At 59.7% G+C, this 114557-nt stretch carries 112 protein-coding genes and 1 pseudogene (2 of these 113 cut by a window edge); 88 read left to right on the plus strand and 25 right to left on the minus strand.

All coding sequences use genetic code 11. The annotated features are described in order from the left end of the window. From scpB to rluB, 3 genes are all read left to right on the plus strand, one after another. Nucleotides 1-488, plus strand: partial view of an SMC-Scp complex subunit ScpB gene (scpB, locus tag AB4O01_RS28100; RefSeq protein WP_093439535.1) — the 3' portion only. Its footprint begins 499 nt before the window's first position; 488 of the gene's 987 nt are visible here — the last part of the coding sequence; its start codon lies off the left edge, out of view; the stop codon is at nt 486-488. A gap of 143 nt (nt 489-631) precedes the next feature. After that, a complete protein-coding gene (locus AB4O01_RS28105) occupies nt 632-823 on the plus strand; it encodes a DUF1289 domain-containing protein (protein ID WP_034153249.1) in 192 nt (63 codons plus the stop codon). Nucleotides 824-977: 154 nt separating this feature from the next. Next, nucleotides 978-2201, plus strand: coding sequence for a 23S rRNA pseudouridine(2605) synthase RluB (gene rluB / locus AB4O01_RS28110; protein ID WP_460090166.1), 1224 nt, complete (start codon nt 978-980; stop codon nt 2199-2201). A 218-nt stretch (nt 2202-2419) separates the two neighbouring features. Here rluB and AB4O01_RS28115 read toward each other — a convergent pair whose 3' ends face one another. Next, nucleotides 2420-3385 (minus strand): M29 family metallopeptidase, encoded by a 966-nt coding sequence (locus AB4O01_RS28115; RefSeq protein WP_099758325.1) that lies wholly within the window; start codon nt 3383-3385, stop codon nt 2420-2422. A 71-nt stretch (nt 3386-3456) separates the two neighbouring features. Continuing rightward, nucleotides 3457-3594, minus strand: coding sequence for a hypothetical protein (locus AB4O01_RS28120; protein ID WP_460090167.1), 138 nt, complete (start codon nt 3592-3594; stop codon nt 3457-3459). A gap of 893 nt (nt 3595-4487) precedes the next feature. On the opposite strand from AB4O01_RS28120, the gene AB4O01_RS28125 reads away from it, so the two are divergent. Next, nucleotides 4488-5906, plus strand: a complete 1419-nt coding sequence (locus AB4O01_RS28125) for an amino acid permease (RefSeq protein ID WP_460090168.1) — start codon at nt 4488-4490, stop codon at nt 5904-5906. 67 nt (nt 5907-5973) lie between these two features. On the opposite strand, the gene AB4O01_RS28130 is transcribed toward AB4O01_RS28125, so the two are convergent. Continuing rightward, entirely contained in the window at nt 5974-7323 is a 1350-nt protein-coding gene (locus AB4O01_RS28130; RefSeq protein ID WP_460090169.1) for a serine hydroxymethyltransferase, read from the minus strand. Nucleotides 7324-7856: 533 nt separating this feature from the next. Here AB4O01_RS28130 and AB4O01_RS28135 point away from each other — a divergent pair. After that, nucleotides 7857-8462, plus strand: a complete 606-nt coding sequence (locus AB4O01_RS28135; protein ID WP_186624441.1) for a helix-turn-helix transcriptional regulator — start codon at nt 7857-7859, stop codon at nt 8460-8462. After that, nucleotides 8446-9321: a queuosine precursor transporter gene (locus tag AB4O01_RS28140; RefSeq protein WP_093439557.1), complete on the plus strand. Its 876-nt coding sequence runs from the start codon at nt 8446-8448 to the stop codon at nt 9319-9321. The genes AB4O01_RS28135 and AB4O01_RS28140 overlap by 17 nt, the downstream gene beginning before the upstream one ends. A gap of 54 nt (nt 9322-9375) precedes the next feature. On the opposite strand, the gene queC is transcribed toward AB4O01_RS28140, so the two are convergent. Beyond that, the gene (gene queC, locus AB4O01_RS28145) at nt 9376-10074 is read right to left on the minus strand and encodes a 7-cyano-7-deazaguanine synthase QueC (RefSeq protein WP_257357585.1); all 699 of its coding nucleotides are present in this window, start codon (nt 10072-10074) and stop codon (nt 9376-9378) included. Nucleotides 10075-10230: 156 nt separating this feature from the next. On the opposite strand from queC, the gene arfB reads away from it, so the two are divergent. Beyond that, complete coding sequence (gene arfB / locus AB4O01_RS28150; protein WP_007920134.1) at nt 10231-10644, plus strand: alternative ribosome rescue aminoacyl-tRNA hydrolase ArfB; 414 nt, start codon at nt 10231-10233, stop codon at nt 10642-10644. On the opposite strand, the gene AB4O01_RS28155 is transcribed toward arfB, so the two are convergent. From AB4O01_RS28155 to phhA, 6 genes are all read right to left on the minus strand, one after another. Next, on the minus strand, nt 10641-11828 hold the full coding sequence (locus AB4O01_RS28155) for an MFS transporter (protein ID WP_175559663.1): 1188 nt from the start codon (nt 11826-11828) through the stop codon (nt 10641-10643). The two genes, arfB and AB4O01_RS28155, sit on opposite strands and share 4 nt — an antisense overlap. A 114-nt stretch (nt 11829-11942) precedes the next feature. Continuing rightward, the gene (locus tag AB4O01_RS28160) at nt 11943-12125 is read right to left on the minus strand and encodes a hypothetical protein (RefSeq protein ID WP_186624423.1); all 183 of its coding nucleotides are present in this window, start codon (nt 12123-12125) and stop codon (nt 11943-11945) included. A gap of 71 nt (nt 12126-12196) precedes the next feature. Continuing rightward, nucleotides 12197-12328 carry a hypothetical protein gene (locus AB4O01_RS28165; RefSeq protein ID WP_256573958.1) on the minus strand — a complete coding sequence of 44 codons (132 nt, stop codon included), beginning with the start codon at nt 12326-12328 and terminating at the stop codon, nt 12197-12199. Nucleotides 12329-12599: 271 nt separating this feature from the next. Further along, the gene (locus tag AB4O01_RS28170; RefSeq protein WP_460090171.1) at nt 12600-13793 is read right to left on the minus strand and encodes an amino acid aminotransferase; all 1194 of its coding nucleotides are present in this window, start codon (nt 13791-13793) and stop codon (nt 12600-12602) included. Beyond that, complete coding sequence (locus AB4O01_RS28175) at nt 13793-14149, minus strand: 4a-hydroxytetrahydrobiopterin dehydratase (RefSeq protein ID WP_003222798.1); 357 nt, start codon at nt 14147-14149, stop codon at nt 13793-13795. The genes AB4O01_RS28170 and AB4O01_RS28175 overlap by 1 nt, the downstream gene beginning before the upstream one ends. A 116-nt stretch (nt 14150-14265) precedes the next feature. Continuing rightward, on the minus strand, nt 14266-15057 hold the full coding sequence (phhA, locus tag AB4O01_RS28180) for a phenylalanine 4-monooxygenase (RefSeq protein WP_007965510.1): 792 nt from the start codon (nt 15055-15057) through the stop codon (nt 14266-14268). Between the two features lie 391 nt (nt 15058-15448). On the opposite strand from phhA, the gene AB4O01_RS28185 reads away from it, so the two are divergent. The 53 genes from AB4O01_RS28185 to AB4O01_RS28445 all read left to right on the plus strand — a co-directional run bounded on the left by AB4O01_RS28185 (nt 15449) and on the right by AB4O01_RS28445 (nt 73285). Continuing rightward, entirely contained in the window at nt 15449-17008 is a 1560-nt protein-coding gene (locus AB4O01_RS28185) for a sigma-54-dependent transcriptional regulator (protein WP_099758329.1), read from the plus strand. Between the two features lie 313 nt (nt 17009-17321). Further along, a complete protein-coding gene (locus AB4O01_RS28190) occupies nt 17322-18062 on the plus strand; it encodes a flagellar basal body rod protein FlgF (protein ID WP_093439577.1) in 741 nt (246 codons plus the stop codon). Between the two features lie 45 nt (nt 18063-18107). Then, nucleotides 18108-18893, plus strand: coding sequence for a flagellar basal-body rod protein FlgG (gene flgG, locus AB4O01_RS28195; protein WP_016984271.1), 786 nt, complete (start codon nt 18108-18110; stop codon nt 18891-18893). Between the two features lie 52 nt (nt 18894-18945). Continuing rightward, nucleotides 18946-19641: a flagellar basal body L-ring protein FlgH gene (gene flgH / locus AB4O01_RS28200; RefSeq protein ID WP_034153262.1), complete on the plus strand. Its 696-nt coding sequence runs from the start codon at nt 18946-18948 to the stop codon at nt 19639-19641. Nucleotides 19642-19668: 27 nt separating this feature from the next. Beyond that, the gene (locus tag AB4O01_RS28205) at nt 19669-20757 is read left to right on the plus strand and encodes a flagellar basal body P-ring protein FlgI (protein ID WP_049802112.1); all 1089 of its coding nucleotides are present in this window, start codon (nt 19669-19671) and stop codon (nt 20755-20757) included. A gap of 11 nt (nt 20758-20768) precedes the next feature. Then, the gene (flgJ, locus tag AB4O01_RS28210; protein WP_460090173.1) at nt 20769-22061 is read left to right on the plus strand and encodes a flagellar assembly peptidoglycan hydrolase FlgJ; all 1293 of its coding nucleotides are present in this window, start codon (nt 20769-20771) and stop codon (nt 22059-22061) included. 24 nt (nt 22062-22085) lie between these two features. After that, nucleotides 22086-24131, plus strand: a complete 2046-nt coding sequence (gene flgK, locus AB4O01_RS28215; RefSeq protein WP_460090174.1) for a flagellar hook-associated protein FlgK — start codon at nt 22086-22088, stop codon at nt 24129-24131. Nucleotides 24132-24144: 13 nt separating this feature from the next. Beyond that, nucleotides 24145-25713, plus strand: a complete 1569-nt coding sequence (locus tag AB4O01_RS28220) for a flagellar hook-associated protein 3 (protein WP_093439595.1) — start codon at nt 24145-24147, stop codon at nt 25711-25713. Nucleotides 25714-25821: 108 nt separating this feature from the next. Beyond that, the gene (locus AB4O01_RS28225; RefSeq protein WP_460090175.1) at nt 25822-29415 is read left to right on the plus strand and encodes a glycosyltransferase; all 3594 of its coding nucleotides are present in this window, start codon (nt 25822-25824) and stop codon (nt 29413-29415) included. 848 nt (nt 29416-30263) lie between these two features. Further along, nucleotides 30264-31037 carry a glucose-1-phosphate cytidylyltransferase gene (gene rfbF / locus AB4O01_RS28230; protein ID WP_186624419.1) on the plus strand — a complete coding sequence of 258 codons (774 nt, stop codon included), beginning with the start codon at nt 30264-30266 and terminating at the stop codon, nt 31035-31037. Beyond that, a complete protein-coding gene (gene rfbG / locus AB4O01_RS28235; protein ID WP_095050161.1) occupies nt 31019-32101 on the plus strand; it encodes a CDP-glucose 4,6-dehydratase in 1083 nt (360 codons plus the stop codon). The genes rfbF and rfbG overlap by 19 nt, the downstream gene beginning before the upstream one ends. Continuing rightward, a complete protein-coding gene (locus AB4O01_RS28240) occupies nt 32098-32658 on the plus strand; it encodes a dTDP-4-dehydrorhamnose 3,5-epimerase family protein (RefSeq protein WP_460090176.1) in 561 nt (186 codons plus the stop codon). Before rfbG ends, AB4O01_RS28240 begins: the two co-directional genes overlap by 4 nt. Next, nucleotides 32655-33881, plus strand: coding sequence for a methyltransferase domain-containing protein (locus AB4O01_RS28245; protein WP_460090177.1), 1227 nt, complete (start codon nt 32655-32657; stop codon nt 33879-33881). Before AB4O01_RS28240 ends, AB4O01_RS28245 begins: the two co-directional genes overlap by 4 nt. Continuing rightward, complete coding sequence (locus AB4O01_RS28250; RefSeq protein ID WP_460090178.1) at nt 33878-34729, plus strand: NAD-dependent epimerase/dehydratase family protein; 852 nt, start codon at nt 33878-33880, stop codon at nt 34727-34729. The genes AB4O01_RS28245 and AB4O01_RS28250 overlap by 4 nt, the downstream gene beginning before the upstream one ends. Beyond that, nucleotides 34726-35796, plus strand: a complete 1071-nt coding sequence (locus AB4O01_RS28255) for a class I SAM-dependent methyltransferase (protein WP_093439628.1) — start codon at nt 34726-34728, stop codon at nt 35794-35796. Before AB4O01_RS28250 ends, AB4O01_RS28255 begins: the two co-directional genes overlap by 4 nt. A gap of 17 nt (nt 35797-35813) precedes the next feature. After that, nucleotides 35814-36551, plus strand: coding sequence for a cephalosporin hydroxylase family protein (locus AB4O01_RS28260; RefSeq protein WP_093439633.1), 738 nt, complete (start codon nt 35814-35816; stop codon nt 36549-36551). Between the two features lie 54 nt (nt 36552-36605). Continuing rightward, nucleotides 36606-39521 (plus strand): TIGR00180 family glycosyltransferase, encoded by a 2916-nt coding sequence (locus AB4O01_RS28265; RefSeq protein ID WP_093439638.1) that lies wholly within the window; start codon nt 36606-36608, stop codon nt 39519-39521. A 23-nt stretch (nt 39522-39544) separates the two neighbouring features. Next, complete coding sequence (gene pseB / locus AB4O01_RS28270) at nt 39545-40546, plus strand: UDP-N-acetylglucosamine 4,6-dehydratase (inverting) (RefSeq protein ID WP_093439643.1); 1002 nt, start codon at nt 39545-39547, stop codon at nt 40544-40546. Beyond that, on the plus strand, nt 40543-41700 hold the full coding sequence (pseC, locus tag AB4O01_RS28275; RefSeq protein WP_414926750.1) for a UDP-4-amino-4,6-dideoxy-N-acetyl-beta-L-altrosamine transaminase: 1158 nt from the start codon (nt 40543-40545) through the stop codon (nt 41698-41700). The genes pseB and pseC overlap by 4 nt, the downstream gene beginning before the upstream one ends. Before the next feature lie 31 nt (nt 41701-41731). After that, a complete protein-coding gene (locus tag AB4O01_RS28280) occupies nt 41732-42352 on the plus strand; it encodes a pseudaminic acid biosynthesis-associated methylase (RefSeq protein ID WP_099758344.1) in 621 nt (206 codons plus the stop codon). Continuing rightward, complete coding sequence (pseF, locus tag AB4O01_RS28285; protein ID WP_460090179.1) at nt 42349-43044, plus strand: pseudaminic acid cytidylyltransferase; 696 nt, start codon at nt 42349-42351, stop codon at nt 43042-43044. The genes AB4O01_RS28280 and pseF overlap by 4 nt, the downstream gene beginning before the upstream one ends. After that, nucleotides 43041-44546, plus strand: coding sequence for a UDP-2,4-diacetamido-2,4,6-trideoxy-beta-L-altropyranose hydrolase (pseG, locus tag AB4O01_RS28290; RefSeq protein ID WP_460090180.1), 1506 nt, complete (start codon nt 43041-43043; stop codon nt 44544-44546). The genes pseF and pseG overlap by 4 nt, the downstream gene beginning before the upstream one ends. Further along, nucleotides 44539-45591, plus strand: coding sequence for a pseudaminic acid synthase (pseI, locus tag AB4O01_RS28295; protein WP_257357635.1), 1053 nt, complete (start codon nt 44539-44541; stop codon nt 45589-45591). The genes pseG and pseI overlap by 8 nt, the downstream gene beginning before the upstream one ends. A 226-nt stretch (nt 45592-45817) precedes the next feature. Beyond that, a complete protein-coding gene (locus tag AB4O01_RS28300; RefSeq protein ID WP_007920064.1) occupies nt 45818-46744 on the plus strand; it encodes a ketoacyl-ACP synthase III in 927 nt (308 codons plus the stop codon). A gap of 87 nt (nt 46745-46831) precedes the next feature. Then, complete coding sequence (locus AB4O01_RS28305) at nt 46832-48121, plus strand: motility associated factor glycosyltransferase family protein (RefSeq protein WP_460090182.1); 1290 nt, start codon at nt 46832-46834, stop codon at nt 48119-48121. After that, a complete protein-coding gene (locus AB4O01_RS28310; RefSeq protein WP_460090183.1) occupies nt 48118-48384 on the plus strand; it encodes a hypothetical protein in 267 nt (88 codons plus the stop codon). The genes AB4O01_RS28305 and AB4O01_RS28310 overlap by 4 nt, the downstream gene beginning before the upstream one ends. Nucleotides 48385-48626: 242 nt before the next feature. Next, on the plus strand, nt 48627-49478 hold the full coding sequence (locus AB4O01_RS28315) for a flagellin domain-containing protein (RefSeq protein ID WP_007920059.1): 852 nt from the start codon (nt 48627-48629) through the stop codon (nt 49476-49478). 71 nt (nt 49479-49549) lie between these two features. Beyond that, a complete protein-coding gene (locus AB4O01_RS28320; RefSeq protein ID WP_093439690.1) occupies nt 49550-49909 on the plus strand; it encodes a flagellar protein FlaG in 360 nt (119 codons plus the stop codon). 82 nt (nt 49910-49991) lie between these two features. Beyond that, entirely contained in the window at nt 49992-51443 is a 1452-nt protein-coding gene (gene fliD, locus AB4O01_RS28325) for a flagellar filament capping protein FliD (RefSeq protein WP_093439694.1), read from the plus strand. A gap of 129 nt (nt 51444-51572) precedes the next feature. After that, nucleotides 51573-51971: a flagellar export chaperone FliS gene (gene fliS, locus AB4O01_RS28330; RefSeq protein WP_093439698.1), complete on the plus strand. Its 399-nt coding sequence runs from the start codon at nt 51573-51575 to the stop codon at nt 51969-51971. An 11-nt stretch (nt 51972-51982) separates the two neighbouring features. Next, nucleotides 51983-52279, plus strand: a complete 297-nt coding sequence (locus AB4O01_RS28335) for a hypothetical protein (RefSeq protein WP_016984299.1) — start codon at nt 51983-51985, stop codon at nt 52277-52279. Nucleotides 52280-52451: 172 nt separating this feature from the next. Next, nucleotides 52452-53927: a sigma-54 dependent transcriptional regulator gene (locus AB4O01_RS28340; RefSeq protein WP_007920053.1), complete on the plus strand. Its 1476-nt coding sequence runs from the start codon at nt 52452-52454 to the stop codon at nt 53925-53927. A gap of 125 nt (nt 53928-54052) precedes the next feature. Beyond that, nucleotides 54053-55246, plus strand: a complete 1194-nt coding sequence (locus tag AB4O01_RS28345) for a sensor histidine kinase (RefSeq protein WP_175559666.1) — start codon at nt 54053-54055, stop codon at nt 55244-55246. 5 nt (nt 55247-55251) lie between these two features. Next, nucleotides 55252-56643, plus strand: a complete 1392-nt coding sequence (locus AB4O01_RS28350; protein ID WP_460090185.1) for a sigma-54-dependent transcriptional regulator — start codon at nt 55252-55254, stop codon at nt 56641-56643. Nucleotides 56644-56771: 128 nt separating this feature from the next. Continuing rightward, nucleotides 56772-57101: a flagellar hook-basal body complex protein FliE gene (fliE, locus tag AB4O01_RS28355; protein ID WP_007920044.1), complete on the plus strand. Its 330-nt coding sequence runs from the start codon at nt 56772-56774 to the stop codon at nt 57099-57101. A 15-nt stretch (nt 57102-57116) separates the two neighbouring features. After that, entirely contained in the window at nt 57117-58904 is a 1788-nt protein-coding gene (fliF, locus tag AB4O01_RS28360; RefSeq protein WP_186624406.1) for a flagellar basal-body MS-ring/collar protein FliF, read from the plus strand. Continuing rightward, a complete protein-coding gene (gene fliG, locus AB4O01_RS28365; RefSeq protein WP_016771079.1) occupies nt 58897-59916 on the plus strand; it encodes a flagellar motor switch protein FliG in 1020 nt (339 codons plus the stop codon). The genes fliF and fliG overlap by 8 nt, the downstream gene beginning before the upstream one ends. A gap of 4 nt (nt 59917-59920) precedes the next feature. After that, entirely contained in the window at nt 59921-60727 is an 807-nt protein-coding gene (fliH, locus tag AB4O01_RS28370) for a flagellar assembly protein FliH (RefSeq protein WP_460090187.1), read from the plus strand. Beyond that, a complete protein-coding gene (gene fliI, locus AB4O01_RS28375; protein WP_093439720.1) occupies nt 60717-62075 on the plus strand; it encodes a flagellar protein export ATPase FliI in 1359 nt (452 codons plus the stop codon). Before fliH ends, fliI begins: the two co-directional genes overlap by 11 nt. 6 nt (nt 62076-62081) lie before the next feature. Next, the gene (fliJ, locus tag AB4O01_RS28380; protein ID WP_093439724.1) at nt 62082-62531 is read left to right on the plus strand and encodes a flagellar export protein FliJ; all 450 of its coding nucleotides are present in this window, start codon (nt 62082-62084) and stop codon (nt 62529-62531) included. A gap of 190 nt (nt 62532-62721) precedes the next feature. Next, a complete protein-coding gene (locus tag AB4O01_RS28385) occupies nt 62722-63027 on the plus strand; it encodes an STAS domain-containing protein (RefSeq protein WP_093439728.1) in 306 nt (101 codons plus the stop codon). 5 nt (nt 63028-63032) lie between these two features. Beyond that, a complete protein-coding gene (locus AB4O01_RS28390) occupies nt 63033-64736 on the plus strand; it encodes an ATP-binding SpoIIE family protein phosphatase (protein WP_460092325.1) in 1704 nt (567 codons plus the stop codon). A gap of 31 nt (nt 64737-64767) precedes the next feature. After that, entirely contained in the window at nt 64768-65115 is a 348-nt protein-coding gene (locus tag AB4O01_RS28395) for an Hpt domain-containing protein (protein WP_186624404.1), read from the plus strand. A 104-nt stretch (nt 65116-65219) separates the two neighbouring features. Then, nucleotides 65220-66590 carry a flagellar hook-length control protein FliK gene (locus AB4O01_RS28400; protein ID WP_460090188.1) on the plus strand — a complete coding sequence of 457 codons (1371 nt, stop codon included), beginning with the start codon at nt 65220-65222 and terminating at the stop codon, nt 66588-66590. Nucleotides 66591-67512: 922 nt separating this feature from the next. Continuing rightward, nucleotides 67513-68016, plus strand: coding sequence for a flagellar basal body-associated protein FliL (fliL, locus tag AB4O01_RS28405; RefSeq protein ID WP_007920033.1), 504 nt, complete (start codon nt 67513-67515; stop codon nt 68014-68016). A 9-nt stretch (nt 68017-68025) separates the two neighbouring features. Next, on the plus strand, nt 68026-68994 hold the full coding sequence (gene fliM, locus AB4O01_RS28410) for a flagellar motor switch protein FliM (protein ID WP_003222890.1): 969 nt from the start codon (nt 68026-68028) through the stop codon (nt 68992-68994). Between the two features lie 55 nt (nt 68995-69049). Then, nucleotides 69050-69499, plus strand: coding sequence for a flagellar motor switch protein FliN (fliN, locus tag AB4O01_RS28415; RefSeq protein WP_008077656.1), 450 nt, complete (start codon nt 69050-69052; stop codon nt 69497-69499). Further along, on the plus strand, nt 69500-69952 hold the full coding sequence (gene fliO / locus AB4O01_RS28420; protein ID WP_093439747.1) for a flagellar biosynthetic protein FliO: 453 nt from the start codon (nt 69500-69502) through the stop codon (nt 69950-69952). It abuts the gene before it with no gap. After that, nucleotides 69952-70710, plus strand: a complete 759-nt coding sequence (gene fliP / locus AB4O01_RS28425) for a flagellar type III secretion system pore protein FliP (RefSeq protein WP_003222895.1) — start codon at nt 69952-69954, stop codon at nt 70708-70710. The genes fliO and fliP overlap by 1 nt, the downstream gene beginning before the upstream one ends. Then, on the plus strand, nt 70707-70976 hold the full coding sequence (gene fliQ / locus AB4O01_RS28430; protein WP_038363854.1) for a flagellar biosynthesis protein FliQ: 270 nt from the start codon (nt 70707-70709) through the stop codon (nt 70974-70976). Before fliP ends, fliQ begins: the two co-directional genes overlap by 4 nt. A 3-nt stretch (nt 70977-70979) precedes the next feature. Continuing rightward, on the plus strand, nt 70980-71765 hold the full coding sequence (fliR, locus tag AB4O01_RS28435) for a flagellar biosynthetic protein FliR (protein WP_093439752.1): 786 nt from the start codon (nt 70980-70982) through the stop codon (nt 71763-71765). A 3-nt stretch (nt 71766-71768) separates the two neighbouring features. Next, nucleotides 71769-72908, plus strand: a complete 1140-nt coding sequence (gene flhB / locus AB4O01_RS28440; RefSeq protein ID WP_460090190.1) for a flagellar biosynthesis protein FlhB — start codon at nt 71769-71771, stop codon at nt 72906-72908. A 140-nt stretch (nt 72909-73048) separates the two neighbouring features. After that, the gene (locus tag AB4O01_RS28445; protein ID WP_093439760.1) at nt 73049-73285 is read left to right on the plus strand and encodes a hypothetical protein; all 237 of its coding nucleotides are present in this window, start codon (nt 73049-73051) and stop codon (nt 73283-73285) included. A 191-nt stretch (nt 73286-73476) separates the two neighbouring features. Here AB4O01_RS28445 and AB4O01_RS28450 read toward each other — a convergent pair whose 3' ends face one another. Further along, complete coding sequence (locus AB4O01_RS28450; RefSeq protein WP_460090191.1) at nt 73477-73836, minus strand: DUF6124 family protein; 360 nt, start codon at nt 73834-73836, stop codon at nt 73477-73479. Between the two features lie 599 nt (nt 73837-74435). Further along, nucleotides 74436-75539, minus strand: coding sequence for a hypothetical protein (locus AB4O01_RS28455; protein ID WP_460090192.1), 1104 nt, complete (start codon nt 75537-75539; stop codon nt 74436-74438). A gap of 264 nt (nt 75540-75803) precedes the next feature. Between AB4O01_RS28455 and AB4O01_RS28460 the strand changes: the two genes are divergently transcribed. After that, nucleotides 75804-76472 carry a hypothetical protein gene (locus AB4O01_RS28460; RefSeq protein ID WP_460090193.1) on the plus strand — a complete coding sequence of 223 codons (669 nt, stop codon included), beginning with the start codon at nt 75804-75806 and terminating at the stop codon, nt 76470-76472. 227 nt (nt 76473-76699) lie between these two features. On the opposite strand, the gene AB4O01_RS28465 is transcribed toward AB4O01_RS28460, so the two are convergent. Continuing rightward, nucleotides 76700-77059, minus strand: coding sequence for a DUF6124 family protein (locus AB4O01_RS28465; protein ID WP_414926761.1), 360 nt, complete (start codon nt 77057-77059; stop codon nt 76700-76702). A gap of 532 nt (nt 77060-77591) precedes the next feature. Further along, entirely contained in the window at nt 77592-77951 is a 360-nt protein-coding gene (locus AB4O01_RS28470; protein ID WP_460090194.1) for a DUF6124 family protein, read from the minus strand. 589 nt (nt 77952-78540) lie between these two features. On the opposite strand from AB4O01_RS28470, the gene flhA reads away from it, so the two are divergent. The 14 genes and pseudogenes from flhA to AB4O01_RS28540 all read left to right on the plus strand — a co-directional run bounded on the left by flhA (nt 78541) and on the right by AB4O01_RS28540 (nt 92976). Then, on the plus strand, nt 78541-80670 hold the full coding sequence (gene flhA, locus AB4O01_RS28475; RefSeq protein ID WP_093439768.1) for a flagellar biosynthesis protein FlhA: 2130 nt from the start codon (nt 78541-78543) through the stop codon (nt 80668-80670). A gap of 11 nt (nt 80671-80681) precedes the next feature. Next, nucleotides 80682-82022: a flagellar biosynthesis protein FlhF gene (gene flhF / locus AB4O01_RS28480; protein WP_093439773.1), complete on the plus strand. Its 1341-nt coding sequence runs from the start codon at nt 80682-80684 to the stop codon at nt 82020-82022. Nucleotides 82023-82138: 116 nt separating this feature from the next. Next, a complete protein-coding gene (gene fleN / locus AB4O01_RS28485; protein WP_003222917.1) occupies nt 82139-82969 on the plus strand; it encodes a flagellar synthesis regulator FleN in 831 nt (276 codons plus the stop codon). Then, entirely contained in the window at nt 82966-83706 is a 741-nt protein-coding gene (gene fliA, locus AB4O01_RS28490; RefSeq protein ID WP_093439777.1) for an RNA polymerase sigma factor FliA, read from the plus strand. The genes fleN and fliA overlap by 4 nt, the downstream gene beginning before the upstream one ends. A 167-nt stretch (nt 83707-83873) precedes the next feature. Then, the gene (locus AB4O01_RS28495; protein WP_161986607.1) at nt 83874-84245 is read left to right on the plus strand and encodes a chemotaxis response regulator CheY; all 372 of its coding nucleotides are present in this window, start codon (nt 83874-83876) and stop codon (nt 84243-84245) included. 18 nt (nt 84246-84263) lie between these two features. Further along, nucleotides 84264-85052, plus strand: coding sequence for a protein phosphatase CheZ (locus AB4O01_RS28500; RefSeq protein ID WP_007920000.1), 789 nt, complete (start codon nt 84264-84266; stop codon nt 85050-85052). A gap of 54 nt (nt 85053-85106) precedes the next feature. Then, nucleotides 85107-87383 (plus strand): chemotaxis protein CheA, encoded by a 2277-nt coding sequence (locus tag AB4O01_RS28505; protein ID WP_460090195.1) that lies wholly within the window; start codon nt 85107-85109, stop codon nt 87381-87383. Between the two features lie 49 nt (nt 87384-87432). Then, a complete protein-coding gene (locus AB4O01_RS28510) occupies nt 87433-88569 on the plus strand; it encodes a protein-glutamate methylesterase/protein-glutamine glutaminase (protein WP_095050191.1) in 1137 nt (378 codons plus the stop codon). Next, a pseudogene (locus AB4O01_RS28515) lies at nt 88569-89310 on the plus strand (flagellar motor protein). Before AB4O01_RS28510 ends, AB4O01_RS28515 begins: the two are co-directional and overlap by 1 nt. A 12-nt stretch (nt 89311-89322) precedes the next feature. Then, complete coding sequence (gene motD, locus AB4O01_RS28520; protein ID WP_093439795.1) at nt 89323-90213, plus strand: flagellar motor protein MotD; 891 nt, start codon at nt 89323-89325, stop codon at nt 90211-90213. A 43-nt stretch (nt 90214-90256) separates the two neighbouring features. Next, complete coding sequence (locus AB4O01_RS28525; protein WP_008077691.1) at nt 90257-91045, plus strand: ParA family protein; 789 nt, start codon at nt 90257-90259, stop codon at nt 91043-91045. A gap of 2 nt (nt 91046-91047) precedes the next feature. Next, the gene (locus tag AB4O01_RS28530) at nt 91048-92007 is read left to right on the plus strand and encodes a CheW domain-containing protein (protein ID WP_093439800.1); all 960 of its coding nucleotides are present in this window, start codon (nt 91048-91050) and stop codon (nt 92005-92007) included. Between the two features lie 90 nt (nt 92008-92097). Then, a complete protein-coding gene (locus AB4O01_RS28535; RefSeq protein WP_003222936.1) occupies nt 92098-92583 on the plus strand; it encodes a chemotaxis protein CheW in 486 nt (161 codons plus the stop codon). Next, entirely contained in the window at nt 92584-92976 is a 393-nt protein-coding gene (locus AB4O01_RS28540) for a DUF2802 domain-containing protein (protein ID WP_093439804.1), read from the plus strand. It abuts the gene before it with no gap. 112 nt (nt 92977-93088) lie between these two features. Here AB4O01_RS28540 and AB4O01_RS28545 read toward each other — a convergent pair whose 3' ends face one another. Both AB4O01_RS28545 and fliK read right to left on the minus strand, forming a co-directional pair. Next, nucleotides 93089-93418, minus strand: a complete 330-nt coding sequence (locus AB4O01_RS28545; protein ID WP_016987484.1) for an EscU/YscU/HrcU family type III secretion system export apparatus switch protein — start codon at nt 93416-93418, stop codon at nt 93089-93091. Next, nucleotides 93415-94989: a flagellar hook-length control protein FliK gene (gene fliK / locus AB4O01_RS28550; RefSeq protein WP_460090196.1), complete on the minus strand. Its 1575-nt coding sequence runs from the start codon at nt 94987-94989 to the stop codon at nt 93415-93417. Before fliK ends, AB4O01_RS28545 begins: the two co-directional genes overlap by 4 nt. Nucleotides 94990-95186: 197 nt before the next feature. Between fliK and ccmA the strand changes: the two genes are divergently transcribed. The 12 genes from ccmA to AB4O01_RS28610 all read left to right on the plus strand — a co-directional run bounded on the left by ccmA (nt 95187) and on the right by AB4O01_RS28610 (nt 103391). Further along, nucleotides 95187-95822, plus strand: coding sequence for a cytochrome c biogenesis heme-transporting ATPase CcmA (gene ccmA, locus AB4O01_RS28555; RefSeq protein WP_095050200.1), 636 nt, complete (start codon nt 95187-95189; stop codon nt 95820-95822). Then, on the plus strand, nt 95819-96487 hold the full coding sequence (gene ccmB / locus AB4O01_RS28560; protein WP_007919970.1) for a heme exporter protein CcmB: 669 nt from the start codon (nt 95819-95821) through the stop codon (nt 96485-96487). Before ccmA ends, ccmB begins: the two co-directional genes overlap by 4 nt. A 78-nt stretch (nt 96488-96565) precedes the next feature. Next, nucleotides 96566-97321, plus strand: coding sequence for a heme ABC transporter permease (locus AB4O01_RS28565; protein ID WP_016987487.1), 756 nt, complete (start codon nt 96566-96568; stop codon nt 97319-97321). Then, nucleotides 97318-97494 (plus strand): heme exporter protein CcmD, encoded by a 177-nt coding sequence (gene ccmD / locus AB4O01_RS28570; protein WP_093439819.1) that lies wholly within the window; start codon nt 97318-97320, stop codon nt 97492-97494. The genes AB4O01_RS28565 and ccmD overlap by 4 nt, the downstream gene beginning before the upstream one ends. Continuing rightward, entirely contained in the window at nt 97491-97946 is a 456-nt protein-coding gene (ccmE, locus tag AB4O01_RS28575; RefSeq protein WP_053118425.1) for a cytochrome c maturation protein CcmE, read from the plus strand. Before ccmD ends, ccmE begins: the two co-directional genes overlap by 4 nt. A gap of 3 nt (nt 97947-97949) precedes the next feature. Then, the gene (locus AB4O01_RS28580; protein WP_460090197.1) at nt 97950-99938 is read left to right on the plus strand and encodes a heme lyase CcmF/NrfE family subunit; all 1989 of its coding nucleotides are present in this window, start codon (nt 97950-97952) and stop codon (nt 99936-99938) included. Then, nucleotides 99935-100471, plus strand: coding sequence for a DsbE family thiol:disulfide interchange protein (locus AB4O01_RS28585; RefSeq protein WP_166222385.1), 537 nt, complete (start codon nt 99935-99937; stop codon nt 100469-100471). Before AB4O01_RS28580 ends, AB4O01_RS28585 begins: the two co-directional genes overlap by 4 nt. After that, a complete protein-coding gene (locus tag AB4O01_RS28590; protein WP_093439835.1) occupies nt 100468-100938 on the plus strand; it encodes a cytochrome c-type biogenesis protein in 471 nt (156 codons plus the stop codon). Before AB4O01_RS28585 ends, AB4O01_RS28590 begins: the two co-directional genes overlap by 4 nt. Further along, entirely contained in the window at nt 100935-102137 is a 1203-nt protein-coding gene (gene ccmI, locus AB4O01_RS28595) for a c-type cytochrome biogenesis protein CcmI (RefSeq protein ID WP_186625197.1), read from the plus strand. Before AB4O01_RS28590 ends, ccmI begins: the two co-directional genes overlap by 4 nt. A 25-nt stretch (nt 102138-102162) precedes the next feature. Then, nucleotides 102163-102567, plus strand: coding sequence for a hypothetical protein (locus tag AB4O01_RS28600; RefSeq protein ID WP_099758376.1), 405 nt, complete (start codon nt 102163-102165; stop codon nt 102565-102567). 207 nt (nt 102568-102774) lie between these two features. Next, the gene (locus AB4O01_RS28605) at nt 102775-102987 is read left to right on the plus strand and encodes a type II toxin-antitoxin system HicA family toxin (RefSeq protein WP_095050205.1); all 213 of its coding nucleotides are present in this window, start codon (nt 102775-102777) and stop codon (nt 102985-102987) included. Beyond that, nucleotides 102987-103391, plus strand: coding sequence for a type II toxin-antitoxin system HicB family antitoxin (locus AB4O01_RS28610; protein ID WP_186625199.1), 405 nt, complete (start codon nt 102987-102989; stop codon nt 103389-103391). Before AB4O01_RS28605 ends, AB4O01_RS28610 begins: the two co-directional genes overlap by 1 nt. Nucleotides 103392-103460: 69 nt before the next feature. Here the strand turns inward: AB4O01_RS28610 and AB4O01_RS28615 are convergent, their stop codons facing one another. Continuing rightward, nucleotides 103461-104648 (minus strand): MFS transporter, encoded by a 1188-nt coding sequence (locus tag AB4O01_RS28615; protein WP_116256524.1) that lies wholly within the window; start codon nt 104646-104648, stop codon nt 103461-103463. Nucleotides 104649-104889: 241 nt separating this feature from the next. On the opposite strand from AB4O01_RS28615, the gene AB4O01_RS28620 reads away from it, so the two are divergent. Next, nucleotides 104890-105501: a hypothetical protein gene (locus tag AB4O01_RS28620; protein WP_460090200.1), complete on the plus strand. Its 612-nt coding sequence runs from the start codon at nt 104890-104892 to the stop codon at nt 105499-105501. Between the two features lie 239 nt (nt 105502-105740). Here the strand turns inward: AB4O01_RS28620 and AB4O01_RS28625 are convergent, their stop codons facing one another. From AB4O01_RS28625 to gcl, 8 genes are all read right to left on the minus strand, one after another. After that, nucleotides 105741-106739, minus strand: a complete 999-nt coding sequence (locus tag AB4O01_RS28625) for a sulfate ABC transporter substrate-binding protein (protein ID WP_034151535.1) — start codon at nt 106737-106739, stop codon at nt 105741-105743. Between the two features lie 104 nt (nt 106740-106843). Continuing rightward, nucleotides 106844-107668 carry an ion transporter gene (locus tag AB4O01_RS28630; RefSeq protein WP_093439865.1) on the minus strand — a complete coding sequence of 275 codons (825 nt, stop codon included), beginning with the start codon at nt 107666-107668 and terminating at the stop codon, nt 106844-106846. Nucleotides 107669-107689: 21 nt separating this feature from the next. Continuing rightward, a complete protein-coding gene (locus tag AB4O01_RS28635; RefSeq protein ID WP_460090201.1) occupies nt 107690-108604 on the minus strand; it encodes an urea transporter in 915 nt (304 codons plus the stop codon). A 136-nt stretch (nt 108605-108740) separates the two neighbouring features. Further along, entirely contained in the window at nt 108741-110156 is a 1416-nt protein-coding gene (pyk, locus tag AB4O01_RS28640; protein WP_460090203.1) for a pyruvate kinase, read from the minus strand. After that, nucleotides 110153-111427 (minus strand): glycerate kinase type-2 family protein, encoded by a 1275-nt coding sequence (locus AB4O01_RS28645; protein WP_460090204.1) that lies wholly within the window; start codon nt 111425-111427, stop codon nt 110153-110155. The genes pyk and AB4O01_RS28645 overlap by 4 nt, the downstream gene beginning before the upstream one ends. A gap of 160 nt (nt 111428-111587) precedes the next feature. Then, on the minus strand, nt 111588-112481 hold the full coding sequence (locus AB4O01_RS28650; protein ID WP_007919937.1) for a 2-hydroxy-3-oxopropionate reductase: 894 nt from the start codon (nt 112479-112481) through the stop codon (nt 111588-111590). Nucleotides 112482-112637: 156 nt separating this feature from the next. After that, the gene (gene hyi, locus AB4O01_RS28655; protein WP_460090205.1) at nt 112638-113420 is read right to left on the minus strand and encodes a hydroxypyruvate isomerase; all 783 of its coding nucleotides are present in this window, start codon (nt 113418-113420) and stop codon (nt 112638-112640) included. Nucleotides 113421-113558: 138 nt separating this feature from the next. Beyond that, nucleotides 113559-114557, minus strand: partial view of a glyoxylate carboligase gene (gcl, locus tag AB4O01_RS28660; RefSeq protein ID WP_460090206.1) — the 3' portion only. The gene runs 777 nt beyond the window's last position; only the last 999 of its 1776 coding nucleotides appear in the window; the start codon falls outside the window, past its right edge — the gene reads right to left on this strand; it ends in the stop codon at nt 113559-113561.

A 114557-nucleotide genomic window follows, 5' to 3' on the forward strand; every position in this document is an offset into this window, starting at 1 on the left:
AAGACCTGCCGCCGCTGGCCGAATTGCGCGAAATGGAAACCGACCCGGTGCTCGATTTCGACGACGCTCCGGTGCCGCAGGGTTTGCAGGAGTTGGCCGACGCCAGCGCCGAGCCGGAAGAGGAGAAGGAAGAGACCAGTTTCCATACCTTGCTGCTGGAGCTGGACAGCATGGAGGAGGGGATCAAGACCGACTTCGACGATTTGCTGCGAGATGCGGCGGATGGTGAGGCGGGCGACAGTGACGCGCCGACGACCGAGCCTGAAACCGAAGTCGCTGAGCCAGCGATTGAAGTTGAACTTGAAGCCGAGCCAGAAGCCGAACCGGAAGAGGACATTCTTGGCGTCGCCGAAGCCCGCGAAAAGCTGTTGGCCGCCGTCGCCGCGCTCGAACAACCCGCGCCAGAACCCGAGCTGAGCGAAGAAGAAGCCGAAGCCCGCGCCTTGGCGGAAGCGATCGAAGCCGAACGCCGCGAGTTCGAAGACTGATCCGATCCCAAGAACACCGCAAACCCCTGTAGGAGTGAGCCTGCTCGCGATTGCGGTGTGTCAGTCGACATCTTCTTGGCAGATACACCGCTATCGCGAGCAGGCTCACTCCTACAGGGGATTTGTGTGTTTCTGGAGTAGGTATGAGTTCAACAAAAGACCCGTGCATCAGCCTCTGCAAATTCACCGACGACATCTGCCTCGGTTGCGGCCGCAGCAAGCGCGAAATCAAGGCCTGGAAGAAACTCGACAAGGACGACAAGCGCAGCGTACTGGCCGAAGCCGCGCTGCGCCTGATCAAACTCGGTGGCGCCGGTCGGCGGAAAAAGAAATAACCTTGGCCTGATCGACTAGTCTCTGATGCGCGATGGCGCACATCCGCGTATGATTCGCGACCCTCCGCCGATCCCTTCGGCCGAGAACCCAGATTTCAATGCTTCAGGCGTCCAATTCAGAGCGCTTGAACAGACCACACCGGGAGGTGCCCAGATGAGCGACATCATTCAGAAAGACGACCAGGAAATCGGCCCAGCAGGCGAAAAGCTGCAGAAAGTCCTCGCCCGTATCGGCGTCGGCTCGCGCCGTGACGTGGAATCCTGGATCAGCCAGGGCCGGATCAAGGTCAATGGCAAAGACGCCACCCTCGGTCTGCGCGTCGACATGCACGACGCCATCACCATTGATGGCAAGGTGATCAAGCGCGAAGAAGCGGCCGAATCGGTCCGCCGCGTGATCATGTACAACAAACCCGATGGCGAGATCTGCACCCGTGACGACCCTGAAGGCCGTCCGACCGTGTTCGACAAGCTGCCGCGTCCGAAAGAAGGTCGCTGGATCAACATCGGTCGTCTCGACATCAACACCACCGGTCTGCTGATGTTCACCACCGACGGTGAGCTGGCCAACCGTCTGATGCACCCGTCCTACGAGATGGACCGTGAGTACGCCGTGCGCGTACGCGGTGAAGTCGACGACGAGATGATCGAGCGCCTGAAGGCCGGCGTCGTGCTGGAAGACGGCCCGGCGAAGTTCACCGACATCAAGCAGGCGCCAGGCGGTGAAGGCTTCAACCACTGGTATCACTGCGTGGTGATGGAAGGCCGTAACCGTGAGGTTCGTCGTCTGTGGGAATCGCAGGGTCTGGTGGTCAGCCGTCTGAAGCGCGTGCGTTTCGGTCCGGTGTTCCTCAACTCCGACCTGCCGATGGGGCGCTGGCGCGAAATGAGCCAGTACGAAGTCGACATCCTCAGTGCTGAAGTCGGCCTGACGCCGGTAGCGATGCCGCAACTGAACGCCAAGAGCAAAGACAAGCTTGAGCGCATGCAGCGCAAATCGTCGCGGCCGATGGCCAAGACCGAGCGCGTGCGCACCCTGCGTCCAGCCGCTGGCGCGCCGACCGGCCCACGCCCGAGCCGTGAGCCGCAGATCGAAGGCGAGCGCCCAGGTCGCAAGCCAGTTGCCGCCCGTGACGGCGAACGCGCTCCGCGTCCGGCCAACGGTCGCACTGAACGTGGCGAGCGTGGTGCACCTGCCGGTCGTGGCACGCCTGTGGCGGATCGTCCAGCAGACACCACCAACAAGCGCCCGGCCAAGCCTGCGCCGAAGCGTCCGGGGATCAAGCTGGTTGAGGGTGACAAGCCGTCGGGCAAGCGTCGCGGCGCACCGGCCGGTTCCGGTCAGCGTCCGGGGTTTGGTCGCAAGAAGCCGGAATAAGGCAGCTGCGAGCTTCTAGCGGCAAGCTTCAAGCCAAAGCCAAAACGCCAACCTCAGGGTTGGCGTTTTTTTTCGTCTGATGAAAGGTATGTAGCGCCTGGCAGGGCCTCTTCGCGAGCAAGCTCGCTCCCACATTGGACCTGTGTCGTACACAAATCCCCTGTGGGAGCGAGCTTGCTCGCGAAAGGGCCGGTAGCTTCAATAAAGAAATCTTGGGGCTAGAACACAAAGCGTCCATCAAACACAGGTTTATCATCCAGCGCCAAAACCCCGCCCGAGAAGATCAGGTCCAGATGATGGCTGCCCTTGGCCCCGCCGCCCAATCCGAGATGCAAGCCACAATGCCGCTCCTCAAACCCGGCATTACGCGCATACAAATCCTTCACGCCTTCATTGGTGCCAATCCCCAACTCCTCAATCCGCCGGTTCGACGGATTGGCGTCCAGGTACTTGTTGAAATCATGCTCCAGCCCCGGCACCTCCGTGGCGATGCGGCTGATAGTCGAATTCTCGATCCATAGCTCCAACGGCGATTCCAGTACGCCGTATTTGCGCGCAAACGGGATGGTGCTGAGGAACGTGCCCTTGAATTTCACATGGCCATTGATGGCCTCGCTGTGCGTGGCGATTTCGCCGGGGGCCAGGTCGAAGTTGCCGATGCCGTTGATATCGGTCCACTTCTTGATGCTGCTCAGCGGCGTTTCAAACCATGAGCCGTCATCGTCTTTGAAACTCAGCGTGGTCGCCTGGGACATACGCTGGATCAGGTGACTGTTCAGGCCAGCAATGCGCTGCGGCGTGACGCTGAAGGTGTCATAGAAATAATCGCCGTAATCCTTGAACAGCAGCGACTTCTTCCAGTTCTCCGCCATCACCGCTTGCAGCGCGCGGACGAACTCCGGGCCGTCGGGGCGTGGGTTGGGCAAGGTGGAAGAGTCGTAGAAGAAAATGTACAGATCGCTGTCGGTGATTGCCGAGGTCAGCGTTGCAGTGCTGTCCAGGTCCAGACGTCGGCTGCTGAACTGGAAACGAGGATGATCGCCTGCCTGTTCGGCGATCGCGCCGGTCAGCGCTTCGTAATCAGCCGTGTGGCCGAGCAATACCTTCGCCGAGTCGAGACCGGCAAGGGCGGGGTGGTGTTCGAGGTAGTAAAGGAAATGCGAGATCGCGCGGGGCTTATCCATGAATCCTCCCTGACTGACCGTGTAGAAAGCGGCAGGCACGACCGGCCGGATCGTGCCTGCCCGGAGATGTCTTACAGAGGCCACATCGCCGTGCCGAACGGAACTACCGCGTCGGCTCGCATCATTTCTACAGCCGCCTCGTGGGTCGGTGCTTCAAACCATTCGTCCAGTTGCAGTTCGGTATCCAAGTCTTTTTCCAGTGCTTGCATGGTCGATCTCCTAGATGACATTCACGGTTGTGACTGGCCGGTCGAGGTGGCCGGCAAGACGTGAAGAACCTAGTTCAGGGTTTTTTGTAATGCAAAAAATTATTCATTTAATTTTTAAATAGACTTTTTATTCTGTTTTTCGGCGGCAGTTTTCTTATTTGAAAACAAAAAACTAAACGGCACGTTTCATTAGCAAGCTAGCTACCGTCAATTTGCAGACGTCTGACAGATATTTCTGAAATGGAAACTCTGCGTTACGCATCGTAAAGAAATGTTTACAAAAAAGCCGGTAAAACCGAGTGAAACCAACCCGTCATGATCGCTGTAAGGAAAAGCTGCCGAAGCCTGCTCCGCCGCGGGCCGGACAAGGCTCTGGCGCGCTTGTTTCAGCGCCGTTTGCAGGGTGAGATGCGCCTCATGCCTGTCGTGCAGGTGCATAACAAGAAGGAGGCGCAATGAACGCCGTGACTGATCTCCATCTCTCTCCGTGGGACGATTTTTTCCTCGTCCACGCCGATGGCCTGCAAAGGCCTGACTCAATTTTTGCAGCCGCTCGAGTGACTCGAGGCGGACACACGCAATCCCGGCAACCGCCACGCTGATCCAGCGGGGTCTGGCAGCAGGGGGTTAGCGGTGTACAATGCGCCGCGTTTTAACTGTGACCCTCTGCGTAATCGCGCAAATCTCAAGGCTATCCGCCTTGTTCACTCCGTGGCGCCACAAGCGTTTCGGGTTCGATTTCGTCACAGATAAAAACAAACAGGTGACGCATGACCGTTGTAAATAAGCTGAACTCCTGGTGCCTGCGCTGGGGTTTGATCGGGGCTGCCTGAAATCGCAACCTTGCAGCAACGTCTACTGAACACTATCAAACCTTGCGTGAGACCTTTTTCATGAGTGGACAACCCTCGCAATCAGGCGAGCTGAAACGCGGCCTGAAAAATCGCCATATTCAACTGATCGCCCTCGGTGGCGCGATCGGTACCGGATTGTTCCTCGGCTCGGCCGGGGTACTGAAATCCGCCGGCCCGTCGATGATCCTCGGCTACGCCATCTGCGGCTTCATCGCCTTCATGATCATGCGCCAGTTGGGCGAGATGATTGTCGAAGAGCCGGTGGCCGGTTCCTTCAGCCATTTCGCGCACAAGTACTGGGGCGGCTTTGCCGGGTTCCTGTCCGGTTGGAACTGCTGGATCCTGTACATTCTGGTGGGCATGTCGGAGCTGACCGCGGTCGGCAAATACATTCACTATTGGGCGCCGGATATCCCGACCTGGGTGTCTGCAGCGGCTTTCTTCGTGCTGATCAACGCGATCAACCTGGCCAACGTCAAAGTCTTCGGTGAAGCCGAGTTCTGGTTCGCGATCATCAAGGTCGTCGCGATCGTCGGCATGATTGCGCTGGGCAGCTACCTGCTGGTCAGCGGCAACGGCGGCCCGCAAGCCTCGGTGAGCAATCTGTGGTCGCACGGTGGTTTCTTCCCGAACGGTGTGAGCGGTCTGGTGATGGCCATGGCGATCATCATGTTCTCCTTCGGCGGTCTGGAAATGCTCGGTTTCACCGCCGCTGAAGCGGACAAGCCGAAAACCGTGATCCCGAAAGCGATCAATCAGGTGATCTACCGAATCCTGATTTTCTACATCGGTGCACTGGTGATCCTGCTGTCGCTGACGCCATGGGACAGCCTGCTGGAAACCCTTAACGCGTCTGGCGATTCGTACAGCGGCAGCCCGTTCGTGCAAGTGTTCTCGATGCTCGGCAGCAACACCGCCGCGCACATCCTCAACTTCGTGGTCCTGACCGCTGCGTTGTCGGTGTATAACAGCGGCACCTATTGCAACAGCCGTATGCTGCTGGGCATGGCCGAGCAGGGTGATGCGCCGAAAGCGCTGGCGAAAATCGACAAGCGCGGTGTGCCGGTGCGTTCGATTCTGGCTTCGGCGGCAGTGACGCTGGTGGCTGTGCTGCTCAACTACCTGATTCCACAACACGCGCTGGAACTGCTGATGTCGCTGGTGGTTGCGACGCTGGTGATCAACTGGGCGATGATCAGCTTCTCGCACTTCAAGTTCCGCCAGCACATGAACAAGACCAAACAGACGCCGCTGTTCAAGGCGTTGTGGTATCCGTACGGTAACTACATCTGCCTGGCATTCGTCGCCTTCATCCTTGGCGTGATGCTGTTGATCCCGGGCATTCAGATATCGGTGTATGCAATTCCGGTGTGGGTCGTATTCATGTGGGTTTGCTACGTGATCAAGAACAAGCGCGGTGCGCAACAGGCCGTACCTGCGGCAGGTGCTGCCAAGTAAGCGCTGACACAGAAACACAAAACCCGGCCTGAGTGCCGGGTTTTTTATGGGCGCAAATGTTGGACCGCTATTGATAATCGGCGAGAGGATAGTCCCTGCACAGGGTTTCGACCTCTGAGCGAAACTGCGCGAGGAGCAGGGGTTCCAGTGTGTAATCCTGTTCGCCGAGCGGCGCTACCGTATTCAGAACCCGCACTATCAAATCGACGATCTGGCGGCTGCCGTGGACATCGACCCGGCGTTGCGCCAGAGCGCCCGTGCCGATGCGCAGTCCGCTCGTCACCAGTGTCGAGCGGTGATCGCCGGGAACACGATGGCGACTGACGATGATCCCGCAGTGACCCAGTGCCGCCTCCGCGATAGCGCCCGTGATGTCGCCACGCAAGCGAACCAGTACCGTATGGTTTTCACTGCAGCCGCCAACCACTTCGTAATCCTGTGCCTGGAAGGCGCGGGCCATTTCATCCGCCGTACTGCGGATCTGCGCCATGCAGACGTCGAATTCTGCCGACATGGCGTAACCCAGCGCGGCAGCCTTCGCTGCGACCATGTTGGCAGCGAGCGCACCCTGCATTCGCGGGTAAACGGCTTCATCCAGCAGGCGACTGAAGGTGGTTCTCAAGCCGGGAATCTTGGTGTTCGCATCAGCACCGCTGAGGATCACGCCACCCCGAGGCCCGGCGAGTTGCTTGTGCGTGCAGGTGACGGTGACATGTGCGGCGTCGATCGGACCTGGATGCCGACCGGTGGCCACAAGCCCGGCGATATGCGAAATGTCGGCGAGCAGGATGGCGCCGGCTTCATCGGCAATTTCGCGAAACCGCGTGAAGTCGACTACGCGTGAATAGGCGGTGGCGCCGCAGAGGATGACGCGTGGGCGATGGGCGAGCGCCAGCAGGCGCACTTTGTCGTAATCAATAAGACCGTCGGATGTCGTGCCGTACTGGATCGCCTTGTAGTAGGCGCCCGAAAACGCCGCGAGGCTGCCATGGGTGAGATGACCGCCGTGCTCCACCGCCATACCCAACAGGGTATCGCCAGGCTCCATCAAGGCCGTAAGGACTTGGTATATGGCGTTCGACGCTGAGTGTGGTTGCACGTTGGCGTATTGCGCGCCGAACAGTTGCCGGGCCCGGCGAATGGCCAGCGACTCGACCAGCTCGACATTCTCGCACCCTGCACTGTGGCGCTTGCCGGACATGCCCTCTGCCGTCACGTTGACCAGCACGGAAGCGCAGGCCGCCAAGGTTCGCGGCTGAACTGCGCAGGAGGAGGAAACCAGTGAAAGCGTGTGCTGTTGACGCGTGATTTCCGCGTCGAGAATGGCCGCCAGTTCGGCATCTTCTGCGCGAAGATCCGTCAGGCCACGACGCAACATGTCAGCCTGGTTCTTGAGCGGTTCAGTAATGACTGCCATTGCTTGATTCCTTCCCTGGTTTTGCGAGATTTGCGCATGTCCTTGCTTGCCGGATCTGTACAGGCGAATCCGTGTTTTGACCGCTGTGCGCGCAAAACTAAACCCTGTACAGGCCCACCCGTTTTTTCGTTCTTTCACTCTTGAGAATGCGACGCCGGATTGACGCATCATAAATTTTTCAGTGAGGAACGCCACAGAATTAATCAAAAAAATGAACATTCTTCAAAGAAAATGATTCTTTTTGTAGTCGCGTCGGGTGTAAAACAGGCATTGCCCGGAGCCGATTTTCAGGCCATGGGTGGAAGTCGAAAGGAACTGACGAGTCATTACCGAGGCTGAAATGACCCCGCACGTTGGCGGAAGCAGCCTGTGAAAGCTGACTTTTTATACCGAACCCAAGGAGGGAGAATGCTATGATCCTGCGCGGCACTGACAGGGATATAACTGCAATTTCCTACCTCACTTGTGTATGTCCGGAATGATCATTCGGGACGTGACATTGATTGCAGTTAAAAATGGATGATAAGCATGTGATGCACAGAAGAGAAAGATCGGAGAATCTGAAGAACAACATCAAATACCTGATAAAGAGTCGCGGGGAGACGCAGTTGTCCTTGTGTCACTCCAGTGGTTTGACGCGTACCACCATCTACAACATCCTTGAAGGCAAAGTGGTCAATGTACAGCAGTCCACTGTACGCAAGATTTCTGATTTTTTCGGCGTGTCTTACGAGGAAATAGAAACGATTGATTTTGAAGAGAAGGAAATAATCGAAAGCAGTATTTCGCCACAGGGGAATATGAATCCGGCGGCGGTTCCGGTGATTAAAGAAAGTCTGCTGCTGCAAAGTCTGGATAAGAGAATTGGTGAGTTGGCGACGATTTATCCATTGACTTACTATTTTGGCGCTTCTTTTAATCTGATTGGTGTGCTGCTGGAAAACGAAATCAGCGGTCTGCATGAACCCGGTGAGCTGTTGATCGTACAGAAAGGAGCATCGACCAGCGACAGGGAAAAACTGGTGTATGACAAAATCACAGCGAAGTTATCTATAAGCCATGAAGGCAACTTTGATGCGGATCGTGTATGCGTGATCGGAGATGTAATCGAGGAACGATTTAATGGATTGCAGTGTTGAAATGGAAAACAGCAAGTACAAATTGCTGGGGTTCGAAAATGGAAAAAGCCTGGCCGTTATCATGGTCATTGCGACAGGCAAGATAATTAAAATAAAACTGAGTGAAGTGTTGAATAGTGAGATTATGGATAATCTGAATAAAATCGAAGTGAAAAACCTCTACAAGAAGTTCTACTCCCAGGGTGGGGCGCTGACGGCATACGAAATCAATGATCGTCATGAAAGTTCGTGGATGATCTACATCATTCTGAACCTGATGCTGTTCACGCTTTATATTTTCACCAGCATTGCGGCGACCAAGCCGATCTACCTGGATTACTTTGACATTGTCGTGACCCCGGGAACCTTTCTTTACCCGCTGACCTTTCTGATCGTTGACTTGTTGAACGAGACCTTTGGTCTGCGGCTGGCGCGCCGGGCAATTCTCTTTGCGTTCATCAGCAATGCGGCGATTATCATTCTATTGGCGATCACCACCCATTTGCCGGGGTTGCCGGGGTGGAAGCTCGATGGACCTTACAATGACGTGATCAGTCAATTGTCTTCTGTTCTGGTAGCGTCTTCGATATCGTTTCTGGTGTCCGAAAACATAAACTCGTATCTGTTGTGCAAGATCAAGGAACTGACCAACTCCAGATTCCTGTTCTTGCGAGTATTCTTGAGTACATTGTTTGCAGTAATCATCGACAGCTTTCTGTTCTGTTACATTGCATTCTATGGAACGATGGAGAACAGTGCGATCTTGAGCATGATCTATGTGCAGATCGCGATCAAAGTAGGTTTTGCTTTCTTTAATATCATGCCCGCTTATGGGGCGCGGTCGCTGTTCAAGAAGTATCTGACGGGAAGCCAGGTTTGATCGAATAGCAGAAGCGCTCGCTTGGACTGTCCCAGGCGAGCGTTTTTTTGTGTCTTATTTTAGTTTGAGTTTCAATTTCAAACTGTTGGTTACCTGATCTTTGTTCTCCAGGAACTCGTTGAGGCCTTTCGCGCGAAGATTGCACGCGTCACAGTCGCCGCATCCGCTTCCAGCTATACCGTTGTAGCAGGTCAGCGTCTGATGACGAATCAGGTCCAGTTGATTGTGGTAATCAGCCAGTGCCCAGGTTTCGGCTTTGTTCAGCCACATCAGTGGCGTTTCCAGACGTAACTTGTAATCCATGCCCAGTTCAAGCGCGTTGTTCAACGCCTTGACGAACTCATCGCGGCAATCCGGGTAACCCGAGAAGTCGGTTTCGCAAACACCGGTAATGACTGTTCTGGCTTGAACCTGATACGCATAGATAGACGCGAGGGTCAAAAACAGAATGTTTCTTCCCGGTACGAAAGTGCTCGGCAGACTTTCTCCGGAGCTGTTGACGGTCGGCACGGGAATGTTGTCGCGGGTCAGGCTGCTGATCGCCAGTTCATTCAGCAGAGAGACATCCATTACCTTGTGAACGGTCACGCCAAGCTGTTTGCAAAGTTGCTGGGCAACTTCAATTTCCGCGTGGTGACGCTGACCATAATCAAAGGTAATGCAGTGAACTTCATCATAGTGGGTCAGCGCATGGATCAGGCAGGTCGTAGAGTCCTGGCCACCACTGAAAACGATAACTGCCTTGTTGCTCATAAGTTTGCTTCCTGCATAAACGGGTAAATTTAAAGGTCGCAATGGTAACTCGAAATGATGCTCGATATAAGTGCGCTGGAAGTTGCGCCCGCAGGCCGCAGGTCGCTTTGCAGCTAATCGCGGTATCCTGTGCACTCTGATTACGGACGCTTTTCCATGCTGGTGATTTCCAACAACGTGCATCTTCCCGATGCCGAGATCGAACTGACCGCCATCCGCGCGCAAGGCGCCGGTGGGCAGAACGTCAACAAGGTTTCCAGTGCGATGCACCTGCGCTTCGACATTCCGGCCTCGTCCTTGCCCGAGTTTTACAAGGAGCGACTACTGGCGTTGCGCGACAGTCGTATTACCAGCGACGGCGTGTTGATCATCAAGGCCCAGCAATACCGCACGCAGGAAGCCAACCGCGCCGATGCGCTTGAGCGTCTGGTCGAGCTGATCCTCAGCGCCACCAAAGTCGAAAAGAAACGCCGCCCCACCAAGCCGACCCTCGGCTCGAAGAAGCGCCGGCTCGAATCGAAAACCAAGCGCGGCAGCATCAAGGCCGGACGCGGCAAAGTGGACTTCTAGTCTTCGCGGTACTTGGCCGTGTGCTTGTACAGATAGACGCTCAAGGCCAATCCGCTCAATGCAGCGAGAGCGGCGAACAGGAAGATCGAAGCAAAGCCGAAGCCTGCCGCAATCGCCCCGGCCAATGGCCCGGTGATCCCCAGCGACAAATCAATGAACAGTGAATAAGCACCGACCGCTGCGCCACGGCTTGAAGCCGGCACCAGATTCACTGCCTCCACACCCAGCGCCGGGAACACCAGCGAGAAACCAAACCCGCTCAGCGCCGCACCGGCCAGCGCCCAATGTGCGTCCGGTGCCAGCCACAACAGCAGCAGGCCCAGTGTCTCCACCGACAGGCAGGCAATCGCCACGCGAAAGCCGCCGAGGCGGTTGATCAGATTGCCGAACAGCAGGCGCGCACCGATGAAGCTGGCACCGAACAGGCTCAGGCACAGCACGGCGTTGTCCCAATGCTGTGTGGCGTAATACAGGGTGATGAAAGTGGCGATGGTGCCGAAGCCGATCGAGCCCAGCGCCAGGCCGCAACCGTGGGGAAACACTTTACCGAGCACATGCATGAACGGCAGGCGTTCACCCGCCACAATCGGCGCGGCGGTTTTCGGCCAGGCCAACGCCAGACCAAGAATCGCCAGCAAAATGATGCTGACGCCCATGCTCCACAATCCCAACTGGCCGACCAGCCACACGCCGAACGGTGCGCCAACTGCCAGTGCGCCATAACTGGCGATGCCGTTCCAGGAAATCACTTTGGCGGTGTTTGCCGCGCCAACCCGGCCAATGCCCCAGCCGATCGAACCAGAACCGACAAGGCTTTCAGCGCTGCCCAGCACCAGGCGACCGATCAACAGACTGATCAAACTGAGCATCGGCAGGTTCGGTGTCCACGCCGAAATCAACATGAACACACCGCTCAAGCCGCACCCGGCCAGGCCAATCATCACAGCGCGTTTGCTGCCCTGGTTGTCGATGATCTTGCCGGCATACGGACGGCTGAGCAGGGTCGCGAGGTACTGCACGCTGATCACCAGACCGGCAATCACCGCGCCAAAGCCCAGATCGCTGTGCACATAGCCCGGCAGCACCGCGAGCGGAATGCCGATGTTCAGGTAACCGATAAAGGTGAAGAGGACGATGGAAACGACTTGCAGCGTGACCGCCAGGGGGCGCTGGGGCTCGGACATAGAGGGCGACATGGGTAACGATCCACGGGAACGGCAGATTAGATAGGCTGCTTATGATACCGGCGTGGAGGCTTCTGGGGCGGGAAAAGTAAAACTATTTGCCGGGAGGCCGCTTCAGGGGTTGGCCGGGGCAACCAGTTGTGTGGTGACCAGCGCCGCGAGGGCATTTTCTTCGCTGCCGAAGCGGGCGAGCAGGGCGGCCTGTTTCTCGGGAGAGAGGCGGTTCCAGATCTCGATCATTTTCTCGGTGGTGCCGATCAGGACGGCAGCTTGGCTTTCGGAGAATTCGTCGGTCATGGCAGGCTCGGGGTTCAGGCAGTGTGGAAAGCGCATGTTAGCGCTTTCCACACGGTCTGTACGACGGGGTCTTACTCTTCGTTGTCGGCCGGGCGGCTCTCAACGGCTTCTTTCTGCTCGGGCTGTTGGGCTCCGGCTTGCTGCGTGGTCGTCTGCTCAGGTACGTGCAGGCTTGGGAAGGGGAGATTAGGAATCTCGTGCATGGTTGCGCTCCTCGCTAAGTCTGTTGATAGATCTGGTAGATCCGCGCTTCTTGAAAGCCTGCGCAGGATACAGCAGGAAAAATGACAATCAGACTTTTAATTCAAATTAATGCGACAGATGGCCGCAGGGGAGGCAAAAACGAAAGGTCACCACAGAACAAATGTAGGAGTGAGCCTGCTCGCGATAGCGGTGTATCAGTCAACTAAAATGCTGGCTGATACACCGCTATCGCGAGCAGGCTCACTCCTACAGGGTATTGCGGTGTTTAGACTATTTGCAGACGCTGGCGATGGCTTCTGCCAGCAAGGCGAGGCGCGTAGCGTCGATGCCGGCGACGTTCGCCCGGCCCGAGTTGACCATGTACACGCTGTGATGCTCACGCAGTTGTTTCACTTGCTCCGGCGACAGCCCGGTGTAAGAGAACATCCCGCGCTGCACGCCAATGTGTGCAAAACGCTCGCGCAGGCCATGCGGCTCCAGCGCTTCAACCAGGCCGCTGCGCAACTGCGCGATACGCAAACGCATGGCTTCCACTTCATCGGCCCAGCGGGCTTTCAGCTCGGGATCAGCGAGGATGGTTGCGACCACCGCAGCACCATGATCTGGCGGTGTCGACCACAAATTGCGGGCGATGTTGGCCAGTTGGCTGCGGATGTCGATGAGCTTGTCGGCGGTTTTCGTGCAGACGATCAGCGCACCGGTGCGGTCGCGGTACAGGCCGAAGTTCTTCGAGCAGGAGCTGGTAATCAGCAACTCTGGCACCTCGGCCGCGAACAACCGGGTCGACCACGCATCCTGCTCCAGACCGTCGCCAAAGCCCTGGTAGGCAAAGTCGATCAGCGGCAGCAGATTGCGGCTGCGCACCACATCGAGCACGCGCTGCCAGTCGTCATGGCTCAAGTCAAAACCGGTCGGGTTGTGGCAGCACGCGTGCAGCAGCACCACATCACCGTTTGGCACTTGATTGAGCACGGCAAGCATGGCATCGACGTCGAGGCGGTTGTCACTGCCCACGTATGGGTAGTGACTGACCTTGACCCCGGCCGTGGCGAAAATGGTTTCGTGGATCGGCCAGGTCGGGTTGCTCAGCCACACGCCCTTGCCCGGCAGGCACTGGGCGATGAAGTCGGCAGCCAGGCGCAGGGCGCCAGTACCGCCCGGCGTCTGGGTGGCGCCGGCACGTTGTGCGGCGATCAGCTTCGAGTCGGCACCGAGCACCAACTCATTGATGACTTTGCCGAACAGCGGGTTGCCGTGGCCGCCGATGTAGGTTTTGGTGTCCTGGCTTTCGACCAGCCGCGCTTCGGCGATTTTCACCGCCTCGGGGATTGGCGTCAGGCCTTGAGCGTCCTTGTAGACGCCAACGCCCAGGTCGAATTTGCGCGGGTTGGTGTCCTGCGCATACGCCTCCATCAAACCGAGGATCGGGTCGCCGGGTACCCGGCCGATGGCGTCGAAGTGCATTACTTGCGTCCTTCTGCGGTCTTGGCCACTTCGTCAGTGCGCGCAGCCATGATGAAGTCGTTGCGGTGCAGGCCTTTGATCGAATGGCTCCACCAGGTCACGGTGACTTTGCCCCATTCGGTCAGCAGGCCCGGGTGATGACCTTCGGCCTCGGAAATCTCGCCGACAGCGTTGGTGAACGCCAGGGCGTGCTTGAAATTCTTGAACAGGAAAACTTTCTCCAGCTGCATGATGCTGTCGCGGACTTCTATGTTCCAGTCAGGGATCTGCTTGATCAGGATCGGCAGTTCTTCGTCGCTGACTTGTGGCGCATCGGCGCGGCAGGCTTCGCAGTGGGCTTGGTTCAAAGTGGACATGGTGTATTCCTGAATCGAGTGTGTTTTTTTTATTAAAACGTTTGAGCCGTGAATGCCGTCACGCTAAACCAAAGTGGCGGCGACGGACAGGCTCAATTGTCAGCAAAAGTCGCGGTTCACGCGGCTTTCGGTTTCGGCGGAAACTTCGGTGCGTGCAGACCCAGCTGCATGCCTTGGCGAACCATGGCCATGATGTCTTCATGGGCCACGTCGAACAGACGCTTGAGGTTCGGCAGGACAAAGTACAGCGGTTGCAGGATGTCGATGCGATACGGCGTGCGCATGGCTTCGAGCGGATCGAACGCCTGATGCTCAGGTTCGTCCGACAGCGAATAAACGGTTTCTTTTGGTGAAGACAGGATGCCGCCACCGTAAATGCGTTTGCCTTGCGGGGTGTCGACCAGGCCGAACTCGATGGTCATCCAGTACAGGCGCGCCAGATAAACACGTTCTTCCTTGGTCGCCTGCAAACCAAGTTTGCCGTAGGTGTGGGTGAATTCGGCGAACCACGGGTTGGTCAGCAGCGGGCAGTGACCAAAGATCTCGTGGAAAATGTCCGGCTCTTGCAGGTAGTCCAGCTCTTCGCGGGTACGAATGAACGTAGCCACCGGAAATTGCTTGCTGGCCAGCAGTTCAAAAAAGGTCTGGAAGGGGATCAGTGCCGGCACGCGGGCGACCTGCCAACCGGTGGTCTCGCCAAGCACTTTGTTGATTTCGCCGAGTTGCGGAATGCGGTCGTGGGGCAGACCGAGTTTTTCGATACCGTCCAGATACTCCTGGCAGGCACGCCCTTCAATCACTTTCAGTTGGCGAGTGATCAGCGTATTCCACACCGCATGTTCTTCGGCGGGGTAGTCGATAAAACCTTGCGCATCGGGCTCGCGGGCCACGTATTGCGTCTGCTTCATACTGCTCTCCTGCTAGGGGAATTCGTTCTTGTTATGTCCAGCGATGGATTCAGAATTACCTGAGAGCGGGTTGATGTGCAGCAGGTTGAAGTGCCTCCACGTAGGAAGTTTCTCTGTAAATCGTAAAATTATCGTTACGCTTTGACGGATATCTCGCATTTGCGGTGATTCACGGGTTTGAAAAGGCCGGTGGCTGTCACATAATCTTGACAACTATCTGCGGGCCTCGGCAGAAAAATGGGCTCCGGGCGCACCGCAATACCTGTGGGAGTGAGCTTGCTCGCGAAAGCGCTGGGTCCGACACATCAATGCTGGATGTGCTGACGCCTTCGCGAGCAAGCTCGCTCCCACAGGGTCGGTATTCAACTCCCAATCTTGTCGGGCCTTATATATGCGCATCAAAGTCCACTGCCAGAACCGCATCGGCATCCTGCGCGACATTCTCAACCTGCTGGTTGCCTACGGGATCAACGTCGCGCGCGGTGAGGTCGGCGGTGAGCATGGCAACGCGATCTATCTGCATTGCCCGAACCTGATCAACATCCAGTTCCAGGCGTTGCGCCCGAAATTCGAGGCGATCGCCGGGGTGTTTGGCGTCAAGCGGGTTGGGCTGATGCCCAGCGAACGTCGGCACATGGAGTTGAATGCGCTGCTCGGCGCGCTGGAGTTTCCGGTGCTGTCGATCGACATGGGCGGCTCGATCGTGGCGGCCAACCGCGCGGCGGCGCAGTTGCTCGGCGTGCGCGTCGATGAAGTGCCGGGGATTCCGCTGTCGCGTTACGCCGAGGATTTCGATTTGCCAGAGCTGGTGCGCGCCAACAAATCGCGAATCAACGGCATGCGGGTCAAGGTCAAGGGCGACATCTTTCTGGCCGACATCGCGCCGCTGCAATCGGAGCACGACGACAGTGAAGCGATGGCCGGTGCGGTGCTGACCTTGCATCGCGCTGACCGCGTTGGCGAGCGTATCTATAACGTGCGCAAGCAGGAACTGCGTGGTTTCGACAGCATCTTCCAGAGCTCGAAAGTGATGGCCGCCGTGGTGCGCGAAGCACGGCGTATGGCGCCGCTCGACGCTCCGCTATTAATTGAGGGCGAAACCGGTACCGGCAAGGAATTGCTTGCGCGCGCCTGTCACCTCGCCAGTCCGCGTGGGCAGTCGCCGTTGATGGCGCTCAACTGCGCAGGCCTGCCGGAGTCGATGGCCGAGACTGAGTTGTTCGGTTACGGCCCGGGCGCGTTCGAAGGTGCACGCGCCGAAGGCAAGCTCGGGCTGCTGGAATTGACGGCGGGCGGCACGCTGTTTCTTGACGGTGTCGGTGAGATGAGCCCGCGTCTTCAAGTGAAGTTGCTGCGCTTTTTGCAGGACGGTTGCTTCCGCCGGGTCGGCAGTGATGAAGAGGTTTACCTGGATGTGCGGGTCATCTGTGCGACGCAGGTCGACTTGTCGGAGTTGTGCGCGCGCGGAGAGTTTCGCCAGGATTTGTACCACCGCTTGAACGTGCTCTCCCTGCACATCCCGCCGTTGCGCGAATGCCTCGACGGGTTGACGCCGCTGGTCGAGCACTTCCTCGATCAGGCCAGTCGGCAGATCGGTTGCACACTGCCGAAACTGGCGCCGGCGGCGATGGATCGCCTCAGTCATTACCACTGGCCGGGCAACGTGCGGCAACTGGAGAACGTTTTGTTTCAGGCAGTTTCGCTGTGCGATGGCGGCACGGTGAAGGCCGAACATATTCGTCTGCCGGATTACGGCGTGCGTCAGCCGCTTGGCGATTTCTCGCTGGAAGGCGGGTTGGACGAGATTGTCGGGCGATTCGAAAAAGCGGTGCTGGAGCGGTTGTATTCCGAGCATCCGAGCAGTCGGCAATTGGGTAAGCGGCTGGGGGTTTCGCACACCACCATTGCCAATAAACTGCGCGAGTATGAAGTCGGTAAAACCGATTCATAGCTCAAGCATGATCGTTCCCACGCTCTGCTTGGGAATGCAGCCCGGGACGCTCCGCGTCCCAAAGCGGACGCAGAGCGTCCATTGAGGCATTCCCACGCGGAGCGTGGGAACGATCATCTTTTGATCCTTTGCCGCCAAGCGGCATAACACCGCCGGTTTTTCGACTTCGATACATTTCAAATTTCCCCTCGCTATCCCCCAAGTCCTTTGTTTACCGGGCCTTTGCCCGCCAGAAAAAAGTTGGTCTGCAAATTGCTTATGGCTCAGCAGTACAGCGGTGGGCGGCAAACGTCCGGCATGCAGAGGAAAGAGTGTGGACAAGTACCTTTATGTGGCAATGACCGGCGCCAGCCAGAACGCACTGGCGCAGAAGGCTCATGCCAACAACCTGGCGAACATCTCCACCAACGGCTTTCAGCGCGACCTGGAGCAGGCGCGTTCGATGCCGGTGTTCGGTGACAGCTTTCCGGCGCGTGCGTTTGCCATGAGCGAACGGCCCGCCACCGACTTCACCCCGGGCTCGCTGGTGCAGACCGGTCGTGACCTCGACGTCGCCGTCACCGGCAATGGCTGGATCGCGGTGCAGAACCCGAACGGCGGCGAAAGCTACGTGCGCACCGGCAGCCTCAACGTCGACGCCCTCGGCGTATTGCGCGCCGGCAACGGTATGCCGGTGATGGGCAATGGCGGTCCGATCGCCGTGCCGCCCGAGCAGCAGATCGAAGTCGGTGAAGACGGCACCATCAGTATTCGTGCGATGGGCGAAGGCCCGCGTGTCATGGCGGAGGTCGACCGGATCAAGCTGGTCAACCCGGACATCAAGAACATGAACAAGGGCCTCGACGGCTCGATCTACACCAAGGACGGCCAGCCTGCGCCGGCTGATGCCAACGTCAAACTGGTGTCGGGTTTCCTCGAGTCGAGCAACGTCAACGCCGTTGAAGAGATGACCTCGGTGCTGGCCCTGGCCAAGCAGTTCGAGTTGCACGTCAAGATGATGAACACCGCCAAAGACGACGACCAGGCCATGGCTCGGGTCTTGCAGATCAGCTAATTATCAGAACGTCGCGCCGAAAAACAGGCGCACGAGGAGAATCGAATGCTTCCGGCTCTATGGGTTGCCAAAACCGGTCTGTCCGCCCAGGACACCAACCTGACCACCATTTCCAACAACCTGGCGAACGTGTCGACCACGGGTTTCAAACGTGACCGTGCCGAGTTCCAGGACCTGCTCTATCAGATCAAGCGTCAGCCTGGTGCCCAGTCGACTCAGGACAGCGAACTGCCGTCGGGTCTGCAAGTGGGTACCGGTGTGCGTATCGTCGGCACCCAGAAAAACTTCACCGCCGGCAGCCTGCAAACCACCGAGCAGCCGCTGGACATGGCCATCGACGGTCGCGGTTTCTTCCAGATCCTGCAGCCGGACGGCACCACGTCCTACACCCGTGACGGTACCTTCCACCTCGATTCCAACGGCCAGATCGTCAACGCCAGCGGTTTCGCTCTGGAACCGGCCATCGTCATTCCGAACGATGCCCAGACCTTCACCGTCGGCCGTGACGGCACTGTGTCGGTAACCATCGCCGGCAACCCGGCAGCGCAAGTGATCGGCAACCTGCAAACCGCCGACTTCATCAACCCGGCCGGTCTGCAAGCGGTGGGCAACAACCTGTTCCTCGAAACCGCTGCATCGGGTGCCCCGCAAGTCGGTACGCCGGGCCTGAACGGTTTTGGCACCATGCTGCAGAACACCCTGGAAACGTCCAACGTCAGCACCGTTGAAGAGATGGTCAACATGATCACCACTCAGCGCGCTTACGAGATGAACTCCAAGGTGATCTCCACCGCCGACCAGATGCTCTCGTTCGTAACGCAGAATCTGTAATCAAGTCTATGAGGCGGCCATGAGGTCGCCTGCAACACCGTGAGGTAGGGTCATGAATCGCTTTGTATCTGTTCTGGCATTGAGTGGGGTCGTCTCGCTCGCGGGCTGCGTCGCTCCGACGCCCAAGCCCAATGACCCTTACTACGCCCCGGTGTTGCCGCGCACGCCGTTGCCGGCTGCCGCCAATAACGGCTCGATCTATCAGGCCGGCTTCGAGCAGAACCTGTACAGCGACCGCAAGGCCTTCCGGGTCGGTGACATCATCACCATCACCCTGAACGAGAAGACCCAGGCGAGCAAGAACGCCAACTCGCAAGTGGCCAAGAACAGCAAGACCGGTATCGGTCTGACCTCGTTGTTCGGCGGCAGCGGTACCACCAACAACCCGTTGGGCGGTAACGATCTGAGTCTGGACGTTGGCTACAGCGGCGACCGCGCCACCAAGGGCGACAGCAAGGCCGCGCAGGGCAACACCCTGACCGGTTCGGTCACCGTGACTGTGGCCGACGTCTTGCCCAACGGCATCATTGCTGTGCGCGGTGAGAAGTGGATGACCCTCAACACCGGTGATGAGCTGGTGCGGATTGCCGGTCTGGTGCGTGCCGATGACATCGCCACTGACAACACCGTGTCGTCGACTCGTGTCGCCGATGCGCGCATCACCTACTCGGGCACCGGCTCGTTTGCCGATGCGAGTCAGCCAGGCTGGTTCGACCGTTTCTTCCTCAGCCCGCTGTTCCCTTTCTAGGTGGCGACTTTGAATTTCAAGAGCCTCATGCTCGCTGCGGCGCTGATGTCCGCAGCCTTTGCTGCCCACGCCGAGCGGCTGAAAGATATCGCCAGCATTTCCGGCGTGCGTTCCAACCAGTTGATCGGTTACGGCCTGGTGGTCGGGCTTAACGGCACCGGTGACCAGACGACGCAAACCCCGTTCACCCTGCAGACCTTCAACAACATGCTCTCGCAGTTCGGCATCAAAGTGCCGCCGGGATCGGGCAACGTGCAGTTGAAAAACGTCGCGGCGGTGTCGGTGAGTGCCGATCTGCCGGCGTTTGCCAAACCGGGTCAGCAGGTCGACATCACCGTGTCCTCGATCGGTAACTCCAAGAGCCTGCGCGGCGGCACCTTGTTGCTGACCCCGCTCAAGGGTATCGACGGCAACGTTTACGCCATCGCTCAGGGCAACCTGGTGGTCGGCGGTTTTGATGCCGAAGGGCGTGACGGTTCGAAGATCACCGTCAACGTTCCGTCGGCCGGTCGTATCCCCGGCGGTGCGTCGGTAGAACGTTCGGTGCCGAGCGGTTTCAACCAGGGCAACAGCCTGACGCTGAACCTCAACCGTTCCGACTTCACCACGGCCAAACGTATCGTCGACAAGATCAACGACATGCTTGGCCCTGGCGTTGCGCAAGCCATCGACGGCGGTTCGATCCGTGTCACTGCGCCGCTCGATCCGAGCCAGCGCGTCGACTACCTGTCGATCCTGGAAAACCTCGAAGTCGATCCGGGTCAGGCGGTGGCGAAAGTCATTATCAACTCGCGTACCGGCACCATCGTCATCGGCCAGAACGTGAAAGTGTCGCCAGCCGCCGTGACCCACGGCAGCCTGACCGTGACCATCACTGAAGACCCGATCGTCAGCCAGCCCGGCCCTCTGTCCAATGGCCAGACCGCTGTTGTGCCGCGCTCGCGGGTGAATGCCGAGCAGGAAGCCAAACCGATGTTCAAGTTCGGCCCGGGCACCACCCTCGACGAAATCGTCCGTGCGGTGAACCAGGTCGGCGCGGCACCGGGTGACTTGATGGCGATCCTCGAAGCCTTGAAGCAGGCCGGCGCGTTGCAAGCCGACCTGATCGTGATCTGAGGCCGACCATCATGGATATGCGCAAGAGCGGTATGGTCAGCAGCAGCGATTCGGGTTCCTACTCGGACCTCAATCGTCTGAACCAACTCAAGGTCGGCGACAAGAACAGCGATGCGAACATGCGCAAAGTGGCGCAGGAGTTCGAATCGCTGTTCCTTGGCGAAATGCTCAAGTCGATGCGCTCGGCCACTGAAGCGCTGGGCCAGGACAATCCGCTCAACACGCCAGCGGCCAAGCAGTATCAGGAAATGTACGACCAGCAGTTGGCCGTTTCCATGTCTCGCGAGGGCGGTGGTATCGGTCTGGCTGACGTGCTGATGCGCCAGATGTCGAAGAACAAACCGATGGCGCCGGGCGAGGCTGCTGCCGCGTCCGCGGCCAAGCAGGAAGAAGCCAAGGCGAAAGCTGCTGCCGTGGCTACGCCGATTGCCGCCGGCACCGTTGCCACCAATGGCCCGCTGTCGCGGCTCAATGGCGAGCGTCCGCTGTGGGCCTCGCGTTCGGTGAATGCACCGAACACCGATATTTCCCACCGCAATGACATGGCGCTGATCAATCAGCGTCGGCTGGCCTTGCCGCCGAAACTGGCCGATCGTTTGCTCGCAGGTCTGGTGCCGTCGGCGACGCCGGCGGCCGCCAATCAATTGCCGCAGCGTGCGACAACCGCTGCCACCACTGGCGCCGGCCCGTTGTACAACGGCGACTGGCTGGCCCGCGCCGAGACCGAGAAGGCCTCGGGCGGACAGATGCAGGTCTACGGTCGCGCCATGGCGCAGATTCCACTGGCGCCGGCGAAGAAAGCTTTCAGTTCCGCCGACGAATTCGTCAACACCATGCTGCCGATGGCCAAGGAAGCGGCCGACCGCATCGGCGTCGATCCGCGTTATCTGGTGGCACAGGCGGCGCTGGAAACCGGTTGGGGCAAGTCGGTCATGCGTGCCCAGGATGGCAGTAGCAGCCACAACCTGTTCGGCATCAAGGCGAGCAGCAACTGGAAGGGTGATTCGGCCCGGGCGATCACCAGCGAGTTTCGCAATGGCGAGATGGTCAAGGAGACGGCCGAGTTCCGTTCCTACGCCTCGTACAAGGACAGCTTCCACGATCTGGTGACTTTGCTGCAGAGCAATAATCGCTATCAAGATGTGCTGAAGTCTGCCGATAACCCAGAACAGTTTGTACGCGAGTTGCAGAAGGCCGGTTACGCCACCGACCCTAACTACGCAAGCAAGATTTCGCAGATTGCCAAGCAGATGAACAGTTTTCAAAACTACGCTGCGGCGGGTGTATCCACCACGCCTTTATAAGGCACAAGGTATAAGGTCTGAACCATGAGTTTGCTCAATATCGGGATGTCGGGACTGTCGGCCAGCCAGTCCTCTTTGGCTACGACAGGCAACAACATTGCCAACGTCGACACCGCCGGTTATTCACGTCAGCAAACCGTGCAGGGCACCAAATCCTCGCAGCAGTTCGGCACCGTGTTCATCGGTACGGGCACGACCCTGGCCGACGTGCGCCGGGTGTACAACTCGTACCTGGAAAGCCAACTGCACACCGCTACTTCGCTCGACAGCGAATCGGCTGCTTACCTGGCGCAGGCCACACCGCTGGACTCGATGCTGTCGGACACCAACACCGGCCTGACCGGTGTGCTGCAGAAGTTCTTCACCACGATGCAGGGCGTTTCGACGTCGGCGACCGATGACACCTCCCGCCAATCGGTGCTGACCGGTGCGCAGGCGCTGACCAGTCGCTTCAATACCATCGCCAAACAGCTCAACGACCAGAACACCACCATCAACGGCAGCCTTGGCGACATGACGGCCCAGGTGAACAAACTGGCCACTTCGATTGCCAACCTGAACCAGAAAATCGGCGAGATCTCCACCAGTGGCGGTGCGCCGAACGATCTGCTCGACAGCCGCAACGAAGCCGTGCGCCAGCTCTCTGAACTGACGGGTGCACAAATCGTCGAGCGTGGCACCAGTTTCGACGTCTACATCGGTAGCGGTCAGCCGCTGGTGATCGGCAACACCACCAACACGCTGAGCATGGTCGCGAGCAAAGACGACCCGTCGCGCATGGCCATCCAGATGGATCGCGGTTCGAGTACCATCGACATCACCTCGGCGATGAGCGGCGGTGAAATCGGCGGCCTGCTGACTTACCGCAAAGAAGTCCTCGACCCGTCGCTCAACGAGCTGGGCCGCGTGGCGCTGGTGATCGCTGATCAGGTCAACAGTCAGCAAGCCCAGGGCATCGACAAGAACGGTGACTTCGGCGCGGCGATTTTCAACAACATCAACAGTGCCGCGCTGATCAGTTCGCGCAGTATCGCGCAGTCGGGCAACAGCACCGGTTCGGGTAACCTCGATGTCACCATCAAGGACACCGGCAAGCTGACCACCAGCGATTATCAGGTGACGTTCACCAGTGCCACTGACTACACGGTCAAGCGCTCCGACGGCACCGATCTGGGTGCGTTCAGCACGACGACCAATCCACCTCCAGTGATCGACGGTTTCACCCTCGCGCTCAAAGGTGGTGCGTTGAGCGCTGGTGACAGCTTCAAAGTCACGCCGACCCGCAATGCGGCGGCGAGCATCCAGACAGTGCTCACCGATCCGAAGAAAATCGCTGCGGCCGGTCCGTTGACCGGTGTGGCGAGCGCCAACGGTCTGGGCACTTTCACCCAGCCGACGCTCAACAGCAAAATCGATATCTACAACCCGACTGCCCAGGCTGACATGCAGGCGGCGCTGAAGAATTCGACGCCGGTCAAGCTGGTGTTTGGTGCGGTCTCCGGGGGCAGCCAGTCCTACACCTTTGTGGATGCCAAGGGCGGCCTCATCAGCAGCGGCACTATCGTTCCCGGTCAATCGAACACGCTGGACCTGAAAGTCGGCATCGTCGATGCCAGCGGCAACCCGGTGATGGACACCAGTGTTACGCCGAACGTGCAGAAGACATTCTCCGTACAGACCACCGTTGGCGGCACGCCGAAGTCCGGCGAAACCTTCACCATGAATCTCACCGGTGCGGCGTCTTCGGACAACCGCAACGCGCAATCGCTGGTCGCCCTGCAAACGGCGCAGACCGTCGATACCGGTTCGGCGAGCAAGGGCATCAGCCTGACTGACGCCTACAACAAGCTGGTGACCAACGTCGGTACCAAAACCGCCCAAGGCAAGTCCGACAGCGCCGCGACCTCGGCGATTCTGGATAACGCCAAAGGCGCGCGCGACTCTCTGTCCGGGGTCAACCTGGATGAAGAAACCGGCAACCTGGTCAAATACCAGCAGTACTACACAGCGTCTTCGCAGATCATCAAAGCTGCGCAGGAAACTTTCGCCACGCTGATCAACAGCCTTTAAGGAGTCGTAATTCATGCGCATTTCCACCGCCCAGTATTACGGCACGCAAGCGTCGGACTATCAGCGTAACTTCAACAAGGCCGTCGCCACTGCCAGCGAGGCGAGCAGCCTGCAGCGCATCAATACCGCCGCCGATGATCCGATCGGTGCCGGGCGCTTGCTGCAACTGGGCCAGCAGGCCGCGATGCTCGATCAGTACAAGACCAACGTCGACAGCACCAAAAGTGCATTGACCGTGCAAGAATCCACGCTGGATTCGATCACCACCGCGTTGGCCCGCGCCAAGGAACTCGCCCTGGCCGCCAACAATGGCACGGCCACCGACAAGGACCGCCAGGCTTACGCTTCGGAAATGGGCCAGATCCAGCAACAAGTGCTGGGTCTGATGAACGCCAAGGATGCCAGCGGCAACTACCTGTTCTCTGGTTCGAAGACCGACACCGCGCCGTATTCGCAGAATGCCGACGGCACCTACAGCTACAACGGTGACCAGACCACGATCAATCTGGGCATCGGCGATGGCATGACGATCGGCACCAACACCACCGGTTGGGCTGCTTTCCAGCAGACCATCAATACCGCGCGTACCAATGTCGCCATGACCGCACCGGCAGTGGATGACGGTCGCGTCGTACTGTCCAACGGCACGATCGGTACCGTAGCCACTTACAACTCCAAGTTCACCGCTGGCCAGCCGTATACCGTCAGCTTCCTCAGCAGCACCCAGCTGAAAATCACCGATGCCCTTGGCAACGACGTGACGGCTGAGGCGAGCCAGAACGGTTTGGTCAGCAACAGCAGCGGTGCCAACCAGACGGTCAGCTTCCGTGGCGTCGACATGAAGCTGAACATCAACCTGAAGGCTGGTGATACCAACCCGGACGCGGTCATTGCCGGCCACAGCTTCCAGTTGTCCACCGCGCCTGACTCGTTCACTACCACGCGCAGCCCGGGTAACCCGTCGACCGCCGTGATTACCGGTTCGAGCATCACTGACCAGGCAGCGTACACCGCGGCATTCCCGCAGGGCGGCGCCGTTCTCAAGTTCACCAGCGCCACCGCATTCGATCTGTATGCCGCGCCGGTGACTGCGGACAGCAAACCGGTGTCCTCGGGCACTGTGGCCGGTAGCAACGCCACGGCGGCAGGCGTGACCTTTGCTCTGGGCAGCGCACCGGCCACGGGTGATCAGTTCTCGATCCGCCCAAATGATCACCAGACCCAGAACGTGCTCGACACCCTCGGTCAGATGATTACTGCTCTGAATACACCGATCGATGGTGATCCGGTGGCCAAGCAGAAATTCCAGGGCGCCATGGAGGCGGGCCTCGGCAACATCGACGCGGCCAACAATCAAATCGGCGCTGCGGTGACCGAGATTGGTGCTCGTGGTCAGGCGCTGGAAATGCAAGCCACCACCAATGACAGTCTGAGCACCGCGAATACCACCACGCAAGGTTCCATTCGCGATTCGGATCCGGCTGAAGTGATGACGCGACTGACCCTGCAGCAGACCATGCTGCAAGCTTCGCAGCTTGCGTTCAGCAAGATCAGCCAGTTGGGTCTGTTCAACAAGATCTGATCCTCAACGGGCGCGTAAGCGCCCGTTTACCCTGCCACTCAGTCATGTTTTTTAGCGGTATCAAGGGCTCGCTTTTCCGAGCGGGCTCGCACCGCCTGTGAGCCCGCCGTGAATTCACTCCCTCTTGTCAGTCTTGTCATTCCCGCCTTCAATCCGCGCTTCTTCGAGCGGACGCTGAACAGCGCTGTCAGCCAGAATTACGCCAATCTTGAAATCATCGTGTGCGATGACAATCGTGGCGACGAGATTGAAGACATCGTTACGCGGGTGACGGAACAGACCGGCTTTGCCGTGCGTTACGTGCGCAACCCACGAACGCTGGGACTGGTCGGTAACCTGAAGGCCTGCCTTGAGCAAGCCCGGGGCGAGTTCATCAAATTCCTGTGTGACGATGACCTGCTGTATTCGGCCTGTATCGAACAGCAAGCCCACGAGCTGCGGCGTGACGAAGTCAGTCTGGTGGTAGCGCAACGGTTGTTGTGGGATGCCAACGACATCATCCTGCCCGCACGTCTGGAAAACAGCTCATTGTCGCCGGCCAGTGGCTTGCTCAAAGGCGACGATGTACTGAGCATCTTTGAAAAATTCCCGGTCAACGTACTGGGTGGATTCAGTAGTGCGCTGTTTCGCCGTAGCGATGTTGTGGAGCTTTTGCCAGCCTTGACCGAGGAGGGTGCCTGCTTCGTTGCGACGCTGGATTTTGCCTTGTACGTCTGTCTGTTGCGGCGCGGCAATCTGGTGGTCTCCAACAACGTACTGAGTGCCGAGCGTCTCTACCCCGAGCGTCTGAGCGCGCAGCAACCGATGAAAGACGCGGCGGAGATCGAGCGCGAGTGGATCTCGCAAATGCTCAAGGTCCGCAGCGGCGAGTCGGCACCGGCGCCGGGCTGGGTGCGTTATGTGCCGTTGACCAAGGCCGATGAGACACCTCGGGTCTGGGAAGAACTGCCGCTGAGCCGTACCCTCGGCACCAAGCAGAGCCGTCAGGAGCTGGGGGTCGGAGTCGACAGCTTCAGTTTTGGCGAACTCTATGCACAATGGCTGGCGGTTCGGGTGTTGACCGAGGCGCAGCGCCAATGGCTGCCGGAAACCCTCGCTGGCTGGCCGTACCGACCGCGCATCGTGCCGATCATCATTGATGCCCAAGGCAGTCGCGATGGCCTGAAGCGCACCCTTGCGGCACTCGCCGCTCAGGATTACCCGCCGGAGCTGGTTCTGCTGCTGTCCACGGCTTGCAGCGAAGCGAAGCTGGACGATCGGGTGTTCCACATGCCGTTGCAGGGTGACGGCCTGGAGCAGATCAACGCTCTGCTGCCGCAACTGGAAGGCGCCGACTGGTTTTATCTGTTGCAGCCAGGTGACTGCCCGGTGGCGCCAGCATTGTTGGTGATGGCCGATCGCATTGCGCACGCAAGCTCATTGACATGCCTGTACAGCGACGAAGGCAGTCTGCGCGATGGTGAGTCGGCCGAGCCTGCGTTCAAGCCGGATTTCAACCTCGACCTCATGCGCAGCTACCCTTACGTCGGGCGTGCGCTGGCGTTCCAGCGCGAACGGTTCCTGGCGCTTGGTGGTTTTACCTCGACGTTCGCCGAACTCGCGCCCCACGATGTGCTGTGGCGCATGGTTGAAAGCGATGGCCTGCAAGTCGTCGGGCACATTGCTGAAGTGTTGCTGGAGTCGAAATTCGACCTGTCGCAATGGCTCACTGATCCTGGCGTTGCGCAGCAAAGTCCGCGAATCCTCGAAGCGCATCTGCAACGCCTTGGCATTGCTCACGACATTCGCGACCGTAACGGCGGGCTGCTCAATCGTGTCGACTATCAGCATGCCCGGCGCCCATTGGTGTCGGTGGTCATTGTCACGCAGGACCAGACGGCTGCCTTGCAACGCTGCGTCGAGACATTGCTGGAAAAGACCGACTACACCGAGTACGAATTGCTCTTGGTCGATAACGGCAGCGAAAGCGCTGAAGCGTTGGCTTGGCTGGACGGTATGGCACAACTGGGCAGCGAGCGGATTCGCGTGCTGAGCTACCCGCAAAAGGGTAACGCAGCAGCGGTGCACAACTATGCCGTCAGCCAGGCGCGCGGTGAGTATGTGTTGATGCTCAACGCCTTTGCGGTGATCACCCGGAACGACTGGCTCGACGAACTGCTCAATCATGCGCAACGCCCGGAAGTCGGGGTGGTTGGCGCCAAGCTGTTCAATCCGGACGGCGGCGTACTGCACGCCGGGCTGATTCTTGGCTTGAACGGGCCGGTCGGGTTGCCGTTCTATGGCCAGCCGATGCAGTCGGAAGGGTACATGCATCGCCTGCAGGCGGTGCATGACCTGAGTGCCGTCGGCGGTGATTGCCTGATGATTCGCAAGTCGGTGTTCGAAGCTGCCGGCGGGCTGGACGAGCAGGACCTCAAACAAACGCTCAATGTCGTGGACCTGTGTCTGCGCGTTGGCCGCGACGGTTATCTGGTGGTGTTGAACCCCAATGCGATCCTGGCTGTGGGTGCGCGGCCAAATGCGATGGCGACACCGGAGGAAGAAGCGCTGCACACCGAGGAGCGGGACACGTTTTACCAGCGCTGGTTGCCGCTGGTGGCGCGCGATCCGGCCTACAACGTCAACCTGACGTTGCAGGGCGTGGGCGCCACCAACTTCAGTCTGGAGCCGGGACTGCGCACGGGGTGGAGTGCGTTCTCCAAGGCGCAGCTGCCCAATCTGCTGGTGGTGCCGATCAATGCTTCAGCCATCGGCCATTACCGCATGAGCCAGCCGATGATCGAGCTGGAAGCGGCCAATCGGGCTGAAGGGCGCATTTGCTACGGCTTGCCGTCGATCATCGACATCGAACGTCAGTCGCCTGATGTGATCGTTCTGCAAGGGCGCTACTCGGAGTACGCCATCGATGAAATCCCACCGCTGAAAAAGTACTTCAACGCTCGACGGATCTTCGAACTCGACGACTACGTCATTGATGTTCCCCACCGCAATGCGCACATCCGTAACATGCCGAGCAAGCAGGATATGGAGCGCATGGTGCGGCGTGCGATCGGGCTGTGTGATCGCGCGGTCGTATCCACCGCACCACTGGCTAATGTGCTGTCGGACATGCACCACGACATTCGTGTCGTCCCCAACATGTTGGCCAAGGACTTGTGGGGCCACCTGCGCAGCCAGCGTCGGACCTCGAAGAAACCGCGGGTCGGCTGGGGCGGCGGCACCAGTCACCACGGTGATCTGGCGGTGATCGCCGAGGTCGTTCGTGAACTGGCCAATGAAGTCGACTGGGTGTTTTTCGGCATGTGCCCGGATGATTTGCGTCCCTACATGCATGAGTTCCACGGTGTCATCGGTCTGGACGTGTACCCGGCAAAACTGGCCAGTCTCAACCTCGATCTGGCACTGGCGCCGCTGGAATTCCATATCTTCAACGACTGCAAGAGCAACTTGCGGCTACTGGAATACGGCGCCTGCGGTTACCCGGTGATCTGTACGGATACCGAGGCCTATCGCGGTTATTTGCCGTGCACGCGGATCAAGACCAACAGTACGGATGAATGGCTGCAAGCGATCCGTATGCACTTGGCCGATCCGGATGCCAGTTATCGCATGGGCGATGAATTGCGTGAGGTGGTGTTGCGCGATTACGTGTTGCGCGGCGATAACTTGCGCTACTGGGAATACGGCTGGCTGGCGGATTGATCGAGCCGGGCTTGGCGGCCTTTGGGCCGACCAGGCTCTTGGGGTTTTGGGGGTGTATCCGTTGCTGCGGGGGTTGCTGATTAGGGTTCCGCCCTTACGGCGGGTCACTTTTTACAAACGCCTAAAAAGTAACCAAAAACGCTTGCTCCTGCGTACGGCCCGCTCGCTGGGGCTCGGGGTTCCTTCGCTGCGGGATCGATCCGGGCGCAGCGCCTACGGTTTGCTTCGCTGCACCTCCTCTCGCTGTGTTTGGCTGCGCCAAACGGTCGCTGCGCTCCCACGCCCGGATCAATCCCTCCACTCAGCCTTCCGACGTCGCCCTACAGATCAAGAGCTGCAGCCGAGCTAACGCTCATCCTGTTGAGTGGTGAGGAGCGGGGCGTGGTCGGCTTTGGATTTGTGGTGGGTTTTCCCCTCATCGGAACGCCGCCCGCCCAGCCCTCTCCCGAGGGAGAGGGAGCCGATTTGTGGGCCTTTCAAAACCTGAGCTCGACTCGGTATTTCACGTCGGCGTATCTCACGCAAACACCACGGTCAGTCCCCTCTCCCTTTGGGAGAGGGTTAGGGTGAGGGGCTTTTGATCTGTTTCAGAATCTGAGCTCGACTCGGTCTTTCACGTCGGCGTAGCTCTCCCAAACACCTCGGTCAGTCCCCTCTCCCTTTGGGAGAGGGTTAGGGTGAGGGGGCTTGTGGAGCTGGCGCGTTTCCTGCAAGTCCCCTGTAAATCGCCATAAAACGAGCGCTCGCGGTCACTCCAGCGGCGCCCGGAGCGGCAAAAGGTTTAGCCAGACGGCCCGCAGCGCTCAACAAAGCCATGCGCAGCCCGGTGAAGAACAAGAGGGGAGACGATGAAGGCAGTTATTTTGGCGGGTGGCCTCGGCACGCGCATCAGTGAAGAGTCGCACCTCAAGCCCAAGCCAATGATCGAGATCGGCGGCAAGCCAATTCTCTGGCACATCATGAAGCAGTATTCCGCCCACGGAATTCACGACTTCGTGATCTGCCTCGGCTACAAGGGCTATGCGATCAAGGACTTCTTCGCCAACTACTTCCTGCACACCTCTGACGTCACCTTCAACATGCGTGAAAACCGCATGGACGTGCACCAGAATTACAGCGAGCCGTGGAGCGTCACGCTCATCGACACCGGTGAGGAAACCATGACCGGTGGTCGTCTGCTGCGTGCCGGCCGTTACCTCAAGGATGAAGAGGCGTTCTGCTTCACTTACGGCGACGGCGTTTCCGATATCAACATTGCTCAACTCGTGGATTTCCACAAAGCCCACGGCCGTCTCGCGACCGTCACTGCCGTGCAACCGCCGGGCCGCTACGGCGCGCTTGAGCGTCAGGGTGATCAAGTGCTGGGCTTCACCGAAAAGCCTCGCGGTGACGGTGGCTGGATCAATGGCGGCTTCTTCGTGCTCTCGCCGAAAGTGCTGCCGTACATCGCCGATGACGCCACCACTTGGGAAGCCGAACCGCTGGCGCGTCTGGCCGCGGACGAACAGTTGAAAGCCTTCGAGCACGAAGGCTTCTGGCATCCGATGGACACCCTGCGCGACAAGAACCATCTCGAAGCGCTGTGGCAGAGCGGGGAGGCCCCATGGAAGCAATGGGCCTGAGTGCGGATTTCTGGCGCGGCAAACGCGTCCTCGTCACCGGACACACCGGTTTCAAAGGCAGCTGGCTGACCCTGTGGCTGCAAAGCCTCGGCGCGCAAGTCAGCGGCTTTTCCCTGGATCCGTCGACTGAGCCGAGCTTGTTCGAACTGGCGCGGGTGCATGAGGGCATCAACGATCAGCGCGGTGATCTGCGGGATCTCGGTGCCTTGCTGGAAATCATCGCCGACACCGAGCCTGAGATCGTTCTGCACCTGGCGGCTCAGCCGTTGGTGCGCGAAGGCTATCGCGATCCGCTCGGCACGTACTCCAGTAACGTCATGGGCACGCTGAACCTGCTCGAAGCGATTCGTCAGGTCGGTTGCGTGCGCGCCTGCGTGCTGGTGACCACTGACAAGGTCTACGCCAACAAGGAATGGCTGTGGCCGTACCGCGAAGACGAAGCCCTTGGTGGCCACGATCCTTACAGCAGCAGCAAGGCCTGCTGTGAATTGCTCGCACAGTCGTATGCCGCGTCGTTTTTCCCGGCGGACAAGTACGCCGAGCACGGTCTGGCCCTGGCCACCGCGCGCGCTGGCAACGTCCTGGGCGGCGGCGATTTTGCCCCGGAGCGCCTGATTCCCGACGTGCTCAAAGCGTGGAGCGCCGACGAACCGGTGACCCTGCGTTATCCGCAAGCCGTGCGCCCGTGGCAGCACGCGCTGGAGCCGCTGGCCGGTTACCTGCAACTGGCCGCCGGGCTCTACGAACAAGGCCCGGAATACGCCGGGGCGTGGAACTTCGGCCCGGGTGAAGCGGACATGTGCAGTGTCGGCGAAGTGGTCGAATTGCTCGCCAGCCGTTGGCCGCAGGCGTGCGGTTTGCGCATCGAAAAAAGCGAACTGCACGAGGCCGGCCTGCTGCGTCTGGACAGCAGCCGCGCACGCCAAGTACTTGGCTGGCATCCGCGCTGGACCTTGCAACAATGTCTGGCCCAGACCCTCGACTGGCATCTGGCGTGGCAGAACGGCGATGACATGCGCAACGTCACTCTCGGCCAACTGAACCTGTACCGAGGCGCGTTGTGAGCGAATTCTCCCTGAAGGCATTGCCGCTGGCCGGACTGTTCAGCGTCCAGCACAAACGTTTCGAAGATCAGCGCGGACACTTTGCCCGGCTGTTCTGCGAAGGCAGCCTGAGTGCGTTCGGCAGTGAGTTCCATATCCGTCAGATCAACCATTCCTGCACTCGTGAGAAGGGCAGTGTGCGTGGTCTGCATTATCAGAATGCCAATGCCCCGGAAGCCAAACTGATCACTTGCCTGCGCGGTGAAGTGTGGGACGTGGCGGTGGATCTGCGCCCTGACTCCGTGACTTTTCTGCACTGGCACGCCGAGCATCTGAAGGCTGGCGACGGCCGCAGTCTGTTGATTCCGGCCGGGTTCGCCCATGGTTTCCAGACCCTCACCGAAGACGCCGAACTGCTTTACCTGCACAGCGCCGATTACGCGCCGGAGCACGAGGGTGGGCTGTCGGTGAATGATTCACGGCTGGCGATTGCCTGGCCGTTGCCTGTCAATAATTTGTCAGCGCGTGATTCCAGCCATCCCGCGCTCGATCAACACTTTGCTGGAGTGCATCTATGAACTGCCGTGGGTGCGCCGCACCGCTGAGCCTGCCGCTGATCGACCTCGGCACCTCGCCACCGTCCAACGCCTACGTCCACGCTGATCGCCTGGAGCAGGCCGAGCAATGGGTGCCGCTGAAGGTCGCGGTGTGTCAGCAATGCTGGCTGGTGCAGACCGAGGATTACACCCGCGCCGATAGCCTGTTCGACGCCGAGTACGCCTATTTCAGTTCGTTCTCCAGCACCTGGCTGGCCCATGCCGAGCGCTATGTCGCCGAGATGGTCGAGCGTTTCGGCCTGACCGCCGACAGCCGTGTGGTTGAAGTCGCCGCCAACGACGGTTACCTGCTGCAATACGTCGCCGCTCGCGGCATTGCCTGCCTGGGCGTTGAACCGACGCGCAGCACTGCACAAGCGGCACGCGAAAAAGGCCTGGAGATCCGCGAACTGTTCTTCGGTTGCGACACTGCTGCGCAACTGAAAAGCGAAGGTTGGGGCGCTGACCTGATGGCGGCCAACAACGTGCTCGCCCATGTGCCGGACATCAACGATTTCCTCGGTGGCTTCGCGACGCTGCTCAAGCCGACCGGCGTCGCCACCTTCGAATTCCCGCAACTGCTGACGCTGATGGCTGGCGCGCAGTTCGACACGCTGTATCACGAACACTATTCCTACCTGTCGCTGACCGCCGTGCAGACCCTGTGCGAGCGCAATGGTCTGGAAGTCTTCGACGTCAGCCAACTGACCACCCACGGCGGTTCGCTGCGGGTGTTCGTCCAGCGCAAGGACGGTGAACGCCGCGTGGTTCAACCAGCGGTGCAACAACAGTTGCAGGCCGAGTTCGAGGCCGGGGTAAAAACCGTCGAGTACTACGCAACCCTCGCGCCTGCCGCTGAACGCATCAAGCATGACTTGCTGCGCTTTCTGTTGCAGGCCAAGGCCGATGGCAAACGTGTGGTCGGCTACGGCGCTGCCGCCAAGGGCAACACCTTGCTCAACTACGCCGGGGTCAAACCGGATCTGCTCGCCTGGGTGGCTGATGCCAACCCGCACAAGCAGGGTAAATTCCTGCCGGGCAGTCGCATTCCGATCGTCGCGCCGGCACAGATCGACATCGAAAAACCGGACTACGTGCTGGTGCTGCCGTGGAACCTGCTGCACGAAGTCAGTCAGCAACTGGCGCAAGTGCGTCAGTGGGACGGCCGCTTTGTGATCGCCGTGCCCGAGTTGAAAGTGCTGTGAAGGTACTGGTTACCGGCGCTACCGGTTTTGTCGGCCGCCATCTGGTTGCGGCGTTGCTGGCCCGTGGCTGCGAGATCCGCGCCGTGGCGCGCAACGCAGAAACCGCGCAAGGCATGCCGTGGATCAACGACGTCGAGTTTGTGAGCGCGGATATTCACGCCGCCGATCTCGATTTCGCTGCGTTGACCGCTGGTATCGATGCGCTGGCGCATCTGGCCTGGCCGGGCTTGCCGAACTATCGGGCGCTGTTCCATTTCGAGCACAACCTGATGGCCGATTACCGCTTTATCAAAAGCGCGGTCGAGGCGGGCGTGCAGCAGGTGCTGGTCACCGGCACCTGTTTCGAATACGGCATGCAAAGCGGTCCGCTCAGCGAAAGCTCCGCGCCGCAGCCGAGCAACCCTTACGGTCTGGCCAAGCATACGCTGCACCTGTTTTTGCAAAACCTGCAGCAGGAACTGCCGTTCACGTTGCAGTGGGCGCGCTTGTTCTATCTGCATGGCGAAGGGCAGAACCCCAACAGCCTGTTGGCGGCTCTGGACCGGGCGATCGATACCGGTGAGGCGTCGTTCAACATGTCGGCCGGCGATCAGTTGCGTGATTTTCTGCCGATTGAAAACGCTGCCGGTTACCTCGCCGCGATCCTGCAACGACACGACTTCGACGGCGTGATCAATTGCGCCAGCGGCCAACCGGTGTCGGTGCGTTCATTGGTTGAACAGCGCCTGCGCGAACGTGGCGCGACACTGAATCTGAACCTCGGCCACTACCCATATCCGACCCACGAACCCTTGGCGTTCTGGGCGGTGACCGAGCGCTTGCAACAGTTATTGGGAGAGCCGCAATGAGGCACGAGTTGTACCGGGTCACCGACCTGCCGGTGCTGCAGAATCGCACCTTTGCCGATCCCGCGTCGGCGCAGGCCTCGGCCAGTGCCGACATGCTGTTGGTGCAGGACGAGCGCAGCGGTCTGATCTTCAACGCGGCGTTCGACGCCGACAAGCTCAGCTACGACGCCGATTACCAGAACGAGCAGGCGCATTCCGGCCAGTTCCAGAAGCACTTGAGTGACGTCGAAGGCATCATCGCCAAGCACTTCAAGGGCCAGGAGCTGATCGAAGTCGGCTGTGGCAAAGGCTATTTCCTGGAATTGCTCAAGGGCCTCGGCTATTCGATCACCGGCATTGATCCGGCGTACGAAGGCGAGAATGCCGACGTGATCAAGGCACCTTTCACACGGGGCCTGGGTCTGGCAGCGGACGCCATCGTCCTGCGCCATGTGCTGGAGCACATTCAGGATCCGGTCAGTTTCCTCGCGGAAATGGCCAACGCCAATCAGGGCGGACAGATCTACATCGAAGTGCCGTGCTTTGACTGGATCCTCGAGCACAAAGCCTGGTTCGACCTGTTCTACGAACACGTCAATTATTTCCGTCTCGATGACCTGCGCCGGATGTTCGGCACTGTGCACGAGGCCGGTCACCTGTTCGGTGGCCAATACCTGTACATCGTCGCCGACCTGTCGACCTTGCGCCTGACTCCGGATCAACCGGTGCCGCGCCTGAGCCTGCCTGACGGCTTCACCGCCAGCCTCGATCGCGCCGTGCAGATCATTCAGTCCGCCCCCGAGCAGGGTTCGGCGATCTGGGGCGCTTCGTCCAAAGGCGTGATTTATTCGCTGTTCCTGCAACGTGCCGGTGTGGCGGTGGACCGTGTGGTGGATATCAACCCGGCCAAGCAGGGGCGTTATCTGCCGTTGAGCGGCGCGCGGGTGTCCTCGCCGCAAGAGGCCATGGACGCGCTGCCCGAGGGCGCCAACCTGTTTGTGATGAATTCCAATTACCTCGAAGAGATCAAGCGGATGACCGGTGGACGCTACGTCTATCACGCCGTCGACAGCGCTTCGTTTCAGTGACCCTTGAGATTATTAAAATGACCGACAACAGCATCAACCAAGCCTTCGAAGCCGAGTGCCGGGAACAGATTGCCCAGCAGGGTGACGACCAGAAACTGACGGGTCTGGCCCGCGATTTCTTCAACGAATCGGCCAAGCACAAATACAGTTACCACTTCTCGTGGATGGGCCGTCCGATCATCCAGTTGCCACAAGACATGATGGCCATGCAGGAGATCATCTGGCAGGTCAAACCGGATCTGGTCATCGAGTGCGGCATCGCCCACGGCGGTTCGATTATCTACTACGCCTCGTTGCTGGAGTTGCAGGGCCACGGCGAAGTGCTGGGCATCGACCTCGACATTCGCCCGCACAACCGCGAAGCGATCGAAAGCCACCCGATGGCCAAGCGCATCAAGATGATCGAAGGCTCGAGCATCGACGCCGGCATTGCTGCCCAGGTGCAGGCGGCGGCCAAAGGCAAGAAAGTCATTCTGGTTCTGGACTCCAACCACACCCACGATCACGTACTGGAGGAGCTGCGTCTGTACGCACCGCTGGTGTCGGTCGACAGCTACTGCGTGGTCATGGACACCGTGGTTGAAGACATGCCGGCCGATTTCTTCCCGGATCGTCCGTGGGGCCCGGGCGACAACCCGAAAACCGCCGTGTGGAAATACCTGGAAGAGAACCAGGATTTCGAGATCGACCAGCAGTTGCAGAACAAGCTGTTGATCACCGTGGCGCCGGACGGCTATCTGCGTCGCGTCCGTTAATTCGCAACATCACCAAGCGTTGTTTCGGCGAGTCGCCGGTTGTGGAGAGAAGTTATGCAAGGCAAGTACAGTTCTGAACTGGCGGTACCGCTCGAAGAGCTATTGACCGTCGTCCTGATTACTCACAATCGGCCGGCGTTTTTGCGCCGGGCGGTGAAGTATTACAGCAGCTTGCCCTGCAGAATCATGGTGCTCGATTCGACACTCGAACGACCTGAAGGCGACTTTGACGCCGTCGATTACCACCATGTGCCGCAGTTCGCCTACTGGGGCATGCAGGCCAAACTGGCGTATGGCGTGGAGAAACTGACCACGCCATACATGGTGCTGGCGGCCGACGACGATTTCATCCTGCATGATTCGCTGGCAGAATCCGTCGGTTTCCTGCATGCCAACCCTGATTACGGGATGTGCCACGGCTATTGCCTGATGTACCTGTCATTGGCTCATGGCGTGAACTACTACCGCCGCGACAAGAAAGTCCAGGAAGACTATGCGTCCGAGCGGGCGCAGGAGCGCGTCCTCGATTACATGAACCAGTACATCCCGCCGTTCTACGCGGTGACCCGTACTGATCTGATGAAAAACTGGCACTCGGCGTTGCCGCCGGGGACCAATTTCCAGTGGCAGGAAATCGGCCACGTCTACTACCTGCTGGCCAGTGCCAAGGCCCGCATCCTGCCGATTCCGTACGTAGTGCGCGAGATCAACTACGGTGTCTCCGAGCACAATACCGATGTGTATCACTCGCTGACCTACGTCGACGCCAAATCGGTCGCCGAACGAGAGGCGTTTGCCGAGTTTCTCGTCTCGCTGCCTACCGCTATCGAAGGGCTGGATGCCGGGCAGGCCAAGGCCTTTGCCCTGGAGAGTTTCGAGGCAATGGCCGACAGCCTGAAGTCCGGGCGGGCGCTGACTGCCGAGCTGATTATCGAATCGACCTGGAACCAGGAACTGAAGGCGCCGGATCGTCGTTTTGGCCCGCTGCAGTACGTTGAAATGCCGTTCTACAACCAGGCATTCTTTGAGCGTCTGGAGCAGTTCGAATTCATGTTGCACACCCTGCCGGCCGGTCGCATGCAACTGGAAGGACTGGAAGGCGTGTGGGCCCGGCAAGCGCACCTGTTGCAGGCGCGCAATAACGACACGGCGGAAAGTGTGGTTGACCGGTTATGGCAGGCCCATGATCTGAATGCGTTCAACCTGACCGTGGTCAAACGTCTGGCGACCCAACTGGACATCGTCGGCGACGAAAGCGCTGCGCAAGCCATGCGCGAGTGGATCGCCCGTCTCGAAGCGCTATTGGTCGAAGATCATCAGCCAGTGTTCGGCAAAATGAAGTCCGGTCGCCTGTTGCAGTGGCTGGCGGCTCGCGCGCCGGCGATCGAACAACTCGAGTCGATAGGCCAACATCTGGCGACTGAGGGCGGTGGCCCGCAATTCGGCATTTTCCTGCTCGATCTGGACAACGACATCGACAAGTTGCAGGTGTCGCTCGACAGCCTGCTGGAAGGTCACTGCAAAGCGTTCAGGATTGTCGTGTTCACCACCGGCGAAGCACCGGCGGCGACGACGGCACAAAACACCCTGCACTTTGTTCGTGTCACCCAAAGCAACTTTGTCGACAAGCTCAACCAGAGCGCTCAGCAGTCGCCAAGCGATTGGTTGCTGCTGGGTGAGGCGGGTGACCAGTTCACCGCCAGCGGCCTGTTGCGCGCCAGTCTGGAGCTGATGTCGGCCGAAGGTGTGCGTGCGGTGGCCACCGATGAAATCCAGCGCAAGGACAATGGCGCGCTGGTTGACGTGTTCCGTCCGGGTTTCAACCTGGATCTGCTGCAAAGCGTGCCGGCACTGATGGCGCGCCATTGGTTGATCCGCCGCGAAGTGTTGCTTGAAGCCGGCGGATATCAGGCTGACTTCAGCAAAGCGCTGGAATTCGACCTGCTGTTGCGCATCATCGAGCAGGGTGGCCTCGACGGTCTGGCGCATCTCGACGAGCCGTTGCTGATCACTCAGGCGGCAGAGCTTGAAGAAAACGCCCACGAACGTCAGGCGTTGCTGCGTCATCTGGGCAATCGCGGCTACAAGGCCAAGGTCACGTCGACGGCGCCGGGCACCTGGCAAATCGATTACCGTCACACGGAACAGCCGCTGGTTTCGATCATTGTGCCGGTCATCGATGATCTGCCAGTGCTGCGCCGCTGCCTGGAAGGCGTGCTGCTCAGAACCCGTTACAGTCGTTATGAAGTGTTGCTGGCGGCAAACGCCAATCAGTCGGCAGCGGTCAACGACTGGCTGGGCACGCTGCGCCACGCCAAAGTCAATGTGTTGCGTGCCGATCACCCGCTGAGCGAAGTCGCGCTGTACAACGCCGCCAGCGAGCAGGCTCAAGGTGAGTATCTGGTGCTGTTGGCCGCAGACAGTGAAGTCGTCAACCCGAACTGGATCGATTCGCTGCTCAACCACGCCCAGCGTCCGGAAGTGGGCATCGTCGGTGCGAAATTGGTCGACCGTGACGGCAAGGTGGCCCAGGCCGGCTTGATTCTTGGCCTGAACGACGGCGTGGGTTCGGCCTTCATCGGCGAAAGTCACGCAGCAGACGGCTACATGCATCGCTTGGCCGTCGAGCAGAATTACTCGGCCGTGTCGAAGGTCTGCCTGATGGTGCGCAAAGAGCTGTTCAACGCGCTTGGCGGGCTGGATGAAGTGACGTTCGTCGAGGGTTATGCCGATGTCGATCTGTGCCTCAAGGCGAGTCAGGCCGGCTACCTCACCGTGTGGACGCCGTTGGTGCAGGTGCTGCATACCGGCGAGTTGCCGCAGGCGCCAGAAGCACTGGCGGCACTGCGTGAGAAATGGAGCGCCGTCTTCGCGCAGGATCCGGCTTACAACGCGAACCTGGCGCTGAGCGGCAAAGGTTTCACCCTGGGTGAAAATGCCTCGGTCAACTGGGCACAGTTGCTCGCTTAAGCGCGCCGGACAGGAATCAGCATATGTTCAACGGTAAATCGATTTTCATCTCCGGCGGCACAGGTTCGTTCGGGCGCAAATTCATCACGCGCCTGCTCGAGCAATACCAGCCCAAGCGCGTGGTGGTGTTTTCCCGTGACGAGTTGAAGCAGTACGAAATGCAGCAGACGTTCAACGCGCCGTGCATGCGTTATTTCATTGGTGACGTGCGTGACGCTGACCGTCTGCGTCAGGCCATGCGCGGCATCGATTACGTGGTGCATGCCGCGGCGTTGAAGCAAGTGCCGGCGGCGGAATACAACCCCACCGAATGCATCCGCACCAACGTCAATGGCGCGGAAAACATCATTGCCGCCGCCATCGACAACGGGGTGAAAAAAGTTGTCGCGCTGTCCACCGACAAAGCCGCCAGCCCGATCAACCTGTACGGCGCGACCAAGTTGCTCTCGGACAAATTGTTCGTCGCTGCCAACAATATTGCCGGCGAGCAGGAAACGCGGTTTGCCGTGGTGCGCTACGGCAACGTGGCCGGTTCCCGTGGTTCGGTGGTGCCGTTCTTCAGCAAACTGATCGCCGATGGCGCACAGGAACTGCCGATCACTGACGAGCGCATGACGCGGTTCTGGATCACCCTCGACCACGGCGTGCAATTCGTCCTCGACAGCTTTGCGCGGATGCACGGCGGTGAAGTGTTTGTGCCGAAGATTCCATCGATCCGCATTGTCGATCTGGCGCGCGGCATGGCTGAACACCTGCCGCACAAGAACGTCGGCATTCGTCCCGGCGAGAAGCTCCATGAATTGATGGTGCCGCTGGACGATGCGCGGATGACCCTGGAGTTTGCGGATCACTACACCATCCAGCCGTCGATTCGCTTTACCAGCGTCGATGTTGATTTTGCCGTCGACAAACTCGGCGAGCAGGGGCGTGCCGTGAGCGAGGATTTCGAGTACCGCTCCGACACCAATCCGCATTTCCTTTCGGTCGGGCAGATCGCTGATCTGCACGCGAAGCTCTCGGCATGATTCCCTACGGTCGGCAGAGCCTCGATCAGGCAGACATCGATGCCGTCGTCCAAGTGCTGCAGTCGGACTGGCTGACCCAAGGGCCGAGCATCGAGCGTTTCGAGCAGGCAATGGCCGAGCGTTGCCAGGCTGACTTCGCCGTCGCGGTGTGCAACGCCACAGCGGCGCTGCACATTGCCTGTCTGGCCGCAGGCCTGGGGCCGGGTGATCGTTTGTGGACAACGCCAAACACCTTTCTTGCCTCGGCCAACTGTGGACGGTATTGCGGTGCCGAGGTTGATTTCGTCGACATTGATCCGCTGACCTGGAACCTTGATGCGTTCGCTCTCGAAGCGAAACTCGATCAGGCTGAGCAGGACGGCACTTTGCCCAAAGTGCTAGTAGCGGTGGCGTTCTCCGGGCAGAGCTGTGACATGCGCAAGATTGCCGAACTGGCCGAGCGCTACAACTTCACCGTGATCGAAGATGCGTCTCACGCGGTCGGTGCCTCCTACGCCGGGCGGCCGGTCGGCTGCGGTGAGTTCGCAGCGATGACGGTGTTCAGCTTTCATCCGGTGAAAATCATCACCAGCGCCGAGGGCGGCATGGTGCTGACCAATCGGCCGCAACTGGCTGAGCGCTTGCAGCGTTTGCGCAGCCACGGCATGACCCGCGATGCGCAGCAGATGAGCGAACCGAGCCACGGCCCGTGGTACTACCAGCAGATCGAGCTGGGTTTCAATTACCGCATGACCGATCTGCAAGCCGCGCTGGGTTTGTCGCAACTGAGCAAACTCGACGACTTCATCGCCCGACGTCGTGAACTCGCGGCGCGATACGATCGCTTGCTGGCGTATCTGCCGGTGACGTTGCCCAGCTCTCAGCCCGAGGCGGAGTCGGCTTGGCACCTGTATGTGATTCGGCTGCAGACCGACCGCATCGGCCTCAGTCATCGTCAGGTGTTTGAAGGCTTGCGTGCTGCCGGTGTTGGCGTGAATCTGCACTACATTCCTGTGCACCTGCAGCCGTACTATCGCGACCTGGGTTTCGCCGAGGGCGATTTCCCCGAGGCCGAGCGTTATTACGCCGAGGCGATCAGCCTGCCGCTGTTTCCGCTGTTGAGCGATGCGCAACAGGATTACGTGGTCGAGCAATTGCGTCGGCTGACCGAATAATTGCCGCTGAGGCAATGGATGAGTATCTGCAATGCGTCATTTGAGTGAGCAGGAAAAGTTCTGGCAGGGCGACTTCGGCAACCAGTACGTCGCGCGCAATGTCGGTCAGCCGCTAGTGGCGGCGAACCTGGCGCTGTTTGCCAAAGCGCTGAGCCGGGCTGCAGGTATCGAGAGTCTGGTTGAGCTGGGCACCAATGCCGGCAACAATTTGCAGGCGTTGCATCAACTGCTGCCGCGCTGTGAACTGTTCGGCGTCGAGATCAATGAAAGCGCCTGTGCTCAAGCTCGGGCGTTGGACATTGCGCAGATCTGGCAAGGCTCGCTGTTCGATTTCCCGCGCGAGCGCCGCTACGACCTGACCCTGAGTAAAGGCGTGCTGATTCACTTGGCCCCGGAGCTGTTGCCGACTGCTTATGCGCAGTTGTACGCGTTGAGCCAGCGCTACATCCTGATCGCCGAGTATTACAATCCGGCACCGGTGGAGGTGTCCTATCGTGGCAACAGCGGCAAGCTGTTCAAGCGCGACTTTGCCGGTGAAATGCTCGATCGCTATGCCGATTTGCACTTGCTGGATTATGGTTTCGTCTATCACCGCGATCCGCAGTTTCCTGTGGACGACATCACTTGGTTCCTGTTGGAAAAGCGCCCTTGAGCAACGTCGCAATCATCCCGGCCCGTGGCGGTAGCAAACGCATCCCGCGCAAGAACCTTTTGCCATTCGACGGCGTGCCGATGATTGTCCGTTCGATCCGCACCGCGCTCGAGTCCGGCTTGTTCGACCTGGTGGTGGTCAGCACGGACGATGCCGAGATTGCCGAGGTGGCGCGAGCGCACGGTGCACAGGTGCCGTTCATGCGTCCGGCGGCGTTGGCCGATGATTTCACCGGCACGGCGGCAGTGATCGTGCATGCGCTGGAGCAACTGCCATCCTTCGATTTCGCTTGCTGCATTTACGCTACGGCACCGCTGTTGCAGGTGCGTTATCTACGTGAAGGCCTGGAGTTGCTGGAACGGCATGCAGACAAGTCGTTTGCGTTCTCCGTTTGCGATTTCGGCTTTCCGGTGCAACGGGCATTGACGCTGGACGAGCAGGGCGCCTTGCGCGCGTTGTATCCCGAGTTCCGCAACACCCGCTCGCAGGACCTGCCCAAAGCTTTTCAGGATGCCGGTCAGTTTTATTGGGGCCGTTGTGAGGCGTGGTTGCGCGGCGAGGTGCTCTATTCGCCAGCCAGCCTGCCGGTGATTCTGCCCCGGCATCTGGTCCAGGACATCGATACCGCCGAAGACTGGAAACGCGCCGAATACCTTTACGCCGCGCTCAAGGCTGGTGGAGAGCTGCAATGAGAGTGCTGATTCGCGCCGACGCCTCGCCGACCATCGGCAGCGGCCACATCGCCCGCTGCCTGCCGCTGGCGCGAGTGCTGCGTGCGCAGGGCAGTCATGTCGCCTTCGCCTGTCGACGGTTGCCGGGACATCGTCTGGAGGCATTGCGCGCCGAGGGTTTCGAAACGTTCGCGCTGCCTGAGCGCTACGCCAATGAAGATCCACAGCAAGCCATCGAATCGATGCTGCCGTGGCAGGCCGACATTGATGCGCTGGGCTCGCAGCTTGAAGGTCAGGCCGAGTTTGACTGGATCATCGTCGACCACTACGGTCTCGATCATCATTGGCAAACCGCTGCACGGCGCTGGGCGCATCGAATTGCAGCGGTGGATGATCTTGCCACCCGGCGCTACAGCGTCGATTTGTTGCTCAATCAGAATCTTTCCGGCCTCAGTGAAAACTATGCGCCGTTGCTGCCCGAAGGTTGTCGCACGTTGCTCGGGCCGCGTTATGCGCTGTTGCGCGAAGAATTCAACTGCCCTGCCATCGAGATCAAGCCCAAGGCGCACCGGGTACTGGTGAACTTCGGCGGATTCGATGCCGCAATGCAAACCCACCACGCGATGCTGGCCCTGGCGGATTTCACCGAGCTGCAGGTGGACTTCGTCGCTGGCGCCGATAATCCGGCGTGGGCGCAGATGCAGGCATTGGCCGAGACACGGCCGAACTGGCGTCTGCACAGTTTTGTCAGCGATTTCTACCAGCGCATGAGCGAAGCCGACCTGTTTGTCGGCGCCGGTGGCGGCACCAGTTGGGAGCGCGCGGCGTTGGGCTTGCCGACAATTTGCATTGCCGTGTCGAACAACCAGCAGGCCAACGGCGAAGTCATGGCCGTAACGGGGGCACATGTTTTCATGGGCGCCCGTGAGCAGGTCAGTGTCGAGCAGTTGCGCGACGCCGTCGGCTTCGTCGCCGACAATTATTATTTGCGACAGGGCCTGGCCGAACGCTCGCGGCAACTGGTCGATGGACGCGGAGCGCTGCGCGTTGCTGCCGCTCTGGCCGGCGCAGTGCTGGCCATCCGTCCCGTCACGTTAGAGGATGCACGGCTGTTGTTCGATGGTCGCAATGCCGAACCGGTGCGGCGTTGGTCGCTGGCGAGCGCTGAAATCGACTGGTCGCAGCACGTCAACTGGCTGACCGCCAGTCTGCGTAATCCGCAGCGTTTACTGTTGATCGCCGAAGCCGATGACGGCCCGGTCGGTGTGCTGCGTTATGACCTGCGCGGGTTTGCTGCCGAAGTATCGATCTATCTGCTTGAGGGGCGTTTCGGCCTGGGTTGGGGCAAGGCGTTGCTGGCGCGGGGCGAAGCGTTCGTCACCCGCCACTGGCCGCAATTGACCGCCATTACCGCTCAGGTACTGCCGGGCAATCGTGCCTCGTTGAATGTGTTTCATGACGCCGGGTTCACTCAGAGTGCCTGTACGTTCACCCGTGTTTTGAAGGATCACCCCGATGACTAGTTTCAAGATTGGTAACCGCTTGATCGGTGCCGATGCGCCGCCCTTCATCATCGCCGAGATGAGCGGCAACCATAACCAGTCGCTGGACGTGGCCCTGCAAATCGTCGACGCGGCGGCCAAGGCCGGGGCGCATGCCTTGAAACTGCAAACCTACACCGCCGAAACCATGACCCTGGATTTGTCTGAAGGTGAGTTCTTCATCAAGGATCCGGGCAGTCTGTGGGCGGGTACTTCGCTCTACGATTTGTATGAAAAGGCCCATACGCCGTGGGAATGGCACGCGCCGATTTTTGCTCGTGCCAAGGAACTGGGGATGCTCGCGTTCTCGACACCGTTCGATGACAGCGCCGTGGACTTTCTCGAAAGCCTTGATGTGCCGGCCTACAAGATCGCCAGTTTCGAAAACACTGACTTGCCGTTGATCCGCCGCGTGGCCGCCACCGGCAAACCGCTGATCATCTCCACCGGCATGGCCAGCATCGCTGAACTGGATGAAACCGTGCGCGCCGCGCGTGAAGCCGGCTGCAAGGATCTGGTCTTGCTCAAATGCACCAGCACCTACCCGGCGACACCGCTCAACAGCAACGTGCGCACGATCCCGCATCTGCGGGAGCTGTTCGGTTGCGAGGTGGGGCTGTCCGACCACTCGATGGGCGTAGGCGTGTCGGTGGCTGCGGTGGCGCTGGGGGCGACGGTGGTGGAAAAACACTTCACCCTCGACCGTTCAGCGGGTGGCGTCGATGCCAGTTTCTCCCTGGAACCGGCGGAAATGGCCAGCCTGGTGGTGGAAACCGAGCGCGCCTGGCAAGCCATGGGCCAGGTGCATTACGGCGTTACCGAGGCCGAGCGCAAGTCGCTGGTCTATCGCCGCTCGCTGTACGTCACGGCCGACATGGCCGCCGGTGACACCTTTAGCGGGGACAATCTGCGCGCCATTCGCCCCGGCCTCGGTCTGCCGCCCAAGCACACCGACGCTGTTCTTGGTCGCCGCGCCCGCGCCCCGATCAAGCGCGGCACACCGCTGGACTGGTCGTTGGTCGAATAACCCGATCTGCACCGATTCGGCAAAATAGCGTGACCTGCGAGTCATAACGCGCATCTTCACTGTATTGTATTGATCGGGGAGATGGCGCCTGGCTCGTTTTCGATTCCAGTGATAGCCCTTTGCGCTCCCCGTGGCTGCCCGTTGTGGCGGCCGTTTTCTGTTTGTCGGCGCCCCTCGAAATCCTTGCGAGCGGTGGTCTTGGGCTGTTTTTTATTGGGAAGCCGTAATGATTGGCATAAAAAGCATTGCGAGCTACGTTCCTGTAGCCGGCGTGGACAATTACGCACAAGGTGCAAAATTCGAGAAGGATGAAGAATTCATCCTTGGCAAGATCGGTTCGGCATTCCTGCCGCGCAAAGACGCTGAACAAGAAACCTCCGACCTGTGCGTGGAAGCGGCCAATGCGCTGTTTGCCAGCAACCCGGATCTGAAACGTGAATCGATCGACGCATTGATCGTCGTCACCCAGAACGGTGACGAAGAAGGCCTGCCGCACACGGCTGCAATCGTGCAGGACAAACTCGGTCTGCCGACCAACGTGGCGGCCTTCGACATTTCCCTGGGCTGCTCCGGTTATGTCTACGGTATCTACGCGATCAAGGGCTTCATGGAAGCTGCCGGCCTGAAGAACGGCCTGCTGATTACCGCTGACCCGTACTCGAAAATCGTCGATCCGGAAGACCGCAACACCACCATGCTGTTCGGCGATGCCGCAACCGCTACGTGGATGGGTGAAGATCCGACCTGGGCGCTGGGCAAGGCCAAGTTTGGCACCGACGGCTCCGGTGCACCGCACTTGAAAGTCACCGATGGCGTGTTCTTCATGAACGGTCGTCAGGTCTTCAACTTTGCGCTGCTCAAAGTCCCGGCACACTTGCACGAACTGCTCGACGATTCCGGTCTGAAGGCCGATGACATCGATGCCTTCTGCATTCACCAGGGCAGTGCGGCGATTGTCGATGCCGTGGCGCGGCGCTTCGAAGGCGAGCCGGAGAAGTTCATCAAGGACATGGTCGAGACCGGTAATACCGTGTCGTCGAGCATTCCGTTACTGCTGGAAAAACACGTCATCGATTCCGATTGGCAGCGTATTGCGCTGAGCGGTTTTGGTGTCGGTCTGTCATGGGGCTCGGCGATCATCTATCGCCCTTGAGTCCGAGCAAAAACGGCGGATACAAAAATAGCGTTCAAGGTTAACCTTGAACGCTATTTTTTTGCCTGGAAGGGAGCGCGAGGCGCCATGAGCGAGTTTTTTCAAGCCAATGCCGAGGTGTTGCAACGGCGCTGGCCGGCGCTGTTCGAGCGACTGCTGGCTGAAGACAGTGATTCCATTCAGGCCGAACTGGTAGAAGGGCTAGGCTCGACGCTGAGCATCAACGGCATCCAGCTCACCAGTCGTCACGATCGCCTCCATGAAGCGCAGATTCAGGCGGCCAGCCTGCCGGACAAGCCGCAATTGCACGTCTATGGCACCGGTCTCGGTGATTTGCCCGGTGTGCTGCTTGAGCGGACGGGATTGCAACGCTTGTACGTGCACATCCTCAATGGCGCGCTGTTTGCGCTGGTGTTGCAACTGGTCGATCAGCGTCAGTGGCTGGAGGACCCGCGGGTCGAGTTGTTTTACGCTGCCGATCATCCGGACTTGTTCACGCCGTTTTTTGCCCTGCCTGCCGAGATGTTGCTGGCCGATGACTACAACGCGAAGATTCGCGATCGGCTGGTCAATGAAGTCCATCTGAGTTTTAACAATCGCGAATTCGACGCGCAGTCGCCGTTCATTCAACAGCGCTTGCAGGACTGCTTGCCGGTGCTGCTGGGTGATGACGATGTGGCGCAGTTGTTTGGTACCTGCACCGATCGCGAGATCTATGTGATCGCTACCGGGCCGACTCTGGAAGGGCACTTTGAACGATTGGCAGCGCTCCGGACTCAGGCTCAGCGCCCGCTGTTCATCTGTGTCGACACGGCGTATCGACCGTTGATTGAGCACGGGATCGTTCCGGATCTGGTGGTGACCATTGATCAGCGCATCAGCTTCCGTCATTTGCCGTTCGAGGCGTCTGACGGTATCCCGCTGGTGTATTTGCCCATGAGCGATCCCGAAGTTCTGCGGGCCTGGAAGGGCAAGCGCTATGGCGGTTACTCGGCCAGTCCGGTGTACGCCGGGTTGCGTGAACAGCATCCGCGCGCGCTGCTGCACGTCGGCGGCAGCGTGATCCATCCGGCGGTCGATCTGGCGGTGCAAATGGGCGCGTCTCGCATCACGCTATTTGGCGCCGATTTCGCCTTCCCGATGAACAAGACTCACGCGGGCTGGAGCGATGGCGATCTGGGGCCGGGTGTGAATCAGGCGCGGCACTGGGTGCGCGATGGGCAGGGACAGCGAGTCAGTACCCAGCTCAACTTTCGCGGTTACCTGTGTGTGCTGGAACGTTACATTGCTGCGCATCCGCACGTTGAGTTCTTCAACAGCAGCAGGGCGGGTGCGCTGATCGCCGGGACGCAATTCAATCAGGAGTTTGTGCAATGACGGCGATGAAAAAGTGCATCGGTGAATGCCGTCAGTCTGCCGGTCTGTTTCGGCTGGGGCGGGATGTCGAGGCAGCGCTGGGCATGGTTGATGTTTTCGAAGATGCACAGCAGTTGCTGCTCTCGGGGTCTGCGGATGTCCAGCAAATGTGGGTGCAGGTGCTCGCGCAAATGCTCGAATGTCAGGAGCGCCAGGACTGGTTGGGGCTGGCTGATTATATGGAGTACGAATTGATCGAGTTGCTGGAAAGTGTTCCGGTCTGAGCAGGCCGACAGCACTGGCCCGCAGGTTTGCGCCGCAGTCGGTTTTATGACGTCATTTTATCGCGGCTGACGTACTGCTAAGTCTTTGTTTTCTCGGGGGTGGCAGGGTGATGGCAAATTTTTTTCAAAAAGCCCTCAAGCAACCTGCAAACCCGACGATAACTATTACGAAGGTTCTCTAGGCCATACCCGGCGGTTGCCAGGGCCGGAAGCCGCAGTACCCAACCAACGAGGAATTCGTCATGGCTTTAACAGTAAACACCAACACCACGTCGTTGAACGTTCAGAAAAACCTGAACCGCGCTTCCGACGCTCTGTCGACTTCGATGCAGCGCCTGTCTTCCGGCCTGAAAATCAACAGCGCTAAAGACGACGCCGCTGGCCTGCAGATCTCGAACCGTATGTCCTCGCAGATCCGTGGTAACACCCAAGCCATCCAGAACGCCAACGACGGTATCTCCGTTGCCCAGACCGCTGAAGGCGCTCTGCAAGCTACTACCGACATCCTGCAGCGTATGCGTGAACTGGCTGTTAAAGCACGTAACGGTACCAACGGCACTGCTGACCAGACCGCTACCAACGCTGAATTCGCTCAGATGTCCGACGAGATCACCCGTATCTCGGCTTCGACCAACCTGAACGGCAAAAACCTGCTGGACGGTTCGGCTGGTACTGTGACCCTGCAAGTGGGCGCAAACACCGGTTCGGCTAACCACATCGACCTGGTACTGAGCTCCAAGTTCGACGCAGTAAGCCTGTCGGTAGGTAGCGGTACTCTGTCCCTGACCGGTGCTACCGTAACTGGCGCTTCGCAGAACATCGACAACGCGATCACCGCGATCGACGCTGCAATCGCTGCCATCGGTGCAACCCGCGCCAGCCTGGGTGCTTCGCAAAACCGTCTGACCAGCACCATCCAGAACTTGCAGAACATCACCGAGAACACCACTGCTGCACAAGGTCGCGTACAAGATACCGACTTCGCCGCAGAGACTGCTAACCTGACCAAGCAGCAAACCCTGCAACAGGCTTCGACCTCCGTACTGGCTCAAGCCAACCAACTGCCTTCCGCTGTACTGAAGCTGCTTCAGTAATTTCGGAATGAGTTTGAGCGGGGAGTGCGCTGGTCGCGCTCTCTCGCTTTTTTCGTTAGGAGGTGATGGGCATGGACATGAGCGTAAAGCTTAACGTGTCTTATCCGGCTCCCAAGCCAGCGACACCTGTTGCTGACAAGCCGTCAGAGACGCCAAAAGTTGCCAAGGTCGAAGCGCCGGTCGCTGACAGGAAAAGTCAGGGCACGGATGACGCCAAGCTGAAACTGGCAGTGCAGGAGATCGAGAAGTTCGTCCAATCGATCAAGCGCAATCTGGAGTTCTCGATCGATGAGCATTCCGGAAAGGTCATCGTCAAGGTGATCGCAAGCGAGACGGGTGAGGTCGTACGACAGATTCCCTCCGCAGAAGCCCTCAAGCTGGCAGACAGCCTCGCCAATGCGAGTCACGTATTGTTTGACGCCAAAGTCTGATAGCTGGCATGAATTATGTTTGTCCGTTCTCAAGATGCGTGTAACGGTCAAAAGAATGGCAACAATCTGAAGGGAGATGCACATGGCAAGTCCAATTCTACCGGGTTCCGGACTGGGTTCCGGCCTGGACATCGGCGCGATCGTGACCGCGCTGGTAAACGCCGACAAGTCTGCCAAGCAGACCCAGATCGACACGCAGACGAAAACCAACTCGCTGAAGATTTCCGGTGTTGGTTCGCTGAAAAGTGCGCTGGCCGCGTTCCAGAAGTCGATGACTGACCTGAACAGTGCGTCGAGCCCTGCGTTCGCCGGTTTCACCGCGACGTCGGACACCCCGGCTGTGCTCGGTGCAACGTCGGACAAGACTGCCGTGCCTGGTACCTACAGTGTTGTCGTGAAGAACCTGGCCACCGGCTCGAAAGTAGCCAGCGCCGCCTTTGCCGGCGGTGCCACCAGTGCCATTCCGAGTGGTACTCTGAAAATCACTCAGAATGGCACTGATTACCCTGTCACGATTCCGGCCAATGCCACCTTGCAGTCGACGCGAGACGCGATCAACACCGCGCAGTCGGCCAATGGTATCTCTGCCAACATCGTGACTGACAGCACAGGTGCCTCGCGCCTGGTGCTCAGTTCGAACAAGACCGGCGCGGGCATGGACCTCAAGGTCAGCGGTATCGCGGGTCTGGAAATCGATGGGACTCAGCCAATGGGCAGTTCGCCTGCGGCGGGTGCATCGGGTGCGGTCGAAGATGTGGCCAAGGATGCAATCCTGACCATCGACGGGCTGACTGTCACCAGCAAGTCCAATACGGTGACCGGTGCAATCAGCGGCATGACGCTGAATCTTGTTACCGCCAGTCCTGTGGACGCGAGTGGTAAGCAAACCGCTGCGACCGTCTCGGTAGCGACCAACACAACAGGCATCCAGACGTCTCTGCAGTCGTTCATCGATTCCTACAACACCCTGAAGAAAACCGTTGACACGCTGTCCAAGGCTACGGCGGACGAGGATGGCAATCTGACGGTGTCTGCGGCGTTCACTGGTGATGCATTGCCGCGTTCGCTGATGGCGGATGTGCGTGCTCAACTGACCGCTCCAGGGGCGGGCGGGCCAGGGCAATTGACCGTGCTGTCGCAGATGGGTGTTCTGACTGACAGCAAAACCGGTTTGCTGACGCTCGACACCGCGGTGTTCAAAACGCGCATGGAAACCCCGGGCATGGCCGGTCAGGTTCAGCAGTTGTTCAGCGGTACCGACGCCAAAAACGGCTTGTTGTCGCGCATGAATACCGCGCTTGATCCGTATTCGAAAACGGGCGGTCTGCTTGATCAGCGCAGTACCAACCTGACGAGTCGAACCACTGCTCTGCAAAAGCAGCAGACAGCCCTGGATCTTCGCGTCACCAGCCTGACGGCAACGCTGACGGCCAAGTACAACGCCATGGACTTGCTGGTAGGGCAGATGAAGGCTACGGCGAGCAACATTACGTCGTTCTTCAGCTCGCTGAACGCTCAGCAGTCCGCGAAGTAAAAGGCGGGCACGACAAAAACCCGGCTACGCTTCATCGGCGTGCGCCGGGTTTTTGTCTTTTGATCTAAAGTTCTGTGATTCGTTGGCGATACACTGGTTATACGAGTCATTGTGGCAATGAGGTAGAACATGAATCCGATGTTAGCCCTTCGGCAGTATCAGAAAGTCGGCGCACACGCTCAGACATCCGAAGCGAGCCCGCACCGTCTGGTGCAAATGTTGATGGAAGGTGGTCTGGCCCGTATCGCTCAGGCCAAAGGCGCCATCGAGCGCAAGGACATTCCTGGCAAATGCACTTCGATCAGCAAGGCGATTGGCATTGTCAGCGGTCTGCGTGAAGGCCTTGATCTGGAAAACAGCGCAGATACCCTGGCTGATCTGGATGGGCTGTATATCTACATGATGAAGCGCCTCGCCGAGGCGAACATCAGCAGCGACCTGCGCATTCTTGATGAGGTTGCCGGCTTGCTGAGCACGGTCAAGGAAGGCTGGGATGCTATTGCCCCTGTGCCTGCTCCGCAGTTTTAAAGGAGATCGTCATGAGTCTTGTATTGCAGCGAATCGCCGATACCCGAGAAGCGTTGGTTACTGCCCTCGCTGAACGCAATTGGGAAGCCATTGGTGAACTGGATCTGGCTTGCCGTTCCTGCATGGAAGACGTCATGGCTGAGGCTGCGCTGGACGAGGTCGCGTTGCGCGACAACCTTGAGGAGTTGCTCCACGTCTACAAGGAGCTTCTCGAGGTGGCCATGGGTGAGCGGCAGGCGATAGCCAACGAGATGTCGCAGATCACCCAAGCGCAAAAGGCGGCAAAGGTTTACCATCTGTTTGGTTAATTAACCCCCAGTTAATCCAGACATGTGCGCCATAAATTTGACTGTGCACGGTTTTTTGACTTAACTAGTGGCTGTTTTCAGATTTCAGGCGTCTACAGGCACATGGTGTCCTGCAAGCGTCTCGCTTGCCCCTTATTTTGGGCATTGAGTTGACTAGGGAAGTTGCTATTGCATGTGGCGTGAAACCAAAATTCTGCTGATCGATGACGATAGCGTCCGCCGCCGCGACCTTGCGGTGATTCTAAATTTTCTTGGCGAAGAAAATTTACCCTGCGGCAGCCATGACTGGCAGCAGGCAGTCGGCTCTTTGTCGTCTAGTCGTGAGGTCATTTGCGTACTGATCGGGACCGTTAATGCTCCTGGTGCGCTTTTGGGCTTGCTAAAGACACTCTCAACCTGGGATGAGTTCCTTCCGGTTTTGTTGATGGGCGATAATTCTTCCGTTGACTTGCCTGAAGACCAGCGTCGCCGAGTGCTTTCGACCCTCGAAATGCCTCCCAGCTACAGCAAATTGCTCGACTCCCTGCACCGTGCCCAGGTCTATCGCGAGATGTACGACCAGGCACGCGAGCGCGGTCGTCATCGCGAACCCAATCTGTTCCGCAGTCTTGTCGGCACCAGCCGTGCGATTCAGCACGTGCGCCAGATGATGCAGCAAGTCGCCGACACCGATGCCAGCGTACTGATCCTCGGTGAGTCCGGCACTGGCAAGGAAGTGGTTGCGCGCAACCTGCATTACCATTCCAAGCGCCGCGACGCACCATTCGTGCCGGTCAACTGCGGGGCGATCCCGGCAGAGCTGCTCGAAAGCGAATTGTTCGGTCACGAGAAGGGCGCCTTTACCGGCGCGATCACCAGCCGTGCCGGCCGCTTCGAACTGGCCAATGGCGGGACCCTGTTCCTCGACGAAATCGGCGACATGCCGCTGCCGATGCAGGTCAAGCTGCTGCGCGTCCTGCAGGAGCGCACCTTCGAGCGCGTGGGCAGCAACAAGACCCAGAGCGTCGATGTGCGCATCATCGCCGCGACCCACAAGAATCTCGAAAGCATGATCGAGATCGGCACCTTCCGCGAAGACCTTTACTATCGCCTGAACGTGTTCCCGATCGAGATGGCGCCGCTGCGTGAGCGCGTCGAAGACATTCCGTTGCTGATGAACGAACTGATCTCGCGCATGGAGCACGAGAAGCGCGGTTCGATCCGCTTCAACTCGGCAGCGATCATGTCGCTGTGCCGTCACGGCTGGCCGGGCAACGTCCGCGAGCTGGCCAACCTGGTGGAGCGCATGGCGATCATGCATCCGTACGGGGTGATCGGCGTGGTCGAGCTGCCGAAGAAATTCCGCTATGTCGACGACGAAGACGAGCAAATGGTCGACAGCCTGCGCAGCGATCTCGAAGAGCGCGTGGCGATCAACGGCCATACGCCGGACTTCACCGCCAACGCCATGCTGCCGCCGGAAGGCCTGGACCTGAAAGACTACCTCGGTGGTCTGGAGCAAGGCCTGATTCAGCAGGCGTTGGACGATGCCAATGGCATTGTGGCGCGTGCGGCTGAGCGCCTGCGTATCCGTCGCACCACCCTGGTGGAGAAGATGCGCAAGTACGGCATGAGCCGGCGCGATGGAGATGAACAGGCGGAGGATTGACGCCTGTTTTTCAACTGCTTCATTTATAAGCAGTTTTTTTTAGGCACGGGTATTGCTACAGCCCTCGCAACGTTCCGTTTAACTGACGGTCAGCCAAGCGAGAAAGCACAATGCCCCACGCCCAGATGTCTACTGCCTCCAGTCCCGAGGGGCAGCCGTCCTCCGTAGAGCAGGCAAGCCGACAGGGCCTGGAGCAGGCATTCGAGCTGTTCAGCCAGATGTCCAGCCAGCTGACGGACTCCTACAGCATGCTTGAGGCACGGGTAACCGAGCTCAAGGGTGAGCTCGCAGTCGTCAGTGCCCAGCGCATGCAGGAGCTGGCGGAAAAAGAACGCTTGGCCAACCGCCTGCAAAACCTCCTTGATCTGTTGCCCGGTGGCGTCATCGTCATCGACGGTCACGGCATGGTGCGCGAATCTAATCCTGCCGCTATCGAACTGCTCGGCTTGCCGCTTGAGGGCGAGCTGTGGCGCCATGTGATTGCGCGTTGCTTTGCCCCGCGCGAAGACGACGGTCATGAAGTTTCCTTGAAAAATGGTCGACGCCTGTCTATCGCCACCCGTTCGCTGGATGCCGAGCCGGGGCAACTGGTGCTGCTCAATGACCTGACAGAAACCCGTCATCTGCAAGATCAACTGGCACGCCACGAGCGCTTGTCCTCGCTGGGGCGTATGGTCGCCTCGCTGGCCCATCAGATCCGCACTCCGCTATCCGCTGCATTGCTCTATGCCAGTCATTTGACTGAGCAGCAATTGCCGGTCGCCACCCAGCAGCGTTTCGCCGGGCGCCTGAAAGAGCGCCTGCACGAACTCGAGCACCAAGTGCGCGACATGCTGGTCTTCGCTCGCGGTGAGTTGCCGCTGACCGATCGCCTGACCCCGAATACCTTAATGCAGGCGCTGCAAGCGGCAGCGCTGACGCATGTCCAGGATCTGCCCATCCGCTGGCAATGCGACAGTCATGCCGGTGAGCTGCTGTGCAACCGCGACACGCTGGTTGGAGCGCTGCTGAACCTGATCGAAAACGCCATTCAGGCCAGTGTCGGCGACGTCCGCCTGAAAGTGCATTGCTACACCCGTGACAACAACCTGCATCTGAGTATCAGCGACAGTGGCAGCGGCATCGAGCCTGCGGTTCTGGCGCGGCTTGGCGAGCCATTTTTTACCACCAAAGTCACCGGCACCGGCCTCGGCCTGACCGTGGTCAAGGCTGTGGCCCGTGCGCATCAGGGAGAATTGCTGCTGCGTTCGCGGGTCGGGCGCGGCACGTGCGCGCAGGTGATCCTGCCGCTGTTTTCCGCTGTACACGGAGCTGAGTAAAAGACATGGGCATCAAGGTTTTGCTGGTCGAGGATGACCGCTCATTGCGCGAGGCGCTGGCCGATACGTTGTTGCTGGCCGGGCACGATTACCACGCGGTCGGTTGCGCTGAAGACGCGCTGACGGCGGTGGCGCGTGAGGCGTTCAATCTGGTGGTCAGCGACGTCAACATGCCGGGCATGGACGGTCACCAGTTGCTCTCGCTGTTGCGGGCCCGCCAACCGCAATTGCCGGTGTTGCTGATGACGGCGCACGGCGCGGTCGAGCGTGCGGTCGATGCGATGCGCCAGGGCGCGGCCGACTATCTGGTCAAGCCGTTTGAACCCAAGGCCTTGCTGGATCTGGTGGCACGGCATGCGCTAGGCAGTATTGGCACAAGCGACGGCGACGGTCCGGTGGCCGTCGAGCCGGCCAGTGCGCAGTTGCTGGAGCTGGCAGCGCGGGTGGCGCGCAGCGATTCGACAGTGCTGATCTCCGGCGAATCCGGCACCGGTAAAGAAGTGTTGGCGCGCTACATTCACCAGCAATCCCATCGCGCCAGCCAGCCGTTCATTGCGATCAACTGTGCGGCGATCCCGGACAACATGCTCGAAGCCACGTTGTTCGGCCACGAGAAGGGTTCGTTCACCGGCGCCATCGCGGCGCAGGCCGGCAAGTTCGAACAAGCCGACGGCGGCACGCTGTTGCTCGACGAAATCTCCGAAATGCCCCTCGGCCTGCAAGCCAAACTGCTGCGCGTGTTGCAGGAGCGCGAGGTCGAGCGCGTCGGGGCACGTAAACCGATTGCCCTGGATATTCGCGTGGTCGCCACCACCAACCGTGATCTGGCGGGCGAAGTGGCGGCGGGGCGTTTCCGTGAAGACCTTTTTTACCGTCTGTCGGTTTTCCCCTTGGCCTGGCGTCCACTTCGCGAGCGCACTGCCGATATCCTGCCGCTGGCCGAAAGGTTGCTGGCCAAACACGTCAATAAAATGAAGCACGCGGCGGCGAAACTCTCGCCTGAAGCGCAGACGTGCCTGACCGCTTACCCGTGGCCGGGCAATGTGCGTGAGCTGGATAACGCCATTCAGCGTGCGCTGATCTTGCAGCAGGGCGGTTTGATTCAGCCGCAGGATTTCTGTCTGGCCGGTCCCGTGACGTACACCGCGATGCCCGTCGTCGCGCCGGTGTCAGCGGTGCTTCGCGAGGTGGAAATCGAAGCGGATTCGGCCGGTGCATTGGGCGATGACCTGCGGCGCCGGGAGTTTCAGATGATCATCGACACCCTGCGCGCCGAGCGCGGCCGACGTAAAGAGGCGGCGGAAAAGCTCGGTATCAGCCCGCGCACCCTGCGCTACAAGCTGGCGCAAATGCGCGATGCCGGGATGGACGTCGAAGGTTATCTGTTCGCCACCTGACGTCTGGCGCAACGATTTGAAAACGCTTTTCTGAAAGGGGTGCCCATGAGCTGGCACCCTTGTTGCTAATACCTGTGTACCCGCCGAGTGAGTGTCAAAAAATTGCGGGCCGCCCAAGAGAGTAGACCATGAGCCAAGGTATTGAATTTAATCGGTTGATGACAGACATGAAGGCCATGAAGCTGGATGCCATGTCTGCGCCGAAATCGACGACCGCTGTCCCTGAGTTGGGAGGCAGCAGCTTTTCCGACATGCTCGGTCAGGCGATCAACAAGGTCAGCGATACCCAGACCGCGTCGACTCAGTTGGCCAACGCATTCGAAGTGGGCAAGAGCGGCGTCGATCTGACGGACGTGATGATCGCTTCGCAAAAAGCCAGCGTGTCGTTCCAGGCTCTGACCCAGGTGCGCAACAAGCTGGTTCAGGCTTATCAAGACATCATGCAGATGCCGGTTTAAGGACGAGATTGAGTCATGGCAGAAGCAGTCGCCGATAACGTTCCGGCCAAGGCCACCCCGATAGACGGCAAACCGCCGCTGTTCGGCCTGTCCTTCCTGGAAAACCTCTCCGAGATGACCATGCTGCGTCAGGTGGGCCTGTTGGTCGGCCTGGCTGCGAGCGTGGCGATTGGCTTTGCCGTGGTGCTGTGGTCGCAGCAGCCGGATTACCGTCCGTTGTACGGCAGTCTTGCCGGCATGGACGCCAAGCAGGTCATGGACACCCTGGCCTCTGCTGACATTCCTTACACCGTCGAACCGAACTCCGGCGCCTTGCTGGTCAAGGCCGATGACCTGTCCCGTGCGCGGATGAAACTCGCCGCTGCTGGTGTCACTCCCAGCGACGGCAACATCGGTTTTGAAATCCTCGACAAGGAACAGGGGCTGGGCACCAGTCAGTTCATGGAAGCGACGCGCTACCGTCGTGGCCTCGAAGGTGAACTGGCGCGGACCATCTCCAGCTTGAACAACGTCAAGGGTGCCCGCGTGCACCTGGCGATTCCGAAGAGTTCGGTGTTCGTGCGTGATGAACGCAAGCCAAGTGCTTCGATTCTGGTCGAGTTGTATTCCGGTCGTTCGCTGGAGCCGGGGCAGGTGCTGGCGATCATTAACCTGGTGGCCACCTCCGTTCCTGAATTGAGCAAGTCGCAGATCACCGTCGTCGACCAGAAGGGCAACCTGCTCTCTGATCAGGCGGAGAACTCCGAAATGACCATGGCCGGCAAGCAGTTCGATTACAGCCGCCGCATGGAAAGCATGCTCACCCAGCGAGTGCACAACATTCTGCAGCCGGTATTGGGCAATGATCGCTACAAGGCTGAGGTCTCGGCCGACATCGATTTCAATGCCGTCGAGTCGACTGCCGAGCAGTTCAACCCGGATCAACCGGCGTTGCGCAGCGAGCAGTCGGTCAACGAACAACGCACCGCCAGCAATGGCCCGCAAGGTGTGCCGGGTGCCCTGAGCAACCAGCCGCCGTCGCCAGCCTCGGCGCCGCAAACCACCGGTGGCGCCGCCGCGCCGGCCGCTATGGTGCAGCCAGGCCAGCCATTGGTTGACGCCAACGGTCAGCAGATCATGGACCCGGCCACCGGCCAGCCGATGCTCGCGCCATACCCGGCAGACAAGCGTCAACAATCGACCAAGAACTTCGAACTCGACCGTTCCATCAGCCACACCAAACAGCAGCAGGGTCGCCTGAATCGCCTGTCGGTGTCGGTGGTGGTCGACGATCAGGTCAAGGTCAACGCGGCCAACGGCGAAACCACACGCGCGCCGTGGAGCGCCGACGAATTGGCGCGTTTCACCCGTCTGGTCCAGGACGCCGTCGGTTTCGACGCCAGTCGTGGCGACAGCGTCAGCGTGATCAACATGCCGTTCTCCGCCGAGCGCGGCGAAGTGATTGCCGATATTCCGTTCTACTCCCAGCCATGGTTCTGGGACATCGTCAAACAAGTGCTGGGTGTGTTGTTCATCCTGGTGCTGGTGTTTGGTGTGCTGCGTCCGGTGCTCAACAACATCACCGGCGGCGGCAAAGGCAAGGAGCTGGCCGGTCTGGGCAGCGACGTGGAACTCGGTGGGATGGGCGGCCTGGACGGCGACCTGGCCAACGACCGCGTAAGCCTCGGTGGTCCGCAGAGCATTCTGTTGCCGAGCCCAAGTGAGGGTTATGACGCGCAGTTGAATGCAATCAAGAGTCTGGTGGCCGAGGATCCGGGTCGCGTGGCTCAGGTCGTGAAAGAGTGGATTAACGCAGATGAGTGATAACCGAGCCGCTACCGTCAAACTGACCAAGGTCGACAAAGCCGCGATTCTGCTGCTGTCCCTGGGTTCGACCGACGCCGCACAAGTGCTGCGCCACATGGGCCCGAAAGAGGTTCAGCGTGTCGGCGTGGCCATGGCCCAGATGGGCAACGTCCATCGCGAGCAGGTCGAGCAGGTCATGAGCGAGTTCGTCGATATCGTCGGCGACCAGACCAGCCTCGGCGTCGGTTCCGACGACTACGTGCGCAAAATGCTCACTCAGGCCCTGGGTGAAGACAAGGCCAACGGCCTGATCGACCGCATCCTGCTCGGTGGCAACACCAGTGGCCTCGACAGCCTGAAATGGATGGAGCCGCGCGCCGTTGCTGACGTGATCCGTTACGAGCACCCGCAAATTCAAGCGATCGTGGTGGCGTACCTCGACCCGGATCAGGCCGGTGAAGTGCTGGGCAACTTCGACCACAAGGTGCGTCTGGACATCATCCTGCGCGTCTCGTCGTTGAACACCGTACAGCCAGCAGCACTGAAAGAGCTGAACCAGATTCTCGAGAAGCAGTTCTCCGGCAACTCGAATGCCTCGCGCACCACCCTGGGTGGCATCAAGCGTGCGGCCGACATCATGAACTTCCTCGACAGCTCGATCGAAGGCCAGCTCATGGATTCGATCCGCGAAGTCGACGAAGACCTGTCCGGTCAGATCGAAGACCTCATGTTCGTGTTCAACAACCTCGCCGATGTCGACGACCGTGGCATTCAGGCGTTGCTGCGCGAAGTGTCCTCGGACGTGCTGGTGCTGGCCCTCAAGGGTTCGGACGAAGGCGTCAAAGAGAAGATCTTCAAGAACATGTCCAAACGTGCTGCCGAACTGTTGCGCGACGACCTCGAGGCCAAAGGCCCGGTGCGCGTCAGCGACGTCGAAACCGCGCAGAAAGAAATCCTCACCATTGCCCGTCGTATGGCCGAAGCCGGCGAAATTGTCCTCGGTGGCAAGGGTGGCGAGGAAATGATCTAAGCCCATGGACAAGCACGACGACGATGTGACGGATCTGATCCGTGCCCGTGATGTGCGCGGATTCGAATCCTGGGCCATGCCCAGCTTCGACCCGCCGAAGCCGGAACCCGAGCCAGAGCCGGAACCCGAACCGCCGGAAATGGAAGAGGTGCCGCTGGAAGAAGTCCAGCCACTGACCCTGGAAGAACTCGAAAGCATCCGTCAGGAGGCTTACAACGAAGGCTTCGGCATCGGCGAGAAAGAAGGCTTTCACAGCGCCACGCTCAAGGTCCGTCAGGAAGCTGAAGTGGCGCTGGCGGCAAAACTTGCCAGCCTTGAGCAGTTGATGGCGAACCTGTTCGAACCCATCGCTGAGCAAGACACGCAGATCGAAAAATCGCTGGTCGACCTCGTGCAGCACATCACCAAACAGGTGATCAAGCGCGAACTGGCCATCGATTCCAGCCAGATCGAACACGTCATGCGCGATGCGCTCAAGCTGTTGCCGCTGGGTGTGGAAAACGTGCGTCTGTACGTCAATCCGCAGGACTTCGAACAGGCCAAGGCCTTGCGCGAACGTCATGAGGAAACCTGGCGCATCGTCGAAGATGAATCGCTGTTGCCGGGTGGCTGCCGGGTTGAAACCGAGCACAGCCGCATCGATGCCAGCATCGAAACCCGCGTCGCTCAGGTCATGGCCAAACTGTTCGATCAGTTGCACGAGCAGGCGTTGCACCCGGCTGAAGCGGATCTGACTCTGGACATTCCTGAAGACGTAAAACCGGCGGCCTCACCTGACGAGCCGCTCGCGGACGAACCCGATGCGCCTTGAACGCACCAGTTTCGCCAAGCGCCTGAGTACTTACGCTGAGGCCACCGAGATTGCCGGCGCGCCGATTCTTGAAGGTCGCCTGCTGCGCATGGTCGGCCTCACCCTCGAAGCCGAAGGCCTGCGCGCCGCCATGGGCACGCGCTGCCTGGTGATCAATGACGACAGCTATCACCCGTCCCAGGTCGAAGCGGAAGTCATGGGGTTTTCCGGCAGCAAAGTTTTTCTGATGCCGGTCGGCAGCGTTGCCGGCATCGCCCCGGGCGCCCGTGTGGTACCACTGGCTGATACCGGTCGCTTGCCGATGGGCATGAGCATGCTCGGGCGCGTCCTCGACGGCGCCGGTCGTGCGCTGGACGGCAAGGGCGGGATGAAGGCCGAAGACTGGGTGCCAATGGACGGCCCGACGATCAACCCGCTCAACCGTGACCCGATCAGCGTACCGCTGGACGTTGGTATCCGTTGCATCAACGGTTTGCTGACGGTCGGTCGCGGCCAGCGTCTGGGTCTGTTCGCCGGTACCGGTGTCGGTAAATCGGTGTTGCTGGGCATGATGACCCGCTTCACCGAGGCCGACATCATCGTCGTTGGCCTGATCGGTGAGCGGGGTCGAGAAGTTAAGGAATTCATCGAGCACATCCTCGGTGAAGAAGGTCTCAAGCGTTCCGTGGTCGTCGCATCCCCTGCGGACGATGCGCCGCTGATGCGCCTGCGCGCCGCCATGTATTGCACGCGAATTGCCGAGTATTTCCGCGACAAGGGCAAGAACGTCCTGCTGCTGATGGATTCGCTGACCCGTTTCGCCCAGGCGCAGCGGGAAATCGCCTTGGCCATCGGCGAACCGCCGGCAACCAAGGGGTATCCGCCGTCGGTGTTCGCCAAATTGCCGAAACTGGTTGAGCGTGCCGGTAATGCGGAGAAGGGCGGTGGTTCGATTACCGCGTTCTATACGGTGTTGTCCGAAGGCGATGACCAGCAGGATCCGATTGCCGACTCGGCTCGAGGCGTACTTGATGGTCACATCGTGCTGTCCCGGCGTCTGGCCGAGGAAGGGCACTATCCGGCCATCGACATTGAAGCGTCGATCAGCCGGGTAATGCCGGCGGTGGTTTCGCCGGAACACATGCAGCGCGCGCAGTACTTCAAACAGTTGTGGTCGCGTTATCAGCAGAGCCGCGATCTGATCAGCGTCGGCGCCTACGTTGCCGGCGGCGACCGCGAGACCGATCTGGCGATTTCCCTGCAACCGCAGTTGGTGCGCTACCAGCGTCAGGGCCTCAACGACAAAATCAACATGGGTGAAAGCCAGGCCTATCTCGAGACCTTGTTCGCCCCTGCGGCGGGCGGGTAACCGGCCATGGCCGTCAGCCGCGCTGCGCGCCTGGCTCCGGTGGTGGACATGGCCGAACAGGCCGAGAAAACCGCCGTGCAACGGCTGGGCTATTTTCAGGGTCAGGTCAAAGTCGCAGAAAGCAAACTCGCCGACCTCAATGCCTTTCGTCTGGATTACTCGCAGCAATGGATCGTGCGCGGCAGCACCGGCGTGAGCGGGCAGTGGCTGCTGGGTTTTCAGGGTTTTCTGGCGCAACTCGACACCGCCGTCGACCAGCAGCGCCAGAGTCTGGTCTGGCACCAGAACAAACTCGACAAGGCGCGTGAAGAATGGCAACAGGCGTTCGCCAAGGTCGAAGGTTTGCGCAAACTGGTGCAACGTTATCGCGAAGAGGCGCAACGTCTCGAAGACAAGCGCGAGCAGAAGTTGCTCGATGAATTGTCACAGCGTTTGCCGCGACAGAATCCCTTCTAAATTGCACCGCGAAACCCTGTGGGAGCGAGCTTTCTCGCGAATGCATTCGGTCAACTGGCTCAATTGTTGACTGGCACGATGCCTTCGCGAGCAGGCTCGCTCCCACATTTGATCCGGTGTTGCACCTTGCCCATGGGTCTACCAAGTGCTAAACCTTGTACAGGTTCGTCAATGACAAGGAAGCCAGTCAATGTCAGTCGTTACAGAAGTCTCTCCGGATGGTCAAAAGCTGACGATTTCCGTCAAGGGTCGATTTGATTTTGGTCGCCATCAGGAATTTCGCGATTCCTATGAGCGGCTCGACACCAAGCCTGAATCCATTGTGGTCGACCTGAAAGAAGCCACCTACCTCGACAGCTCCGCACTGGGCATGCTGCTCCTGCTGCGCGATCACGCCGGCGGCGATAACTCGGACGTGCGAGTCGTCAACAGCAGCTCCGATGTGAAGAAGATCCTCGCCATCTCCAATTTCGACAAACTATTCGACATCACTTGACGACCATGCAGGCGCAAGAGCCGCTGACCATACTGATCGCCGAAGACAGCGCCGCCGATCGCCTGTTGCTGTCGACCATCGTCCGTCGTCAGGGCCATAACGTCTTGACGGCGGCCAACGGTGCCGAAGCGGTCGATCTGTTTCGCCGGCAGCAACCCGATCTGGTGCTGATGGACGCGATGATGCCGGTCATGGACGGCTTCGAAGCCGCGCGGCAGATCAAGGCGCTGGCGGGCGAGACGCTGGTGCCGATCATCTTCCTCACCTCGCTGACTGAAAGCGAAGCGCTGGCCCGTTGTCTGGAGGCCGGTGGCGACGACTTTCTGGCGAAGCCTTACAACCAGGTGATCCTCGCCGCCAAAATCAAGGCGATGGATCGCTTGCGCCGCTTGCAGGCAACCGTGCTGCAGCAGCGCGACCTGATCGCCAAACACCATGATTACCTGCTCAACGAACAGCGTGTGGCCAAAGCCGTGTTCGATAAGGTCGCGCATTCCGGTTGCCTGAGTGCGCCGAACATCCGCTACCTGCAATCACCTTATGCGCTGTTCAACGGTGACCTGCTGCTGGCAGCCTACACGCCGGCCGGTGACATGCATGTGCTGCTCGGCGATTTCACCGGTCACGGGCTGCCGGCAGCAGTGGGTGCCATGCCGCTCGCCGAAGTCTTCTACGGCATGACTGCCAAGGGCTACGGCCTGGCCGAAACCCTGCGCGAGATGAACGCCAAGCTCAAACGCATCCTGCCGGTGGACATGTTCTGCTGCGCCACGCTGCTTTGCCTGAGTTTTCAGCGACGCTCGGTCGAAGTGTGGAACGGCGGCATGCCTGACGGCTATCTGCATCGGATCGCCAGCGGTGAACGTGTACCGCTGGCAGCGCGGCACTTGCCACTGGGTGTACTGAGTGCGCAGGCGTTCGACGACCGTACGGAAGTGCATCCGATGGCCGCCGGTGATCGGGTGTTCCTGTTGTCCGACGGGGTGATCGACACCAGTGATGCCAGTGATCAACTGTTCGGTGTCGAGCGTTTGCAGCAGGTGTTCGCCGCTAACCGCGAGCCTGATCGCTTGTTCGAGGACATCGAGCAGGCATTGCGCGATTTTCGCGGAGAGGCTCGCGACGACGTGAGCATGGTCGAGGTCAGCCTGCTGGAGACGGCGCAGGTCAAGCCGTCGGCGCCGGTGTATTCCGACAGCGGCCAGTCGTGCCCGCTCGACTGGTCGGTGAGCTTCGAGTTTCGTGGCGCCACGCTCAAGCGCTTCAATCCGTTGCCGTACCTGTTGCAGTTGCTGCTTGAGGTGCATGGGTTGCGGGCGCAGAGTGGTGCTTTGTACAGCGTGCTGGCCGAGTTGTATTCCAATGCGCTGGAACATGGCGTGCTGGGTCTGGACTCCAGCCTCAAGCGCGATGCGGCGGGTTTTGCTCGCTATTATCAGCAGCGCAACGATCGGCTGGAGGCGCTGCAGGATGGCTTTGTCCGTGTGCATCTGCAGGTGCAGCCACAAGGCGATGGCGGCCGGCTGGTGATTCGCGTTGAGGACAGCGGCAAGGGTTTTGATGTAGCGCGAATCATGGAAAGGCCGCTGGACGGTATCCGTTTGTCGGGGCGCGGCGTCAGTCTGGTCCGGCAATTGGGGCATAACGCCAGTTGGTCGGACGAAGGTCGTAGTGCCTGCGTGGAGTTTTCCTGGGAGGTTGAGGCATAATTCGCGCAATTCTTGATCAAGGAGTGAACAAGTGACTGACACACATATTGATCGCGAGGCGCTGAGAGTACTGCGCGATGTGATGGAGGAGGGTTATCCAGAACTGCTGGATACCTTTCTGACGGATTCCGAAAGTCGCTTGGTTGATCTGCGAAAAGCGGTGGATGCCAAGGTCTTGTCGGAAGTTGCCCACAGCTTCAAGGGCAGCGCCAGCAACATGGGGGCTGTCCGTTTGGCGGCGCTCTGCCAGGAGCTGGAGTCGGAAGCCAAAAATAAGAGCCCGGCGGAAATAGTCAAACTGGTCGCTCAGATCAGTGGCGAATTTGCTGAAGTTCGCCCGGTTTATGAAAGCGAAAAACATCCTGCTCACACGCACTGATCCCGCCGTCCGGCGCTTTTTACGAGTGCCGGGCAAAACTGGCCCGGCACTTGCAGTTATCTCTGCAACTGTACCTACGATCCCAGTGCAGCGGAGACCGTTTCATGCCTGCGACCCCCAACATCCTTCTTCAGAATGCCGCTCAGGCCAAGGCGCAAGCTACCTCGGCCAAAACGTCGGCCATGGCCGTAGACGCCGGGGATAAAGCCTCAAGCTTCGCTAAAGTGTTCGCCGATCAGGGGTCGAGCAAGCCTGTCGCCACCGCTGACAATTCGCCGAAGTCGGCGCGCGACAAGGTCGCTGACAACAGCGGCAAAAAGGACATCGGCAAAGATCAGTCTGCCGCTGCACAGCCGGCGGTTGCCGATAGCGGCAACGACTTGCCTGCCGACAAAACCGCAGCGACCGATGACAGCAGCGCCAGCAGCGACGACAACACAGACACCGCCCAGACGCCAGTGGTAGACGCGGCGCCGGTTGATCCGACGCTCGATCCGGCATTGGCAACCGCTGTGCAGCCGGTAGTCACGGCGCCAGTTGTGCAGACTCCGGCGGTCGTCGCGAGTGCCCAGCCTGAAGCCGAAACGCCTGCGCTTGCCGCACTGCCGGGTACGGTCAAAGATCCGGCACCGGCCACCGACAGCGATTTCGACCCTTCGGCCGACCCGCTCGACTCGATGCCGGCGGTACGCATGGCGATGGAGCAGGGCGGGCACATTTCCGCCGCCAGCCAGGCGCAACCGAAAGCGTCGCCGGCTCAGGCTCAGGCCGACGGTGAATTGACTTCCGCGCAAACCTTCGCCGCCGGCATGGCCAGTATGCTCGACGTGCAAGCCGACAAGGACAGCACCAGCCAGGGTGGTGACAAAGCGTTCAGCGGCTTGATCGACGATGGCCTCAAAGATCTCAAGACTGCGACCAGCGATACCCGCGTCGATGACTTCGCCAACCGTCTGGCGGCACTGACGCAGGCGGCCACGCCGAAGACAGCGAACGCGGTACCGGTGAATCAGCCGATCGCCATGCACCAGAGCGGCTGGACTGAAGAAGTGGTCAATCGCGTCATGTATCTGTCGAGTGCCAATCTGAAGGCGGCGGACATTCAGCTGCAGCCGGCTGAACTGGGGCGATTGGATATTCGCGTCAACATGGTTCCGGACCAGCAGACCCAAGTGACCTTTATGAGCGCGCATCCAAGCGTGCGAGAAGCGCTCGACGGCCAGATGCATCGCCTGCGTGAAATGTTCAACCAGCAGGGCATGGGTCAGGTCGACGTCAATGTCTCCGACCAGAACCGTGGCTGGCAGGGGCAACAAGGTCAGGAACAGGCGCAGCAGGGCCAGAGTGGTCGCACCAGCGCGGCCGGCGGACGCCTCGATTCGGCGGATGACGAATTGGCGCCTGCCGCTATTGCTGAAGTTGCTGCTCAAACCACCAGCGTGATTGGCAGCAGCGCGGTCGACTATTACGCCTGAGCAAAATCAAGAGCCCCTCATCGGAACGCCGCCCGCCTAGCCTCTCCCGGAGGGAGAGGGGACTGACTGATTGGGGGATGCTTGCGAAGTACGCCGACCGGATATTCCTGTTGTGAATCCATAATCGACTTGGTCTTGCAGGTCGGTGTTTGACGTCTTGCACCTCGGTCGGCCACCTGAAAACCCTCACCCTAGTCCTCTCCCAGAGGGAGGGGGGACTGATTGGGGAATGCTCTTGAAGTACGCCGACCTGATACTTCTGCTGTGAATCTCCAATCGACTCGGTCTTTCAGGTCGGTGTTTGACGTCTTGCACCTCGGTCGGCCACCTGAAAACCCTCACCCTAGCCCTCTCCCAGAGGGAGAGGGGACTGATTGGGGGATGCTCTTGAAGTACGCCGACCTGATACTTCTGCTGTGAATCTCCAATCGACTCGGTCTTTCAGGTCGATGTTTGGCGTCTGACATCTCGGTCGGCCCCTTGAAAACCCTCACCCTAGCCCTTCCCAGAGGGAGAGGGGACCGATTGGGGGATGCTCTTGAAGTACGCCGACCGGATACTCCTGTTGTGAATCCGTAATCGACTTGGTCTTTCAGGTCGATGTTTGACGTCTTGCACCTCGGTCGGCCCCCTGAAAACCCTCACCCTAGCCCTCTCCCGGAGGGAGAGGGGACCGATTGGGGGATGCTCTTGAAGTACGCCGATCTGATACTTCTGCTGTGAATCTCTAATCGACTCGGTCTTGCAGGTCGATGTTTAACGCAAGACGCCTCGGTCGGCCCCCTCTCCCTCCGGGAGAGGGCTGGGGTGAGGGTGCCTTTGACTTTAGCGTTGTCTGCGCTACGGCCGACACTTCTGGCATAACACTTGCTCTTGCCTTGCCGTGCGACTGTGAAAACCCGATTAGTGACGGATTATTGGCATGGCGAAGAGCGAAACAGCAGCAGTGAAAGACCCCGCAACCAAAGGCAAACTCAAGCTGATCATTGTGATCGTGCTGGCGTTGCTGCTGGCCATTGGCGCGTCCGTGGGGGCGACCTGGTTCTTCATGCACAGCGCTCAGAGCAAGCCTGCCGAAGCCGCTGATGCAGCGCCTGTCGGCAAGCAGCCGGCGATTTTCGAGCCGATGGCGCCGGCCTTTGTCGCCAACTACAACCAGAACGGCCGTCAGCGCTACATGCAGGTGAGCATCACCATGCTGGCGCGTAATCAGGCTGATCTGGAAGCGCTCAAAGTGCACATGCCGGTGATCCGCAACAACCTGGTGATGCTCTTCTCCGGTCAGGATTTCGCCACCTTGGCGACCCCGGTCGGCCAGGAGATGTTGCGCCAGAAGGCCACCGCCAGCGTCCAGGAAGTGGCGCAGAAAGAGCTGGGCAAAGTGGTGATCGAACAGTTGCTTTTCACTAATTTCGTACTGCAGTAGGAACACGACATGGCCGTGCAGGATCTGCTGTCCCAGGATGAAATCGACGCGCTGTTGCATGGCGTCGACGATGGTCTGGTACAGACCGATAACGCTGCCGAACCCGGCAGTGTCAAAAGCTACGACCTGACCAGTCAGGACCGCATCGTCCGTGGACGCATGCCGACTCTGGAAATGATCAACGAGCGTTTTGCCCGCTATACCCGCATCAGCATGTTCAACATGCTGCGCCGCTCGGCGGACGTTGCCGTCGGTGGCGTGCAGGTGATGAAGTTCGGCGAATACGTGCACTCGCTGTACGTGCCGACCAGCCTCAACCTGGTCAAGATCAAACCGTTACGCGGCACCGCGCTGTTCATCCTTGACGCCAAACTGGTGTTCAAACTGGTGGACAACTTCTTCGGCGGCGACGGCCGTCACGCCAAGATCGAAGGGCGTGAATTCACCCCGACCGAACTGCGTGTGGTGCGCATGGTGCTGGAACAGGCTTTCGTCGATTTGAAAGAAGCCTGGCAGGCGATCATGGAAGTCAATTTCGAGTACATCAACTCGGAAGTGAACCCGGCCATGGCCAACATCGTCGGCCCGAGCGAAGCGATCGTGGTCTCCACGTTCCACATCGAACTCGATGGCGGCGGCGGCGACCTGCACGTGACCATGCCGTACTCGATGATCGAGCCGGTGCGCGAAATGCTCGACGCCGGTTTCCAGTCCGACCTCGACGATCAGGACGAGCGCTGGGTCAACGCGCTGCGTCAGGACGTCCTCGATGTCGACGTACCCATCGGCGCCACCGTGGCGCGCCGCCAGTTGAAACTGCGCGACATCCTGCACATGCAGCCGGGTGACGTGATCCCGGTCGAAATGCCGGAAGACATGATCATGCGCGCCAACGGCGTGCCGGCCTTCAAGGTCAAGATGGGCTCGCACAAAGGCAACCTCGCGTTGCAAGTGATCGAGCCGATCGAGCGTCGCTGAAACGGCGCTCCTACCCCAAGCATTTAACTGAATTTTTGCCCGCCGAGGACAAATGATGAACGACGATATGAACGCCCAGGACGACCAGGCACTGGCTGACGAATGGGCTGCGGCCCTGGAAGAAACCGGTGATGGTCAAGCTGACATCGACGCGCTGCTGGCGGCTGACGCATCCAGCGGCTCGCGCCTGCCGATGGAAGAGTTCGGCAGCGTGCCGAAGAACAACGACCCGGTGACCCTCGACGGCCCGAACCTGGACGTGATCCTCGACATCCCGGTGTCGATTTCGATGGAAGTCGGCAGCACCGACATCAACATCCGCAACCTGCTGCAACTCAACCAGGGTTCGGTAATCGAGCTTGATCGTCTGGCCGGTGAGCCGCTCGACGTGCTGGTTAACGGCACGCTGATTGCGCACGGTGAAGTGGTGGTGGTCAACGAGAAGTTCGGCATCCGTCTGACTGACGTGATCAGCCCAAGCGAACGCATCAAGAAGCTGCGCTGAGTGAAACGGTTTCTCTGGGCTTTGCTGGCATTGCCATTGAGCGTGCTGGCCGCCGAGCCTTCAACGGCGACCACAGTGCCAGCCGCCACCGCGCCGATGGTCAACAGCGGCGTGGCTGGGCAACTGACGCAACTGGTGTTCGGCCTGTTGCTGGTGCTGGGGTTGATCTTCTTCCTCGCCTGGCTGTTGCGCCGGGTGCAGCAGGCAGGTCCGGCAGGCAAGGGCCAGGTGATCGAGCTGATCGGTTCGCGCGCGCTCGGCCCGCGTGACCGTTTGCTGCTGGTGCAGGTCGGCAACGAGCAGATTCTGCTCGGCCTCAGCCCCGGCACCATCACCGCGCTGCACGTGCTCAAAGAGCCGGTCGAGGTGCCGAACACCAGCGAGAAAGCGACCCCGGAATTTGCCCAGCATCTGCTGAAGATTCTCGGCAAGGATCAGAAGGATAAGAAGTAATGGGTGCGTTACGCATCGTCTTGACGCTGGCCCTGATGCTGGCCGCGCCGCTGGCATTCGCCGCCGATCCGTTGTCGATCCCGGCGATCACGCTGGGCACCAACGCCGATGGCGCGCAGGAGTATTCGGTCAGTCTGCAGATCCTCTTGATCATGACCGCCCTGAGCTTCATTCCGGCGGCCGTGATTCTGATGACCAGTTTCACCCGGATCATCATCGTCTTCTCGATCCTGCGTCAGGCCCTCGGCCTGCAACAGACGCCGTCGAACCAGATCCTCACCGGCATGGCGCTGTTCCTCACCATGTTCATCATGGCCCCGGTGTTCGACCGGGTGAACAACGATGCGCTGCAACCGTATCTGGCGGAAAAGCTCACCGCCCAGCAAGCGGTCGAAAAAGCTCAGGTGCCGATCAAGGACTTCATGCTCGCGCAGACCCGCACCAGCGATCTGGAGCTGTTCATGCGCCTGTCCAAGCGCACCGACATCGCCACGCCGGATCAGGCGCCGCTGACCATTCTGGTGCCGGCATTCGTCACCTCCGAGCTTAAAACCGCGTTCCAGATCGGCTTCATGATCTTCATTCCGTTCCTGATCATCGACCTGGTCGTGGCCAGTGTGCTGATGGCGATGGGTATGATGATGCTCTCGCCGCTGATCATCTCGCTGCCGTTCAAAATCATGCTGTTCGTGCTGGTCGATGGCTGGGCGCTGATCATCGGCACCCTGGCCAGCAGTTTCGGAGGTGTCTCGCCATGACGCCGGAAGTTGCGGTCGATATCTTTCGTGAAGCGTTGTGGCTGACCACCCTGATGGTCGCGATTCTGGTAGTGCCGAGCCTGTTGGTCGGCTTGCTGGTGGCGATGTTCCAGGCCGCGACCCAGATCAACGAACAGACCCTGAGCTTCCTCCCGCGTCTGCTGGTGATGCTGGTGACGTTGATCATCGGCGGTCCGTGGATCGTGCAGACCTTCATGGAATACATCATTCAGTTGTACAAAAACATCCCGATGGTCATCGGCTAAGCCATGCAATCGCTGCTTCAGCTGACCGACACCCAGATCAGTACCTGGGTGGCGTCGTTCATGTTGCCGCTGTTTCGCGTCGCCTCGATGCTGATGGTCATGCCGGTGTTCGGCACGACGTTGGTGTCGCGCCGGGTGCGCCTGTATTTCGCCGTGGCCATCACCGTGTGTATTGCGCCGAGCCTGCCGCCGATGCCGGCGGTCAGCCCGCTGGATCTCAGTGGCTTGCTGCTGATAGCCGAGCAGATTCTGGTCGGTGCGGTGCTGGGGTTTTCCCTGCAACTGTTTTTCCAGGCCTTTGCCGTCGCCGGGCAGATTGTCGCGATTCAGATGGGCATGGGCTTCGCCTCGATGGTCGACCCGGCCAACGGTGTGTCGGTGGCGGTGATCGGGCAGTTCTTCACCATGCTGGTGACTTTGCTGTTCCTGTCGATGAACGGCCATCTGGTGGTCTTCGAAGTCCTCACTGAAAGCTTCACCACGCTACCGGTCGGCAGCGGTCTGATGACCGCGCATTACTGGGAACTGGCCGGCAAACTCGGCTGGGTGCTGGGCGCCGCATTGTTGCTGGTGTTGCCGGCGGTGACGGCGTTGCTGGTGGTCAACATCGCGTTTGGCGTGATGACCCGCGCGGCGCCGCAACTGAACATTTTCTCCATCGGTTTCCCGCTGACCCTGGTGCTCGGTCTGTTTATCGTCTGGGTCGGTCTGGCGGACATTCTCAATCAGTACCAGCCGCTGGCCACCGAGGCCTTGCAGTTGTTACGCGAACTGGCACGGGCGCGCTGAGTCATGGCAGAGAGCGAAAGTGGTCAGGACAAAACAGAAGACCCCACGGACAAACGCAAAAAAGACTCTCGTGAGAAGGGTGAGATTGCCCGCTCCAAAGAACTCAACACCCTGGCCGTGACCATGGCCGGTGCCGGTGCGCTGCTGGTGTTCGGCGGCATGCTGGCCGAGGACCTGATGGAGCTGATGCGCCTGAACTTCACGCTGTCGCGCGAAGTGATCATGGATCAGGGTTCCATGGGCGCGTTTCTGTTGCAGTCGGGCCAGATGGCGCTGCTGGCGATCCAGCCGATCATGATCACTCTGTTGCTCGCCGCGTTGATCGGGCCGATTTCCCTCGGTGGCTGGCTGTTCGCAGCGGGCTCCATGGCGCCCAAGTTCAGCCGGATGAACCCGGCGGCAGGCCTGAAGCGGATGTTCTCGTTCAAGGCTGTGGTCGAACTGCTCAAGGCCCTGGCCAAGTTCCTCATCACTTTGGGCGTGGCATTGGCGGTGTTGTCGGCGGACGTCGATGACTTTTTGCGGATCGCCCACGAGCCACTTGAAATGGCGATCATCCACAGCGTCACGCTGGTCGGCTGGAGCACATTGTGGCTGGCCTGCGGCCTGATCATCATCGCGGCTGTCGATGTGCCGGTGCAGCTCTGGGAAGCGCACAAGAAACTGCTGATGACCAAGCAGGAAGTGCGCGACGAGCACAAGGATCAGGAGGGTCGCCCGGAGGTCAAACAGCGCATCCGCCAGACCCAGCGCGAAATGTCTCAACGGCGCATGATGGCGGCGATTCCCGACGCCGACGTGGTCATCACCAACCCGACCCACTACGCCGTCGCGCTCAAGTACGACTCGGAGAAGGGCGGCGCACCGGTGCTGCTGGCCAAGGGCAGCGACTTCCTCGCCCTGAAGATCCGTGAAATCGCCGTCGCCAACAACGTCATGCTCCTCGAATCGCCGGGGCTGGCGCGTTCGATCTACTACTCCACCGAACTCGAGCAGGAAATTCCTGGTGGTCTGTATCTCGCGGTTGCGCAGGTCCTGGCCTACGTCTACCAGATCCGCCAGTACCGCGCCGGCAAGGGCAAGCGCCCGGATCCGCTCAAGGACGACTTGCCGATTCCGCCGGATCTGCGTCGCGACTCCTGACGTTGCTGTGCAGCCATTGGTCTGAGATCTCCCTTTACTGTCAACTCTGACAGGTGCGCTTTCCGTGATTTTGCAGTTTGATGCAAGGTGGCGCCGCGAACCTGGCGCGGTCAGGCGAGCGAGTGCAAGGGAGCAAGGCAATGAAAGGTATTTTCAGCAGCTACGATGAAAAAACCGGGAGAGGCACCATCACGCCGAAGCAATCGGGACGATCCCTTTCCTTTGCCGAAGCCACGGGTTTTTTTCTCACCGCCAAAGAATACCGATTCAGCATTCCATTGCCCGATGCCCGGCAGGCGAACGTCAAAGTGGGCGGCGAGGTCGAGTTCGAATTGCCCAAGAGCAAGAATGGAAAAGTGAAAATCCTCCGGTATTGAGCGATCGATCGCAAAGCCGCTGAAACGAAAAAACCGCCGCCCCGATTCAACGGGGCGGCGGTTTTTTATGATCGTTCCCACGCGCAGCAAAGGAATGCAGCCCGGGACGCTCCGCGTCCCTTCCAAAGCCGAACGCAGAGCGTCCGTTGAGGCATTCCCACGCAGGAGCGTGGGAACGATCAGTACCCGAACTAGTTCGGCAACTCCAGATTGTCCATAACCCGATTCACCGCCAGCTCGCCGAGCATGATCAGTTGCGCAATCCCCAACAGCGTCCTGCGCTGCGACGCGGGTACGAGATGGGCGAAGTCATGGGCGATGGTTCTGGCTGAGGCGAGTGTTTCGCTGGCATCGGCCAGCAGTTCCTCGTTTTTGAAGTCGGCGGTGACGGCGTACATCCGGCGGGTCTTACGCGGTGGGGGCGTGGAGCCGGGTGGGCAGAGGTAGTGATCGAGGGCGCGTTCGGCGGCGTCGTTGAGCTTTTTTGAATCGAGGGATTCGTAGGGGGAGGCGAGATCGATTTCGGGTGGGTTGGGTGTTGGTTTGATCATGGTGAAGCTCCTTTGAAGTGGAGCCGCTACAACCTGTCGCTAAACAGGAGGGTGGCGGCTGTACGCAGGTTAGCGAACCGGTCAAAGGCACCCGGCAGACCCGAAGGTCTCCCGCATACAGCCACCATGACGAAATCGCGAAAAAACAGATCCGCAACGAAGCCTGGAACGCCGATGCACCTTTGACTTGAATTCGAGTCGCTAAACCCGATCGCTGATTCGTCAGCGACCGACCCACAATAGAACCCGACCCCAAGGTGCACAAGCCGGCGGATTCTGGCTTGGCTGTAGGCAAAGGCGCAAGGATTTGTAGCCTGGAAGGCGTGTCCTGAAGTGTCTTTTAAACACCAGAGTTTAAGAAGCGCATTGCGCTGACTTCACTGGCCCCTTCGCGAGCAAGCTCGCTCCCACATTTGGAATGCGTTTCCCTGTGGGAGCGAGCTTGCTCGCGAAAGGGCCAATCCGGCCAGCAGAAAAACCTTGATCAAGCCCCCCAAGCCCCCCTGTTTAAATCACTGGTCAAATAAATCCGTCCCCCTTTTCTCCCTTGGATCCGGAGGCATCGAAGTGAGAAATCTCCAGTAATCAGGCGTTTGTCATTAGTTAGTCAGCTCGAAGTTATCGTATCGGACAACGTCGCTGGTGGCGTTTTGAATATCTATACGCCTGATGCCGTGGGCTGAAAAATCAAGCTGCTTGGGGCTGTTGTCGGGGTGGTAATTAGTCAGTTCTTTTTTTCCGAGTGAATTACCAGCGGCGTTATAGAACACCGCAGTTGCAGCCACATGCACGTCCTGGTACCAAAATCGAACACGGGAATAACTCGAATGCAAATCCAGCCTTAGTGTGGATATGACGCCATCTGTGACCAGGACTTTTCGCTCGATTTTCCCCGGTATGTTAGTTGCACCCGCCTCTGTGAGTTTGACCAGTCCTCCCGATCTTCCAAGGTTCGTGACTTTCATGCTTGCCAGATCGAAGCTTTGACCGGGCGCGATGGAGCGATCCGGGTAAGCGTCAAAGTTCTCGAGTAGATCCGGACCCGGTACTGCCTCGCCCACGAGCACCCTCAACACCTTCGAAAACATCAACCGCTCACCACTTCCCGATTTGTACACGGTGTAATTGATCAGGGCATCGGCGCCGCGATTGTTTGTTCGCCAGTCAGAAGGAAGTGTAAAGACTGGCGTGACACCTGCCTGAACGGGTCGCGTATCACTTTCCCATAGCGTGTTGGCGGTAGCGCGCAAACGTACCGTATAGCCAGTCGTCATGCCTGCGTAGTTGACGCTAACAGTTTCCTGATCACTCGACAGGGTCGGTGCCAGGAGATCGAATGACTGAGGGAGAATGTGCAGCAGCAAATAGCGCGAAGGAATCAAGGTCGTGCCCGGGGCCGTACGTACCGTGTAAAAGACCTTCACCGTATGGCCAATGCTATCGATCACCTCCAGGCGCGGAATGCGGATGTCGATGGTGCCAGGGGTTCCCACGGTGATCACCTCCGAGTGGTAGGTGTGCCGAGGGTTTTCCCAAGTGATGCGAACCGTATGGCCGCGGGCCATGCCGGTGTAGTGCGGAACTTGAGCGGTAACGTGTTGGGCGAAATAGACATGATCGAAGTCAAGTTGATCCCCTGCGGAGCCGTGTGCCTCAAGTACTTTTGGCGCCGCTGGATCGGTGACTGCTGAAATTGAGTTCATGGGGTATCTCCTGCGTTCGAGTGATTGCCTGGAAAGGCTCCATTTGATGCAGGAAGTAAGAATTCTCGCCACTGTCAGATCTGACAGGTGATCGAGTATTTCCGATGAGCGGTGGCTTTGCAGATGTCCTCTTTTGGTTGGCTCCGTCGTCGAGAGACCGTTGGTCTGGAAGTGCCATCCACCTGTCAACTCTTACAGTAGACGGACGGCTGTTCATGACATCGATATAGGGGCGCAAGTTTACCGAATCAGGAGAGCATGATCATGGCAGAGCGCATTTACCGAAAACTTGAGGGCACGGGCCTGGAATATGTGTCAGGGCGACTGGAACAGAACCCGAAAGAGCGGGCCATCTGCTACACCGTCACTTTCGACATGGATCTGGATTTCACCCATTTCAAACAGATGGCCAATGCTTATATCCCGGATTATCTCGACAATCCGATCAACGCGATCAGGCCTGAACTGGACGGCCTGGCTAACCACTATTCCTACAACTACCTGTTCGGTGCAGCGGGAAACATCCGCGACAATCAGGCGTTGTTCGAACTCTTCACCTCGCCTAGTTATTACAACGATCAATGGGCGACCGGCCCTCATCGGCAGGTGCGTTATGGCAAACCGGAGTTTGTGCAGGTCGGGCGAAAATTCCGCGTGACTGCACGCAGAGACTTCAGATCGCTGGATGACACGGGTCAGATCGAAATCGGAGATTTGCCGGCCATCCAGTTTCATTGGGCGCTCAATCTGCTGCAAACCGATCTGATGATCCCTGGAGTCATTGCGCCAGTGACCAAGGTCGTGCTGATGTACATGGATGAGGACTTCGTTGAGGTCGAAGGTGAGCAGATTTTGCGGGGTACGCGGTACATCAACGGCAAGCAACTGAGCTTCGGCAATATTGCGCCCAAGCAGATACTGACTGCGCAGTAACCGGCATTAAAAAACGCCGTCCCGATTGCGCGGTGCGGCGTTTTTTATGGCTGAAACATGCGTTGGTTGTAAGGTCGCCTTCGCGAGCAATCACAACGTCTCATTGATCGTTCCCACGCTCTGCGTGGGAATGCAGCCCGGACGCTCCGCGTCCCTTCCAGAGCCGAACGCGGAGCGTCCGTTGAGGCATTCCCACGCAGGAGCGTGGGAACGATCATCGCGTGTCGCTACTGCGGCAACTCCAGATTATCCATCACCCGATTCACCGCCAGCTCGCCGAGCATGATCAGTTGCGCGATCCCCAACAGCGTCCTGCGCTGCGACGCGGGTATGAGGTGGGCGAAGTCATGGGCGATGGTTCTGGCTGAGGCGAGTGTTTCGCTGGCATCGGCCAGCAGTTCCTCGTTTTTGAAGTCGGCGGTAACGGCGTACATCCGGCGGGTTTTACGCGGTGGTGGCGTGGAGCCGGGTGGGCAGAGGTAGTGATCGAGCGCGCGTTCGGCGGCGTCGTTAAGCTTTTTTGAATCGAGGGATTCGTAGGGGGAGGCGGGATCGGTTTCGGGTGGGTTGGGTGTTGGTTTGATCATGGTGAAGCTCCTGAGGTTATGGAGCCACTCTTTCCCTGTCGCTAAACAAGTGAAGGTGGCAGCTGTACGCAGGTTAGCGAACCGGTCACAGGCACCCCGGTAGACCCAAAGGTCTCCCGCATACAGCCGCCATAACGTAATTGCGGGCGAAGAGTCCCACAACGAAGCCACGAACGCTGATGCACTGAGATGGTCCGGGTCGCTAAACCCGATCGCTGATTCGTCAGCGACCGACCCACAATAGAACCCGCCCCCAAAGCGCACAAGCCGGCGGATTCTGGCGTAGCTGTAGGCAATGGCGCAAGAATTTGTAGCCTGGAAGGCGTGTCCTGAAGTGTCTTTTAAACACCAGAGTTTAAGAAGCGCATTGCGCTGACTTCACTGGCCCCTTCGCGAGCAAGCTCGCTCCCACACTGGATCTTCAGTGAATACAGATTTGGGGTATCACACGGATCCCCTGTGGGAGCAGGCTTGTCGGCGAAGAGGCCAGAACGGGCGCCCGATCAATCAGCGGGTGTGCCCAATGCCTGCCTTACCCCGGCAACTCCAGATTATCCAGCGCCCGATTGACCGCCAGCTCGCCGAGCATGATCAGTTGCGCGATCCCCAACAGCGTCCTGCGCTGCGACGCGGGTATGAGGTGGGCGAAGTCATGGGCGATGGTTCTAGCTGAGGCGAGTGTTTCGCTGGCATCGGCGAGCAGTTCCTCATTTTTGAAGTCAGCGGTGACGGCGTACATCCGGCGGGTTTTACGGGGCGGCGGGGTGGAGCCGGGTGGGCAGAGGTAGTGATCGAGGGCGCGTTCGGCGGCGTCGTTAAGCTTTTTTGAATCGAGGGATTCGTAGGGGGAGGCGGGGTCGGTTTCGGGTGGGTTGGGTGTTGGTTTGGTCATGGTGAAGCTCCCTAGAGTCATTGGAGCTGCCAACGTTCGCTGCGAGACGAATGAGGGTGGCCGCTATACGCGGGTCGCAGACCGGGACTCTAGAACCGGCAGACCCGAAGGTCTCCCACGTACAGCCGCCATAAAAAGCGGGTGTTGTGCGTCCAGAGATCGACGGGCTGCGAGACCCGATCGCTGATTCGTCAGCGACCGGACCACAATAGAACCCGACCCCAAGGCGCACAAGCCGGCGGATTCTGGCTTGGCTGTAGGCAATGGCGCAAGGATTTGTAGCCTTGAGACCGTGTCTGGAGGTGTCTTTTAAACAGCTTCGTTTAAATGAAGAAATTTGCGCCGAACATGAGGGCCCCTTCGCGAGCAGGCTCGCTCCCACATTTGGATTGCATTTCAATCTGACATTTGGAATGCGGTTCCCTGTGGGAGCGAGCCTGCTCGCGAAAGGGCCGGCCCAATCAGCAAAAATTCCTTGATCAAACCCCTCTATTTCATTCCCCGGCAAAAGTTGGAAAGCTTCTTGCAGTACCCGCCGTGAGCCCGCTCTGGGCGTCAAAAGTTTGCTTTAAAGGAACGGGGAAAACCGGTGGATCGCTCTCAGTTATTCAACACTGCTCGCACAAACGTTGCCGACCTCAGTCGAGGCAATCTGGGCGTGCCGTTGTTGTTGCTGGTCATGCTGGCGATGATGATGTTGCCGGTGCCGCCGTTCCTGCTCGACGTGTTCTTCACCTTCAACATTGCCCTGTCGATCGTCGTCCTGCTGGTCTGCGTGTATGCGCTGCGACCGCTGGATTTCGCCGTGTTCCCGACGATTCTGCTGGTCGCGACGCTGTTGCGGCTGGCGTTGAACGTGGCCTCGACGCGGGTGGTGATGCTCCACGGTCAGGACGGCCACGCCGCTGCCGGTAAGGTGATTCAGGCCTTCGGTGAGGTGGTGATCGGCGGTAACTACGTGGTCGGTATCGTGGTCTTCGCGATCTTGATGATCATCAACTTCGTCGTGGTCACCAAGGGTGCCGGACGGATTTCCGAGGTGAGCGCGCGCTTTACTCTCGATGCGATGCCCGGCAAACAAATGGCGATCGACGCCGACCTCAACGCCGGTCTGATCGACCAGAACCAGGCCAAGATGCGCCGTCAGGAAGTCGCCCAAGAGGCCGAGTTCTACGGTTCGATGGACGGTGCCAGCAAATTCGTCCGTGGTGACGCCATTGCCGGCCTGCTGATTCTGTTCATCAACCTCATCGGCGGTATGGCCGTCGGTATCTTCCAGCACAACATGAGCTTCGGCGATGCCGGCAAGGTTTACGCCTTGTTGACCATCGGTGACGGTTTGGTGGCGCAATTGCCATCACTGTTGTTATCAACAGCGGCGGCGATCATGGTGACCCGTGCTTCCGGTTCGGAAGACATGGGCAAGCAGATCAATCGCCAGATGTTCGCCTCGCCAAAAGCGCTGGCGGTGGCCGCCGGTCTGATGGCGGTCATGGGCCTGGTGCCGGGCATGCCGCACTTCTCGTTCCTGAGCATGGCTGCGCTGGCCGCTGGCGGCGCGTACCTGTTCTGGAAAAAGCAGAACGTCGCTAAAGTCGTGGCGTTGGAAGAGGTCAAGCGCCAGCAGGATTTGCTGCCGTCGCCGGCCCGCGCCATGGAAACCAAAGAGCTGGGCTGGGACGACGTGACGCCGATCGACATGATCGGTCTGGAAGTCGGTTATCGCCTGATTCCGCTGGTGGATCGCAACCAGGGCGGGCAATTGCTGGCGCGGATCAAGGGCGTGCGCAAGAAGCTCTCGCAGGATCTGGGCTTCCTGATGCCGACCGTGCACATTCGCGACAACCTCGACCTGGCGCCAAGCGCCTATCGCCTGACCCTGATGGGCGTGATTCTCGCCGAAGCCGAGATCTACCCGGACCGCGAACTGGCGATCAACCCAGGCCAGGTCTACGGCACGCTCAACGGTATCAACGCCAAAGATCCGGCTTTCGGCCTCGAGGCGGTATGGATCGAAATCAGCCAGCGCGCCCAGGCACAATCGCTCGGTTACACCGTGGTCGACGCCAGCACCGTGGTCGCGACGCACTTGAACCAGATTCTGTACAAGCACTCCAGCGAGCTCATCGGCCACGAAGAAGTGCAGCAACTCATGCAATTGCTGGCCAAAAGCTCGCCGAAACTGGCAGAAGAGCTGGTGCCGGGTGTGGTCACGTTGTCGCAGTTGCTCAAAGTGCTGCAAGCGCTGCTCGCCGAACACGTGCCGGTGCGCGATATCCGCAGCATTGCCGAAGCCATCGCCAACAACGCCGCGAAGAGTCAAGATACCGCCGCGCTGGTGGCTGCTGTGCGGGTCGGCGTATCTCGCGCCATCGTCCAAAGCATTGTAGGCACTGAGTCGGAGCTGCCTGTGATCACCTTGGAACCAAGGTTGGAACAAATATTGCTCAATAGTCTGCAGAAGGCAGGACAAGGCTCGGAAGAGGGCGTTCTGCTGGAGCCAAGCATGGCCGAGAAGCTGCAGCGTTCGCTCATCGAAGCGGCGCAGCGTCAGGAAATGCAAGGGCAGCCGGTGATCCTTTTGGTCGCCGGCCCGATCCGCGCGATGCTCTCGCGCTTTGGCCGCCTCGCCGTCCCTGGACTGCATGTGCTGGCCTACCAGGAAATACCGGACAACAAGCAAGTGACCATCGTTGCGACAGTAGGGCCCAACGGCTGAGGTAGTGGTTTATGCAAGTTAAGCGTTTCTTTGCCGCCGATATGCGTCAGGCCATGAAGCTGGTTCGTGATGAGCTGGGCGCTGATGCCGCCATCATTGGCAACCGCCGCATTGCCGGCGGTGTCGAGCTGACGGCGGCACTGGATTACAAATTGTCGGCGCTGGCGCCACGGGTTCCGAACATGGAGCTCGAGGACGAACTGCGCAAGACCCAGTCGCGCATCGTCACCGCTCAGGCCGAGTTGAGCCTGCGTGGCGAAGCCGATGGCAATAGCAATCGCCAGATTTTCGCCGGGCTGCCGTTGACCGCCGGCCTGCCGCTGACCGCCGCTGAACCGCTGACCGAGCCGACTTACGCCGCTCCGGCGCGTCCGGCCCCGGCACCTGCGCAGTCCTCCGGTGGTATCGATCCGCGTGCACTGGATTCGATGCGCTTTGAATTGAACAGCCTGCGCGAGCTGATGGAAGTTCAGCTCGGCACCCTGGCCTGGAATCAGCTGCAAGGCAGCCGTCCGGCGCAAGCCAACCTGTATCGCCGTCTGCAACGTATCGGCCTGTCCGGCCCGTTGTCGCGCGATCTGCTGGCGATGATCACTGATATCGAAGAACCGCGTCAGGCTTGGCGCATGCTGCTCGCGCATCTGGCCCGGATGATTGCCGTACCGGAAGTCGAGCCACTGGAAGAGGGCGGTATCATTGCCATGGTCGGTCCTGCCGGCATGGGCAAGACCACTACACTCGCCAAGCTGGCCGCGCGTTATGTGCTGAAATACGGCGCGCAGAATGTCGCGCTGGTGAGCATGGACAGTTTCCGTATCGGCGCTCAGGAACAACTGAAGACGCTGGGCCGCATTCTCAATGTGCCAGTGACCCATGTCGATCCGGGCCAATCGCTGGTGCAAGCGCTGGATCCACTGCTGCGCAAACGCGTGGTATTGATCGATACTGCCGGCCTGCAAGCCAGCGATCCGGCCCTGCGCATGCAGCTGGAAAGTCTGGCCGGGCGTGGCATTCGTTCAAAAAATTATCTGGTCTTGGCAACCACCAGCCAGAAACAGGTTCTAACCGCCGCTTATCACAGTTACAAGCGTTGCGGGCTTGCCGGCTGCATCCTGACTAAACTGGATGAAACGGCCAGCCTTGGCGAAGTGTTGAGCCTGGCGATCAGTCATGAATTGCCGGTCGCGTACCTGACCGATGGCCCACGGATTCCGGATGATTTGCATCTGCCGCGCCGTCATCAACTGGTCAGCCGCGCCGTCAGCGTGCAAATGCAGGAAGAACCCAGCGAAGAAGCCATGGCTGACATGTTCGCTGATATCTATCACAGCCCGACCAAGCAGGTAGGCTGAGGTATTCATGAACAGTTTTTGTACCTACATCGATGGTCTGCCATGCATTGTTCCGGTTGTGAACGCGCAGCCAGTAATGTGGCCTCCGTCTATGCAAGACAAGGTAAAGAAATAACATGGGCAGCATGCATCCCGTACAGGTGATCGCGGTGACCGGCGGCAAAGGTGGCGTCGGCAAGACTAACGTGTCAGTGAACTTGTCGCTGGCGCTGGCAGAGCTTGGCCGTCGGGTCATGCTGCTGGACGCCGACCTGGGTCTGGCGAACGTTGACGTATTGTTGGGGCTGACCCCTAAACGCACGCTGGCCGACGTCATCGAAGGCCGGTGCGAGCTGCGCGACGTGCTGTTGCAAGGCCCTGGTGGCATTCGCATCGTGCCGGCGGCGTCCGGCACCCAGAGCATGGTGCACCTGAGCCCGGCGCAACATGCCGGCCTGATTCAGGCGTTCAGCGACATCGGTGACAATCTCGATGTACTGGTGATCGATACCGCTGCGGGTATTGGTGACTCGGTAGTCAGTTTTGTTCGCGCCGCGCAAGAAGTGTTGCTGGTGGTCTGCGATGAGCCGACCTCGATCACTGACGCCTACGCGCTGATCAAACTGCTCAACCGCGATTACGGCATGAACCGCTTCCGCGTCCTCGCCAACATGGCGCAGAGCCCGCAGGAAGGGCGCAACCTGTTCGCCAAGTTGACCAAGGTCACGGATCGCTTCCTTGACGTGGCCCTACAATACGTCGGCGCCGTGCCTTACGACGAAAGCGTGCGTAAAGCGGTGCAGAAGCAGCGCGCGGTGTACGAAGCCTTTCCGCGTTCCAAGTGCGCGCTGGCGTTCAAGGCGATCGCGCAGAAGGTCGACACCTGGCCGCTGCCCGCCAACCCGCGTGGCCACCTTGAGTTTTTCGTCGAGCGCCTCGTGCAGCAAACGGCAGGGCCCGTGCTATGACCGCAAGCGGTATGAACTACTACAAGAAGTCGGCACGTGACGCGCAGTACGAGTTGATCGAGCGTTACGCGCCACTGGTCAAACGCATTGCCTACCACTTGCTGGCGCGCTTGCCGGCGAGTGTGCAGGTCGAAGACCTGATCCAGGCCGGGATGATCGGCCTGCTTGAAGTCTCGACCAAATACGACGCCAGCAAAGGCGCCAGTTTCGAAACGTACGCGGGCATACGAATCCGCGGCGCGATGCTCGACGAAGTGCGCAAAGGGGACTGGGCGCCACGCTCGGTTCACCGCAATACCCGTATGGTCAGCGACGCGATTCGCTCAATTGAAGCTAAAACCGGCCGTGATGCTAAAGATCACGAGGTTGCGGCCGAACTCCAATTGAGTCTCGACGATTACTACGGGATTTTGAATGACACCTTGGGCAGTCGCCTGTTCAGTTTCGACGACCTGTTGCAGGACGGCGAACACGAAGGGCTGCACGAGGATGGCGCGAGTGCTCATATGGAGCCGTCACGCGATCTGGAAGATGAACGTTTCCAGGCAGCGTTGGCGGACGCGATTGCCAATTTGCCGGAGCGTGAGCGACTGGTGTTGGCGCTGTACTACGACGAAGAGCTGAACCTCAAGGAGATCGGTGAAGTCCTTGGCGTCAGTGAATCGCGGGTCAGCCAGTTACACAGCCAGTGCGCGGCCCGTTTGCGGGGGCGTTTGGGGGAGTGGCGAGCGCGCTGAAGGCAGTGTGGGGACACTGCGAACGAGGCTGGTGCGGTGATGAACGGCACCGGTCTTGCTCTGTTGTGCTCCAGACAGTCTTCGAGTGCTACGCCGGAATGATTGAAATGGCGCGTCCAGGTGCTGGGCGCGTTTAAGACTGCTTGGAGGTCGAATTGGACAAGAACATGAAAATCCTCATCGTTGATGACTTCTCAACGATGCGGCGGATCATCAAGAACCTGCTGCGTGATCTGGGGTTCACCAACACTGTCGAGGCGGATGATGGCGTGACTGCCATTCCAGTGCTCAACAGCGGAAGCATCGACTTTCTGGTAACGGACTGGAACATGCCGGGCATGACCGGTATCGACCTGCTGCGTCACGTGCGTGCCGATGAAAAACTCAAGCACTTGCCAGTGCTGATGGTGACTGCAGAAGCCAAGCGCGAGCAGATCATTGAAGCCGCTCAGGCTGGTGTAAACGGCTACGTAGTCAAACCTTTCACGGCTCAGGCGTTGAAAGACAAAATCGAGAAGATTTTCGAACGCATCGGCTGATGAACGCGCGGGGGAGCTATGGAGCATAACGAATCTTCACAGGGCGATTTCGAGTCGACCCTGAAAAAACACGCGGTCGAACTGGTCGAAAGCCTTGAAAAAGGCAGGTTCGGCGACGCTGTGCAACTGATCCATGAGCTCAATCAGACCCGTGACCGTGGCCTGTACCAGGAAGTCGGCAAGCTCACACGTGAACTGCACAGTGCGATCGTCAACTTCCAGATCGATCCGAACATGCCGCAGGCCGAGGAAGTGTCGCAAATCACCGACGCCACCGAACGCCTGGGCTATGTGGTCAAGCTGACAGAAGCCGCGGCCAACCGCACCATGGATCTGGTGGAAAGCGCCACGCCGGTGGTCAACAGTCTGGCTGATGAAGCGCAGACCTTGAGCGCCGATTGGGGTCGCTTCATGCGTCGCGAGGTCGGGGCTGAAGAGTTCCGCGAGCTGGCGCGCCGGGTCGACGGTTTTCTGTCACGCAGCAGCACGGACAACCGTGCGGTGTCGAGCAATCTCAACGACATCCTGCTGGCCCAGGATTACCAGGACCTGACCGGTCAGGTGATCAAGCGTGTGACCCAACTGGTCACCGAAGTCGAAAGCAATTTGCTCAAACTCGTGCTCATGGCCAGTCAGGTCGACCGCTTTGCGGGCATCGAACATGACCGCGCCGCGATGCTTGCAGAAAAAGATCCACAAAAACATCTCTCGCAGGGTGAAGGTCCGCAGATTCATGCCGATAAACGAGAAGACGTTGTGTCCGGTCAGGACGATGTGGACGATTTGTTATCCAGCCTCGGATTCTAGAGTTGTGGAATTTTAGGTTTTTTGGGTTTTTAGACCTGTAGGAGCACCCCATTAATGAGCTTCGGCGCCGATGAAGAGATCCTTCAGGATTTCCTGGTTGAGGCCGGCGAGATTCTTGAGCAACTGTCCGAACAACTGGTCGAGCTGGAAAGCCGTCCGGATGACGCAGATCTGCTCAACGCAATTTTTCGCGGTTTCCACACTGTAAAAGGGGGCGCCGGCTTCCTTCAGCTCAACGAGCTGGTGGAGTGCTGTCACATCGCCGAAAACGTGTTCGACATCCTGCGCAAGGGTGAGCGTCGCGTTGATGCAGAACTGATGGACGTTGTCCTCGAAGCACTGGACGCGGTGAACAGCATGTTCAGCGAAGTCCGTGAGCGTGCACCGATCACCGCCGCTACCCCGGAACTGCTGGCCGCCCTGGCGCGTCTGGCCGAACCGCAATCGGCGGATGCCGCCCCGGCATCGCCGGTGGCCGAGATGATCGAAGAACTGGTCGTCGAAGGCGACGCGTCGGGCGACATCACCGATAACGAATTTGAACAACTGCTGGACTCGCTGAACGCCGTCAAGGCTGAAGCTGAAGCCCCGGCCGCTGTTGCAACTGCGCAAACGGCCGCTGAAGCCGCGAGCGACGAAATCACTGACGCCGAGTTCGAGTCGTTGCTCGATCAGTTGCATGGCAAAGGCCAGTTCGCGGCGGATGCCGTGGCACCGACCGCAGCGGCTCCAGCAGCCCCGGCGGCGGGCGACAGCTCGGATATCACCGACGACGAATTCGAAGCCCTGCTCGATCAACTGCATGGCAAGGGCAACTTTGCCGTTGAAGCACTGGAATCAGCAATTGCCTCGGCACCGGCTGCGCCAGCCGCGCCGGCAGCCGCCGCAGCCGGCAGCGATCTGATCAGCGATCACGAGTTCGAATCGCTGCTCGACGAATTGCACGGCAAAGGCAAGTTCACTGACGTTGGCGCCGCGACTGCCGGCGCTGCTTCCACGGTGGCTGCGCCTGCCGCCAAGGCTGCGGCCGCTCCGGCTGCTGCGCCAAAGGCAGCTCCCAAGCCTGAGCCGAAAGCCGAAGCGCCGAAACCGGCTGCCGCTGCTGCACCGGCTCCGGCCCGTGCTGCCGCCGCACCGCCGCCAGAAAAACCGGCGAGCGAAGCCGAAACCACCGTGCGCGTCGACACGGCCCGTCTCGACGAAATCATGAACATGGTCGGCGAGCTGGTGCTGGTGCGTAACCGTCTGGTGCGCCTGGGCCTCAACAGCGGCGACGAAGCGATGTCCAAGGCCGTGTCGAACCTCGACGTGGTCACGGCTGACTTGCAGACCGCGGTGATGAAGACGCGGATGCAGCCGATCAAGAAGGTCTTCGGGCGCTTCCCGCGTCTGGTTCGCGACTTGGCTCGTCAGCTGAAGAAAGAGATCAACCTGGAACTGGTGGGTGAAGAAACCGACCTCGACAAAAACCTTGTCGAGGCCCTGGCCGACCCGCTGGTCCACTTGGTGCGCAACGCGGTCGACCACGGCATCGAGTCGCCGGAAGAGCGCGAGGCATCGGGCAAGGCCCGTGGCGGTCGTGTTGTTCTGGCCGCCGAGCAGGAAGGCGACCACATCCTGTTGTCGATTTCCGATGACGGCAAAGGCATGGACCCGAACGTCCTGCGCGCCATTGCGGTAAAACGCGGCGTGATGGACAAGGACGCGGCCGATCGCCTGAGCGATACCGAGTGCTACAACCTGATCTTCGCCCCGGGTTTCTCGACCAAGACCGAGATCTCCGACGTGTCCGGCCGCGGTGTCGGCATGGACGTGGTGAAGACCAAGATTTCCCAGCTCAACGGTTCGATCAACATTTACTCGACCAAGGGCCAGGGCTCGAAGATCGTCATCAAGGTACCGCTGACCCTCGCGATCATGCCAACCCTGATGGTCATGCTCGGCAATCAGGCGTTTGCGTTCCCGCTGGTCAACGTCAACGAAATCTTCCACCTCGACCTGTCGACCACCAACGTCGTCGACGGTCAGGAAGTGGTGATCGTGCGGGACAAGGCGCTGCCGTTGTTCTACCTCAAGCGCTGGCTGGTCAGCTCCGCCGCTCACGAAGAGCAGCGTGAAGGCCACGTGGTGATCCTTTCGGTGGGCACCCAGCGGATCGGCTTCGTCGTCGATCAACTGGTCGGTCAGGAAGAAGTGGTCATCAAGCCATTGGGCAAAATGCTCCAGGGCACTCCGGGCATGTCCGGCGCCACCATTACCGGTGACGGCCGCATCGCGCTGATTCTCGATGTTCCAAGCATGCTCAAGCGTTACGCCGCACGGCGTATTTGAATCCGGGGCGGCGGGACGACAACGTCCCGCTGCACCTAATGGAGTGTTTATGGCAGTCAAAGTCCTGGTGGTGGACGATTCGGGTTTTTTCCGCCGCCGCGTCTCGGAAATTCTTTCAGCGGATCCGAGCATTCAGGTGGTCGGCACCGCTACCAACGGTAAAGAGGCGATCGATCAGGCCCTGGCACTCAAGCCGGACGTGATCACCATGGACTACGAGATGCCGATGATGGACGGCATCACGGCAGTGCGGCACATCATGCAGCGCTGCCCGACCCCGGTTTTGATGTTCTCCTCGCTGACGCACGAAGGCGCCCGGGTCACCCTGGATGCGCTGGACGCCGGCGCGGTGGATTTCCTGCCGAAGAATTTCGAAGACATCTCGCGCAATCCGGAGAAGGTCAAGCAACTGCTGTGCGAGAAGGTGCATAGCATCTCGCGCAGTAATCGTCGTTTCAGTGCCTACAGCGCGCCTGCGCCGGTTGCTGCACCAGCGCCGACGCCTGCTCCGGCAGCATCGAGCTTCAGCAGCCACAGCACCAGTGCACCAACGCGTCCGGCTCCAGCTCCAGCGCCGACTCGCGCTCCAGCCGCCAGCGCCTCGTCGCCTGCACCGAAACGCAAGGCCTACAAACTGGTTGCCATCGGGACCTCGACTGGTGGCCCGGTTGCGCTGCAACGCGTGCTGACTCAGTTGCCGGCGAATTTCCCGGCGCCGATCGTGCTGATCCAGCACATGCCGGCAGCGTTCACCAAGGCCTTCGCCGAACGTCTCGACAAGCTCTGCCGCATCAGCGTCAAGGAAGCCGAGGATGGCGACATCCTGCGTCCGGGCCTGGCGTTGCTGGCACCGGGTGGCAAGCAAATGATGATCGATGGCCGTGGCGCGGTGAAAATCCTCCCGGGCGACGAGCGTCTGAACTACAAGCCGTGTGTGGACATCACCTTCGGTTCGGCGGCGAAATCCTACGGCGACAAAGTTCTGGCGGTGGTGTTGACCGGCATGGGCGCCGACGGCCGTGAAGGCGCGCGTCTGCTCAAGCAGGGCGGCAGCGCGGTGTGGGCACAGGATGAGGCAAGCTGCGTGATCTACGGCATGCCGATGGCCATCGTTAAAGCCGACCTCGCCGACGCGGTGTACAGCCTCGACGACATCGGCAAGCACATTGTCGAGGCGTGTCTCTGATGGATGTTTTAAGCCTTATCGGGATCATCATGGCGTTCGTCGCCATCATCGGTGGTAACTACCTTGAAGGTGGTCACCTCGGTGCGCTGGCCCAACGGCCCGGCGGCATTGATCGTACTGGGCGGCACCATCGGTGCCGCACTGCTGCAATCGCCGATGAGCGCGTTCAAACGCGCCATGCAGATTCTGGCGTGGATCCTGTTTCCACCACGGGTCGATCTGGCCGGTGGTATCGATCGCGTCGTCAACTGGAGCCTCACCGCGCGCAAGGAAGGCCTGCTGGGCCTGGAAGGCGTGGCCGATGCCGAACCTGACAACTACTCGCGCAAAGGCCTGCAACTGCTGGTCGATGGCGCCGAGCCGGAAGCGATCCGCAGCATCCTCGAAGTGGATTTCTACACCCAGGAAGCCCGCGACATCGAAGCGGCGAAAGTCTTTGAAAGCATGGGCGGCTACGCGCCAACCATCGGCATCATCGGTGCGGTGATGGGCCTGATCCACGTGATGGGCAACTTGGCTGATCCAACACAACTGGGCAGCGGCATCGCCGTGGCGTTCGTCGCGACCATTTACGGCGTGGCCAGTGCCAACCTGGTGTTGCTGCCAGTGGCGGCCAAGCTGAAGTCAATCGCGTTGCGGCAGTCGCGTTATCGCGAAATGTTGCTGGAAGGGATCTTGTCGATCGCCGAAGGTGAAAACCCTCGCTCCATTGAGTTGAAGCTGCAAGGCTTCATGGATTAAGGGAATAACCTCATGGCACGTCGTCGCCACCAGGAAGAGCATGTAAACCACGAACGCTGGCTGGTTTCCTACGCTGACTTCATCACGCTGCTGTTTGCGTTCTTCGTGGTCATGTACTCGATTTCGTCGATCAACGAAGGCAAGTACAAAGTCATTTCCGAAGCGCTGATCGGCGTCTTCACCGACTCCGACCGCTCGCTCAAACCGATCCCGATTGGCGATGAACGACCGAAGACCGTGACCCCGGCCAAGCCGCTGGTCAAGGACGCTGAGCAGGTTGACGCCGGTATTGCCGGTGCCAGCGATCCGCTGAAAAGCATCGCCGATGACATCAGCGCCGCGTTCGGCGATTTGATCAGCTCGAATCAGATGACCGTGCGCGGCAACGAGTTGTGGGTCGAGATCGAACTCAACTCCAGCCTGTTGTTCGGCAGCGGCGACGCCATGCCGAGTGACATCGCCTTCAACATCATCGACAAGGTTGCAGCGATTCTGAAACCGTTCGATAACCCGATCCATGTCGAGGGTTTCACTGACGATCAACCGATCCGCACCGCGCAGTACCCGACCAACTGGGAGCTGTCCTCGGCGCGTTCGGCGAGCATCGTGCGCATGCTGGCAATGCAGGGTGTCAACCCTGGTCGCCTGGCATCAGTGGGTTACGGTGAGTTCCAGCCGGTGGCCAACAACGCCACCGCTGAAGGCCGCGCGAAGAACCGTCGCGTCGTGCTGGTGGTGTCGCGAAACCTCGATGTACGCCGCAGCCTGACCGGCACTGGAACCGCCCATGCGCAACCGGATGCTGCGTTGAAGCGTGCTGGCACACAAACTGCACCTACCCCGGTCAAGACGCCGGGACGCGAGAGTGCCGTCAATTCTCCGTCACCCGCATTAACACGCTGAGCTATGTCTCGGTCGAGCATATCGGCCGGGAGGAACGAACCGAATGAGAGTCTGGGCAGTCGCCAATCAAAAGGGTGGTGTCGGTAAAACCACATCTTCCATCGCTTTAGCCGGATTGCTGGCGGAGGCGGGCAAGCGCGTGGTTGTGGTCGATCTCGACCCGCACGGCTCGATGACCAGCTATTTCGGCTATGACCCCGACAGCCTGGAACACAGCAATTACGACCTGTTTCTGCACAAGGGCAGCGTGCCGCAAGGCCTGCCGGGGCAGTTGCTGTTGTCGACCAGCGACGAACGCATTTCCCTGCTGCCATCGAGCACTGCACTCGCCACCCTGGAGCGTCAGTCGCCAGGGCAGAGTGGTCTCGGTCTGGTGATCGCCAAGAGTCTGGCGCAGCTGTGGCAGGATTTTGATTACGCGGTGATCGACAGCCCGCCGTTGCTCGGCGTGCTGATGGTCAACGCCCTCGCGGCGAGCCAGCAACTGGTGATTCCGGTGCAGACCGAACATCTGGCCGTCAAAGGTCTGGAGCGCATGGTCAACACCTTGGCGATGATCAACCGCTCGCGCAAACAGGCGCTGCCGTTCAGCATCGTGCCGACCCTGTTCGACCGCCGTACCCAGGCCTCGATGCATACCTTGCGCGTGCTGCGCGACAAATTCCCCGACGAGATCTGGCAGGGTTACATTCCGGTCGATACCCGTCTGCGCGACGCCAGCCGGGCCGGTGTCACGCCTTCGCAATTCGACGGCAAGAGCCGTGGCGTGCTGGCGTATCGGGCACTGCTCAAGCATCTGTTGGCGCAACAACTTGTTCCGCAGGTGGCGTGAGCATGAATCGCCCGGTCAAACTCACATCGCGTCCGCAATTGGCGTTGCAGTCTTATCTGGATAATTTGCTGCTGGAAATTCCTGAGGAGCTGCCGCCGGTCATTGAGGCGCAGCCTGAAGTCGTCGAAAGCACCGAAACGCTGGACGAATTCCAGGCCGCAGTGCTGGAAGAGCAGGCGCGTGACGCACAGAAAGCGACCAGGCCTGCTGCGCCGGTTGTCGCGCCTGCCGCCGCACCGGTCGCCAAGGCACCGGTTGCATTGATTGAAGAAGCCGAGCCGGTTCGCGCACCGGTCTCGACACTGGCACCGCTGCTGCAAACCCAATTGCTGAAAACCGCGCCGGAACCGGCAGTGGTCGAACCGGCCCCAGCTCCGGTTGCACCCGCGCCCGTCGAACAGACGCTGGTCCCGCCGCTGGTGGAGGTACATCTGCCGCCGAGCAATACGCCGCCACCGGTGGAAACCGATGGTCGCCCGGCCTGGGCCTCGGAAGCGTTCGAATGCCTGCTGTTCGACGTTGCCGGCCTGACGCTGGCCGTGCCGCTGGTGTGCCTCGGCTCGATCTACTCGCTGGCCGGCCACGAGCTGACGCCGCTGTTCGGTCAGCCGGAATGGTTCCTCGGGATTTTGCCGAGCCAGGCCGGCAACCTGAAAGTGTTGGACACCGCGCGCTGGGTCATGCCGGATCGCTACCGCGATGACTTCCGTCAGGGCCTGCAGTACGTGATTTCGGTACAAGGTTACGAGTGGGGGCTGGCGGTGCATCAGGTCAGCCGCTCGTTGCGTCTGGACCCGAATGAAATCAAATGGAGAAGTCACCGGGGTCAGCGGCCATGGCTCGCCGGCACCGTGATTGAGCACATGTGTGCATTGCTTGACGTTTCCGCACTGGCCGAGTTGATCGCCAGCGGTGGGGCAAAGCACCTCGGCGGCCACAAGCCGCTACATAAACCGACATAGCAGCCGACATAACAATCAGGCGACGGCATTGTTGAATGCCGCCACACAGAACACACACCGCTCAGAGCGGTTTTTTCGAGGGGTCAGGGTATGAGTAGTCAGGCGACGAATGCAAAAGGTTCTGAAGATCCGATCCTGCAATGGGTGACCTTCAAACTGGACAACGAGACTTACGGCATCAACGTGATGCGCGTTCAGGAAGTGCTGCGCTACACCGAGATCGCTCCGGTGCCGGGCGCGCCAAGCTACGTGCTGGGTATCATCAACCTGCGCGGTAACGTGGTCACCGTGATCGACACCCGTCAGCGCTTCGGCCTGAACAGCGGCGAGATCAGCGACAACACCCGTATCGTCATCATCGAAGCCGACAAGCAAGTCGTCGGTATCATGGTCGACAGCGTGGCCGAAGTGGTTTATCTGCGTCAGTCGGAAATCGAGACGGCGCCGAACGTTGGCAACGAAGAGTCGGCCAAGTTCATCCAGGGCGTGTGCAACAAGAACAACGAGTTGCTGATCCTGGTCGAGCTGGACAAGATGATGAGCGAAGAAGAATGGTCGGAACTGGAGAGCATCTGATTGATTCTCGAGGTTGCGGTCATTGTCCTGTTCCTCTTCTGGGCTGGCACACTGGCAATGTTTGTGTCGTACATCAAGGCGCAGCGGGTGATCGCTGCGCAACAGGCTCAGGGCGATGCGTTGCGTGACCAGCGCATCAAAGACTTGGCCAAGCGTGTCGACGACTACCAGAACGGCAACGTGCGCATGGGCGACGCCCTGCACGAGTTGCGCGCGGTGGTGAATCCGTTGCCGGACAAGATTGTCGCGCTTGAACAACGCGACCCGTCGAGCCTGTCATTCGCCCAAGCGGCGAAACTGGTGGGCATGGGCGCAAGCGTCGATGAACTGACTCAGTCCTGCGGGTTGACACAGGCTGAGGCGGAGTTGATGCGCAAACTTCACAAAAACTGATTTTTGCGCTCAAGCTGATGGCCTATTCGCGAGCAAGCTCGCTCCCACATTAGATCGGTGTACGCCGAACCAATGTGGGAGCGAGCTTGCTCGCGAAGGCGTCTTCGAAGTCTCAGTAATCATCCCCGCGATCGGTGACGTCTTTCTCGACCATCGGCGCATTCGGGTCCTGCCCCTCGGGGAATTTGCCCTTCAGATTCCACGCAAACGCGATGATCTCGGCGATGGTGCGGTACAACTCTTCGGGAATGCTGTCGCCCAGCTCCATTCGCGCCAACAACCGCACCAGTTCAGCGTTCTCGTAAATCGGCACTTCACAGTCGCGAGCAATGCGCAGGATTTCTTCGGCCAGTTCGTCATCACCTTTGGCGGTGAGGGTTGGCGCGTGGTTGCCGTCGTATTTGAGGGCGATGGCCTGGCGTGGGGCAGTGGAATCGTTCATGCGGTTTCGTCGACCCAGCGATGTTCAAGACGGGTTTGGTTGCCTTGCGGCGGGGTGCCATGGTGGCAGTCGATGTCGCCGACGTTGAGCCCGCGATCGAGCAGGCGCTGGCGCAGGGCAAACAGGTTGTTTTCGATGAGTTCGGCGGTGTACGGCCGTTCGGCCCACAGTTGGCTGGACAGGCTGCCGGCGATCAACTGCGCCTGAATTTGCATCGGCCCGAGCGGTTCCATGTCGAACGCCAGATCGACGCGCCACAGTTGTTGCTTGGGCTCGCGCTCATCGCGACGCTCGTTCGCTTGCGGTTCTCGCTCCGGTGCTTCTTCACGCTGAAACTTGACCTGCAACGGCACGATGTCCTGCAGATTGCGCATGGGAATTTCCAGCTGCCAGGTGCTGAGCAGGCGCCCATCGTCGGTGACGCCGGTCTGCTCCAGGCTCGACAGTTGATGGCTTTGCAGGCGTGAAACAGCGGCAGCAGCGAGGCGCAACAATTGTTCCAGATCGCCTTCGCCGTCCAGACTTTGCAGCAGGCGGTCGGGCAGCGGGAAGCTGCTCGGTACAGGTTTGGCGCTGACCTGACCGAGCATGCCGAGCGCATTACGCACGAAACTCGGCAGCGCTTGCGCCAGGGTGTTGGCGGCGATGATTGCGTTGAAACTGGTGCTGCTCGGCAACCCCGGGGTCAGTTGTGCGATCAGCTTGAGCAGATCGGCTTTCATGTCCGGTGCCAGCGTCGGGTTCTGCCCGGTCAGCAGTTTGCCTTCGAGGAACACGCCGCTGTTGGCCAGGGCAAGGGCCACGCCTTTGGCGGTGCTCAGTTGTTGCACGTCCGGGAGGCTGGCAAGGAGCTTGTCGACCAACGCGCGTAGATCCGCAGAGGTTTGGTCGGTGGCGGGTGGCAGGTTTTGCAGCGCGTTCAACAACCCGCTCAGCGACGCCTGACGACTTTGCTGGCCGAGCAGTTGCTGACTCACGGCCAGTTGTTCCTGACGGCTGCTCATTGGCAGGAATTTCAGGGATTGTGCGTCTTCGACCAACGCCGACAGCAAAGTGCCGATGCGCAGCGGCTGCGGGCTGTCGATGGTCAGTGTGCTGCCGCTCTGCGCGGTGTTGAGCAAACTGACCAAGGAGCGGAACACCGCTGCCTGCCCCGGCGTCTGCGGCAGCGCCTGCGAGGTCAGCACCTTGCCTTGCAGCAGGGTGCCGACCGGCAATTGTGCGGTGTCGATGCGGGTGAGGGCGGCGACGCTGCTGGCAATGGCTTGTTGCACAGTAATCGCCAGATTGCCCGCCGAGGGCTGAGTGATCGCCAGACTGGTGCCTTGGGGTAGCGGCAGATTGCTGGTCGCTTGCACGGTGGTCTGACGTCCGCCGTCGACGGTCACCTTGAGCAATAGCTGAAAAGTCTGATCCGCCTGCTTGAGCGATAACACCTCGGCCTTGGCGCTTTGCCCGGCGCCGATCAGGCCTTCGACCGGGGTCAGCAGCTTGAGCAGCTCACCGACCTGCGGGCGAACGGTCGCCGGGGTGGTGGGCGGGAGCGGGAGGATGTTTATTTCGCCTGTCATACGCGGACACAACCTGAGGAAAATGCACTCTTGAGAGTAAGGCACGACATGTATAATGCCGCCCGTCTTGCGCTTCGAATAAAAAACATAGCAATTGTTTGACCCAGCTCTCTAGATCGAGCCGTCAATGCATCTATGCTGCATCTCTTTAACGGCCGCGCCAGAGCCGACTTGAACCGTATAAGGCCCGCGATCCCTTGACCAGTCCTGTCCTGCAAACCGTTGCCCTCGCGTGTGAACGTGATCTGCGGCTGCTCTTCGAAAATCTCGAATTGAGACTCGCCAGTGGCGATATGGTGCAGATCAGCGGTCCCAACGGCAGCGGCAAGACCAGCCTGTTGCGTCTGCTTTCAGGGCTGATGCAGCCGACCGCCGGGCACGTCCTGCTCAATGGCCAGCCGCTGACCGAACAACGCAGCGAACTCGCACGCAATCTGCTGTGGATCGGCCACGCCGCCGGGATCAAGGATTTGCTGACCCCTGAAGAAAACCTCTCCTGGCTCTGCGCCCTGCATCATCCCGCCGAACGCGAGGCCATCTGGCAAGCCTTGGCAGCCGTAGGATTGCGCGGTTTCGAAGATGTTCCCTGCCACAGTCTGTCCGCCGGTCAGCAACGCCGCGTGGCGTTGGCTCGTTTGTATCTGGACAGCCCGCCGCTGTGGATTCTCGATGAGCCGTTTACCGCACTGGACAAGCAGGGCGTGGCGCAGCTCGAAGAGCATCTGGCCGGGCACTGCGAACGCGGTGGTCTGGTGGTGTTGACCACGCACCATACGCTGAGCCGGATGCCGGCCGGTTATCGCGATATCGATCTGGGGAACTGGGCAGTATGAGTGTGTTCGGCCTGCTGGTTGCCCGTGAATCCCGACTGCTGTTTCGCCGCCCGGCGGAGCTGGCCAATCCGCTGATTTTCTTCGCCATCGTCATCGCGTTGTTCCCGCTGGCCGTCGGCCCGGAAACTCAAGTGTTGCAAAACCTGTCCCCCGGGTTAGTCTGGGTGGCGGCGCTGTTGTCGGTCCTGCTCTCGCTGGACGGGCTGTTCCGCAGTGATTTCGAAGACGGATCCCTGGAACAGTGGGTCCTTTCGTCGCACCCGCTGCCACTTCTGGTCTTGGCCAAGGTGCTGGCACACTGGCTCTTCTCCGGTCTGGCGCTGGTTCTGCTCTCACCGCTGCTGGCGTTGATGCTCGGTTTGCCTGCCGCCTGTCTGCCGGTTTTGCTGCTTTCGTTGTTGCTGGGAACACCAGTGCTGAGCTTGCTCGGCGCGGTGGGCGCGGCACTGACGGTCGGTTTGAAGCGTGGCGGCCTGTTGCTGGCGCTGCTGATTCTGCCGTTGTACATCCCGGTGTTGATCCTTGGCAGTGGCGCCTTGCAGGCCGCCTTGCAAGGCATGCCGGCGACCGGGTATCTGCTGTGGCTGGGTAGCCTGACCGCCCTGGCGATCACCCTGACACCGTTTGCAATAGCTGCTGGCCTGAAGATCAGCGTCGGCGAATAATGAGGTCTGGTTAAAATTTAACCAGCAAAGACCCTGAGACTGCTCACACCGATGAGCGGCACCCGTGATGGAAACAGTATGAACTGGACCTGGTTTCACAAGCTCGGCTCGCCCAAGTGGTTCTACGGCATCAGCAGCAAGTTCTTGCCATGGCTGAGCATTGCAGCGTTGCTGTTGATTGGCGTCGGCGTCGTTTGGGGCCTGGCTTTCGCGCCGCCGGATTATCAGCAAGGCAACAGCTTTCGCATCATCTATATCCACGTACCTGCGGCGATGCTCGCTCAGTCGATCTACGTGATGCTGGCGGTGTGCGGCGTGGTCGGGCTGGTGTGGAAGATGAAACTGGCCGACGTCGCCCTGCAATGCGCCGCACCGATCGGCGCGTGGATGACCGCCGTGGCGCTGGTCACCGGGGCGATCTGGGGCAAACCGACCTGGGGTTCGTGGTGGGTCTGGGACGCGCGCCTGACCTCGATGCTGATTCTGCTGTTCCTGTATTTCGGCGTGATCGCGCTGGGCAATGCCATCAGCAACCGCGACAGCGCCGCCAAGGCCTGCGCGGTGCTGGCCATCGTCGGCGTGATCAACATCCCGATCATCAAATACTCGGTGGAGTGGTGGAACACCCTGCACCAGGGCGCGACCTTCACCCTCACCGAAAAACCTGCGATGCCGGCAGAGATGTGGCTGCCGCTGTTGCTGACCGTGCTGGGTTTCTATTGCTTCTTCGGCGCCGTGCTGTTGCTGCGCATGCGCCTCGAAGTGCTCAAGCGTGAGGCCCGCGCCAGTTGGGTGAAAGAAGAAGTGCAGCACAGTCTGGAGGCCGCTCGATGAGTTTTGCTTCATTCGGCGACTTCCTCGCCATGGGCCATCATGGCCTGTATGTCTGGTCGGCCTACGGCATCTGTCTGGCGGTGCTGATCCTCAACGTGGTGGTGCCGATTGCGGCCCGCAAGCGCTATCTGCAACAAGAGGCGCGTCGTCTGCGCCGGGAGAACGGCAAGTGAATCCGCTGCGCAAGAAACGTCTGATCATCATTCTGGCCATTCTGGTCGGGGTCGGCGCTGCCGTCGGCCTGGCGCTCAGCGCCCTGCAGCAGAACATCAATCTGTTCTACACGCCGACCCAGATTGCCAACGGCGAAGCACCGCAAGACACGCGCATCCGCGCTGGCGGCATGGTCGAGAAGGGTTCGCTGCAACGCTCGCCGGATTCGCTCGACGTCAAATTCGTCGTCACCGACTTCAACAAATCCGTGACCATCACCTATCGCGGCATCCTCCCGGATCTGTTCCGCGAAGGGCAGGGCATCGTCGCCCTCGGCAAGATCAACGCCGACGGCGTGGTGGTGGCCGATGAAGTGCTGGCCAAGCACGACGAGAAGTACATGCCGCCGGAAGTGACCAAAGCCTTGAAAGACAGTGGTCAATCGGCACCAACGCCTGCGAAGGAGGGTTGATCGATGACGTCGACGATTTTTATTCCTGAGCTCGGCCATCTGGCGATGATTCTGGCCCTGTGTTTTGCCCTGGTGCAGGCCGTGGTGCCATTGGTCGGTGCCTGGCGTGGCGACCGTTTCTGGATGAGTCTGGCCCAGCCTGCCGCGTGGGGGCAGTTTGCGTTTTTGCTGTTCGCGTTCGGCATTCTGACCTACGCGTTCATGACCGATGACTTCTCCGTCGCGTATGTGGCGAACAACTCCAATACCGCGTTGCCGTGGTATTACAAATTCAGCGCGGTGTGGGGCGCCCACGAAGGTTCGTTGCTGCTGTGGGCACTGATTCTCGGTGGCTGGACCTTTGCCGTGTCGGTGTTCTCGCGGCAGTTGCCGCAAGTCATGCTCGCTCGTGTACTGGCGGTGATGGGCATGATCAGCACCGGTTTCCTGCTGTTTCTGATCCTGACGTCCAACCCGTTCAAACGCATCCTGCCGCAAATGCCCAGCAATGGCGCCGACTTGAATCCGTTGTTGCAAGACATCGGCCTGATCGTGCATCCGCCGATGTTGTACATGGGTTATGTCGGCTTTTCGGTGGCGTTCGCTTTTGCCATCGCGGCATTGATGGGCGGTCGCCTTGATGCGGCGTGGGCACGCTGGTCGCGTCCATGGACCATCGTCGCCTGGGCCTTCCTCGGCATCGGCATTACCCTCGGTTCGTGGTGGGCCTATTACGAACTCGGCTGGGGCGGTTGGTGGTTCTGGGACCCGGTGGAGAACGCCTCGTTCATGCCTTGGCTGGTCGGCACCGCGCTGATTCACTCGCTGGCGGTCACGGAAAAACGTGGCGTGTTCAAGAGCTGGACGGTGTTGCTGGCGATTGCCGCGTTCTCGCTGAGCCTGCTTGGCACGTTCCTCGTGCGTTCCGGCGTGCTGACCTCGGTGCATGCGTTTGCCTCTGACCCGGAGCGCGGCGTGTTCATCCTGATCTTCCTGCTGTTTGTGGTCGGCGGCTCGCTGACGCTGTTCGCCCTGCGCGCACCAGTGGTGAAGAGTCAGGTCGGGTTCAACCTGTGGTCGCGGGAAACCCTGCTGCTGGGCAACAACCTGGTGCTGGTCGTCGCCGCGTCGATGATCCTGCTCGGCACGCTGTACCCGCTGATTCTCGATGCCTTGAGCGGCGCCAAGATGTCGGTTGGCCCGCCGTACTTCAACGCGCTGTTCATCCCGTTGATGGGATTGCTGATGGTGGTGATGGCGATCGGCGTGATCGTGCGCTGGAAAGACACGCCGGTGAAATGGCTGGCCGGCATGCTGACCCCGGTATTGCTCGGCAGCGTCGCGCTGGCCGTGGTGGCTGGTGTCGCTTACGGCGATTTCAACTGGGCAGTGATCGCGACCTTCCTGCTCGCTGCGTGGGTGTTGCTCGCCGGTGCGCGTGACATCGTCGACAAGACTCGCCACAAAGGTTTGATCAAAGGTCTGCCGACGCTGACTCGCAGCTATTGGGGCATGCAGATCGCGCACCTGGGCATCGCCGTGTGCGCGCTGGGCGTGGTGTTGTCGAGCCAGAACAGTGCCGAGCGCGATCTGCGTCTGGCGCCGGGCGAGTCGATGGACTTGGCCGGTTATCACTTCATCTTTGAAGGCGCCAAGCACTTCGAAGGGCCGAACTTCACCTCTGACAAAGGCACCATTCGGGTGATCCGCGACGGCAAGGAAGTCAGCGTGCTGCACCCGGAAAAACGCCTGTATACCGTGCAGAGTTCGATGATGACCGAAGCCGGGATCGACGCTGGTTTCACTCGCGACCTCTACGTTGCCCTCGGCGAGCCGCTGGACAATGGCGCATGGGCGGTGCGCGTGCACGTCAAACCGTTTGTGCGCTGGATCTGGTTCGGCGGTTTGCTCACAGGTTTGGGTGGTTTGCTGGCGGCGCTGGATCGACGTTATCGGGTCAAGGTGAAAGCCAAGGTGCGTGAAGCATTGGGCATGACGGGAGCGGCTGCATGAGACGTTGGTTGATGCTGGTGCCACTGGCGATTTTCCTGCTGGTGGCGGTATTTCTTTATCGCGGTCTGTACCTTGATCCGGCGGAGCTGCCGTCGGCGATGATCAACAAGCCGTTCCCGGAGTTTTCGTTGCCGGCGGTGCAGGGCGACAAGACCCTGACCAAGGCTGACATTCTCGGCAAACCGGCGCTGGTCAATGTCTGGGGCACCTGGTGCATTTCCTGCCGGGTCGAACATCCGGTGCTGAACAAACTCGCCGAGCGCGGTGTGGTGATCTACGGCATCAACTACAAGGACACCAACGCTGATGCCTTGAAGTGGCTGGCCGAATTCCACAATCCGTACGTGCTGGATATCCGTGACGACGAAGGCTCGCTAGGCCTCAATCTGGGTGTCTACGGTGCACCGGAAACCTTCTTCATCGACGCCAAGGGCATCATCCGCGACAAATATGTCGGCGTGATCGACGAGCAGGTCTGGCGCGAAAAACTCGCCGCCAAGTATCAGGCGCTGGTCGATGAGGCCAAGCCATGAAGCGCTTTCTGGCTGCCGTGGTTTTGGGCTTGAGTCTGGCCGGCGTCGCCCATGCTGCGATCGATACGTACGAGTTCGCCAAAGAAGCTGATCGTGAGCGTTTCCGTGAACTGACCAAGGAACTGCGCTGCCCCAAGTGCCAGAACCAGGACATCGCCGACTCCAACGCGCCGATTGCCGCGGACTTGCGCAAAGAGATTTTCCGCATGCTCGGCGAGGGCAAGGACAACCAGCAGATCATCGATTTCATGGTCGATCGCTACGGTGATTTCGTCCGCTACAAACCGGCATTGAATGCCAAGACCGCACTGCTGTGGTTCGGCCCGGCCGGTCTGCTGCTCGGTGGTTTCGTGGTGATCGCGGTCATCGTCCGCCGTCGTCGCGGACAACGCGCCGACACCCCGCAATCGCTGTCCTCCGAAGAGCGTCAGCGCCTCGATCAACTGTTGGATAAAAACCAAGAATGATTGATTTCTGGCTTGCCGCAGGGCTGTTGCTTCTGGTCGCCCTGAGTTTTCTGCTGATCCCGGTGCTGCGTGAGCGTCGCGCCCAGCGTGAAGAGGATCGTACTGCCCTGAACGTCGCGCTGTATCAGGAGCGCGTCGCCGAATTGCAGTCGCAACAGGCTGAAGGTGTACTCGACGCGGCACAAATGGACAGCGGCCGTGCCGAGGCGGCGCGTGAGTTGCTGGCGGATACCGAAGGCGTTGCCGCACCGCGTGTGTCGAAGCTGGGTAAACCGTTGCCGTTGTTGGCGGCTGTATTGGTGCCGGTGTTGGGCCTGGGTCTGTATCTGCATTTCGGCGCTGCCGACAAAGTCGAACTGACCCGCGAATTCGCCCAGGCGCCGCAGTCGATGGAAGAGATGACCCAGCGTCTGGAACGTGCCGTCGCGGCGCAGCCGGACTCCGCTGAAGGCCTGTATTTCCTCGGTCGTACCTACATGGCGCAAGAGCGTCCGGCGGACGCGGCAAAGATGTTTGAACGTGCCGCCAACCTTGCCGGTCGTCAGCCGGAACTGCTCGGCCAGTGGGCGCAGGCGCAGTATTTTGCGGATGGCAAGAAATGGTCGGCGAAGATTCAGGCGCTGACCGACGAAGCGCTGAAGGCTGATCCGAAAGAAGTCACCAGCCTTGGTCTGCTCGGTATCGCCGCTTTCGAAGGCGAGCGTTATCAGGAAGCCATCGACTACTGGACCCGCTTGCTGGCGCAATTGCCGCCGGAAGACAATTCCCGCGCGGCGCTGCAAGGCGGGATCAAACGTGCCGCCGAACGTCTGGAAGCCAGCGGTGGCAAGGTTGCTCAGGCACCGCAAGCCGCGAAAGCTGCGCTGTTGAAAGTCAGCGTCGATCTTTCCAGCGAACTCCGAAGCAAAGTGCAACCGGGCGACAGTGTGTTCATCTTTGCCCGCGCGACTTCCGGCCCGCCGGCACCACTGGCCGCCAAGCGTCTAACCGTGGCCGATCTACCGGTGACCGTCGAACTGGGCGATGCCGACGCAATGATGCCGCAGTTGAAACTGTCGAACTTCCCTGAAGTCCAACTGGTTGCGCGCATCTCCCGCGCCGGCCAACCGACTGCCGGCGAGTGGGTCGGTCGCAGCGGGCCTCTGGCCAGCAGCACCACTGCGCTACAAAAACTGACCATCGACAGCCCGGACCAATAGCCGGACACAACAGGAAAGCACCGCCATGCACACCATCGCCCGAATCACAGTCCTCACACTGGCCCTGGGCTTGAGTGCATGTGCGGTGCAACGCCCGGAACCGACCACCAGCCTGCCGCCGATCCCGCCTTCGCAACCGAGTCCGACCCCGTCGACCTCGCCGGCCCCAGGCAAAAGCATCCCGGCAAAACCGGCCAAACCCGTCCCGCGCACCTCGGCCAGCTTCGCACCGCCACCGGGCGGCAACAGCCACTGGGACCAGAAACTCGGCGTCTACGTCCTCGACGACCAGACCAACACTTTCTACCGCCAGCGCACCTACTACCGCTGGAACAACGGCTGGAGCCGCTCGGTCAGCCCCAATGGCCCGTGGGAAGACACCAACATCCACGGCGTGCCCCCGGGGTTGGGCAAGCAGTTTGGGCAGTAAATGAAAACGGCGATCTTTGGATCGCCGTTTTGCTGTGTGCCTGTAGGGTTCGCACAGAAATTGCTCAAGGAAGTGCTGCGCAAAGCTCAGGATCTAGCGTTTCAATCACACTCTGTAAAACAACCGGGCGTCGCTCTGTGGACTTTTGTGCTTGAGTAAAGATAACTCTAGGGTTATTTTTAATGGGCCGGGGCAAGGAGGCGATTGGTGCAAAGCAGGTTATTGATCAAGGAGCTGGAGGAGGCGGGTTGGACGCTGGACCGGATTACCGGCAGTCATCACATTTTCAGGCACCGTTACAACCCTTACACGATTCCCGTCCCTCACCCGAAAAAGGATTTGCCGTTGGGGACAGTCAAAAGCATCAGGAGACGTGCCGGGTTGTACAACCCGCCAGCCAGTTTCGAAGGAGATCCATAATGCAATATCCAATCTGTATCGAGTGGGGAGACGAGAACACTGCCATCGGTATTCAGATCCCCGATATTCCCGGCGCCGTTACAGCAGGGGATAGCTTTGAAGATGCCTACAACGCGGCGGTTGAAGTCGCCCACATCCTGCTGCAGGAGATTGCGGCGGACGGGGAGTCGATTCCTATGCCGACTTCGGCATCCGCTCATCGCAGTAATCCGGACTTTGCCGACATGGGTTGGGGCATGCTCGAGCTGGACATTTCGCCCTATCTCGGCAAGACCGAAAAGGTCAACGTGACGTTGCCTGGCTATGTAATTCAGCGCATCGATCGTTATGTGCGCGAACACAACGTCAAAAGCCGTTCCTCCTTTCTGGCGGATGCGGCGATGGAGAAACTGGTTCGTTACTAAGCTTCATCGCTCCCTCAGGCTAAATGAATAACCCGTGGGAGCGAGCCTGCTCGCGAAGCTTTTGCGACCTTACGCCGTTGCCAATGAACTGCGCTGCGAAGCACTCAAAAACCGCAACAACGCCAACAGCGGGAACGCACTTCCCACAATCACGATCCACAACCAGCCGCCATGCTCATACACCGCACTGGCCACCGACGAGCCGAAGGCGCCGCCGATGAAGATGCTGGTCATGTACAGCGCGTTCAGACGACCACGGCTTTTGGCGTCCAGCGAGTAGACCGCGCGCTGGCCGAGGACCATGTTCATCTGCACGCAAAAGTCGAGCACCACGCCGGTCACGGCCAGGCCGATGACGCTGTAGGCCGGATGGATGAAGGCGGGCAGGAAGCTCAGGCTGGCGAATATCATCGCCAGCAGCGAAGCGATGCGGGTGTGTCCGGCGTCGGCCAGGCGTCCGCTGATCGGCGCGGCGATGGCACCGATGGCGCCGACCAGGGCGAAGATCGCGATTTCGCTTTGCGACAAACCATGGTTGCGCGCCAGTTCCAGCGGTACCGCAGTCCAGAACAGGCTGAAGGTGGCGAACATGCAACCCTGATAAAACGCCCGTTGGCGCAACATCGGTTGTTGGCGCAGCAGGGTCCACAGCGAACCGATCAGTTGGCCATACGTGGCGCTGTGATCAGGCTGACGCTTTGGCACGGTCAGCGCCAGTACCACGCTGATCGCCGCCATCAGCGCGGCAGCAATCATGAACATCGCCCGCCAGCCGAGATGGTCAGCGACCACGCTCGACACCGGTCGGGCCAACAGAATACCCAGCAACAAGCCGCCCATGATCCCGCCGACCACACGACCGCGAGACTCTTCCGGCGCCAGATGCGCGGCCAGTGGAATCAGGATCTGCACCGACACCGAACTGAAGCCCACCAGCAACGAGATCAGCAGGAACACGTTCGGCTGATCGGTAAACGCCGCCGCCAACAGACTGGCAATCGCCACCACGGTGGTGGTGATCATCAAACGGCGGTTTTCCAGCAGATCGCCCAGCGGCACCAGAAAGAACAGGCCCAGCGCATAGCCAATCTGCGTCAGCGAGACGATGAAACTGGCCATGGTGTCGGAGAGGCCGATGTCCGGCGCGATCAGGCCGATGATCGGCTGCGCGTAGTAAATGTTGGCAACGATGGCGCCGCAGCAGAAGGCGAACAGCAGCACCATGCCTCGGGTCATTGCGTGAGTGGTGGTGGTCATAAGGTTTCTCGATCCAGCGAAAGAATGCGCTAAGGCTATGGGGCAAACCGGATGGGCAGAAGACGCCTTCGGTTGATATCAGTTATTCCGTTGCGCAATGACGGGGTGCTAGCAGCGTGTCATCCATCGGCGGACCTTGCGTCCGACCGTTGCGGGTCGATGATACATTCACTTACATCCTGTTCGATAGCGTGCTTATGTTTGTATTGGCTTGTTCAACATTCATGACCGGAGGATTGCAATGAAGCTTCGTCTTATCGCAACGATTGTCCTGACTAGCCTGCTCGGCGCGATGAGCGCACAGGCCGCCGACGCACCGGGGATGCGCATCGGTGTACGCGGCGAGATCACCGGGGTCAGCGCCGACAGCCTCAAAGTCCACGTCAACAGCGGCGAGAACGTGGTGATCCAGTTGACTGGTGACACCAAAGTTCGCGCGGTCACCCTGGCCAATATCGAGGACATCAAACCCGGCAGTTACATTGGTTCGGCGGCGATGCCTCAAGAGGATGGCACGCTCAAGGCACTGGAGGTGCATGTGTTTCCGCCGGAACTGGCGGGCAGCGGCGACGGCCATCGGCCGTTTGATCTGGCCAAGGGCAGCAGCATGACCAATGGCAGCGTCGGCGACCTGGTGGTGAGCAACGGGCGGGTGCTGACGGTTAACTACAAGGGCGGGCAGCAGAAGATTCTGGTGCCGGAGGATGTGCCGATCGTCAATCTGGTGCCCGGGGATCGGACTTTGCTGAAGGTGGGGGTGAAGATTGTTACGTTCGTCACGCAGGGTGCGGATGGCACGCTGACGGCGCAATCTATTTCTGCGGGGAAGGATGGGGTGACGCCGCCGATGTAGAAGCCCCTCACCCTAGCCCTCTCCCGGAGGGAGAGGGGACCGATTGGGGGATGTTGAAGGAATACGCCGACCTGAAACTGCGATGCCGAATCCATAATCGATAAGGTTTCTCAGGTCGATGTAACTCGCCAGACACCTCGGTCGGCCCCCTCTCCCACCGGGAGAGGGCTGGGGTGAGGGTAAAGCGTCCACAAAAAAGGCGACCTCTGAGAGTCGCCTTTTTCATCACGGCTTAAACCTTACTGCCCACTATAAATCTGATCGAAAACCCCACCATCATTGAAGTGAGTCTTCTGCACCGTACGCCAGTCACCAAAGGTCTTCTCCACCGAAAGGAAATCAACTTTCGGGAAGCGATCGGTGTACTTCGCCAGCACCGCCGGGTCACGTGGACGCAGGTAGTTTGCCGCAGCAATCTCCTGGCCTTCCGGCGACCACAGGTACTTCAGGTACTCATCCGCCGCCGCACGCGAGCCTTTCTTGTCGACCACTTTATCGACCACAGAAACCGGCGGCTCAGCCTCTGCCGAAACACTCGGGTAGATCACTTCAAACTGATCACGACCAAACTCGCGGGCAATCATTTCCGCTTCGTTTTCGAAGGTCACCAGCACGTCGCCGATCTGGTTGGTCATGAACGTGGTGGTCGCCGCACGGCCACCGGTGTCCAGCACCGGCGCCTGCTTGAACAGTTTGCCGACGAAGTCTTTGGCCTTGTTCTCGTCGCCACCGTTCTTCAGCACATAACCCCAGGCCGACAGGTAGGTGTAGCGGCCGTTACCCGAGGTTTTCGGGTTTGGCACGATCACTTGCACGCCGTCCTTGAGCAGATCCGGCCAGTCTTTGAGCGCTTTCGGGTTGCCTTTGCGGACGATGAACACCGTGGCCGAGGTGAACGGCGCGCTGTTGTTCGGCAGACGCGTGACCCAGTTTTCCGGGACCAGTTTGCCGTTGTCGGCGAGGGCGTTGATGTCGGTGGCCATGTTCATGGTGATGACGTCAGCCGGCAGGCCGTCGATCACCGAACGCGCTTGCTTGCTCGAGCCGCCGAAGGACATCTGCACGGTGATGTTTTCGTTGTGCTCGGCTTGCCAGTGTTTCTGGAACGCAGTGTTGTAGTCCTTGTAGAAATCGCGCATCACGTCGTAGGAAACGTTGAGCAGCGTCGGGGCTGCCTGAGCGATGTTGGCCAAGGCCAGGCCGGCGGCGAGAAGTGAGGCGCCAAAGAGTTTTTTCACTGCGCATTCCTTGTTTTATCGGTGTAGAAGCAGGGGGTGATGTTCAATTGCCACTGACTATAACGGCGCGCGCATAGTCGTTTAAAGATTAAAAAGCTCTTTGCTTATTCCAGTTTCTTGAACAGCGCATTGCCGCATCGCGAGCAAAACGCGGCGCCATGTTCATGGCTGTTTTTCTTGCACACCGGGCAATCGTGTTGCAGCTGTTCGCCGCGCATGGCGTTGGCCAGTTCGGCGGTGAAAATCCCGGTCGGCACGGCGATGATCGAGTAACCGGTGATCATCACCAGCGACGAAATCACCTGACCCAGCGGGGTCTTCGGCACGATGTCGCCGAAGCCCACGGTGGTCAGCGTGACGATCGCCCAATAGATGCCTTTGGGAATGCTGGTGAAGCCATGCTCGGGGCCTTCAATCACGTACATCAGGGTGCCGAACACCGTCACCAGGGTGCAGACGCTGACCAGAAACACCACGATCTTCTGCTTGCTGCCGCGTAGCGCCGACATCAGATAATTGGCTTGCTTGAGGTACGGGCTGAGCTTGAGCACGCGGAAAATCCGCAGCATGCGGATGATCCGGATAATCAGCAGGTACTGCGCATCGCTGTAATACAGGGCGAGGATGCCCGGCACGATCGCCAGCAGATCCACCAGCCCGTAAAAGCTGAAGGCGTAGCGCAACGGCTTGGGCGAGCAGTACAGACGCAGGATGTACTCGCCGAGAAAGATGATCGTGAAGCCCCACTCGATGTAGGCCAGCACGTCGGCATAGTTCTGGTGAATGCTGTCGATACTGTCGAGCATCACGATCACCAGACTGGCGAGGATGATCAACAGCAGGGTGCCGTCGAAGCGACGCCCGGCGAGGGTGTCGCTCTGGAAAATCATGACGTAAAGCCGTTCGCGCCAACTGTTGCTGCTGTCCATGGATAACGCCTGAATCGAAGATCAGCGCAGCCTAGGTTGATTCTCCCCGTGAGCGCAAGGCGCACGCTCGACGGTGGCTTTGCCGAGCATCTGAATCCCGGCGCGGATCAGCCAGCCGGCGAGGATAAACGGCGCGGTCAACGTGGCGAGGCCGACGGCCGCAAACAGCGGTGTAACCAGCAGCGCTAACACGATGCCGACTAGCGGCAGCCAGGGTTGTTGGCGTTGCGCGGAAAAGGCGAGGGCGGCGAGTACGGCGTTGTAGCTGCTGAGGCCTAACAGTGCAGCACTGGTTTCGTGGTGCAGCAGACTGGAGCCGAGGCCGATCGCCGACGCCAGCAGCGCCCAGCAGAATGCACGGCGATCAGCGATCAGCAAGCCGACGGCGATCAACGCGCCGGCCAGTGGATGACCGAGGAACATCACCTGACCCAAGCCGCGCAGTTCAGCGGCGAGCAGGTTCAGCGGGCTCATCTCGATGTGCGCCATCGGCGCCGACGGCTCGGCGAACAGCAGCAGGATCCAGCTCATGGCCACGAACGGCGAGGTGTAGGCTGGAATCGATCGGCTGCTGTACACATGTTTGAGCCATTGCTGCGTGGCCATCGCGCTTAGTCCACCGGCTGCAAGAATCAGCGGCGGCAGCAGCGGCGACCAAGGGAAATAAAGACTCAGCAATAGGCCGAGCAGCACACCGTTGTAGCTGAACAGTCCAGCCTGGCGATCAGCCTTGGCGTAGTTGCGCCGTTGCGCGGTGAGCAAACCGGCGACGGCACCGAGCAGCGCACCGGCGAACAGCACCGGTGCTGTCAGCAGGATCGCCAACAGGCACAGCAGGCCGCACAGCGGATGGCGCTGAAGGAATATCTGACTGAAACCGTTGAGCAAAGCCTCGGCCCAGTCGGGGCAGTGGGTGTTGAAATGATTGGCAGGCATGGCAGTTCATTCGGTACTGATCGTTCCCACGCTCTGCGTGGGAATGCCTCAAAGGACGCTCTGCGTCTGCTCTTGGGACGCAGAGCGTCCCGGGCCGCATTCCCACGCTGAGCGTGGGAACGATCATGGTGGGCGGTTAAATCAACGTTTCGATCCGCAGCGAGTTAGTCGACCCAGGCTGCCCGAACGGCACCCCCGCAGTGATCAGCAGCGTGTCGCCACGCTCGGCCATACCCTGCGCCTGGGCGATTTCCAGCGCGGTGGAGCAAACCTCATCGACCTGACGCAGGCGATCGTTGACCACCGAATGAATGCCCCACGCCACGCTCAAACGCCGTGCGGTCTGCAGGTTCGGCGTCAGGTTGAGGATCGGCGCTTTCGGCCGTTCCCGCGCTGCACGCAAACTCGACGCACCGGACTCGCTGTAGTTGACCAGCACCGCCACCGGCAGCACGTTGCTGATACGACGAATCGCGCAGCTGATCGCATCGGAAACGGTCGCTTCAGCTTTCGGCCGGCTGACGTCGAGCTGGGTCTGATAGTCCGGACCGCTTTCCACCTGGCGAATGATCTTGCTCATCATCTGCACCGCTTCGAGCGGGTATTCACCGGAGGCAGTTTCCGCCGACAGCATCACCGCATCGGCGCCTTCGGCCACGGCGTTGGCAACGTCAGTCACTTCGGCGCGGGTCGGGGCAGGGGAGAAGCGCATCGACTCAAGCATCTGCGTCGCCACCACCACCGGTTTGCCGAGTTCGCGGCAGGTGGTGATGATGTTCTTCTGAATCTGCGGCACGCTTTCGGCAGGTACTTCAACGCCGAGGTCGCCACGCGCCACCATGATCGCGTCGCTCAGTTCAGCGATTTCGCGCAGTTGCTCAACGGCCGAAGGCTTCTCGATTTTCGCCATCAAAAAGGCTTTGTCGCCGATCAGTGCACGGGCTTCGATGATGTCTTGCGGGCGTTGCACAAACGACAGCGCGACCCAGTCCACACCCAGTTCCAGACCGAAGCTCAAGTCACGACGATCCTTGGCAGTCAGTGGGCTGAGGTCGAGCACTGCTTGCGGCACGTTGACGCCTTTGCGATCCGACAACTCGCCGCCGTTGAGCACGGTGGTGTCGATCGCGTCAGCGTATTTGGTGACCACACGCAGACGCAGTTTGCCGTCGTCGAGCAGTAGATCCATGCCGGCTTCCAGCGCGGCAATGATCTCCGGATGCGGCAGATTCACCCGGCGCTCATCGCCCGGTGTCGCGTCCAGATCCAGACGGAACGCCTGACCACGATGCAACTGCACCTTGCCGTCGGCGAACTTGCCGACGCGCAGTTTCGGTCCCTGCAAGTCCATCAGAATGCCCAGTGGGTAGTTGAGCTGGCGCTCGACTTCGCGGATCCACTGATAGCGCTTGGCGTGGTCGGCGTGATCACCGTGGCTGAAGTTCAGGCGGAAGATGTTGACCCCGGCTTCGACCAGTTCACGGATGTCTTCGATGCCATCGACAGCAGGCCCGAGGGTGGCGAGGATTTTGACCTTTTTATCAGGCGTCATGATTTGCAGCTCTCAAGGATCAGAATGGCGCGGAAGTCGTTGACGTTGGTGCGGGTCGGCTCGGTGACGATCAGCGCATCGAGCGCCGCGAAATAGCCGTAGCCGTTGTTGTTATCCAGCTCGTCGCTGGCGCTCAGGCCAAGAGCGGCGGCGCGGGCGTAGCTGTCCGGGGTCATGATTGCGCCGGCGTTGTCTTCCGAGCCGTCGATGCCGTCGGTGTCACCGGCCAAGGCGTAAACCCCGGGCTGGCCTTTGAGGCTGTCGGTGAGGCTAAGGAGGAACTCGGCGTTGCGCCCGCCACGGCCATTGCCGCGCACGGTCACGGTGGTTTCGCCGCCGGAGAGAATCACGCACGGTGCCGCCAATGGCTGCCCGTGATGGATGATCTGGCGGGCGATACCGGCGTGGACCTTTGCCACTTCGCGCGATTCGCCTTCGAGGTCGCCGAGGATCAGCGTGCTGAAACCGGCCTGACGGCATTTCACCGCCGCAGCGTCCAGCGATTGCTGAGGGCGAGCGATCAACTGGAAGTGGCTGCGCGCGAGGCTTGGATCACCGGGTTTCACGGTTTCCGACTCAGGGCTTTGCAGCCAGGTGCGTACCGAAACCGGAATCTCGATGCCGTAGCGTTTGATGATCGCCAGCGCTTCGGCGGAGGTGCTTGGATCGGCCACGGTCGGGCCGGAAGCGATGACCGTGGCGAGGTCGCCCGGTACATCGGAAATCGCGTAGGTATAAACAGTGGCAGGCCAGCAGGCCTTGCCCAGACGCCCGCCCTTGATCGCCGAGAGGTGCTTGCGCACGCAGTTCATCTCGCCGATGGTTGCGCCGGATTTGAGCAGGGCTTTGTTGATCGACTGCTTGTCAGCGAGGGTGATGCCTGCGGCCGGCAGCGCCAGCAGGGCAGAGCCGCCACCAGAGAGCAGGAAGATCACGCGGTCGTCTTCGTTCAGGTTGCTGACCAGTTCGAGCACGCGTTTGGCCACGGCCAGACCGGCAGCGTCCGGCACCGGATGCGCGGCTTCGACCACTTCGATTTTTTCGCACGGGGCGCCGTGACCGTAACGGGTCACCACCAGGCCTGTGACTTCACCTTCCCAGCAGCGCTCGACTACTTGCGCCATGGCAGCAGCGGCTTTGCCGGCGCCGATGACGATCACCCGACCGCTGCGATCAGCAGGCAGATGGGCTTCGAGGACCTGGTTCGGATGGGCCGCGTCGATGGCTGTGGCAAACAGCTCGCGCAGCAGTTGTTGCGGATCGACCGACATGGCGGGCTCCCGGAATTCTTGTTATTCGAAAGGGCGGTAGAGATCCCTGTGGGAGCGAGCTTGCTCGCGAAAGCGGTGGATCAGTCAATATCCATGTCGACTGACACGCCCTCTTCGCGAGCAAGCTCGCTCCCACAGGTTTAAGCGGTGGGGCAGTGGCTTATTTGTTGTCGCGAATCGAGAAGTTGGCCATGTGCTCCAGACCCTTGATCAGCGCCGAGTGGTCCCAGTTGCTGCCACCGATGGCCGCGCAGGTGCTGAACACTTGCTGGGCGTTGGCGGTGTTCGGCAGGTTGATGTTCAGCTCTTTGGCGCCTTGCAGGGCCAGGTTCAGATCCTTCTGGTGCAGGCTGATGCGGAAGCCTGGGTCGAAGGTGCCTTTGATCATGCGCTCGCCGTGCACTTCAAGAATCTTCGAGGAGGCGAAACCGCCCATCAGTGCTTCACGCACCTTGGCTGGATCGGCACCGTTTTTCGAAGCGAACAGCAGGGCTTCAGCGACGGCCTGAATGTTCAGGGCGACGATGATCTGGTTGGCGACTTTGGCGGTCTGACCGTCGCCATTGCCACCGACCAGAGTGATGTTCTTGCCCATGGCCTGGAACAGCGGCAGCGCGCGTTCGAAGGCATCGGCGTCGCCACCGATCATGATGCTCAGAGTCGCGGCTTTGGCGCCGACTTCACCACCGGACACCGGTGCGTCGAGGTACTGCGCGCCTTTCTCGTTGATCTTGGCGGCGAACGCCTTGGTCGCGGTCGGCGAGATCGAGCTCATGTCGATGACGATTTTGCCTTTGCTCAGGCCGGCGGCAACGCCGTCGGCGCGGAACAGTACGTCGTCGACCTGCGGGGTATCCGGGACCATGACGATGATGAATTCAGCTTCCTGCGCGACTTCGCGCGGGTTGGCCAGGGCAACGGCGCCAGCGGCTACCAGGTCGGCCGGGGCGGCGTCGTGGTGCGCCGACAGGAACAGGCTGTGACCGGCTTTCTGCAGGTTCGAAGCCATTGGGTGGCCCATGATGCCGGTGCCGATAAATCCGATTTTAGCCATGAGAAAATCCTCTTGTTTTTGTCTTGCTCAAGCAAATAGGGGGAAGCTGTTGCCTTTATGTAGGAGTGAGCCTGCTCGCGATTCAGGCGCTGAGGTACATCAGGTGTACCGAGGTGAATTCATCGCGAGCAGGCTCACTCCTACAGGGGATCTGCGTCAGATTGCGTTATGGGTTTTCAGCCAGCCGAGGCCTGCTTCGGTAGTGGTCAGCGGCTTGTACTCGCAACCCACCCACCCCTGATAACCGATGCGATCGAGGTGTTCGAACAGGAAGCTGTAGTTGATTTCACCGGTGCCTGGTTCGTTGCGCCCCGGGTTGTCCGCGAGCTGCACATGGTTGATCTCGCCCAGGTGCGATTGCAGGGTGCGGGCCAGATCGCCTTCCATGATTTGCATGTGATAGATGTCGTATTGCAGGAACAGATTGGCGCTGCCGACCTGCTCGCGAATCGACAGGGCTTGCGCTGTGTTGTTCAGGTAGAAACCCGGAATGTCGCGGGTGTTGATCGCTTCCATCACCAGTTTGATGCCCGCTGCCTGCAGCTTGTCGGCGGCGTATTTCAGGTTGGCGACGAAGGTCTTTTCCACGGTGGCATCGTCAACGCCTTGCGGACGAATACCGGCCAGGCAGTTGACCTGGGTGTTGCCCAGCACTTGCGCGTAGGCAATCGCCAGATCGACCCCGGCGCGGAATTCTTCGACCCGATCCGGCAGGCACGCGATACCGCGCTCGCCCTTGGCCCAGTCACCGGCCGGCAGGTTGAACAGCACTTGGGTCAGACCGTTGGCGTCGAGCCTGGCTTTGATTTCAGCGGAGCTGAAGTCGTACGGGAACAGGTATTCGACACCGCTGAAACCAGCCTTGGCGGCGGCGTCGAAACGGGCAAGGAAATCCTGTTCGGTGAACAGCATGGACAGGTTGGCTGCGAAACGCGGCATGGTGGTCTCCCGTTCTAGATTCTCGTTCCCACGCTCTGCGTGGGAATGCCTCAATGGACGCTCTGCGTCCGCTTTGGGACGCAGAGCGTCCCGGGCTGCGTTCCCACGCAGAGCGTGGGAACGATCAGCGGTCAGCAGTTAATCAAGCAGCGAAATCGCCGTTGGCGCATCGTTGCCGACCAGCGCCAGGTCTTCGAATTCGTTGACGGCGTTGATCTCGGTGCCCATGGAGATGTTGGTCACACGCTCCAGAATGATCTCGACGATCACCGGCACCTTGAACTCTTCGATCATCTGTTCGGCCTTGCGCAGGGCAGGGGCGATTTCCGACGGTTCGAATACACGCAGCGCTTTACAGCCGAGGCCTTCAGCCACTGCGACGTGGTCAACACCGTAACCGTTGAGTTCCGGCGCGTTCAGGTTATCGAAGGACAGCTGCACGCAGTAGTCCATTTCGAACCCGCGCTGGGCCTGACGGATCAGACCCAGGTACGAGTTGTTCACCACGACGTGGATGTACGGCAGTTTGAACTGAGCGCCGACCGCCAGTTCTTCGATCATGAACTGGAAGTCATAGTCCCCCGACAGGGCCACGACTTTCCGGCTCGGATCGGCCTTCACCACGCCCAGCGCTGCCGGAATGGTCCAGCCCAACGGGCCGGCCTGGCCACAGTTGATCCAGTGACGCGGCTTGTAGACGTGCAGGAACTGCGCGCCGGCAATCTGCGACAGACCAATGGTGCTGACGTAGCAGGTGTCCTTGCCGAACACCTGGTTCATTTCTTCGTAAACGCGCTGCGGCTTGACCGGCACGTTGTCGAAGTGGGTCTTGCGATGCAGGCTGGCTTTACGCTGCTGGCAGTCTTGCAGCCAGGCACTGCGGTTTTTCAGCTTGCCGGCGGCTTGCCACTCACGCGCCACTTCGATGAGCACGGTCAGTGCTGCAGCGGCGTCGGAAACGATGCCCAGATCCGGCGTGAACACGCGGCCGATCTGCGTGCCTTCGATGTCGACGTGAATGAACTTGCGACCTTCGGTGTAAACGTCAACCGAACCGGTGTGACGGTTGGCCCAACGGTTACCGATCCCCAACACCACGTCGGATTTCAGCATGGTCGCGTTGCCGTAACGGTGCGA

This window comes from Pseudomonas sp. S2_E02, from assembly GCF_054668355.1.

Bases quoted from the DNA above. Each gene is read 5' to 3' on its own strand.
- AB4O01_RS28105 (WP_034153249.1), top strand. From the start codon at position 632: ATGAGTTCAACAAAAGACCCGTGCATCAGCCTCTGCAAATTCACCGAC.
- rluB (WP_460090166.1), top strand. From the start codon at position 978: ATGAGCGACATCATTCAGAAAGACGACCAGGAAATCGGCCCAGCAGGC.
- AB4O01_RS28115 (WP_099758325.1), bottom strand. From the start codon at position 3,385: ATGGATAAGCCCCGCGCGATCTCGCATTTCCTTTACTACCTCGAACAC.
- AB4O01_RS28120 (WP_460090167.1), bottom strand. From the start codon at position 3,594: ATGCAAGCACTGGAAAAAGACTTGGATACCGAACTGCAACTGGACGAA.
- AB4O01_RS28125 (WP_460090168.1), top strand. From the start codon at position 4,488: ATGAGTGGACAACCCTCGCAATCAGGCGAGCTGAAACGCGGCCTGAAA.
- AB4O01_RS28130 (WP_460090169.1), bottom strand. From the start codon at position 7,323: ATGGCAGTCATTACTGAACCGCTCAAGAACCAGGCTGACATGTTGCGT.
- AB4O01_RS28135 (WP_186624441.1), top strand. From the start codon at position 7,857: ATGCACAGAAGAGAAAGATCGGAGAATCTGAAGAACAACATCAAATAC.
- AB4O01_RS28140 (WP_093439557.1), top strand. From the start codon at position 8,446: ATGGATTGCAGTGTTGAAATGGAAAACAGCAAGTACAAATTGCTGGGG.
- queC (WP_257357585.1), bottom strand. From the start codon at position 10,074: ATGAGCAACAAGGCAGTTATCGTTTTCAGTGGTGGCCAGGACTCTACG.
- arfB (WP_007920134.1), top strand. From the start codon at position 10,231: ATGCTGGTGATTTCCAACAACGTGCATCTTCCCGATGCCGAGATCGAA.
- AB4O01_RS28155 (WP_175559663.1), bottom strand. From the start codon at position 11,828: ATGTCCGAGCCCCAGCGCCCCCTGGCGGTCACGCTGCAAGTCGTTTCC.
- AB4O01_RS28160 (WP_186624423.1), bottom strand. From the start codon at position 12,125: ATGACCGACGAATTCTCCGAAAGCCAAGCTGCCGTCCTGATCGGCACC.
- AB4O01_RS28165 (WP_256573958.1), bottom strand. From the start codon at position 12,328: ATGCACGAGATTCCTAATCTCCCCTTCCCAAGCCTGCACGTACCTGAG.
- AB4O01_RS28170 (WP_460090171.1), bottom strand. From the start codon at position 13,793: ATGCACTTCGACGCCATCGGCCGGGTACCCGGCGACCCGATCCTCGGT.
- AB4O01_RS28175 (WP_003222798.1), bottom strand. From the start codon at position 14,149: ATGTCCACTTTGAACCAAGCCCACTGCGAAGCCTGCCGCGCCGATGCG.
- phhA (WP_007965510.1), bottom strand. From the start codon at position 15,057: ATGAAGCAGACGCAATACGTGGCCCGCGAGCCCGATGCGCAAGGTTTT.
- AB4O01_RS28185 (WP_099758329.1), top strand. From the start codon at position 15,449: ATGCGCATCAAAGTCCACTGCCAGAACCGCATCGGCATCCTGCGCGAC.
- flgG (WP_016984271.1), top strand. From the start codon at position 18,108: ATGCTTCCGGCTCTATGGGTTGCCAAAACCGGTCTGTCCGCCCAGGAC.
- flgH (WP_034153262.1), top strand. From the start codon at position 18,946: ATGAATCGCTTTGTATCTGTTCTGGCATTGAGTGGGGTCGTCTCGCTC.
- AB4O01_RS28205 (WP_049802112.1), top strand. From the start codon at position 19,669: ATGCTCGCTGCGGCGCTGATGTCCGCAGCCTTTGCTGCCCACGCCGAG.
- flgJ (WP_460090173.1), top strand. From the start codon at position 20,769: ATGGATATGCGCAAGAGCGGTATGGTCAGCAGCAGCGATTCGGGTTCC.
- flgK (WP_460090174.1), top strand. From the start codon at position 22,086: ATGAGTTTGCTCAATATCGGGATGTCGGGACTGTCGGCCAGCCAGTCC.
- AB4O01_RS28220 (WP_093439595.1), top strand. From the start codon at position 24,145: ATGCGCATTTCCACCGCCCAGTATTACGGCACGCAAGCGTCGGACTAT.
- rfbF (WP_186624419.1), top strand. From the start codon at position 30,264: ATGAAGGCAGTTATTTTGGCGGGTGGCCTCGGCACGCGCATCAGTGAA.
- rfbG (WP_095050161.1), top strand. From the start codon at position 31,019: ATGGAAGCAATGGGCCTGAGTGCGGATTTCTGGCGCGGCAAACGCGTC.
- AB4O01_RS28245 (WP_460090177.1), top strand. From the start codon at position 32,655: ATGAACTGCCGTGGGTGCGCCGCACCGCTGAGCCTGCCGCTGATCGAC.
- AB4O01_RS28255 (WP_093439628.1), top strand. From the start codon at position 34,726: ATGAGGCACGAGTTGTACCGGGTCACCGACCTGCCGGTGCTGCAGAAT.
- AB4O01_RS28260 (WP_093439633.1), top strand. From the start codon at position 35,814: ATGACCGACAACAGCATCAACCAAGCCTTCGAAGCCGAGTGCCGGGAA.
- AB4O01_RS28265 (WP_093439638.1), top strand. From the start codon at position 36,606: ATGCAAGGCAAGTACAGTTCTGAACTGGCGGTACCGCTCGAAGAGCTA.
- pseB (WP_093439643.1), top strand. From the start codon at position 39,545: ATGTTCAACGGTAAATCGATTTTCATCTCCGGCGGCACAGGTTCGTTC.
- pseC (WP_414926750.1), top strand. From the start codon at position 40,543: ATGATTCCCTACGGTCGGCAGAGCCTCGATCAGGCAGACATCGATGCC.
- AB4O01_RS28280 (WP_099758344.1), top strand. From the start codon at position 41,732: ATGCGTCATTTGAGTGAGCAGGAAAAGTTCTGGCAGGGCGACTTCGGC.
- pseG (WP_460090180.1), top strand. From the start codon at position 43,041: ATGAGAGTGCTGATTCGCGCCGACGCCTCGCCGACCATCGGCAGCGGC.
- pseI (WP_257357635.1), top strand. From the start codon at position 44,539: ATGACTAGTTTCAAGATTGGTAACCGCTTGATCGGTGCCGATGCGCCG.
- AB4O01_RS28300 (WP_007920064.1), top strand. From the start codon at position 45,818: ATGATTGGCATAAAAAGCATTGCGAGCTACGTTCCTGTAGCCGGCGTG.
- AB4O01_RS28305 (WP_460090182.1), top strand. From the start codon at position 46,832: ATGAGCGAGTTTTTTCAAGCCAATGCCGAGGTGTTGCAACGGCGCTGG.
- AB4O01_RS28310 (WP_460090183.1), top strand. From the start codon at position 48,118: ATGACGGCGATGAAAAAGTGCATCGGTGAATGCCGTCAGTCTGCCGGT.
- AB4O01_RS28315 (WP_007920059.1), top strand. From the start codon at position 48,627: ATGGCTTTAACAGTAAACACCAACACCACGTCGTTGAACGTTCAGAAA.
- AB4O01_RS28320 (WP_093439690.1), top strand. From the start codon at position 49,550: ATGGACATGAGCGTAAAGCTTAACGTGTCTTATCCGGCTCCCAAGCCA.
- fliD (WP_093439694.1), top strand. From the start codon at position 49,992: ATGGCAAGTCCAATTCTACCGGGTTCCGGACTGGGTTCCGGCCTGGAC.
- fliS (WP_093439698.1), top strand. From the start codon at position 51,573: ATGAATCCGATGTTAGCCCTTCGGCAGTATCAGAAAGTCGGCGCACAC.
- AB4O01_RS28335 (WP_016984299.1), top strand. From the start codon at position 51,983: ATGAGTCTTGTATTGCAGCGAATCGCCGATACCCGAGAAGCGTTGGTT.
- AB4O01_RS28340 (WP_007920053.1), top strand. From the start codon at position 52,452: ATGTGGCGTGAAACCAAAATTCTGCTGATCGATGACGATAGCGTCCGC.
- AB4O01_RS28345 (WP_175559666.1), top strand. From the start codon at position 54,053: ATGTCTACTGCCTCCAGTCCCGAGGGGCAGCCGTCCTCCGTAGAGCAG.
- AB4O01_RS28350 (WP_460090185.1), top strand. From the start codon at position 55,252: ATGGGCATCAAGGTTTTGCTGGTCGAGGATGACCGCTCATTGCGCGAG.
- fliE (WP_007920044.1), top strand. From the start codon at position 56,772: ATGAGCCAAGGTATTGAATTTAATCGGTTGATGACAGACATGAAGGCC.
- fliF (WP_186624406.1), top strand. From the start codon at position 57,117: ATGGCAGAAGCAGTCGCCGATAACGTTCCGGCCAAGGCCACCCCGATA.
- fliG (WP_016771079.1), top strand. From the start codon at position 58,897: ATGAGTGATAACCGAGCCGCTACCGTCAAACTGACCAAGGTCGACAAA.
- fliH (WP_460090187.1), top strand. From the start codon at position 59,921: ATGGACAAGCACGACGACGATGTGACGGATCTGATCCGTGCCCGTGAT.
- fliI (WP_093439720.1), top strand. From the start codon at position 60,717: ATGCGCCTTGAACGCACCAGTTTCGCCAAGCGCCTGAGTACTTACGCT.
- fliJ (WP_093439724.1), top strand. From the start codon at position 62,082: ATGGCCGTCAGCCGCGCTGCGCGCCTGGCTCCGGTGGTGGACATGGCC.
- AB4O01_RS28385 (WP_093439728.1), top strand. From the start codon at position 62,722: ATGTCAGTCGTTACAGAAGTCTCTCCGGATGGTCAAAAGCTGACGATT.
- AB4O01_RS28390 (WP_460092325.1), top strand. From the start codon at position 63,033: ATGCAGGCGCAAGAGCCGCTGACCATACTGATCGCCGAAGACAGCGCC.
- AB4O01_RS28400 (WP_460090188.1), top strand. From the start codon at position 65,220: ATGCCTGCGACCCCCAACATCCTTCTTCAGAATGCCGCTCAGGCCAAG.
- fliL (WP_007920033.1), top strand. From the start codon at position 67,513: ATGGCGAAGAGCGAAACAGCAGCAGTGAAAGACCCCGCAACCAAAGGC.
- fliM (WP_003222890.1), top strand. From the start codon at position 68,026: ATGGCCGTGCAGGATCTGCTGTCCCAGGATGAAATCGACGCGCTGTTG.
- fliN (WP_008077656.1), top strand. From the start codon at position 69,050: ATGAACGACGATATGAACGCCCAGGACGACCAGGCACTGGCTGACGAA.
- fliP (WP_003222895.1), top strand. From the start codon at position 69,952: ATGGGTGCGTTACGCATCGTCTTGACGCTGGCCCTGATGCTGGCCGCG.
- fliQ (WP_038363854.1), top strand. From the start codon at position 70,707: ATGACGCCGGAAGTTGCGGTCGATATCTTTCGTGAAGCGTTGTGGCTG.
- fliR (WP_093439752.1), top strand. From the start codon at position 70,980: ATGCAATCGCTGCTTCAGCTGACCGACACCCAGATCAGTACCTGGGTG.
- flhB (WP_460090190.1), top strand. From the start codon at position 71,769: ATGGCAGAGAGCGAAAGTGGTCAGGACAAAACAGAAGACCCCACGGAC.
- AB4O01_RS28445 (WP_093439760.1), top strand. From the start codon at position 73,049: ATGAAAGGTATTTTCAGCAGCTACGATGAAAAAACCGGGAGAGGCACC.
- AB4O01_RS28450 (WP_460090191.1), bottom strand. From the start codon at position 73,836: ATGATCAAACCAACACCCAACCCACCCGAAATCGATCTCGCCTCCCCC.
- AB4O01_RS28455 (WP_460090192.1), bottom strand. From the start codon at position 75,539: ATGAACTCAATTTCAGCAGTCACCGATCCAGCGGCGCCAAAAGTACTT.
- AB4O01_RS28460 (WP_460090193.1), top strand. From the start codon at position 75,804: ATGGCAGAGCGCATTTACCGAAAACTTGAGGGCACGGGCCTGGAATAT.
- AB4O01_RS28465 (WP_414926761.1), bottom strand. From the start codon at position 77,059: ATGATCAAACCAACACCCAACCCACCCGAAACCGATCCCGCCTCCCCC.
- AB4O01_RS28470 (WP_460090194.1), bottom strand. From the start codon at position 77,951: ATGACCAAACCAACACCCAACCCACCCGAAACCGACCCCGCCTCCCCC.
- flhF (WP_093439773.1), top strand. From the start codon at position 80,682: ATGCAAGTTAAGCGTTTCTTTGCCGCCGATATGCGTCAGGCCATGAAG.
- fleN (WP_003222917.1), top strand. From the start codon at position 82,139: ATGGGCAGCATGCATCCCGTACAGGTGATCGCGGTGACCGGCGGCAAA.
- fliA (WP_093439777.1), top strand. From the start codon at position 82,966: ATGACCGCAAGCGGTATGAACTACTACAAGAAGTCGGCACGTGACGCG.
- AB4O01_RS28495 (WP_161986607.1), top strand. From the start codon at position 83,874: ATGAAAATCCTCATCGTTGATGACTTCTCAACGATGCGGCGGATCATC.
- AB4O01_RS28500 (WP_007920000.1), top strand. From the start codon at position 84,264: ATGGAGCATAACGAATCTTCACAGGGCGATTTCGAGTCGACCCTGAAA.
- AB4O01_RS28505 (WP_460090195.1), top strand. From the start codon at position 85,107: ATGAGCTTCGGCGCCGATGAAGAGATCCTTCAGGATTTCCTGGTTGAG.
- AB4O01_RS28510 (WP_095050191.1), top strand. From the start codon at position 87,433: ATGGCAGTCAAAGTCCTGGTGGTGGACGATTCGGGTTTTTTCCGCCGC.
- motD (WP_093439795.1), top strand. From the start codon at position 89,323: ATGGCACGTCGTCGCCACCAGGAAGAGCATGTAAACCACGAACGCTGG.
- AB4O01_RS28525 (WP_008077691.1), top strand. From the start codon at position 90,257: ATGAGAGTCTGGGCAGTCGCCAATCAAAAGGGTGGTGTCGGTAAAACC.
- AB4O01_RS28530 (WP_093439800.1), top strand. From the start codon at position 91,048: ATGAATCGCCCGGTCAAACTCACATCGCGTCCGCAATTGGCGTTGCAG.
- AB4O01_RS28535 (WP_003222936.1), top strand. From the start codon at position 92,098: ATGAGTAGTCAGGCGACGAATGCAAAAGGTTCTGAAGATCCGATCCTG.
- AB4O01_RS28545 (WP_016987484.1), bottom strand. From the start codon at position 93,418: ATGAACGATTCCACTGCCCCACGCCAGGCCATCGCCCTCAAATACGAC.
- fliK (WP_460090196.1), bottom strand. From the start codon at position 94,989: ATGACAGGCGAAATAAACATCCTCCCGCTCCCGCCCACCACCCCGGCG.
- ccmB (WP_007919970.1), top strand. From the start codon at position 95,819: ATGAGTGTGTTCGGCCTGCTGGTTGCCCGTGAATCCCGACTGCTGTTT.
- AB4O01_RS28565 (WP_016987487.1), top strand. From the start codon at position 96,566: ATGAACTGGACCTGGTTTCACAAGCTCGGCTCGCCCAAGTGGTTCTAC.
- ccmD (WP_093439819.1), top strand. From the start codon at position 97,318: ATGAGTTTTGCTTCATTCGGCGACTTCCTCGCCATGGGCCATCATGGC.
- AB4O01_RS28580 (WP_460090197.1), top strand. From the start codon at position 97,950: ATGACGTCGACGATTTTTATTCCTGAGCTCGGCCATCTGGCGATGATT.
- AB4O01_RS28585 (WP_166222385.1), top strand. From the start codon at position 99,935: ATGAGACGTTGGTTGATGCTGGTGCCACTGGCGATTTTCCTGCTGGTG.
- AB4O01_RS28590 (WP_093439835.1), top strand. From the start codon at position 100,468: ATGAAGCGCTTTCTGGCTGCCGTGGTTTTGGGCTTGAGTCTGGCCGGC.
- ccmI (WP_186625197.1), top strand. From the start codon at position 100,935: ATGATTGATTTCTGGCTTGCCGCAGGGCTGTTGCTTCTGGTCGCCCTG.
- AB4O01_RS28600 (WP_099758376.1), top strand. From the start codon at position 102,163: ATGCACACCATCGCCCGAATCACAGTCCTCACACTGGCCCTGGGCTTG.
- AB4O01_RS28610 (WP_186625199.1), top strand. From the start codon at position 102,987: ATGCAATATCCAATCTGTATCGAGTGGGGAGACGAGAACACTGCCATC.
- AB4O01_RS28615 (WP_116256524.1), bottom strand. From the start codon at position 104,648: ATGACCACCACCACTCACGCAATGACCCGAGGCATGGTGCTGCTGTTC.
- AB4O01_RS28620 (WP_460090200.1), top strand. From the start codon at position 104,890: ATGAAGCTTCGTCTTATCGCAACGATTGTCCTGACTAGCCTGCTCGGC.
- AB4O01_RS28630 (WP_093439865.1), bottom strand. From the start codon at position 107,668: ATGGACAGCAGCAACAGTTGGCGCGAACGGCTTTACGTCATGATTTTC.
- AB4O01_RS28635 (WP_460090201.1), bottom strand. From the start codon at position 108,604: ATGCCTGCCAATCATTTCAACACCCACTGCCCCGACTGGGCCGAGGCT.
- pyk (WP_460090203.1), bottom strand. From the start codon at position 110,156: ATGACGCCTGATAAAAAGGTCAAAATCCTCGCCACCCTCGGGCCTGCT.
- AB4O01_RS28645 (WP_460090204.1), bottom strand. From the start codon at position 111,427: ATGTCGGTCGATCCGCAACAACTGCTGCGCGAGCTGTTTGCCACAGCC.
- AB4O01_RS28650 (WP_007919937.1), bottom strand. From the start codon at position 112,481: ATGGCTAAAATCGGATTTATCGGCACCGGCATCATGGGCCACCCAATG.
- hyi (WP_460090205.1), bottom strand. From the start codon at position 113,420: ATGCCGCGTTTCGCAGCCAACCTGTCCATGCTGTTCACCGAACAGGAT.